Origin of the sequence: Streptomyces sp. NBC_00457 (genome assembly GCF_036014015.1) — a bacterium.
GTDB lineage: Bacteria > Actinomycetota > Actinomycetes > Streptomycetales > Streptomycetaceae > Streptomyces.
This window is the reverse complement of record NZ_CP107905.1, coordinates 4187783-4303125: the sequence shown is the minus strand read 5'-3', so window position 1 is coordinate 4303125 and position 115343 is coordinate 4187783. Positions and strand designations below refer to the sequence as shown.

At 70.1% G+C, this 115343-nt stretch carries 99 protein-coding genes and 1 pseudogene (2 of these 100 running past the window's edge); 51 read left to right on the top strand and 49 right to left on the bottom strand.

The window, feature by feature from the left end:
- The 3 genes in view from OG828_RS19345 to deoC are tightly spaced (at most 6 nt apart) and all read right to left on the bottom strand, a layout consistent with a single transcriptional unit that may run on beyond the window.
- Positions 1-91: the beginning of an aldehyde dehydrogenase family protein gene (locus OG828_RS19345; RefSeq protein WP_328501837.1), read on the bottom strand. The gene continues 809 nt to the left of window position 1, outside the view; only the first 91 of its 900 coding nucleotides appear in the window; the start codon lies at positions 89-91; the stop codon falls past the left edge of the window.
- On the bottom strand, positions 81-1514 hold the full coding sequence (locus OG828_RS19340) for an aldehyde dehydrogenase family protein (protein ID WP_328438861.1): 1434 nt from the start codon (positions 1512-1514) through the stop codon (positions 81-83). The genes OG828_RS19345 and OG828_RS19340 overlap by 11 nt, the downstream gene beginning before the upstream one ends.
- A gap of 6 nt (positions 1515-1520) precedes the next feature.
- On the bottom strand, positions 1521-2471 hold the full coding sequence (gene deoC / locus OG828_RS19335) for a deoxyribose-phosphate aldolase (protein ID WP_328371989.1): 951 nt from the start codon (positions 2469-2471) through the stop codon (positions 1521-1523).
- Between the two features lie 226 nt (positions 2472-2697).
- Here deoC and OG828_RS19330 point away from each other — a divergent pair, with 226 nt between their 5' ends.
- Positions 2698-3333, top strand: a complete 636-nt coding sequence (locus OG828_RS19330; protein WP_328358130.1) for a PH domain-containing protein — start codon at positions 2698-2700, stop codon at positions 3331-3333.
- A gap of 58 nt (positions 3334-3391) precedes the next feature.
- Here the strand turns inward: OG828_RS19330 and OG828_RS19325 are convergent, their stop codons facing one another.
- Entirely contained in the window at positions 3392-4156 is a 765-nt protein-coding gene (locus OG828_RS19325; RefSeq protein WP_328501836.1) for a calcium-binding protein, read from the bottom strand.
- A 478-nt stretch (positions 4157-4634) separates the two neighbouring features.
- Between OG828_RS19325 and OG828_RS19320 the strand changes: the two genes are divergently transcribed.
- From OG828_RS19320 to OG828_RS19275, 10 genes are all read left to right on the top strand, one after another.
- A complete protein-coding gene (locus tag OG828_RS19320; protein WP_328501835.1) occupies positions 4635-5024 on the top strand; it encodes a DUF1508 domain-containing protein in 390 nt (129 codons plus the stop codon).
- A gap of 225 nt (positions 5025-5249) precedes the next feature.
- Entirely contained in the window at positions 5250-6239 is a 990-nt protein-coding gene (pstC, locus tag OG828_RS19315) for a phosphate ABC transporter permease subunit PstC (RefSeq protein WP_328438859.1), read from the top strand.
- Positions 6240-6252: 13 nt separating this feature from the next.
- Positions 6253-7521 (top strand): phosphate ABC transporter permease PstA, encoded by a 1269-nt coding sequence (pstA, locus tag OG828_RS19310; RefSeq protein WP_328501834.1) that lies wholly within the window; start codon positions 6253-6255, stop codon positions 7519-7521.
- Positions 7518-9242 (top strand): phosphate ABC transporter substrate-binding protein PstS, encoded by a 1725-nt coding sequence (pstS, locus tag OG828_RS19305; RefSeq protein ID WP_328501833.1) that lies wholly within the window; start codon positions 7518-7520, stop codon positions 9240-9242. The genes pstA and pstS overlap by 4 nt, the downstream gene beginning before the upstream one ends.
- Positions 9239-11734, top strand: a complete 2496-nt coding sequence (locus OG828_RS19300) for a hypothetical protein (protein WP_328501832.1) — start codon at positions 9239-9241, stop codon at positions 11732-11734. The genes pstS and OG828_RS19300 overlap by 4 nt, the downstream gene beginning before the upstream one ends.
- A 169-nt stretch (positions 11735-11903) precedes the next feature.
- Positions 11904-12914, top strand: coding sequence for a substrate-binding domain-containing protein (locus OG828_RS19295; protein ID WP_328501831.1), 1011 nt, complete (start codon positions 11904-11906; stop codon positions 12912-12914).
- Positions 12915-13044: 130 nt separating this feature from the next.
- Positions 13045-14460: an Ig-like domain-containing protein gene (locus OG828_RS19290; protein ID WP_328501830.1), complete on the top strand. Its 1416-nt coding sequence runs from the start codon at positions 13045-13047 to the stop codon at positions 14458-14460.
- Between the two features lie 95 nt (positions 14461-14555).
- A complete protein-coding gene (locus OG828_RS19285; protein ID WP_328501829.1) occupies positions 14556-15497 on the top strand; it encodes a sortase in 942 nt (313 codons plus the stop codon).
- A gap of 83 nt (positions 15498-15580) precedes the next feature.
- A complete protein-coding gene (locus tag OG828_RS19280; protein ID WP_328442358.1) occupies positions 15581-16405 on the top strand; it encodes a phosphate ABC transporter ATP-binding protein in 825 nt (274 codons plus the stop codon).
- Positions 16406-16421: 16 nt separating this feature from the next.
- Positions 16422-17219 carry a hypothetical protein gene (locus tag OG828_RS19275; protein ID WP_328501828.1) on the top strand — a complete coding sequence of 266 codons (798 nt, stop codon included), beginning with the start codon at positions 16422-16424 and terminating at the stop codon, positions 17217-17219.
- A gap of 3 nt (positions 17220-17222) precedes the next feature.
- Here OG828_RS19275 and OG828_RS19270 read toward each other — a convergent pair whose 3' ends face one another.
- The 6 genes from OG828_RS19270 to OG828_RS19245 all read right to left on the bottom strand — a co-directional run bounded on the left by OG828_RS19270 (position 17223) and on the right by OG828_RS19245 (position 25931).
- Entirely contained in the window at positions 17223-19406 is a 2184-nt protein-coding gene (locus OG828_RS19270) for a bifunctional serine/threonine-protein kinase/ABC transporter substrate-binding protein (protein WP_328501827.1), read from the bottom strand.
- A gap of 18 nt (positions 19407-19424) precedes the next feature.
- Complete coding sequence (locus OG828_RS19265; RefSeq protein WP_328501826.1) at positions 19425-21581, bottom strand: bifunctional serine/threonine-protein kinase/ABC transporter substrate-binding protein; 2157 nt, start codon at positions 21579-21581, stop codon at positions 19425-19427.
- On the bottom strand, positions 21581-22381 hold the full coding sequence (locus OG828_RS19260) for a hypothetical protein (RefSeq protein ID WP_328501825.1): 801 nt from the start codon (positions 22379-22381) through the stop codon (positions 21581-21583). Before OG828_RS19260 ends, OG828_RS19265 begins: the two co-directional genes overlap by 1 nt.
- A 384-nt stretch (positions 22382-22765) precedes the next feature.
- Positions 22766-24397 (bottom strand): phospho-sugar mutase, encoded by a 1632-nt coding sequence (locus tag OG828_RS19255; RefSeq protein WP_328501824.1) that lies wholly within the window; start codon positions 24395-24397, stop codon positions 22766-22768.
- A 157-nt stretch (positions 24398-24554) separates the two neighbouring features.
- The gene (locus tag OG828_RS19250) at positions 24555-25379 is read right to left on the bottom strand and encodes a purine-nucleoside phosphorylase (RefSeq protein ID WP_210582825.1); all 825 of its coding nucleotides are present in this window, start codon (positions 25377-25379) and stop codon (positions 24555-24557) included.
- A 114-nt stretch (positions 25380-25493) separates the two neighbouring features.
- Positions 25494-25931, bottom strand: coding sequence for a gamma-glutamylcyclotransferase (locus OG828_RS19245; protein ID WP_328358085.1), 438 nt, complete (start codon positions 25929-25931; stop codon positions 25494-25496).
- Positions 25932-26028: 97 nt separating this feature from the next.
- Between OG828_RS19245 and OG828_RS19240 the strand changes: the two genes are divergently transcribed.
- Together OG828_RS19240 and OG828_RS19235 are read left to right on the top strand one after the other, a co-directional pair.
- Positions 26029-27477, top strand: a complete 1449-nt coding sequence (locus OG828_RS19240; RefSeq protein WP_328501823.1) for an NAD(P)H-quinone dehydrogenase — start codon at positions 26029-26031, stop codon at positions 27475-27477.
- 166 nt (positions 27478-27643) lie between these two features.
- Positions 27644-28609, top strand: coding sequence for a DeoR/GlpR family DNA-binding transcription regulator (locus tag OG828_RS19235; protein ID WP_328438847.1), 966 nt, complete (start codon positions 27644-27646; stop codon positions 28607-28609).
- An 87-nt stretch (positions 28610-28696) separates the two neighbouring features.
- Here the strand turns inward: OG828_RS19235 and OG828_RS19230 are convergent, their stop codons facing one another.
- Together OG828_RS19230 and OG828_RS19225 are read right to left on the bottom strand one after the other, a co-directional pair.
- Positions 28697-29263 (bottom strand): TetR/AcrR family transcriptional regulator, encoded by a 567-nt coding sequence (locus OG828_RS19230; RefSeq protein WP_443062508.1) that lies wholly within the window; start codon positions 29261-29263, stop codon positions 28697-28699.
- Positions 29264-29426: 163 nt separating this feature from the next.
- Positions 29427-31199, bottom strand: a complete 1773-nt coding sequence (locus tag OG828_RS19225; protein ID WP_328358073.1) for an acetyl/propionyl/methylcrotonyl-CoA carboxylase subunit alpha — start codon at positions 31197-31199, stop codon at positions 29427-29429.
- A 364-nt stretch (positions 31200-31563) separates the two neighbouring features.
- Between OG828_RS19225 and OG828_RS19220 the strand changes: the two genes are divergently transcribed.
- The gene (locus tag OG828_RS19220) at positions 31564-32043 is read left to right on the top strand and encodes a hypothetical protein (protein WP_328358070.1); all 480 of its coding nucleotides are present in this window, start codon (positions 31564-31566) and stop codon (positions 32041-32043) included.
- Here OG828_RS19220 and OG828_RS19215 read toward each other — a convergent pair.
- The 4 genes from OG828_RS19215 to OG828_RS19200 all read right to left on the bottom strand — a co-directional run bounded on the left by OG828_RS19215 (position 32012) and on the right by OG828_RS19200 (position 34736).
- The gene (locus OG828_RS19215; protein ID WP_328501821.1) at positions 32012-32632 is read right to left on the bottom strand and encodes a Maf family protein; all 621 of its coding nucleotides are present in this window, start codon (positions 32630-32632) and stop codon (positions 32012-32014) included. The two genes, OG828_RS19220 and OG828_RS19215, sit on opposite strands and share 32 nt — an antisense overlap.
- A gap of 31 nt (positions 32633-32663) precedes the next feature.
- On the bottom strand, positions 32664-32792 hold the full coding sequence (gene mmpB, locus OG828_RS19210; RefSeq protein ID WP_328358064.1) for a morphogenic membrane protein MmpB: 129 nt from the start codon (positions 32790-32792) through the stop codon (positions 32664-32666).
- Positions 32793-32898: 106 nt separating this feature from the next.
- On the bottom strand, positions 32899-33108 hold the full coding sequence (locus tag OG828_RS19205; RefSeq protein WP_210582818.1) for an acyl-CoA carboxylase epsilon subunit: 210 nt from the start codon (positions 33106-33108) through the stop codon (positions 32899-32901).
- Between the two features lie 8 nt (positions 33109-33116).
- Positions 33117-34736, bottom strand: a complete 1620-nt coding sequence (locus tag OG828_RS19200) for an acyl-CoA carboxylase subunit beta (RefSeq protein WP_328358059.1) — start codon at positions 34734-34736, stop codon at positions 33117-33119.
- A gap of 110 nt (positions 34737-34846) precedes the next feature.
- On the opposite strand from OG828_RS19200, the gene OG828_RS19195 reads away from it, so the two are divergent.
- Positions 34847-35716, top strand: coding sequence for a biotin--[acetyl-CoA-carboxylase] ligase (locus OG828_RS19195; protein ID WP_328501820.1), 870 nt, complete (start codon positions 34847-34849; stop codon positions 35714-35716).
- Positions 35717-36003: 287 nt separating this feature from the next.
- Positions 36004-37176: an adenylate/guanylate cyclase domain-containing protein gene (locus tag OG828_RS19190; protein WP_328358053.1), complete on the top strand. Its 1173-nt coding sequence runs from the start codon at positions 36004-36006 to the stop codon at positions 37174-37176.
- Positions 37177-37252: 76 nt separating this feature from the next.
- On the opposite strand, the gene OG828_RS19185 is transcribed toward OG828_RS19190, so the two are convergent.
- Positions 37253-37747 (bottom strand): hypothetical protein, encoded by a 495-nt coding sequence (locus OG828_RS19185; protein ID WP_328501819.1) that lies wholly within the window; start codon positions 37745-37747, stop codon positions 37253-37255.
- Positions 37748-37979: 232 nt separating this feature from the next.
- Between OG828_RS19185 and OG828_RS19180 the strand changes: the two genes are divergently transcribed.
- From OG828_RS19180 to hutH, 3 genes are all read left to right on the top strand, one after another.
- Positions 37980-38780 (top strand): enoyl-CoA hydratase/isomerase family protein, encoded by an 801-nt coding sequence (locus OG828_RS19180; RefSeq protein ID WP_328501818.1) that lies wholly within the window; start codon positions 37980-37982, stop codon positions 38778-38780.
- 799 nt (positions 38781-39579) lie between these two features.
- Positions 39580-40722, top strand: coding sequence for a GGDEF domain-containing protein (locus OG828_RS19175; RefSeq protein ID WP_328358044.1), 1143 nt, complete (start codon positions 39580-39582; stop codon positions 40720-40722).
- Between the two features lie 103 nt (positions 40723-40825).
- Complete coding sequence (hutH, locus tag OG828_RS19170) at positions 40826-42364, top strand: histidine ammonia-lyase (protein ID WP_328504893.1); 1539 nt, start codon at positions 40826-40828, stop codon at positions 42362-42364.
- Between the two features lie 45 nt (positions 42365-42409).
- Here hutH and OG828_RS19165 read toward each other — a convergent pair whose 3' ends face one another.
- Both OG828_RS19165 and OG828_RS19160 read right to left on the bottom strand, forming a co-directional pair.
- Positions 42410-43192 (bottom strand): hypothetical protein, encoded by a 783-nt coding sequence (locus OG828_RS19165; protein ID WP_328358042.1) that lies wholly within the window; start codon positions 43190-43192, stop codon positions 42410-42412.
- Between the two features lie 41 nt (positions 43193-43233).
- Complete coding sequence (locus OG828_RS19160) at positions 43234-43518, bottom strand: LPXTG cell wall anchor domain-containing protein (RefSeq protein ID WP_328442357.1); 285 nt, start codon at positions 43516-43518, stop codon at positions 43234-43236.
- A 130-nt stretch (positions 43519-43648) separates the two neighbouring features.
- Here OG828_RS19160 and OG828_RS19155 point away from each other — a divergent pair, with 130 nt between their 5' ends.
- Positions 43649-44008, top strand: a complete 360-nt coding sequence (locus OG828_RS19155; protein WP_328358039.1) for a hypothetical protein — start codon at positions 43649-43651, stop codon at positions 44006-44008.
- A gap of 218 nt (positions 44009-44226) precedes the next feature.
- Positions 44227-45489, top strand: coding sequence for a L,D-transpeptidase (locus tag OG828_RS19150; protein ID WP_328501817.1), 1263 nt, complete (start codon positions 44227-44229; stop codon positions 45487-45489).
- 89 nt (positions 45490-45578) lie between these two features.
- Here the strand turns inward: OG828_RS19150 and OG828_RS19145 are convergent, their stop codons facing one another.
- Positions 45579-48872 (bottom strand): S8 family peptidase, encoded by a 3294-nt coding sequence (locus tag OG828_RS19145; RefSeq protein ID WP_328501816.1) that lies wholly within the window; start codon positions 48870-48872, stop codon positions 45579-45581.
- Positions 48873-49117: 245 nt separating this feature from the next.
- On the opposite strand from OG828_RS19145, the gene OG828_RS19140 reads away from it, so the two are divergent.
- Positions 49118-49867, top strand: coding sequence for an SDR family NAD(P)-dependent oxidoreductase (locus OG828_RS19140; RefSeq protein ID WP_328501815.1), 750 nt, complete (start codon positions 49118-49120; stop codon positions 49865-49867).
- An 85-nt stretch (positions 49868-49952) separates the two neighbouring features.
- Here the strand turns inward: OG828_RS19140 and OG828_RS19135 are convergent, their stop codons facing one another.
- Both OG828_RS19135 and OG828_RS19130 read right to left on the bottom strand, forming a co-directional pair.
- Positions 49953-50633, bottom strand: coding sequence for an ABC transporter ATP-binding protein (locus tag OG828_RS19135; RefSeq protein ID WP_328358027.1), 681 nt, complete (start codon positions 50631-50633; stop codon positions 49953-49955).
- Positions 50634-51284: 651 nt separating this feature from the next.
- Complete coding sequence (locus OG828_RS19130; protein WP_328501814.1) at positions 51285-52721, bottom strand: ABC transporter permease; 1437 nt, start codon at positions 52719-52721, stop codon at positions 51285-51287.
- Between the two features lie 161 nt (positions 52722-52882).
- Here OG828_RS19130 and OG828_RS19125 point away from each other — a divergent pair, with 161 nt between their 5' ends.
- Positions 52883-53653: a group II truncated hemoglobin gene (locus OG828_RS19125; protein WP_328501813.1), complete on the top strand. Its 771-nt coding sequence runs from the start codon at positions 52883-52885 to the stop codon at positions 53651-53653.
- Positions 53654-53657: 4 nt separating this feature from the next.
- On the opposite strand, the gene OG828_RS19120 is transcribed toward OG828_RS19125, so the two are convergent.
- Positions 53658-54575 carry a helix-turn-helix domain-containing protein gene (locus OG828_RS19120; RefSeq protein ID WP_328438832.1) on the bottom strand — a complete coding sequence of 306 codons (918 nt, stop codon included), beginning with the start codon at positions 54573-54575 and terminating at the stop codon, positions 53658-53660.
- Between the two features lie 170 nt (positions 54576-54745).
- On the opposite strand from OG828_RS19120, the gene OG828_RS19115 reads away from it, so the two are divergent.
- Positions 54746-55789 (top strand): NAD(P)-dependent alcohol dehydrogenase, encoded by a 1044-nt coding sequence (locus OG828_RS19115; RefSeq protein WP_328501812.1) that lies wholly within the window; start codon positions 54746-54748, stop codon positions 55787-55789.
- A 100-nt stretch (positions 55790-55889) separates the two neighbouring features.
- Positions 55890-56273: a VOC family protein gene (locus OG828_RS19110; protein ID WP_328501811.1), complete on the top strand. Its 384-nt coding sequence runs from the start codon at positions 55890-55892 to the stop codon at positions 56271-56273.
- Between the two features lie 34 nt (positions 56274-56307).
- Here OG828_RS19110 and OG828_RS19105 read toward each other — a convergent pair whose 3' ends face one another.
- The 3 genes and pseudogenes from OG828_RS19105 to OG828_RS19095 all read right to left on the bottom strand — a co-directional run bounded on the left by OG828_RS19105 (position 56308) and on the right by OG828_RS19095 (position 58915).
- Entirely contained in the window at positions 56308-57222 is a 915-nt protein-coding gene (locus OG828_RS19105; protein WP_328371974.1) for a DUF5829 family protein, read from the bottom strand.
- Between the two features lie 92 nt (positions 57223-57314).
- A pseudogene (locus OG828_RS19100) lies at positions 57315-57637 on the bottom strand (DUF4291 family protein).
- Between the two features lie 87 nt (positions 57638-57724).
- On the bottom strand, positions 57725-58915 hold the full coding sequence (locus tag OG828_RS19095) for an alginate lyase family protein (protein ID WP_328438829.1): 1191 nt from the start codon (positions 58913-58915) through the stop codon (positions 57725-57727).
- A gap of 575 nt (positions 58916-59490) precedes the next feature.
- Here OG828_RS19095 and msrA point away from each other — a divergent pair.
- Entirely contained in the window at positions 59491-60003 is a 513-nt protein-coding gene (gene msrA, locus OG828_RS19090) for a peptide-methionine (S)-S-oxide reductase MsrA (RefSeq protein WP_210577032.1), read from the top strand.
- Positions 60004-60049: 46 nt separating this feature from the next.
- Here msrA and OG828_RS19085 read toward each other — a convergent pair whose 3' ends face one another.
- Positions 60050-61168, bottom strand: a complete 1119-nt coding sequence (locus OG828_RS19085) for a hypothetical protein (protein ID WP_328501810.1) — start codon at positions 61166-61168, stop codon at positions 60050-60052.
- Between the two features lie 144 nt (positions 61169-61312).
- On the opposite strand from OG828_RS19085, the gene OG828_RS19080 reads away from it, so the two are divergent.
- Entirely contained in the window at positions 61313-62470 is a 1158-nt protein-coding gene (locus OG828_RS19080) for a cystathionine gamma-synthase (RefSeq protein WP_328438828.1), read from the top strand.
- 151 nt (positions 62471-62621) lie between these two features.
- Here the strand turns inward: OG828_RS19080 and OG828_RS19075 are convergent, their stop codons facing one another.
- The 3 genes from OG828_RS19075 to OG828_RS19065 all read right to left on the bottom strand — a co-directional run bounded on the left by OG828_RS19075 (position 62622) and on the right by OG828_RS19065 (position 63992).
- Positions 62622-62870, bottom strand: coding sequence for a hypothetical protein (locus OG828_RS19075; protein ID WP_328357997.1), 249 nt, complete (start codon positions 62868-62870; stop codon positions 62622-62624).
- Positions 62867-63370: a sigma factor-like helix-turn-helix DNA-binding protein gene (locus tag OG828_RS19070; protein WP_328501809.1), complete on the bottom strand. Its 504-nt coding sequence runs from the start codon at positions 63368-63370 to the stop codon at positions 62867-62869. Before OG828_RS19070 ends, OG828_RS19075 begins: the two co-directional genes overlap by 4 nt.
- Before the next feature lie 115 nt (positions 63371-63485).
- Positions 63486-63992, bottom strand: a complete 507-nt coding sequence (locus OG828_RS19065) for a MarR family winged helix-turn-helix transcriptional regulator (protein ID WP_210577035.1) — start codon at positions 63990-63992, stop codon at positions 63486-63488.
- Between the two features lie 163 nt (positions 63993-64155).
- Between OG828_RS19065 and ilvA the strand changes: the two genes are divergently transcribed.
- The 3 genes from ilvA (at position 64156) to OG828_RS19050 (ending at position 67388) form a co-directional block, all read left to right on the top strand.
- The gene (gene ilvA, locus OG828_RS19060) at positions 64156-65385 is read left to right on the top strand and encodes a threonine ammonia-lyase (protein WP_328357991.1); all 1230 of its coding nucleotides are present in this window, start codon (positions 64156-64158) and stop codon (positions 65383-65385) included.
- Positions 65386-65535: 150 nt separating this feature from the next.
- Positions 65536-66546, top strand: coding sequence for an ATP-binding cassette domain-containing protein (locus OG828_RS19055; protein WP_328357988.1), 1011 nt, complete (start codon positions 65536-65538; stop codon positions 66544-66546).
- Positions 66543-67388, top strand: a complete 846-nt coding sequence (locus OG828_RS19050; RefSeq protein WP_328357985.1) for an ABC transporter permease — start codon at positions 66543-66545, stop codon at positions 67386-67388. The genes OG828_RS19055 and OG828_RS19050 overlap by 4 nt, the downstream gene beginning before the upstream one ends.
- A 110-nt stretch (positions 67389-67498) precedes the next feature.
- Here the strand turns inward: OG828_RS19050 and greA are convergent, their stop codons facing one another.
- The gene (gene greA, locus OG828_RS19045; RefSeq protein WP_328357982.1) at positions 67499-67999 is read right to left on the bottom strand and encodes a transcription elongation factor GreA; all 501 of its coding nucleotides are present in this window, start codon (positions 67997-67999) and stop codon (positions 67499-67501) included.
- A 168-nt stretch (positions 68000-68167) separates the two neighbouring features.
- The gene (locus tag OG828_RS19040; protein ID WP_328438824.1) at positions 68168-68566 is read right to left on the bottom strand and encodes a DUF4307 domain-containing protein; all 399 of its coding nucleotides are present in this window, start codon (positions 68564-68566) and stop codon (positions 68168-68170) included.
- Positions 68567-68708: 142 nt separating this feature from the next.
- Between OG828_RS19040 and mca the strand changes: the two genes are divergently transcribed.
- Positions 68709-69569: a mycothiol conjugate amidase Mca gene (gene mca, locus OG828_RS19035; RefSeq protein WP_328371969.1), complete on the top strand. Its 861-nt coding sequence runs from the start codon at positions 68709-68711 to the stop codon at positions 69567-69569.
- Entirely contained in the window at positions 69562-69801 is a 240-nt protein-coding gene (locus OG828_RS19030; RefSeq protein ID WP_328357976.1) for a hypothetical protein, read from the top strand. Before mca ends, OG828_RS19030 begins: the two co-directional genes overlap by 8 nt.
- Positions 69802-69815: 14 nt before the next feature.
- Here the strand turns inward: OG828_RS19030 and OG828_RS19025 are convergent, their stop codons facing one another.
- Positions 69816-73016, bottom strand: a complete 3201-nt coding sequence (locus OG828_RS19025) for a tetratricopeptide repeat protein (RefSeq protein WP_328501808.1) — start codon at positions 73014-73016, stop codon at positions 69816-69818.
- Between the two features lie 136 nt (positions 73017-73152).
- Between OG828_RS19025 and OG828_RS19020 the strand changes: the two genes are divergently transcribed.
- The 5 genes from OG828_RS19020 (at position 73153) to OG828_RS19000 (ending at position 82047) form a co-directional block, all read left to right on the top strand.
- Positions 73153-75183, top strand: a complete 2031-nt coding sequence (locus OG828_RS19020) for a thioredoxin domain-containing protein (RefSeq protein ID WP_328501807.1) — start codon at positions 73153-73155, stop codon at positions 75181-75183.
- Positions 75184-75372: 189 nt separating this feature from the next.
- Positions 75373-76635 (top strand): glycosyltransferase, encoded by a 1263-nt coding sequence (locus OG828_RS19015; protein WP_328501806.1) that lies wholly within the window; start codon positions 75373-75375, stop codon positions 76633-76635.
- Positions 76632-78278 carry an ArnT family glycosyltransferase gene (locus OG828_RS19010; RefSeq protein WP_328501805.1) on the top strand — a complete coding sequence of 549 codons (1647 nt, stop codon included), beginning with the start codon at positions 76632-76634 and terminating at the stop codon, positions 78276-78278. The genes OG828_RS19015 and OG828_RS19010 overlap by 4 nt, the downstream gene beginning before the upstream one ends.
- Positions 78275-79618, top strand: a complete 1344-nt coding sequence (locus OG828_RS19005) for a glycosyltransferase family 2 protein (RefSeq protein ID WP_328501804.1) — start codon at positions 78275-78277, stop codon at positions 79616-79618. Before OG828_RS19010 ends, OG828_RS19005 begins: the two co-directional genes overlap by 4 nt.
- A 26-nt stretch (positions 79619-79644) precedes the next feature.
- Entirely contained in the window at positions 79645-82047 is a 2403-nt protein-coding gene (locus tag OG828_RS19000) for a galactose oxidase-like domain-containing protein (protein WP_328501803.1), read from the top strand.
- 70 nt (positions 82048-82117) lie between these two features.
- On the opposite strand, the gene OG828_RS18995 is transcribed toward OG828_RS19000, so the two are convergent.
- The 3 genes from OG828_RS18995 to trhA form a co-directional block, all read right to left on the bottom strand.
- Positions 82118-82849: a Mut7-C RNAse domain-containing protein gene (locus OG828_RS18995; protein ID WP_328501802.1), complete on the bottom strand. Its 732-nt coding sequence runs from the start codon at positions 82847-82849 to the stop codon at positions 82118-82120.
- Positions 82850-82882: 33 nt separating this feature from the next.
- Entirely contained in the window at positions 82883-83512 is a 630-nt protein-coding gene (locus OG828_RS18990) for a TetR/AcrR family transcriptional regulator (protein ID WP_443062418.1), read from the bottom strand.
- A gap of 74 nt (positions 83513-83586) precedes the next feature.
- The gene (trhA, locus tag OG828_RS18985; protein ID WP_210577051.1) at positions 83587-84300 is read right to left on the bottom strand and encodes a PAQR family membrane homeostasis protein TrhA; all 714 of its coding nucleotides are present in this window, start codon (positions 84298-84300) and stop codon (positions 83587-83589) included.
- 337 nt (positions 84301-84637) lie between these two features.
- Between trhA and OG828_RS18980 the strand changes: the two genes are divergently transcribed.
- The gene (locus OG828_RS18980; protein ID WP_328438818.1) at positions 84638-86461 is read left to right on the top strand and encodes a phosphoenolpyruvate carboxykinase (GTP); all 1824 of its coding nucleotides are present in this window, start codon (positions 84638-84640) and stop codon (positions 86459-86461) included.
- Positions 86462-86525: 64 nt separating this feature from the next.
- Here OG828_RS18980 and OG828_RS18975 read toward each other — a convergent pair whose 3' ends face one another.
- The 7 genes from OG828_RS18975 to OG828_RS18945 all read right to left on the bottom strand — a co-directional run bounded on the left by OG828_RS18975 (position 86526) and on the right by OG828_RS18945 (position 93428).
- Positions 86526-87137, bottom strand: a complete 612-nt coding sequence (locus tag OG828_RS18975) for a hypothetical protein (RefSeq protein WP_328357942.1) — start codon at positions 87135-87137, stop codon at positions 86526-86528.
- Positions 87124-88683, bottom strand: a complete 1560-nt coding sequence (locus OG828_RS18970; protein WP_328501800.1) for a substrate-binding and vWA domain-containing protein — start codon at positions 88681-88683, stop codon at positions 87124-87126. The genes OG828_RS18975 and OG828_RS18970 overlap by 14 nt, the downstream gene beginning before the upstream one ends.
- Entirely contained in the window at positions 88680-89855 is a 1176-nt protein-coding gene (locus OG828_RS18965; protein ID WP_328501799.1) for a toxic anion resistance protein, read from the bottom strand. The genes OG828_RS18970 and OG828_RS18965 overlap by 4 nt, the downstream gene beginning before the upstream one ends.
- Before the next feature lie 15 nt (positions 89856-89870).
- Entirely contained in the window at positions 89871-90935 is a 1065-nt protein-coding gene (locus OG828_RS18960) for a substrate-binding domain-containing protein (RefSeq protein ID WP_328501798.1), read from the bottom strand.
- Positions 90936-91031: 96 nt separating this feature from the next.
- Positions 91032-91616: a Uma2 family endonuclease gene (locus OG828_RS18955; protein WP_328357933.1), complete on the bottom strand. Its 585-nt coding sequence runs from the start codon at positions 91614-91616 to the stop codon at positions 91032-91034.
- A gap of 78 nt (positions 91617-91694) precedes the next feature.
- Positions 91695-92114, bottom strand: coding sequence for an SCO4983 family protein (locus OG828_RS18950; protein ID WP_328357930.1), 420 nt, complete (start codon positions 92112-92114; stop codon positions 91695-91697).
- A gap of 102 nt (positions 92115-92216) precedes the next feature.
- Positions 92217-93428: a pyridoxal phosphate-dependent aminotransferase gene (locus tag OG828_RS18945; RefSeq protein ID WP_328357927.1), complete on the bottom strand. Its 1212-nt coding sequence runs from the start codon at positions 93426-93428 to the stop codon at positions 92217-92219.
- Between the two features lie 125 nt (positions 93429-93553).
- Here OG828_RS18945 and OG828_RS18940 point away from each other — a divergent pair, with 125 nt between their 5' ends.
- From OG828_RS18940 to OG828_RS18930, 3 genes are all read left to right on the top strand, one after another.
- Positions 93554-94198, top strand: a complete 645-nt coding sequence (locus tag OG828_RS18940; protein ID WP_328501797.1) for a hypothetical protein — start codon at positions 93554-93556, stop codon at positions 94196-94198.
- Between the two features lie 35 nt (positions 94199-94233).
- Positions 94234-95481 (top strand): sialidase family protein, encoded by a 1248-nt coding sequence (locus OG828_RS18935; RefSeq protein WP_328501796.1) that lies wholly within the window; start codon positions 94234-94236, stop codon positions 95479-95481.
- A gap of 231 nt (positions 95482-95712) precedes the next feature.
- Positions 95713-96639 (top strand): S1 family peptidase, encoded by a 927-nt coding sequence (locus OG828_RS18930; RefSeq protein WP_328357918.1) that lies wholly within the window; start codon positions 95713-95715, stop codon positions 96637-96639.
- Between the two features lie 15 nt (positions 96640-96654).
- Here the strand turns inward: OG828_RS18930 and OG828_RS18925 are convergent, their stop codons facing one another.
- Positions 96655-98274, bottom strand: coding sequence for an N-acyl-D-amino-acid deacylase family protein (locus OG828_RS18925; RefSeq protein WP_328501795.1), 1620 nt, complete (start codon positions 98272-98274; stop codon positions 96655-96657).
- Positions 98275-98286: 12 nt separating this feature from the next.
- Positions 98287-99552 carry an amino acid deaminase gene (locus tag OG828_RS18920; RefSeq protein ID WP_328501794.1) on the bottom strand — a complete coding sequence of 422 codons (1266 nt, stop codon included), beginning with the start codon at positions 99550-99552 and terminating at the stop codon, positions 98287-98289.
- A gap of 137 nt (positions 99553-99689) precedes the next feature.
- Here OG828_RS18920 and OG828_RS18915 point away from each other — a divergent pair, with 137 nt between their 5' ends.
- From OG828_RS18915 to OG828_RS18895, 5 genes are all read left to right on the top strand, one after another.
- Positions 99690-100931, top strand: a complete 1242-nt coding sequence (locus OG828_RS18915; protein ID WP_328501793.1) for a sugar kinase — start codon at positions 99690-99692, stop codon at positions 100929-100931.
- A complete protein-coding gene (locus OG828_RS18910; protein WP_328357906.1) occupies positions 100928-101689 on the top strand; it encodes an IclR family transcriptional regulator in 762 nt (253 codons plus the stop codon). The genes OG828_RS18915 and OG828_RS18910 overlap by 4 nt, the downstream gene beginning before the upstream one ends.
- A complete protein-coding gene (locus tag OG828_RS18905; RefSeq protein ID WP_328357903.1) occupies positions 101686-102099 on the top strand; it encodes a RidA family protein in 414 nt (137 codons plus the stop codon). The genes OG828_RS18910 and OG828_RS18905 overlap by 4 nt, the downstream gene beginning before the upstream one ends.
- Positions 102100-102246: 147 nt before the next feature.
- Positions 102247-103725: a GntP family permease gene (locus OG828_RS18900; RefSeq protein WP_328501792.1), complete on the top strand. Its 1479-nt coding sequence runs from the start codon at positions 102247-102249 to the stop codon at positions 103723-103725.
- A 65-nt stretch (positions 103726-103790) separates the two neighbouring features.
- On the top strand, positions 103791-104300 hold the full coding sequence (locus tag OG828_RS18895; RefSeq protein WP_328501791.1) for a hypothetical protein: 510 nt from the start codon (positions 103791-103793) through the stop codon (positions 104298-104300).
- A 44-nt stretch (positions 104301-104344) separates the two neighbouring features.
- On the opposite strand, the gene OG828_RS18890 is transcribed toward OG828_RS18895, so the two are convergent.
- Entirely contained in the window at positions 104345-105700 is a 1356-nt protein-coding gene (locus tag OG828_RS18890) for a M14 family metallopeptidase (RefSeq protein ID WP_328357894.1), read from the bottom strand.
- 323 nt (positions 105701-106023) lie between these two features.
- On the opposite strand from OG828_RS18890, the gene OG828_RS18885 reads away from it, so the two are divergent.
- The 5 genes from OG828_RS18885 (at position 106024) to OG828_RS18865 (ending at position 111718) form a co-directional block, all read left to right on the top strand.
- Complete coding sequence (locus OG828_RS18885; RefSeq protein ID WP_328501790.1) at positions 106024-108342, top strand: ATP-binding protein; 2319 nt, start codon at positions 106024-106026, stop codon at positions 108340-108342.
- 39 nt (positions 108343-108381) lie between these two features.
- Positions 108382-109290, top strand: coding sequence for an MEDS domain-containing protein (locus OG828_RS18880; RefSeq protein ID WP_328501789.1), 909 nt, complete (start codon positions 108382-108384; stop codon positions 109288-109290).
- Between the two features lie 76 nt (positions 109291-109366).
- Complete coding sequence (locus OG828_RS18875) at positions 109367-109852, top strand: ATP-binding protein (protein ID WP_328501788.1); 486 nt, start codon at positions 109367-109369, stop codon at positions 109850-109852.
- A gap of 93 nt (positions 109853-109945) precedes the next feature.
- Positions 109946-111256, top strand: coding sequence for an Nramp family divalent metal transporter (locus OG828_RS18870; protein ID WP_328501787.1), 1311 nt, complete (start codon positions 109946-109948; stop codon positions 111254-111256).
- A gap of 27 nt (positions 111257-111283) precedes the next feature.
- Positions 111284-111718 carry a hypothetical protein gene (locus OG828_RS18865; protein WP_328501786.1) on the top strand — a complete coding sequence of 145 codons (435 nt, stop codon included), beginning with the start codon at positions 111284-111286 and terminating at the stop codon, positions 111716-111718.
- Here the strand turns inward: OG828_RS18865 and OG828_RS18860 are convergent.
- From OG828_RS18860 to OG828_RS18850, 3 genes are all read right to left on the bottom strand, one after another.
- On the bottom strand, positions 111700-112959 hold the full coding sequence (locus OG828_RS18860; protein ID WP_328501785.1) for a hypothetical protein: 1260 nt from the start codon (positions 112957-112959) through the stop codon (positions 111700-111702). The genes OG828_RS18865 and OG828_RS18860 overlap by 19 nt on opposite strands.
- Before the next feature lie 80 nt (positions 112960-113039).
- A complete protein-coding gene (locus OG828_RS18855) occupies positions 113040-113558 on the bottom strand; it encodes a SigE family RNA polymerase sigma factor (protein WP_328501784.1) in 519 nt (172 codons plus the stop codon).
- A 129-nt stretch (positions 113559-113687) separates the two neighbouring features.
- On the bottom strand, positions 113688-115343 hold the 3' portion of the coding sequence (locus OG828_RS18850; RefSeq protein ID WP_328501783.1) for a chitinase. 30 nt of this gene lie beyond the right edge of the window; only the last 1656 of its 1686 coding nucleotides appear in the window; its start codon lies off the right edge, out of view — the gene reads right to left on this strand; the stop codon is at positions 113688-113690.

The window sequence follows — 115343 nt, the reverse complement described above, 5'->3', positions numbered from 1 at the left end:
GGCCGCTCTCGGAACGCGGGAACTTCCCGCCGACGTACAGCTTGTAGGTCTTGAAGACGCTGAGTCGCTGCTGCTCGGACTTATCGGACATCGAGGTACGCCTCCAGGCCGTGGCGGCCGCCCTCGCGGCCGAAGCCCGACTCCTTGTAGCCGCCGAAGGGCGAGGTCGGGTCGAACTTGTTGAACGTGTTGGACCAGATCACGCCCGCGCGGAGCTTGTTCGCCACCGCCAGGATCCGCGAACCCTTCTCGGTCCAGATGCCCGCCGACAGCCCGTACGGCGTGTTGTTGGCCTTGGCGACCGCCTCGTCCGGGGTGCGGAAGGAGAGGACGGACAGCACCGGGCCGAAAATCTCGTCGCGGGCGACGGTGTGGGCCTGGGTGACGTTCATGAAGAGCGTCGGGGCGAACCAGTAGCCGGAGGAGGGGAGTTCGCACGGTGCGGACCAGCGCTCGGCGCCCTCCGCCTCGCCCTGCTCGACCAGGGACGTGATGCGCGAGAGCTGTTCGGCCGAGTTGATCGCGCCGATGTCCGTGTTCTTGTCCAGCGGGTCACCGAGGCGCAGCGTCGACAGACGGCGCTTCAGGGACTCCAGCAGCTCGTCCTGGATCGACTCCTGGACCAGCAGCCTCGATCCCGCGCAGCACACCTGGCCCTGGTTGAAGAAGATCCCGTTGACGATCCCCTCCACCGCCTGGTCGATCGGGGCGTCGTCGAAGACGATGTTCGCGCCCTTGCCGCCGAGTTCGAGGGTGAGCTTCTTCTTCGAGCCGGCGACCGTGCGGGCGATCTCCTTGCCGACCGCGGTGGAGCCGGTGAAGGCCACCTTGTTCACGTCCGGGTGCGCGACCAGGGACGCGCCCGTGTCGCCGTATCCCGGAAGGATGTTGACGACGCCCTTGGGCAGACCGGCCTGGCGGCAGATGTCCGCGAAGAACAGGGCGGAGAGCGGGGTCGTCTCGGCGGGCTTCAACACCACCGTGTTGCCCGTCGCCAGCGCCGGGGCGATCTTCCACGCCAGCATCAGCAGCGGGAAGTTCCAGGGGATGACCTGGCCGGCGACGCCCAGCGGCCGGGGGGCGGCACCGAAGCCGGCGTGCTCCAGCTTGTCCGCCCAGCCCGCGTAGTAGAAGAAGTGCGCCGCTACGAGGGGAAGGTCGGCGTCCCTCGTCTCCTTGATGGGCTTGCCGTTGTCCAGCGTTTCCAGGACGGCGAGCTCGCGGGCGCGCTCCTGGATGATGCGGGCGATGCGGAAGAGGTACTTGGCGCGCTCGGAGCCGGGCAGCGCCGACCACTTCTCGAAGGCCTTGCGGGCGGCCTTCACCGCCCGGTCGACATCCTCGGCACCGGCCTGGGCGACCTCGGAGAGGACCTCTTCGGTGGACGGCGAGACGGTCTTGAAGACCTTGCCGTCGGCCGCCTCCACGAACTCGCCGTCGATGAACAGGCCGTAGGACGGGGCGATGTCGACGATCGAGCGGGACTCGGGTGCGGGTGCGTACTCAAAAGCCATGATGGATCAGTCCACCGTCACGTAGTCGGGACCGGAGTAGCGGCCGGTGGCCAGCTTCTGACGCTGCATCAGCAGATCGTTCAGGAGCGAGGACGCGCCGAAGCGGAACCAGTGGTTGTCCAGCCAGTCCTCCCCGGCGGTCTCGTTGACCAGAACGAGAAACTTGATCGCGTCCTTGGACGTACGGATGCCGCCGGCGGGCTTCACGCCCACCTGCACGCCGGTCTGGGCACGGAAGTCGCGCACCGCCTCCAGCATGAGGAGCGTGTTCGCGGGAGTGGCGTTGACGGCGACCTTGCCGGTCGAGGTCTTGATGAAGTCGGCGCCCGCCAGCATGCCGAGCCAGCTCGCGCGCCGGATGTTGTCGTACGTCGACAGCTCGCCGGTCTCGAAGATGACCTTCAGGCGGGCACTCGCCCCGCAGGCCTCCTTCACGGCGACGATCTCGTCGTACACCTTCATGTAGTTCCCCGCGAGGAAGGCCCCGCGGTCGATGACCATGTCGATCTCGTCGGCGCCCGCGGCGACGGCCTCGCGGACGTCGGCCAGCTTGACGACGATCGGCGCGCGGCCCGCCGGGAAGGCGGTGGCGACCGAGGCGACCTTGACCGTGGAACCGGCGACGGCCGCCTTCGCGGCGGGCACCATGTCGGGGTAGACGCAGACCGCGGCCGTGGCGGGGGCCGTACGGTCGGTCGGGTCGGGGCGGACCGCCTTGGCGCCGAGCGCCCGGACCTTGCCCGGGGTGTCCGCGCCTTCCAGCGTCGTCAGGTCGACCATCGAGATGGCGAGGTCGATCGCGTACGCCTTCGCGGTCGTCTTGATCGAACGGGTACCGAGTGAGGCGGCACGCGCCTCCAGGCCGACCGCGTCGACGCCGGGCAGCCCATGGAGGAACCGACGCAGCGTGCTCTCGGAGGCCGCCACGTCCGTGAGGGTATGTGCAGTGGTGGGCATGGTCACCAGACGAGCATATCTACGCGCGTAGCGGCTGTACACCCCGAGAAGCGGTTCCTTGTCAGGAACGAGCAGGGGTTCCTTGTCGGGAAGGGGAGCTGTCCCACCTAGGGGCGCGGGGAACTGCGCGACAAGCCACAACGGACCCGCACTCGCCATCAAGCAGATCCCCTACGGCGCCTGGGCGCACAAAACCCACCCACCGTGCTGAGGCAGAATCATCCGCATGACCACCCCCGACCCCGAGAACAAGGACCGCGTCTTCCGATCGAGCGGCGGCATCGCAGGCGGCGTCCTCCTGCTGGGCCTCGTCGCCTGGCTCGGCATCGACGCCCTGTTCCAGGGCAACGGCCGCACCCCCTGGCTGGCCCTCGCCGCGATGATCCTCGTCGTCCCGCTGATCGTCGCCTTCACCGTGCGCCCCGCCGTGTACGCGAACGAGGACCGCCTCCGCATCCGCAACCCCTTCCGCGTGATCGTGCTGCCGTGGGGGCAGGTCGCCTCGTTGCGCTCGGGCTACTCGAACGAGGTCGTCGACCGGTCCGGCAAGAAGTTCCAGCTCTGGGCCATTCCGGTCTCGCTGCGCGCCCGCAAGAAGGCGGCCCGGCGCGAGGCGCGCGCGATGGCGAGCGGCGAGGACACCACGCGTGGCCTCGTGCAGGGTGGTCTCCGCAATGTGCCGGACGGTCCGACCCGGGCGGCGAGCGACCAGGCCATGGACGATCTGCGCGAGCTGCAGGAGGCCCGGGGGGCGGCGAAGACCGCGCAGGGCGAGGGCGTGGTCGTGCGCTGGGCGTACGAGATCGTGGGCCCCGCGGCGGCGGGCGCGGTGCTGCTGGCGATTCTGCTGGCGGTGGGCTGACGGGCGATCGCCCGCCGGCCCACCGCACGTCGTTCTCAGGGGCCGGCTTTCTCAGGGGTCAGCGCACGTCCACGAAGTCGCCCTCGGACACCGCGGCCGCGGTCGTGTTCGTGCCGGCGTAGGACCAGCGGTAGTCACCGTCGGAGTACGCGCGGACGGTGGTGGAGAGGGTGCCGTCGGCGGCGGTCTTGACGGTCTTGACGGTGCTGTAGGTGGCGCAGCCCTTCTGGCGGAACTGCAGAGCGACCGGCCGGCCGGCCTCGGCGGCGACGTTCGTGCCGTTCGCCCAGTCGGCGTTCTGCATGCCGCCCTTGACGGTGAGGACCTTGCCCCACTTCACCGGCTCGGGGGTGGCGTCGACGGTGAGCCGGGTCTCGCGCCGCAGGGAGAAGGTGGCCGCGCTGTCCAGGAACTCGGCGTCGCCGTCGGAGGCGATCGCGAAGGCGCTCACGCTCCAGGAGCCGGCCAGCGCGTCGTCGGCCGGGGCGGTGCCGGGGGCCAGGTCGAAGGTCAGCGCGCAGGTGCTGGTCGCGGCGGTCGTCGGCCCGCAGGCCCCCGTCGAGGCCACGGTGGCGTCCTGGGCGGCGTAAGACCCGTGGTAGAGCGTGGCGTTGATCGTGTCGAAGCCGGTCGGGTCGGTCGCGGTGACCTCGACAGTGACGGTTCTCGCGCTCGTGCCGACGACAACGGGGGCACCGCTGTTGACGACGACGCTGGTGATGTCGGTGTCGCCGAACTGCTCGTCCGCCTGGGCGGCCGGAACGGCGAGTGCGGACAGGGCTATGACGCCGCACGCGGCGACGGCAGCAGAGTAAATGCGCATCCGAATTCCCCAAGTTTGAATGCCACGACCCGCCAATCCCCGTTCGGCGGGCCCGAATTGACGTGGGCAGCGTACTCATGGTGTGGAGATTTCGGAACGTTTTTGGCGGTCGGGTGAAGAGGGTTGCCGATTTTTCGGGAAAGGACGTGCGGGCCGAATATCGGGTGCGCCGATTCCATGGAAAACCGAAGGGAAAACTCAATCGGAATTTCAGCGGACCTGGCGACCACCTACGCGTACCACGGGCCCGGCGGCAGGCCGCGCGACGGCAGCCGGAGGCCTTCATTCCCCTCTCGCGCCCGCTGTGGGACCGCTGTGTGAACGAGGGGCAACTTTCGAATGAAGCATGCCGGGGGCAACTAAGGCAGGGCGAACGTTGTCACTCGGGTCTCACTACCCTGCGGGTGCCGCATGAACGGCGAACCGTCGTCGGCACATGCGGCCTTCCGGAAGACGGGATCCGCAGGGGTGGGGATGGATGGCGGCAAGACAGGGGGGCGCGGCCGTACCCGGCACGCGCTGCCAAATAGACATATCCGCAGACGGCAGTTACCTGTGGCGGCTCACCGCCACGAACGGGCGGGTGGTCGCCGTAGCGGCCCTGACGTACCGCAGCTACGCCGAGTGCAGAGCGGCGTTCGAGGAAATGTGCGCGGGCGTCGCGGGTTTACCGGGGGGCGTGCACCACACCTCCGAGGGAAACGGCTGGGTCTGGCGACTGCGTGAACCCGCCGGCGGTGCTTTGGCGGTGTCGTCGCGTTCCTATGAGCGGCACTCGACGTGCCAGGCCGCATATGAGCGGTTCCGGGCGCTTCTGGGCGATCTCGGTTCGGGGGGCGGCGTGATCGCGTGGGACGACATGAACTGAGCCGGCCGAGCCAGGGGCTCGGCGATTCACGGGAGGGGCCGGGGCTCGCCGAGAAGGCGGGCCCCGGCCCCTTGTGTGCTCCCGATCTGTGCCCCTGTGTCGCCACGTTCACGTCAATCCCGGATGTTGCCTCTCGGGGTCGCCTCGTTCACGTCCGTGTGCGCAGAAGTCCACCGGGCCTCAGGAGCGTCGGCACATGTGACGACGCGAATGCATGAGCGACCTGTGGCTCCGGCGGACGACCCTCCGAGACGCCTGCACGCCGACATGGGCGTGCCCGACCGCGTTTTCCGAGGCGTCCTGCGTGGGGGCGGCGCTCTCGTACTGGCCATCATGCTGCTCGTCGGCGGCTTTCTGACCTACCGGGCCTGGCAGGCGCTGTCCGTCGCGAAGTGGGGTTTCGTCACCACCGAGACCTGGGAGCCCGACGGGGGCGAATTCGGTATCTCGGCCGTCCTCGTCGGCACGATCCTCATCGCGCTCGTCGCCATCGTCTTCGCGGTACCGCTGGCACTGGGTACCGCGCTCTACATCTCCGAGTACGCGCCGCCGCGGATCAAGCAGACCCTCATCAGCATCGTGGATCTGATGGCCGCCGTACCGTCGGTGGTCTACGGCCTGTGGGGCCTGTTCTTCTTCCAGGGCCATGTGGTCACCCTGTCGCGCTGGATCTCCACGTACTTCGGCTGGATACCGCTCTTCAAGGTCGACGGCGCCGATCCGGGGGACCCGCTCGCCACCGCCACCGTCTACACCTCCGGCTCCTTCATCGCCGGCATGGTCGTGTCGCTGATGGTCGCGCCGATCATCTGCTCGGTGATGCGGGAGGTGTTCTCGCAGGCCCCGGTCGGCGAGCGGGAAGGGGCGTACGCGCTCGGCGCGAACCGCTGGGGCATGATCCGCAGCGTCGTCCTGCCGTTCGGCAAGGGCGGCATGATCGGCGGCACCATGCTGGGCCTGGGCCGGGCGCTCGGCGAGACCATCGCCGTGTACCTGATCATCTCGCCGGTCTTCGTGATCCAGCCGCACATCCTGCAGAACGGCACCAGCTCGGTGTCGTCGCTGATCGCCCTGCGCTACGGCGAGGCGAGCGAGATCGGCATGTCGGCGCTGATGGCCGCGGGCCTCGCGCTGTTCCTGATGACCCTCGTCGTCAACTTCGTCGCGTCGTCGATCGTCGCCCGCAGCCGTTCCGGCGCGGCGAGCGACTCCTAGGAGACCGAGCCCGATGACCGTCACCACCGCACAGAGCCCGCCCGGCGACCAGGGACCGCAGACGAGCCTCGGGAAACCGTCGGCGCCCGGCACCACCCTGCCCGCACGCCGCAAGACGCGCACCGAGTCGCGCCGCAACCTGGCCACGCTGCGCGCCACCGACGTGTACGCCATGCTCGGCGCCGGCGCCGCCGCCCTCTGCACCACCTGGCTGATGTTCGACCGGATGCTGCCCTTCAACGGCGCACTGGGCTTCGTCGTCATCGCCTACCTGCTCTTCATCGGCCTGTACGCGCTGCTGGTCTCCTTCGACGAGGACGGCCCCGCGGTGCGCGACCGTGTGGCCGCCGCCATCGTCCAGAGCCTCGGCATCGTCATGCTGGCCGTGCTGGCGTTCGTGGTCGTCTACACCCTCTGGGAGGGCCGCGACGCGCTGCCGCACCTGAACTTCTATACGGAGTCGATGGCCGACGCGGGTCCGGTCGAGCCGCTCAGCGTCGGCGGCATCCTGCACGCGATCGTCGGCACGCTGTGGCAGATCTCCATCGCCCTGCTGATCTGCATCCCGGCCGGGCTGGTGTGTGCGGTCTTCCTCAACGAAGTGCCGGGCGCCTTCAGCCGGTTCGTCCGCACCATGGTCGAGGCGATGACGGCGTTGCCGTCCATCGTCGCCGGCCTGTTCATCTACGCGACCTTCATCCTGGCGCTGGGCTTCGACCGCTCCGGCCTCGCCGCCGCGCTGGCGATCTGCGTGATGATGCTGCCGATCATCATCCGTGCGGCGGACGTGGTGATCCGGCTGGTGCCCGGAACGCTGCGGGAGGCGTCGTACGCACTCGGCACCTCGCGCTGGCGCACGGTGTGGCACGTCGTGCTGCCCACCTCCCGTTCCGGCCTCACCACGGCGATCATCCTGGGCACGGCCCGCGGTGTCGGTGAGACCTCGCCGGTGCTGCTGACCGCCGGCTACACGGCGGAGCTCAACGCCAATCCGCTCCACGACCCGATGGTGTCGCTGCCGCTGGCGGCCTTCGAACTCGTCAAGTCCCCCGAGCCCACCTACATCGCCCGCGGCTTCGGCACCGCGGCGGTGCTGCTGATGCTGGTGCTCGTCCTGTTCGTCATCGCCCGTGTCCTCGGCGGCCGTGGACCGGGCCAGCTCACCCGCCGCCAGGAACACCGTCGCGTCAAGGCGTCCCGCCGTGACGCGAAGCGCTTCGCGGCGAAAGCCCCCGCAGACCAGCCGTCAGACCGTCCCGCACCGACGAGGAGCACTTCGTGAAACCCGCACCTGTCCGTCGTTCACGCGCTACGCGCGTGCACCAGGCGCTGGCGCTGTTCGTCGCCGCGGTCTGCGCGCTGCTGGCCATCCACCCACCGAATGCCTCCGCGGCCACCTACACCAAGATCAGCGGCTCCGGCTCGACCTGGAGCGCCAACGCGATCGAGCAGTGGCGCCGCAACGTCCGCCAGCAGGGTATGACCGTGAACTACTCGGCGGTCGGCTCGTCGGTCGGCCGTCAGCAGTTCAAGAACGGCACCTCCGACTTCGGTGTGTCCGAGATCCCTTACGGACTCAACGACCTCGGCCAGTCGGACCCGCCGCCCACCCGCAAGTACGCCTACATGCCGATCGTGGCCGGCGGTACGTCGTTCATGTACAACCTGAAGATCGGCGGCAGGCAGGTCACCAACCTGCGGCTGTCCGGTGACGTCCTCACCAAGATCTTCACCGGCAAGCTCACCCAGTGGAACGCTCCGGAGATCAAGGCGGACAACCCCAAGCTGGCCCTGCCGGCCCGTCGTATCGTCCCGGTCGTCCGCTCCGACGGTTCGGGTACGACCGCGCAGTTCACCCTGTGGATGTCCAAGCAGTACGGCTCGATGTGGAACGACTACTGCCGCCGCGCGGGCAAGCAGACCCCCTGCGGCCTGACGTCGTACTTCCCGGTGATCCCCGGCTCCGGCTTCGTCGCCCAGTCCAGTTCACTCGGTGTCGCGGGCTACACGAAGCAGTCCCAGGCCGAGGGCGCCATCACCTACGTCGAGTACTCGTACGCGAGGAACGCGGGCTTCCCGGTGGCCAAGATCCTCAACAGGTCCGGCTACTACGTCGAGCCGACCGCCTCCAGCGTGGCGGTCGCCCTGACCAAGGCCCGGATCAACAACGACCCGCGCTCCGCCAACTACCTGACCCAGAACCTGGACAGCGTCTACACCTTCGGGGACCGGCGCACCTACCCGCTCTCCAGCTACAGCTACATGATCGTCCCGACCAAGGAGGAGAGCGGCTTCACCAAGGCCAAGGGGAAGACGCTCAGCGCGTTCAACAACTACTTCCTCTGCGATGGCCAGCAGCAGGCCGACCGGCTCGGCTACTCGCCGCTGCCGAAGAACCTGGTGGAAGCCGCGATGGCGCAGACGCGGAAGATCCCTGGTGCCGACACGAGCAGGATCGACATCGGCAAGTGCAACAACCCGACGTTCTCCGGCGGGCGGAACACCCTGATCGAGAGCGCGCCCTACCCGCAGGCGTGCGACAAGAAGGGCCCGGACCAGTGCGCGACGGGTACCGGCGGCAACAAGAACACGACGCCGGTCAACGGAGGCAGTTCGGGCGGGTCCGGCTCGGGCGGTTCGAGCTCGGGTGGCTCCGGCTCGACCGGCGGCTCCGGCTCGACGGGCGGATCCGGCTCCACGGGTTCGGGAGGCGCGACGGGCGGCTCCGGCGGTGATACGGCAGGCAGCACCGGCGGCGCGGGCGCGGCGACCGGCGGAACGGTCGTCGACCCCGACACCGGCGAGGTCATCAGCGGCGACCAGGGCACGGGCGACACCAACGTCGCGGCCAGCCCGGTCTCCCTGGGCGCCGACGACGCCCTCGGTCTGCGTACGGCGCTGATGGCGCTGTCGGCCGCGCTGCTGGTCGGCGTGGTCGTCGGGCCGCCTGTCGTCGGGCGTCTGATGGCCAACCGGACGCGTCGTAAGGGGGGTGTGGCATGACGCCGGTGCTGACGCGTCCCCGGCCGCGCATTCTCATTGCCGTGGGCTGTCTGCTGGCCGCGCTCGTGGTGGCGTTGTTGCCGGTGCCGCCGGGGACGACGCCGGCGGTGGCGGCGACCGGTGAGGACTCCGCGGTGACGAAGTCGGGGAAGAAGGGGAAGTACGACGACTTCTCGGATCTGAAGGTGACCGTTCACCAGACGAAGAACCTGCACTCCCAGAGCGTGCGGGTCAGCTGGAAGGGCGGGGCGCCGACGGCGCCGAGCACTGCCTTCAACGTCAACTACCTGCAGATCATGCAGTGTTGGGGAGACGATCCGTCCGGTCCTGATCGGGAGCAGTGTGTCTTCGGCGCGGGTACCGCGGCGGGGGCCGGCAACGGTCGGGTGGTGCGCTACGGGACCGGGACAACGCCAGGCAGCGAGGATGACCCCGAGGAGGACGAGAAGTACACGGGCTCGTTTCCTTTCGTCCCGTTCCGCCCGGCCAACGGTGAGCCGGCTACGAAGTCCTCCCACGACTACACCTACTTCGGTCCGCTGGACACCAACGAGCAAAAGGCTGTCCGAACCTTCGAGAACGGCACCGGTGAAACGGAATTCGAGGTGCAGGACGGGATTCAGGCGGACTACCTCGGCTGCGGAGTGAACACGGCGGCCGCCGGCAGTACCCCTGCTCCGCGCCCTTGCTGGCTGGTGGCGGTGCCGCGAGGCACGCACGACGCGAACGGCAATGAGATCACCGTCGACAAGCTCGCTTCCTCGCCGCTGTCCGCGACGAACTGGGCCCAGCGGATCGTTTTCCGTCTGGACTTCCAGCCGGTCGACGAGTTCTGTCCGGAGGGCCAGCCCGAGCGGCCCGTACCCGGCTCCGAGCTCGCGGACGATGCCGTCTCGTCGTGGGCGCCGAAGCTGTGCACGTCGACGGGGAACACCTTCACCTTCAACCGCGGGCCCGAAGAGGAGGCCAGGGGTGAGGTGCTGGGTACGACCGAGGAGGCGCCCGCCATGGGCGTCACCGTCGATCCCGTGGATCGATCGGGAGACGGGTCACGTGTCGTCCACGCGCCGGTGGCGGTGTCCGGGCTCGCGGTCGGGTTTTTTGTCGAAGGCACGGACGGCGTCATACAAGAAATGAAACTGACGCCGAGGCTCGTCGCCAAGATGCTCACCCACTCATACGTGCATGATGTCCCGTGGACGAATGTGTGCAGCCCACCCGGCTGTGACTCGCCCGAAGCAGAACACCTCAAGGGAAATCCGCTGTATTTCACCAAGGACAAAGAGTTCTTGGACCTCAATCCGCAATTCGCCAAGCTGGATGCCGCAGCCGAGCCCATGAGCCTCATGGTTCCTCAAGGGAATTCCGATACCACGCGGGTCATCTGGAACTGGCTGCAGTCGGACAAGGAGGCCAGGGATTTCCTCTCCGGGAAGCCGGATCCCCATGGGATGCGGGTCAATCCGTACTTTCAGGAGCTGAACCTGGCAGCGAACGCAGATCTGACTGACTTCCCCAAGTCGGACCCGACGGTAAAGCCTGCCATCAACGATCAGCCCATCATGGGGACGGCCACCTACACGATATTGGACCTGGACCCGTACACGATCGACCTGCACGACGGAGCCGTGAAAACCCGCAGGGGCAACAACGGTCGCACCACCGAATACGCGCAGCCGAACGATCAAGTTCCGGCCAAGGTCGTCAATCTGGTTCCTCCGCCAGGCCGTCGTGTCGCCATGGCGATCGTCGATGCCGCGTCGGCGGTACGTTACGGGTTGCCGACTGCGGCCCTGCGCAACGCGGACGGCAATTTTGTGAAGGCCTCCGTCAGCACACTCCAGGCCGGCGTCAACGCCATGCAAGCGTGGTCGGACAACTCCGCGGTGCTCAAACCCGATCCGGCACGGGCCAAGGGGCAGGCATACCCGATGACCGTGGTGACCTACGCCGCAGCCTCGGTGAACCAGGACGCGAAGGACCGCAAGGCGTACGCCGACTTCATCAGGTACGCCGCGGGACCGGGCCAGGCACAGGGCCGAGCGGCCGGCCAACTTCCCCCCGGCTACGCACCGTTGCCCGCGAAACTGCGCAAGCAGGCCCAGGCTGCCGCCGACGACCTGCAGCGCGGCGACCCCGGGAGCGATCCGTCGAGCGACGATCCGAACGCGAACGGTTCAGGGGGACTGACAGCCGGAGCCGGCACCGGAGGAGGGACCTCTTCCGGTACGGACGGCGGAGGAGCGTCCGCGGGTGGCCCGGGTGGCGGCGCCGACCCCGACTCGCCGGCGTCGGCGGCATCCTCTCCGAATGGCTCCGCGCCTCCTGGATCAGGACCGCAGCAGAATATCGCGCAAGCCAAACAAGGACTCACGCCCGGCGAAATTCTCGGCATTATCCGCTGGGTCCTTCTTGCCATCCTGTTCATCGGCGGAGCAGCAGGACTGGCAGGTCCCGTAATGCTTCGCTATGCGCAACGTCGGACTCCCTAGGAGACACCTAGGAAGCCTTCCCTTAACCTTTCCCTCGATGGGAATTTGTTGGCCGCCGTACCAAATTCTGGAAATGTATCCGGTGGTCGGCCGACGGGTCGGCAGCACGAAAATCCGGATTCAGCTTGAACGTCCAGTCTTCGAAATCCAGAAACCAAGGGGTTCAGAAGTGAACGTCAAGTCTTACGCCAAGATCGGTGCCGCTGTCGGCGCCGCGGTTCTCGGTCTCGGCATCCTGGCCGCTCCGGCCTCTGCGGACCCGTCCACGTCGACCGACTACCGCACCCTGGCCGTGGTCGGCTCGGACACCACGCAGTACGTCATGAACGGCCTCGCCAACGGCACCGCTGTCGTGGACGCCGGCGGCAACAAGATCATCGCGTCGTGGAACGCCATTGGCGGCCTCTCCGACCCGTACAACACCAAGGCCACGGGCTGCTCGTACACCCGTGCCCAGACCAACGGCTCCAGCAACGGCATCGCCCGGCTGTCCGAGGACATCGCCAACGGCGGCACCAACTGCATCGACATGGCCCGCTCCTCGCGTGGCCCGAAGGCCTCCGTGCCCGGCACCGACCTCACCTACGTACCGTTCGCCCGTGACGCCGTCACCTACGCCACGGACCTCGGTAGCACCGTGCCGACGAACCTGACCAAGGCGCAGCTGGCCAGCATCTACACGAACTGCACCTACACCAACGCCTCCGGCACCACGGTCACCGTGGCGCCGCTGCTGCCGCAGGCCGGCTCCGGCACCCGGCAGTACTGGCTGGACTCCATCGGTGTCACCACGCCGGGCGCATGCGTCAACCAGAACGCCCAGGAGCACGACGGTACGGCGATCACGGCTGCCAACCAGCTCATGCCGTACTCGGTCGCTCAGTGGATCGCCCAGGGCAAGGGCATCGCGGACGTCCCGAACCGTCGCGGTGAGTCGCGTCTGCGCAGCATCGACGGTCAGTCCCCGACCACCGGTTCGGGCACCGCGCTCGCGCTCAACCCGAGCTTCGTCTTCTCCCGTGACGTCTACAACGTCGTCCAGACGTCCCGGCTGAACGAGCCCGCGATCTCCGAGGCGCTCTCGGACATCTGCGCGGCCTCCAGCACCATCACGACCTACGGCTTCGGCACCGTCTCCAACTGCAACGCGCGCAACGTCACGGGCGGCCTGAACTCGTGATCGTCGTCTGATCCTCGCGTGCCGGCCGGGCGCCCTCTGGGTGCCCGGCCCCACGTGCTGTCCCGGCATTCATCAACCGACCGTCCCCCGGGGGGCCTTCACCATGACAGCGCTACATCCGTTCCGAAGAGTGGCCGCCATCGTCGCCGCCTGTGCCGTGCTCGCCCTGGGCGTTGTGGCCCTGGTGGCGTCCCAGTCCCAGCCGGCCCGGGCGGCGTCCATCGGGGAATTCACCATGGCGCAGAGTGGCAAGTTGAGCGATGCGGAGCCGTTCGGCGCCACTGTCTCCATACCTGCCAAGTGCCCTGACTATGACATCAAGGATGAAAACGGCAACGTCCTCGAAAGTATCCCCATCAATTACGGCCTTCAGCTCCGCGTGGCCAAGCCCGACGGCACTGTGCCGGTCGCGATCGAAGGCATCACGAACGGTTCGCCGTTCGACGCGCCGAAATCGGTGTCGTTGGCCAAGGCGGACAACGCCGATCTAGCGGTCAAGGATCTGCCGCAGATCTTCGCATCTGACGGCACGTACGAACTTCGCCTGGCGTGCTATGACGACTTTGGTGGGTTCCATCCGGATGATCCGTACTGGACTCAGAAGATCACCGTCACCGGCGACAACTGGGCGGTCGGGGAAGGGGCGAAGGCAACCAGCGTTCAGCTGACCCCCTCCAAGTCCGAACTCGAGCCGGGCGAGGAAGTAACGCTCACCGCGACGATCACGCCGACGGACGCGGCCGGCACCGTGAAGTTCATGGCGGGTGAGACAGAGCTCGGCGAAGCCGCCGTCGCCGGTGGGAAGGCCGAGTTCAAGACGAAGACGCTGTCCGAGGGCGATCACGACATCGTCGCCCGGTTCACCCCGACGGATGCCACCAAGTTCGGGCCGTCCGAATCCGAGCCCGCTCGCTTGAACGTGCGGCTTCCGCGGTACGAGATGCTCGACGAATCGGGCGAGCGGCTGGCCGACAACCCTGAGCTGCAGCGTGGCCAGAAGGTGAAGGTCATCGTGCGCGGTTGCGAGGCCGGCGCCAAGTACGCGATGGCGATGGAGCGGAACGACGCGGAGTTCCCCGACGCCACGGCCGACGGGAGCGGCGTGGTGACGTGGCAGTCGCTCACGGTCCCCGAGGACGCCGTCGAGGGTCAGACCGCCTGGGACCTCAGCCCCAACTGCACCAACGTCACCGCCGTAGCCTTCAAGGTTCCCGCCCCGTCCTCCGAGTCCCCGAGCGGCGACCCCTCGGACGATCCCTCCGACGACCCGTCGGACGACCCCTCCGGTGAGCCGAGCGACGACCCTTCGGGCGACACGTCCGGCACCACCTCGGGCACGACGTCCGGCACGACCGACGGAGGAAGCACCACCGGCGGCGACTCCACCACCGCCGGCACCTCGCCGCAGGGCGGCCTCGCCTCCACCGGTAGCCAGATCGCCCTCTTCTCCGGCATCGGCGCCATCGTCCTCACCGCGGCCGGCATCGCCTTCGTGCGCTACGGCCGCCGCAACGGGCTGCTGAACTTCGGCGACCCGAGCGCGTAACACGCGCGGCGGAGCACGGGCGGCGGGCCCCCACCCCGCCGCCCGCGCCCCCGTTCCTCCACCCCACCCTTCTCCTCTCCACAGGAGCGCACCCCGTGACCGTGCTGTCCCCGCCCCCGCCGGCCGTGGCGCCGCCGGCGCCGGCGCCTTCACCCGAGCCCGAGCCCAGCTCCGGGGCGCCGCGGGTCGAACGCGCAGGGTTCGCGTTCGCCGGGGCCGCACTGTGCGTGCTCGCCGCCCTGCTGCTCGGCTTCGCCGCCAACCTCACGATCGTGGGCCACCTCCAGCACTCCCGCGACCAGCAGACCGCGTACGACGAGTACCGCCGTCAACTCGCCCTCGGCATCGCACCGGTGGGCCAGCAGACGTACGACGGCAAGCTGCTGGATCCCGGCGCGCCCGTCGCGCTGCTGCGCATTCCGGCGCTGGGCTTGAAGGAGGTCGTGGCGGAGGGCACGACCTCCGGGGTGCTGATGTCGGGCCCCGGCCACCGCCGGGACACCCCGCTGCCGGGACAGGCCGGCACCAGCGTGATCATGGGCCGCCAGTGGGGGTACGGCAGCCCGTTCAACAGCCTGCACGAGCTGCCCGTAGGCACCGAGATCCGGGTGACGACCGGTCAGGGCACGGCCACCTACGAGGTCACGACCATCCGTCGCGAGGGCGACCCGCTGCCGCCCGTCCTGAAGGAGAACGAGGGCCGGCTCACGCTCATCACCGCCGAGGGCAGGCCGTACACCCCCGCCGGCACGATCCGCGTCGACGCGACGCTCACCAGCGACGCACAGCCCGCCCCACCCCGCCCGCTCGCCCCCGGCTGGATCGACGACTCCGAGCAGTCCCTGGGCAGTGAGGACGCCGCCTGGCTGCCGGTCTTCCTCTGGTCGCAGGGGCTGCTCCTGGCCGCCCTGCTCACCATGGCCGCGTATCGCGCGTGGGGCCGCTGGCAGACGTGGATCGTCGGCGTTCCCGTACTGGCCGCCTTCGGCCTCGCCGTTTCCAGCGCCGCCACCCGCCTGCTGCCCAACCTGCTCTGACCGACGAGGAGTTCAGCACCATGTCCGACACCACCGACACGACCAACACCCTCGTCGACGAGATCCTCGACCCGACGCGGAAGATGACGGCAGTCAGGCCGCCCAAGCTCGGCGCGGCCACCGCGGACAGCAACCCGGCCACCCTGGAGGCCGACGCCATCTCGGCCTGGTTCGGCAACCACAAGGTCCTCGAACAGGTCTCGCTGACCATGCCGGCCCGCAAGGTCACCGCGCTCATCGGCCCGTCCGGCTGCGGCAAGTCCACGTTCCTCCGCATCCTCAACCGCATGCACGAACTGGTCGGTTCCGCCTCCCTCGCCGGCCGCGTGCTCCTCGACGGCGACGACATCTACGACCGCGGCCGCCGCATCACCCACGCCCGCCGCCAGATCGGCATGGTCTTCCAGAAGCCCAACCCCTTCCCCGCGATGTCGATCTACGACAACGTCACCGCCGGCCTGAAGCTCGCCGGCATCAAGGCGGGCCGCGAGGACAAGGACTGGCTGGTCGAGGAGTGCCTCACCAAGGCGGGCCTCTGGAAGGAGGTCCGCGACCGCCTCCGCCAGCCCGGCGGCGCGCTCTCCGGCGGCCAGCAGCAACGCCTGTGCATCGCACGCTCGCTGGCGGTACGCCCGCGCGTCTTGCTGATGGACGAGCCGTGCTCGGCCCTGGACCCGACCTCCACGCGCCGCATCGAGGAGACGATCCACGAACTCTCCGGCGACGTCACCATCGTGATCGTCACCCACAACATGCAGCAGGCGGCCCGCGTCTCCCAGCAGTGCGCCTTCTTCCTCGCCGAACAGGGCACCCCTGGCGTCATCGTCGAACACGGCCCCACGGACGCGATGTTCAACAGCCCGCAGGACCAGCGCACGACGGACTACGTGAACGGCCGCTTCGGCTGAGGGAGAGGTGCTGAGCGTGACGACCACCGGACGATACGGCCGTACGGTGGCCCGTGCCACCGCCCTTGCGACCGTGGTCGCGTCCGCCGCCCTGGCGGGATGTGCCGCTCCCGGTGTCGACGACACAACGCTCGCGGGCCCGCCCGCGAGCGCCCCGGCCACCGTCCCGTCTCCCGATCAGGTGCCCACAGCGCCCACCGAGCCGACCCGCCACGGCACACCGGCCCGAACCGTCGCGCCCGAACCTGCTCCCACGGCATCCACCCCCCGTCCCACACCGTCCCCCGGCAAGCCCACGACCACCCCGAAGGCGAAGCTCCCGGACCTGTCGGCCACGGCACCCCCGTCCGCCCCCTCGCGCCCCCGCAACACGCCCGCGAAGCCCTCGCCGAAGCCGTCCGCCGTGCCGCGCGCGGAGGCGTTCGGCGGGCGCAGCGAGGACGGCTCGACCACCCTGCGGGTGGGCTCCTGGTCCACCGAGGTCGTCCGCGGCGGCCAGGACGCGGTGGACGCCTGCGACGACGCCGTGCAGTGGACCGGACCCGACCTGGGGACGGAGGACGGCCACGCGCTGCGCACCGTCGTCGTCGTCGGCCACGACTACTGCGGCTTCGCACAGTTCGCCAAGCTGCCGGTGGGCACGACGGTCACCGCCACCACCCCGCGCGGCACCTTCACGTACCGCGTCTACGCCACCTACGTGTCGCCCGGGCGCGGTACCCCCTCCCACGGCCTCTACTGGGGCGACCTGACGCTCCAGTCCTGCGTCGGCCCGAACACGGGCTTCAGCTATCTCGCGCGGGTCGGGTCATAGCCGTCACCGAACCTGGTCGTACCGTCCCAGGAACCGGAAGTCCCCGCCCCTGACCTGGTAGAGGAAGCTCGCGTTCTCCTGTTGCAGGGAGTGCGTGGGCGTCTCGCTGAAGCGGATCGGTTTGGCCACGCCGTCGTGGGCGGTGCGGAAGAGGCGTTCGGCGACCTGGCCGGGCTCGGTGTCCGCGCCGCCCCCGAGTGCGTCGAGGGTGCGGGCGATCAGGCCGACGGCGTCGTACGCCTCGGCGGCCCAGCGTCCGGGTGCCTGGCCGTAGCGTTTCCGGTAGGCGCTGGTGAACGACCTGGACGCCTTGGTGCCCACCGATTGTGGTTCGGTGTACGGGGCTTCGAACATCCAGCCCTCGGCCGCCTCACCCGCCCCCGTGAGGAAGGCCGGCCGCATGACGGGCTCGAATCCCATGCGTGGACCGGTGAATCCGGCCGCTGACAGGGCCTCGGCGCAGGCCGCGGCTCGGATCGGGGAGACCCCGGCGTAGACGAGGGCTTGTGGGTCGGTGGTCAGGGCCTCGGTGACGGCCGGGCCGAAGTCGTCCGTGCCGGCCGCCACGGGGTGGAGGGTGACCGTGCCCTCGCTGGGCGGAGACTCACCGATGTAGCGGCTGAGGTTCCAGGCCGTCTCTCCCGCGGCCCGGTCCTCGATGACGGCGGTACGACGCGCCGAGTGCGCCCGGGTCAGGTAAGCGATGACCGGCAGGCCGCGCTCGGACCCCGATGCCCTGGTCTGGCACAGGGTGCGCCGCAGGGCGACGGTCGGCAGTCCGGCCTCGTCGGCGTCGACCGACACGAGCACGAACGGCGTCGACGCGGCCCCGTAGAGCGGGCCGGCGGCGCGGGCGGCGGTGGCAGTGGTGGGGCCGATGACCGCCCGTGCGGCGGTGTCGGCGAGCAGGCTGCGGGCCGCGTCCTTCGCCCGTGCGGTCTCGCCCCGGTCGTCGTACGTCGTCAGGGCCAGGCGGAAGGAGGCGTCCGCCCGTGCGTTGTGGAGGGCGACGGCGAGGCGGGCCCCCCGCTCCTGCGCCGTGCCGGTGCTCTTCTGAGGCCCTGTCAGGTCGGCCTGGAAGCCGATCGTGTGCGTCGGCGCCTTGCGGGGCGTACCGGCCGTCGGCGTGGTGTCCCGTCGGTTCAGCAGTACGGCGGCTCCGGTGCCCGCGGCCGCGGCCGCCGCCCCGCCGATCGCGAGAACGCGGCGACGGGGCAGCCTCCGTACCGACTCCGGGGGAGAGACCGACGGAGCAGCGGGGGCAGACGGGCGCGGCGGCGGGTTGAGGGCGCGAGTAGAACGGTCGGCCACCAGCCGCAGCACCTCGGGCGGCAGCCAGTCACCGCTCGGCGTCTCGTCGGTCCGGCCGGTTGCCGCCTCAAGCGCGGCACCGAGTTCGGCTGCCGTGGGCCGGTCCCCGGGAGTCTTGGCGAGGCAGCCGGTGATCGCCGCCCGCAGCGGTCCCGGAAGGTGACGGTCGAGGCCCGTGAGGTCGGGGGGCTCGTGGACGGTGCGGTAGAGGATCGCCGCCGCCGTGCCGGTGCCGAACGGCCGACGGCCGGTGGCCGCGTAAGCCAGCATGCAGCCGAGGGAGAACACATCACTCGCCGGGCCCACCTCGCCCTCGTGGGGCCGGGCCTGTTCGGGGGAGAGATAGCCGGGGGTGCCGATGATCGCGTCGGGGGCGGTCAGGGCGGTGGTGCCGGCGCCCTGGGCGATGCCGAAGTCGATCAACCGGGGTTCGTCACGGGTGAGCAGGATGTTGCCGGGTTTGACGTCGCGGTGGACCATGCCCGCCGCGTGCACCTCGGCCAGCGCCCGCGCCAGCCGCGCGCCGAGTACGGCGACGGTGTGCGCGGGAAGCGGACCGTGTCCGTCGACCGCCTCGGTCAGCGACGGGCCGGGCACGAAGGCGGTGGCCAGCCACGGCTCGCGCGCCTCGGTGTCGGCGGCCGTCACCGGGACCACCCAGCGGGCGGTGAGTGCGGTGGCCAGCTGTACCTCGCGGCGGAAGCGCGCCCGGAAGGCGGGATCCGCGGCGTGCTCGGCGCGGATCATCTTCACGGCGACGAGTGCCCCGTCGGCGGCGCGGGCCAGATAGACCGTGCCCATGCCGCCGGCCCCGAGCCGGGCGAGCAGCCGGTGCCCGCCGAGGGACTCGGGGTCCTCGGCCCGCAGCGCCCGCATCCCCTGCTCCCGCCGCCGTCAGGACGCGGACAGCTTGCCGACGTAGGCGAACCGGCCGCCGTCGACCCGGTAGTGATGGGTCTGCTGCATGGTGAGTTCTCCGCTGTCGTCGAACGCGTACGTCGTGGTCAGGCCCTTGAAGCCGGCCGTGGTCAGGGCCTTGGTGACCTGGGCGCGGCTGGGCCGTCGGCCGCCGCCCGCGGCCAGGGCGGTGATCCGGTCGACGACCAGGCGGGCGGTGTCGTACGCCTCCGGAGCCCAGACGCCCGGCGCGCCGCCGTAGCGCTTGCGGTAGGCGGTGGCGAAGGTACGCACGGGTGTGGCATCCGGGCTGATGTACGGGGTGATGGTCTGCCAGCCGTCGGCCGCACCGCCCGCCGCGGTGACGAAGGACGCGGTGGCCGTGGGCGCGTCCAGGAACCGCGGCCCCGCGAAGCCACGCTCGGCAAGGGCGCGGGCGACCGTGGCGGCGCGCTGAGGGGTGCCGGTGCAGAAGAAGCCGTCGATGCCGTGGGCGAGCATGTCGGCGACCACCACCGACGCGTCCGGCGCGGCGGCGGGCACGACCCTGGCGTACAGGGCGACCTGGCGGGCGCGGGCCGTGTCGCGGACGATCTGCGCGGACTCCATGCCGGTGATCCGCCCCGCCCGGTCGATCAGGAGGCCCGGGCGGCGGGAACCCTGGGCGGCGAGGGTGACGACGGTGTTGTAGACGGCGAACGCGGCCATGGGCGCGGCCCGGAAGTACCCCTTCGGCTCGGCCAGCAGGGCCGACTGCGCGGCGGTGAAGGAGAGTTCGGACACGGACAGCACCGGCAGGCCGGCGGCCTCGTAGACCTCCAGGGCGGCCTGCGTCGAGGTGTAGCCGGTGGGGCCGAGGACGGCGAGCACATCGGCGTCGCCGGCCAGCTGCCGGGCCGCCCGCTGCGCCCGCGCCGGCTCACCCCGGTCGTCCACCGCCCGGAGGGCGAGGGTGAACGGCTTGTCCTTGCGGGGGTTGAACTGCTCCACGGCCAGCCGGGCGGCGCGCTCCTGTGCCCTCCCGGCCTCCTTCTGCGGTCCGCTCAGGTCCGCGTGGACGCCCAGCACCCAGCGCGGGCCGGCGGACCGTGACGCCGGGTCCTTCTCGCCGTCGCCTCCCAGCGCCGCCCACAGGGCCGCGCCGCCGCCCGCCGCGAGGAGCGCCGCGCCCCCGGCGGCCAGTGCCAGGACCCGGCGGCGCCCCGGCTCTTGGGCCCCGGTGTCCGGCCCGCCCCCGGCGGCGAGCTCGGTCGGTTCGATGCCGGGCAGGGCCAGCATCTCGGCGGACCGGTCGGTGACCATGGCGACCACCGCGTCCGGCAGCCAGTCGATGGAATCGGCGGGGGCGTCCTCCACGATCGCCGTGTCCACCTCGGCCGCCGTGGGCCGCGCGGTGGGCTCCTTGTCCAGGCACCGCTCCAGCAGCGCGCGCAGTTCCGCGTCGTCGATGCCCTCCAGTTCCGGCGCGTCATGGACGGTGCGGTACAGCAACGCGTCCGCGGTGCCGGCGCCGAACGGCGGTCGGCCGGTGGCCGCGTACACCAGCACGCAGCCGAGGGAGAACACATCGCTCGCCGGCCCGACCTCCAGGGCCCGCGCCTGCTCGGGGGAGAGGAAACCGGGCGTGCCCACCACCACGCTGTCCGAGGTCAGTTCGGTCTCCTCGGCCGCCGTGGGCCGCGCGATACCGAAGTCGATCAGCCGGGGCCCGTCGAGGGCGAGCAGGATGTTGCCGGGTTTGACGTCCCGGTGCACCAGACCGGCGTCGTGCACCGAGGCGAGGGCCCGCGCCAGGACCTTGCCCAGTATCCGCACCGCGCGCGTCGGCAGCGGCCCGCAGGCAGCGACCGCCTCGGCCAGCGAAGGACCCGGCACGAACGCCGTGGCCAGCCACGGCGCATCAGCTTCGGTGTCGTCCCCCAGCACCGGCACGACCCACGGGCTGTCCACCCGCCGGGCGGAGGCCACTTCGCGGCGGAACCGCGCCCGGAACTCCGCCTGACCGGCGTACTCCGGCTGGATCACCTTCACCGCGGCCAGGTCCCCGGCCTCGCTCCGGGCCAGGTAGACCACGCCCATACCGCCCGCGCCCAGCCGTCCCAGCAGCCGGTGGCCACCGAGGCGGGACGGATCGGAGGGAAGCAGCCGCTCCATCACGCACCCCCCTTCGGGCGCCCGATCTCCGCCTGCGCTCGCACCACCATCTTGGCCAGGGCCTCCTGGACAAGGGGCCACAGCTCGGCCGCCTCGCGTCCCCGGCCCCCGCACACGGAGGTACTGGCCATCACAGGGCCCAGCGTGGCCTGGTCCCACCGGTACGGGTACGGCCCGCCGCGGGTGTCACTCACGCACAGACCCGTCTCCCCCAACGACTCGTCGCTGTAGCTGTTGTTGCCCTCGCCCCACGCGTACGCGGTCGAGGACAGTCCCGTCAGCCGCTCGCCCGGCCGCAGGAGCTGCTCCTCGCAGTCGAGCACCTCTTCCAGCACTCCGGCCTGCTCCCAGGCCGCGTCCAGCGCCGTACGGTGCACGGTGACCGTGGCCGACAGCCGCACCGACCCCTTGCCGTCCCCGGCGGGCACTTCGAAGTACCGGGTCAGCGTGGCCAGTACGTCCGCGGGCAGTTCCCTGAGCTGCCAGGCGCAGCTGTCGCCGAGCACCGCCCAGCGGCCGGGGTCGCTCTCGTACGGCGTCGCCCGCACGACCCCCGGCCCGAACAGCTCCGGGTCGGCGATCACCTTCCCGATCAGCGCCCGCGCCTGGTCCGTGGTCCTCGGCTGCTTCGCGGGGGCCGTCACAGCGGTCGGCGAGGACGCCGACTGCGTGCCGTCGCGTGTGCTCGTGTCCGCGGACGCCTCAGCCTCCCCGCCGTTTCCGCCGTCCGTGCAGCCGGCCACCACTAACCCGCACAACACCAAGGCCCCGCAGATACGCCGGGCTCTCGCATACGCCACGATCCCGCCCCCTGTCCCGTGCTCGCCATGCCCCGCGCCTGTACCGATGCCGCTGAGACACGCGGCGGTTCCCCGGACTTCCGTTTTAACAACGCTGCCGGGGCCTGGTAACACCCTTGTCGCGTAAGCAAGTTGGCCCATACACGAGGGACCCGGCACAGAGTCCAGCTGACTCATGGGTCTGAACCCCGTACCGGGCCCTGTACGCGGTATGTCGGAGTCCCGCCTGGTGTGTTGGGGGCGGCGGGACACCTGGGGGCGGATGCCTCCAAGGGGGGTAGGAGCGCATCCATACCGCGGTTACAGCCTGCGGCGACCGCCGCCTCGGCGGGCGTCCGAGGAGCAAGCGGCAGCCCAACTCCCGGTGAACCAGGGGTGTACGGCTCAGATGCCGGCCGCCGCGGAAAGGTCCCGCTTGATGGCGTCCAGCAGCTCGGCGGCCTTCGCACGGGCCTCCGGCAGCCCGTCATGCGCGGCGACCGGCACGACGACCTCCAGGTAGCACTTCAGCTTCGGCTCCGTGCCGCTGGGGCGTACGACGACCCGGGCGCCGTCGAGCGTGTAGCGCAGGCCGTCCGTGGGCGGCAACTTGTCCGTGCCCCGCGTCAGGTCCTCGGCCTCGGTGATGGCCAGCCCCGCCAGCTCGGTCGGCGGCTGCTCGCGCAGGCGCCGCATGGCGTCCGCGATGACCGACAGGTCCTCGACGCGGACCGAGAGCTGGTCCGTGGCGTGCAGGCCGTGCTCCACGGCGAGGTCGTCGAGCAGGTCCAGGAGCGTGCGGCCCTGCTCTTTGAGCTCGGACGCCAGCTCGGTGACGAGGAGGGCCGCGGTGATGCCGTCCTTGTCGCGTACGCCGTCGGGGTCGACGCAGTAGCCGAGGGCCTCTTCATAGCCGTAGCGCAGACCGTCCACGCGGGCGATCCACTTGAAGCCGGTGAGCGTCTCCTCGTACGGCAGTCCCGCCTTCTCGGCGATCCGCCCGAGCAGGGACGACGACACGATCGACTCGGCGAACGTGCCCTGTGCGCCGCGCCGGACGAGGTGGGCGGCGAGGAGGGAGCCGACCTCGTCGCCGCGGAGCATGCGCCAGTCGGCGCCGTCCTTGACGGCGACCGCGCACCGGTCGGCGTCGGGGTCGTTGGCGATGATCAGGTCCGGCTCGGTCTCGCGGGCCTTGGCGAAGGCCAGGTCCATCGCGCCGGGCTCTTCCGGGTTGGGGAAGGCGACGGTCGGGAAGTCCGGGTCGGGCTCGGCCTGCTCGGCGACGAGCACCGGCCGGGGGAAGCCGGCGCGGGCGAACGCGGCCAGCAGGACGTCCTTGCCGACGCCGTGCATCGCCGTGTAGACGGTGCGGGCGGTGCGCGGTGACCTGGCTGTCAGGACGGCGTCCGTGCGGGCGAGATAGGCGTCGAGGACGGCGTCGTCGAGCGTCTCCCAGCCGGAGTCGGGGCGGGGGACGTCGGCGAGGGCGGCGATCGCGTCGATCTCGGCCGCGATCTCCGCGTCCGCCGGCGGGACGATCTGCGAGCCGTCGCCGAGGTACACCTTGTAGCCGTTGTCGCGGGGCGGGTTGTGGCTGGCGGTGACCTCCACACCGGCGACCGCGCCCAGGTGCTGTATGGCGTAGGCGAGGACGGGGGTGGGGAGCGGGCGGGGCAGGACGGCCGCGCGCAGGCCAGCGCCCGTCATCACGGCGGCGGTGTCGCGGGCGAAGTCGGCGGACTTGTGGCGGGCGTCGTAGCCGACGACGACCAGTCCGCCGGCCCGACCGTTCTTCTTCAGGTACGCGGCGAGACCCGCCGCCGCGCGGATCACGACCGAGCGGTTCATGCGCATCGGGCCCGCGCCCAGCTCACCGCGCAGACCGGCCGTACCGAACTGGAGGGTGCCCGCGAAACGCTCGGCGAGCTCCGCGACGTCCCCGGCCTCGATGAGCTTGGCGAGCTCGTCGCGGGTCTCCGCGTCGGGGTCCTCGGCGAGCCACGCCTGGGCCCGGGCGATGAGATCGTCGTGCACGTCGGGTACCTCTCGTTGTGTCCGTACGGTGTCGGGTGCGGGCCGGGTATTCGCCCCCGCCGCCCCTACCCGTCCCATCCTCCAGGGGCTCCGCCCCCTGGACCCCCGCTCCTCAAACGCCGGAGAGGCTGATTTCCGAAGCGGGGCGCGAAACGCCTTACAGCCGGCCCAGCACCTGTGCCAGCAGCGACCCCATCCGCGTCGCCGAGTCCCGCCCGGCCTGCAGAACCTCCTCGTGGTTCAGCGGCTCTCCCGTCATACCCGCCGCGAGGTTCGTCACCAGCGAGATGCCCAGGACCTCGGCGCCCGCCTCACGCGCCGCGATGGCCTCAAGCACGGTGGACATACCGACCAGGTCCGCCCCGATGACACGGGCCATGCGGATCTCCGCCGGGGTCTCGTAGTGCGGGCCGGGGAACTGGGCGTAGACGCCCTCTTCCAGCGTCGGGTCGATCTCCTTACACAGCGCGCGCAGCCGCGGCGAGTACAGGTCGGTGAGGTCGACGAAGTTCGCGCCGATGATCGGGGAGGCCGCGGTGAGGTTGATGTGGTCGCTGATGAGGACCGGCTGCCCGGGCCGCATGCCCTCGCGCAGACCACCGCAGCCGTTGGTGAGGACGACCGTCTTGCTGCCGGCCGCCACCGCCGTACGGACGCCGTGCGCGACGGCGGCCACGCCGCGGCCCTCGTAGAAGTGCGTACGCCCAAGGAAGACCAGCGTCCGCTTGTGTCCGATCTTGTACGAGCGGACCGTGCCGCCGTGGCCCTCCACCGCCGGCGGCGGGAAACCGGGCAGCTCGGTGACCGGGAACTCGGCGTCGGGTGCGCCGAGGGCATCCACGGCCGGTGCCCAGCCGGAGCCCATCACGAGGGCGACGTCGTGGGTCTCGGCGCCGGTGAGTTCGCGCAGGCGCGCGGCGGCGGCGTCGGCGGCGCCGTGGGGGTCGCGCTGGATGTCGTCCGGAAGAAGAGATGCGTTCACGCGCATGAGGGTAGCCGGTCCGGGCCTACGCGCGTAGATGACGGAGCTCACGAGATGGCGATCGTTGTCTTGTTGTTTCCGACGAAGCCGGCCGGTGGCTCGCTCGGAGGATCTTCAGCAGGGCCGCTTGCGCAGCTCCATCACGTAGTCGTGCGGTGCCCCCGCCGACTCGGCGGCGTCGGCGATCTCGCCCAGGTAGCGGGCCGACGGCAGGCCGCCCTCGTAGCCGTTCAGGACGTACACCCAGGCCGGCTCCTCGCCGTCCAGTGTGACCACGCGCACGCGGGCCCGGCGGTAGATGCCGAGGCCGACGCCCACCCAGCGGTCCAGGGACTCCTCGTCCATCGGCGCGATCTCGTACAGCGCCACGAAGACCTGCTCCAGCGGGTCCTCGACGATCGTCGCGAGCGCGCCCTCCCAGCCCAGCTGCTCGCCGCCGAAGGTCAGCCGCCACCCGTTCAGCCAGCCGGTGGCCCGCATCGGAGAGTGCGGTGCGCGGCGGGTCATCAACCGCGCGTCGAGATTGCCGGCGTAGGCGGCGTAGAGCGACATGGGTCGAGCGTACGGCAGCAGAATCGGCCGCCCCTCCCGTAACAGTGGTATCTCGGGCCGCCCCCCAGGGCAGGACCACCCGCAAGCGTGCGGGACAATGGAGTACGTGACTCGGATCGTGATCATCGGTGGCGGACCCGGCGGATATGAAGCGGCGCTGGTGGCCGCGCAGCTCGGCGCGGAGGTGACCGTCGTCGACTGCGACGGTCTGGGCGGCGCGTCGGTGCTCACCGACTGCGTGCCGTCGAAGACCCTGATCGCCACGGCCGAGGTGATGACCACCTTCGACTCCTCGTACGAAGAGCTGGGCATCATCGTCGCCGACGACACCCCGCACATCGACACGCCCGCCCAGGTCGTCGGTGTCGACCTCGGCAAGGTCAACCGGCGTGTCAAGCGCCTCGCACTCGCCCAGTCACACGACATCACCGCCTCCGTGACCCGGGCCGGCGCGCGCGTCCTGCGCGGGCGCGGACGGCTGGAGGGTATGCAGGCCCTCGACGGTTCCCGGAAGGTCGTCGTACGGGCCGCCGACGGGACCGAGGAGACGCTCACCGCCGACGCCGTCCTCATCGCCACCGGCGGTCACCCGCGCGAGCTGCCCGACGCCCAGCCCGACGGCGAGCGCATCCTCAACTGGACCCAGGTCTACGACCTCGACGAGCTGCCCGAGGAGCTCATCGTGGTCGGTTCCGGTGTCACCGGTGCCGAGTTCGCCGGCGCCTACCAGGCCCTCGGCTCCAAGGTCACCCTCGTCTCCTCCCGCGACCGCGTGCTGCCGGGCGAGGACCCGGACGCCGCCGTCGTCCTCGAGGACGTCTTCCGTCGCCGCGGCATGAACGTCATGGCCCGCTCCCGCGCCGCCTCCGCCAAGCGCGTCGGGGACCGGGTGGAGGTCACGCTCTCCGACGGCCGGGTGATCACCGGGTCGCACTGTCTGATGGCCGTCGGCGCCATCCCCAACAGCGCGGGCATGGGCCTGGAGGAGGCGGGCGTCAGGGTCAAGGAGTCCGGCCACATCTGGACCGACCGGGTCTCCCGTACGACCGCCCCGGGCGTGTACGCCGCCGGTGACGTGACCGGCGTCTTCGCCCTCGCCTCCGTCGCCGCCATGCAGGGCCGCATCGCCATGTACCACTTCCTCGGCGACGCGGTGGCCCCGCTGAACCTGAAGACGGTCTCGTCGAACGTCTTCACCGACCCCGAGATCGCCACCGTCGGCTACTCCCAGTCCGACGTCGACGGCGGCAAGATCGACGCCGTCTCCGTCAAACTGCCGCTGCTGCGCAACCCGCGCGCCAAGATGCAGGGCATCCGCGACGGCTTCGTGAAGCTCTTCTGCCGCCCGGGCACCGGCATCGTCGTCGGCGGTGTCGTCGTCGCGCCGCGCGCCTCGGAACTGATCCATCCCATCTCGATCGCCGTCGACAACAATCTGACGGTCGAACAGATCGCGAACGCGTTCACCGTGTACCCCTCCCTTTCGGGGTCGATCGCCGAGGTGGCCCGCCAGCTCCACACCCGCAAGACGAACGGCGACGCCTGACGGCTTGAACCGACTCCCCGCTGGTCACGGGGAGTTGTCGAGCATTCGTACGGCATAGTCGGGGGGACTAGGCCCTATACCACTTCCCGCCTTCCTGTGCGAACAACTTCTGTTATTCGGCGCAAACTGCTGAAAGCAGACGGTCGTTGGGGTTACTGTCAGTTTCGTGTTCGCTGCAGAACGTCGCCAATTGATCCTCGAAATGGTGCGAGCTAACGGGGCCGTATCGCTCCGTGAGCTCGCCCGCGTCGTCCAGACCTCCGAAGTGACCGTACGGCGGGACGTGCGCGCACTGGAGGCAGAAGGACTCCTCGACCGCCGGCATGGCGGTGCGGTATTGCCGGGCGGGTTCACGCGAGAGTCCGGCTTTCCGCAGAAATCACATCTCGCGACCGCCGAGAAGACGGCCATCGCCGATCTCGCCGCGAACCTCGTCGAAGAGGGCGAGGCCATCGTGGTCGGAGCGGGTACCACCACACAGGAGCTGGCCCGCCGGCTCGCCCGGGTCCCCGGACTCACCGTCGTCACCAACTCCCTCCTGGTGGCCCAGGCGTTGGCCCATGCCAACCGGGTGGAGGTCGTGATGACCGGTGGCACCCTGCGTGGCTCCAACTACGCGTTGGTGGGCAGCGGCGCCGAGCAGTCCTTGCAGGGGCTGCGGGTGTCGCGGGCGTTCCTCTCCGGGAGCGGGCTCACCGCGGAGCGCGGGCTCTCCACGTCCAACATGCTGTCGGCGTCCGTGGACCGGGCGCTGGTGCAGGCGGCGGCGGAGGTCGTCGTCCTCGCCGATCACACGAAGCTCGGTACGGACACGATGTTCCAGACCGTGCCGACGGATGTGATCACGCGGCTGGTGACGGACGAGCCGCCCGCGCATGACGACCGTGCGGCCACGGAGTTGCAGGCGCTGGCCGATCAGGGGGTGCAGATCGCTGTCGCGGGGGCGTCGGGAAACGCGGGGGGCGGTGAACCGGGGCCGGGGCCAGCGCCAGCGCGTCAGCAGCGTCGGGATGTGCCGCTCCCTGGGCCGCGGCGGGGTGTTCCCAACGGGGGGCAGGGGTTGCGTACGGCCACGGTGTTGGACGCGGGGGCTGAGCAGCGGGCGCGGGTTGCGGATATGCGGCGGCGTTAGGGGCGCCTGGTCGCCGTAGGGCTTGCGGTTGTTTCGCGGCTGCGGGTGCGTGGGGGTTGTTCGCGCCCGCGCGGCGGAGCCGCATATCTACACAGCCCCGCGCCCCTGGGTGGGTTTCAGTCCCCTCAGTGTCAAGTGCAGCAATCGGTCGGCCACGTTCGGGTCCGTCGGTGTCTCTTCCGCTGCCAGGGCGATCGCGTGGGTCAGTTTGAGTAGGTCGTCGATCGCTACGTCGTCGCGTACCGCGCCCGCCTCCTGGGCCCGGGTCAGCAGGGCCTGGCCTGCCTTGCGTATCGGGTCGCTGCATCGGGCCAGGGCCGAGGTGTGGTCGTGAGAGACGGACATCAAGGCCTTGGCCAGGCCTCGGTACTCGCCGGCGTGGGTGACGATCTCGCGCAGCCAGGTGACCAGAGCCGTGCACGGGTCCGGGGCGCTCAGCAACTCGCGGGAGCGGGCCAGCAGGTCGCTCACGCCGTCCTCGAAGACCGCGCTCAGCAGGGCGTGGCGGTTGGGGAAGTGGCGGTAAAGGGTGCCGATGCCGACGCCGGCGCGGCGGGCGACGTCTTCGAGGGAGGCGTCGGTGCCGTGGGCGGCGAAGGCGGAGCGGGCCTCGGTGAGCAGGCGGTCGTAGTTGCGGCGGGCGTCGGCGCGCATGGGGCGCTGCGGGGTCGTCTCCTGTGAGGTCGCGGCCGCCATGGCTTCACCTGTCCTCTCGTCCGCCCGCCCGGGTGTCTCTCCAGAATGCCATCGGGACATGAGTGCGCCCGGCGGGGCGACCGCTGTGGTCCCCGCCGGGCGCTTCAGGATGTCGTACGACTCAGTCCTTGATCTCGCAGATCGCGGCGCCCGAGGTGATGGAGGCGCCGACCTCGGCGGACAGGCCCTTGATGGTGCCGGCCTTGTGGGCGTTGAGGGGCTGTTCCATCTTCATGGCCTCCAGGACGACGACCAGATCGCCCTCCTTGACCTCCTGGCCCTCCTCGACGGCGATCTTGACGATGGTGCCCTGCATCGGGGAGGCGAGGGTGTCGCCGGAGGCCGCGGGGCCGGACTTCTTGGCCGCCCGGCGCTTGGGCTTGGCGCCCGCCGCGAGGCCGGTGCGGGCCAGCGACATGCCGAGCGAGACCGGGAGGGAGACCTCCAGGCGCTTGCCGCCGACCTCGACGACGACCGTCTCGCGGCCCGGCTCCTCGTCCGTCTCCGCGTCGGCGGGGGCGGCGAAGGGCTTGATCTCGTTGACGAACTCGGTCTCGATCCAGCGGGTGTGGACCGTGAACGGGTCCTGGCTGCCGGTGAGTTCGGGGGCGAACGCCGGGTCCTTCACCACCGCGCGGTGGAACGGGATGGCGGTCGCCATGCCCTCGACCTGGAACTCCTCCAGCGCACGGGAGGCCCGCTGGAGGGCCTGCTCGCGGGTGGCGCCGGTGACGATCAGCTTGGCGAGCAGCGAGTCCCAGGCCGGGCCGATGACCGAGCCGGACTCGACGCCCGCGTCCAGGCGGACGCCCGGACCGGCCGGCGGGTCGAACCGGGTGACCGTGCCCGGCGCCGGAAGGAAGTTACGGCCCGGGTCCTCGCCGTTGATGCGGAACTCGAGGGAATGGCCGCGCATCTGCGGGTCGTCGTAGCCGAGGGCCTCGCCGTCGGCGATGCGGAACATCTCGCGCACCAGGTCGATGCCGGTGACCTCCTCGGTGACCGGGTGCTCGACCTGGAGCCGGGTGTTGACCTCCAGGAAGGAGATCGTGCCGTCCATGCCGACGAGGAACTCCACGGTGCCCGCGCCGACGTACCCGGCCTCCTTCAGGATGGCCTTGGAGGCGCGGTACAGCTCGGCGTTCTGCGCCTCGGAGAGGAACGGCGCCGGGGCCTCCTCCACGAGCTTCTGGTGCCGGCGCTGCAGCGAGCAGTCACGGGTCGACACGACGACCACGTTGCCGTGGGTGTCGGCCAGGCACTGCGTCTCCACGTGCCGCGGCTTGTCCAGGTACCGCTCGACGAAGCACTCGCCGCGCCCGAACGCGGCGACGGCCTCACGGACCGCCGAGTCGTACAGCTCGGGCACCTCTTCGAGCGTCCGCGCGACCTTCAGACCGCGGCCGCCGCCACCGAAGGCGGCCTTGATCGCGATGGGCAGGCCGTGCTCCTGGGCGAAGGCGACGACCTCGTCGGCGCCGGAGACCGGGTCGGGCGTACCGGCGACCAGCGGCGCGCCGGCGCGCTGGGCGATGTGCCGGGCGGCGACCTTGTCGCCGAGGTCCCGGATGGCCTGCGGCGGCGGGCCGATCCAGATCAGGTCCGCGTCCAGGACCGCCTGAGCGAACTCGGCGTTCTCGGAAAGGAAGCCGTATCCGGGGTGGATCGCGTCCGCGCCGGACTCCCGGGCGGCGTTCAGGACCTTCTCGATGTCCAGGTAACTGGTCGCCGGAGTGTCACCGCCCAGGGCGAACGCCTCATCCGCGGCGCGGACATGCAGAGCGTCCCGGTCCGGGTCGGCGTATACGGCCACGCTCGCGATACCGGCATCCCGGCAGGCCCGGGCCACGCGGACAGCGATTTCGCCACGGTTGGCGATGAGCACCTTGCGCACGATTGAGGCTCCCTCCTTGAAACAAGCCGAGTTTAGGGACTGCCGACACGGCACTTCGACCCGTCCCCAATGGTGACCTTGCCCACACGGAGCGTGATTCGAGGCTCGCTCGACCTGCGAAATCCCTTGTCGCACCTAGGCACGCAGGACTCCTCCGGGAAACCCTAGCCCTCCGGTGTGGTCAAGGTCTCTGTGAGAGCGTGCTGCGCCCCACTCTGTTTCTTTGTCGAGTCCCTACGAATGGCCCAATGATTCTTTGCCCTCCGTCGAACCCTTGTCCCGGGGTTTACCCGTTAGTAGCGTTCACCGTGTATCGAACGTACTTGGGGTAACCAGGGCTCGGCTTGAGAGTGGGTGGGGACCGGTGGTGCGCAGACCGGTGGCATGGGTCGTGGCGGTCGTGCTCTTCGTGGAGGCGCTGTTCATCGCCGGGCTGAACTGGTTCCTGGGGGTGGTGGTGGACCGCCAGGACATGTCGCTGGCGGGCCTCGACCCGCACATGATGTCGGTGTCCTCGAAGGCCGGCGGCGTGGTCTTCGGCCTCTACTTCGCGTTCTGCGGCCTGGTCGCCCTGCTCGTGGCCCTGCGCGACCGCCGCCCCGCCGGCTTCGGCCGCGTCCTGCTCATCAGCGCCGCCGTGGTGCACGGCCTGCTGGGCGCCTTCGCCTGGGGCCTGGTGGGCTGGCCGGCGTTCCTGTTCATGGTCCTGGTGCTCGGCCTCATCGTGCTGCTGCTGATGACGTACGACGCGGAGGGGCGGCCCGCCGCCCAGGAGCCCGAGGACAGCAAGCCCGCGGGCGGCGGCTCCCCGGTCAGTGCTCCGCCGACGCCCACAACTCCGTGATCTGCACGCCCAGTTCGGCCAGCAGGCGGCGTACGAGGGGCAGGCTGATGCCGATCACATTGCCGTGGTCGCCGTCGATGCCGTCGATGAACGGCGCCGAGCGGCCGTCGAGCGTGAACGCCCCGGCGACGTAGAGGGGTTCGCCCGAGGCGACGTACGCGGCGATCTCCTTGTCGGTCGGCTCGCCGAAGCGGACGACGGTGGAGGCGACGCCGGAGACGTACCGGCCGGCGGCCGTGTCGTAGACGCAGTGCCCGGTCTGCAGCGTGCCCGCGCGGCCGCGCATCGACTTCCAGCGGGCGGTGGCCTCCTCCGCGTCCGCGGGCTTGCCGAGCGCCAGTCCGTCCAGCTCGAGCACCGAGTCGCAGCCGATCACCAGCGCGCCCTTGACCTCCGGTTTCGCGGCGACGACGGAGGCCTTGGCCTCGGCGAGGGCGAGGGCCAGCTCGGCGGGGGTTGGGGCGGTGACGGCGTCCTCGTCCACGCCGCTCACGATCACTTCGGGGTCCAGGCCCGCCTGCCGGAGGAGGTTCAGGCGGGCGGGGGACTGGGAGGCCAGGACGAGGTGGCGGCGGCGCTGATCGGTCATGCGATCAGGGTATCGACGGGGGTTCGCTCCGCTAGGGCAGGCCGATCACGAGCATGGCCAGGAGCATGGCCAGGGCCATGAGAAAACCGAGCCGCCGGAGCATTTGCTGCGTTTCGCGCAGTTCTTTGGGCGGCTCGTTCTCGGGGTCGGACCACAGCATGGCACTAGCGTGCGGCTGGGCGGGGGAGGGGCGCCTGAGTACGGGTACTCAAGTTGTGCCCGGGGTTTGCCGTACTGTGCGCGGTTCCCCGCGCCCCTGGCTAGCTTCAGCTGGGCCAGTATGTACGTGCCCACGTTGTCGGGCCCGGCTGCGGCAGGCGGCGAGTTGCGAGCCTTGCCGGGTCCGACCAGGAGTCTCTGTCTTTTGTCGCGCCGGGCGGCTCTGTTGTTGCTGCCGCGGCGCGGGCTCGGACTACCGCCAGGGCGGCGGCGAGTTCCTCCGGGGTGGGGTTGCCCCGTACGACCTTGATCGTCATGACGGCTCCTAGAGGGGGATGTTGCCGTGCTTCTTCGGGGGCAGGGATTCCCGCTTGGTGCGCAGCTGACGCAAGCCGCGTACGACGTGGCGGCGGGTCTCGGACGGCATGATCACGGCGTCGACGTAGCCGCGCTCGGCCGCGATGTAGGGGTTGAGGAGGGCGTCCTCGTACTCCTGGATCACGCGGGCCCGGGTCGCCTCCGCGTCTCCGGCGGCCTCCGCCTCGGCGATCGTGCGGCGGTGCAGGATGTTGACGGCGCCCTGGGCGCCCATGACGGCGATCTGGGCGGTCGGCCAGGCGAGGTTGAGGTCCGCACCCAGGTGCTTGGAGCCCATGACGTCGTAGGCGCCGCCGAAGGCCTTGCGGGTGATGACCGTGATCAGGGGGACGGTGGCCTCGGCGTAGGCGTAGATCAGCTTGGCGCCGCGGCGGATGATGCCGTCGTGCTCCTGGTCGACGCCCGGGAGGAAGCCGGGGACGTCGACGAAGGTGATGACCGGGACGTTGAAGGCGTCGCAGGTGCGGACGAAGCGGGCGGCCTTCTCGGAGGCCTTGATGTCCAGGCAACCCGCGAACTGCATCGGCTGGTTGGCGACGATGCCGACGGGGCGGCCCTCGACGCGGCCGTATCCGGTGAGGATGTTGGGGGCGTAGAGGGGCTGGGTCTCGAAGAACTCGGCGTCGTCCAGGATGTGCTCGATCACCGTGTGCATGTCGTACGGCTGGTTCGCGCTGTCGGGGACGAGCGTGTCCAGCTCGCGGTCCTCGTCGGTGAGGACGAGGTCCGCCTCCTCCGGGAAGGCCGGGGGTTCGCTGAGGTTGTTGGACGGAAGGTACGACAGCAGCTGCTTGATGTACTCGATCGCGTCCTTCTCGTCCCCGGCCATGTGGTGCGCCACGCCCGAGGTCGAGTTGTGGGTGCGGGCGCCGCCCAGCTCCTCGAAGCCGACGTCCTCGCCGGTGACCGTCTTGATGACGTCCGGGCCGGTGATGAACATGTGCGAGGTCTGGTCGACCATGATCGTGAAGTCGGTGATCGCGGGGGAGTAGACCGCGCCGCCCGCGCAGGGACCTACGACCAGGCTGATCTGCGGGATGACGCCGGAGGCGTGCGTGTTCCGGCGGAAGATCTCGCCGTACGCCCCGAGGGAGGCCACGCCCTCCTGGATGCGGGCGCCGCCGGAGTCGTTGATGCCGATGACCGGGCAGCCGGTCTTCAGCGCGAAGTCCATGACCTTGACGATCTTCTGGCCGTAGACCTCGCCGAGGGCGCCGCCGAAGACGGTGAAGTCCTGGGAGAAGACGGCGACCGGGCGGCCGTCGACGGTGCCGTATCCGGTGACGACACCGTCGCCGTACGGCCGGTTCTTGTCGAGGCCGAAGTTGGTGGAGCGGTGCCGGGCGAACTCGTCGAGTTCGACGAAGGACCCCTCGTCGAGCAGCAGCTCGATCCGCTCACGGGCCGTCAACTTGCCCTTGGCATGCTGCTTTTCGACGGCGCGTGCGGAGCCGGCGTGCGTCGCTTCCTCGATACGGCGCTGGAGATCCGCGAGCTTGCCCGCGGTGGTGTGGATGTCGATCCCTGAGGACTCTTGGATCTCGTGACGCTCTTCCGGCTCGGACATCGGGATGTGGCTCCCTGCCTGCTCAAAAGGGGGGACGGTTACTCATCCGTAGAGTAGTGGGGTGCCTACCAATCGGCAGTGCGGCGTTTACCACACCTAGGGTGGCTTGCATGACGCCGCGAGATGCAGCAGAGCCGAACGACAGCAGCAGGTGGTCCGACCTGGACCGGCCGCCCCTCAACGCCACTGCCCTGCGCAAGGGGCTCGTGCGGGAGGGCGGGCTGTGGTCGGAAGTGACCGTCGTGCCGAGCACCGGCTCCACCAACTCCGACCTGGTGGCCCTGGCGAACGCGGGCAAGGCGGCCGAGGGGGCGGTCCTCGTCGCCGAGGAGCAGACGTCCGGGCGCGGGCGCCTCGACCGGCAGTGGACCGCTCCGGCCCGCTCCGGGCTCTTCTTCTCCGTGCTGCTGACGCCCACGGAGGTGCCCGTGGCGCGGTGGGGATGGGTGCCGCTGCTCACCGGCGTCGCGGTGGCGTCCGGGCTGTCGCGGGCCGCGGGCGTCGATACGGCACTCAAGTGGCCCAATGACCTGCTGCTGACTGTCGGCGGCGAGGAACGCAAGGCCGGCGGAATCCTGGCGGAGCGGGCGGGCGGTGACGGCGTGGTGGTCGGCGTCGGCATCAACGTCACCCTGCGCGAGGACGAGCTTCCCGTGCCGGGCGCGGGGTCGCTGGCGCTGGCGGGGGCCGTGACGACAGACCGGGACCCCTTGCTGCGGGCCGTGCTGCGGTCCCTGGAGGAGTGGTACGGGCGGTGGCGCTCGGCCGGGGGCGATCCGGGCGCGAGCGGGCTGCAGGAGACGTACGCGGCGGGCTGCGCGACGCTGGGGAGGAGAGTGCGGGCCGAGCTGCCGGGCGATCGGTCGATCACCGGAGAGGCGGTGGCGATCGACGGGGACGGGCGGCTGGTGCTGGCGACGGGGGAGGGCGTGCAGGAGCCGGTGGGGGCGGGAGACATCGTTCATTTGCGAACGGCGTGAACGCTTCGGTGTGTGCGGTGCGTGTTGGTGGGTGGTGCGGGTTGGTGGGCGGTGCTTCTTGACGCCGGTCTGGGCATTTCAGCCCGTCCGGCGTTTGAGGACGAAGCCGAAGGCCGAAGCGGGGGTCTGGGGGCGGCAGCCCCCAGCGACGGCAGCACCGGCGCCGGGTGCCTTTCCAAACCGTCGGTCACCAAAGCATCCGGCGCCACGGAGTGACCTGCCGCACATCTGCCGTAAAGTTGACCGCGGTCGATACCTGACCGCGGCAGATCGGAAGGGCAGCAGGCGTGACCGTCGACGACACGGGCTCCGGCAGGGACCCGGACGGCCGGGTGGATGCTCTCTCGGCTTCGATCGAGCGGGGCGACCCCGACGACCGGGGGGACCCCGACGCCACCGACCCCGGCGAGGACCCCCTCGCCCTCCGCCTCGAACAGCTCATCCTCGGCGCGGAACGCCGTTACACCCCCTTCCAGGCGGCCCGTAGCGCGGGCGTCTCCATGGAGCTGGCCTCCCGTTTCTGGCGGGCGATGGGGTTCGCCGACATCGGCCAGGCCAGGGCGCTCACGGAGGCAGACGTACTGGCGCTGCGGCGGCTCGCCGGTCTCGTGGAGGCGGGGCTGCTGAGCGAGGCGATGGCCGTGCAGGTGGCGCGCTCCACCGGGCAGACCACCGCCCGGCTGGCCGAGTGGCAGATCGACTCCTTCCTGGAGGGCCTGACCGAGCCGCCCGAGCCCGGCATGACGCGCACCGAGGTGACGTACCCGATCATCGAGCTGCTCCTGCCGGAACTGGAGGAGTTCCTCGTCTACGTCTGGCGGCGCCAGCTCGCCGCCTCGGCCGGCCGGGTCGTCCAGGCCGCCGACGACGAGGAGATGGTCGACCGGCGCCTCGCCGTGGGCTTCGCGGACCTCGTCGGGTTCACGCGGCTGACCCGCCGTATGGAGGAGGAGGAACTCGGCGAACTGGTCGAGGCCTTCGAGACCACCGCCGCCGACCTGGTGGCCGCGCACGGGGGGCGGCTCGTCAAGACGCTCGGGGACGAGGTGCTGTACAGCGCCGACGACGCGGGTGTCGCCGCGGAGATCGCGCTGCGGCTGATCGAGACGATGGCGAACGACGAGACGATGCCGGAGCTCCGCGTGGGCATCGCGTTCGGCACGGTGACCACTCGTATGGGCGATGTCTTCGGTACGACCGTGAATCTGGCGTCCCGGCTGACGTCGATAGCTCCGCGTGATGCCGTGCTCGTCGACAGTGCCTTCGCGGAGGACCTGATCCGGACCGGGGACGCGCCCGCGTCCGAGGCGGAGGCCGCGGAGGCGGCTGCGGCTGCGGAGAAGGAGGGGGAGGAGCCGCCGACGTATCGCTTCGCGCTTCAGCCGATGTGGCAGCGGCCGGTGCGGGGGCTTGGTGTGGTGGAGCCGTGGTTGCTTACGCGGAGGGCGCCGTCGGGGTGACGGTTGTGTGTTGGGTGCGGGTTTGTTGTGGCTGGTCGCGCAGTTCCCCGCGCCCCTTCGGGGCGCTGCAGTTCCGTTAGTCGTTGGCGGAGAGTGGGTCTACGCAGAGGCCGATGACCGGGACGCAGATGCCGGGCTGACTCGGTGTGGGGGTCGGGGAATTGCTGGGCTGGGTGGGCGTCGGTTGTGGGGCGGTGCTTGTCGTCGGCGGCGGGTGGGGTGTCGGGGGGACGGTGGTGGGCGCTTCCGCCGGCGTCGGGGTTGTCCTCGTGGGCGGCGCGGAGGGTGGCTTCGCGGGGGCGCGGATCACTGAAGCCGCTGTCGGGAGCGCGGTGGGGGTGGCCGCCGTGGTTGCCGCTGTGTTCGTCTTGCGGTCGGTGCCTGGATCCGGGCGAGGCTCGGGCTCGGCTTCCGCGGTTCCGAGGTGGCTGACGTCGGGGTCGGGGGTCAGGCGTACGAGGCTCAGTACGCCGGCGGCCACGGCGAGGCCTCCGGCGGCGAGGAGCAGCTTGCGGGGGCGGGGTTTGCGGTGGCGGCCCCGCTGACGTGCTGGTGTGTTCTGGTCCGTCACCGCGATCCTCCCCGTTGCGCGTGGCGCAGCGCACGATATGCGGTGGTGTGGGCGGTCGGGTGGGAGTCGGGCGGGATGTCACTCGAAGGGGGAGTTCGGGGGCGGGCCGGGAACCGGCGTCGGACTTTTCCCGGCCTTTTTCCCGGCCTCGTCCCCGCCTTTTCCCGGCCCGGGATGGCTGCGATGATCGGGGCGCATGCTGTTGTTAACCCGCGTTAACCCGGAGGGTGTCATGAGCGAGGAACGGTTCGGGGAGTTCGTGCTGGTGCGGCGGCACGGGGAGGGGTATGTCGCCGAGCTGGCCCTCGACCGGCCCAAGGTCATGAACGCCGTGTCTACGGAGATGGCCCGCTCCATCGCGGCGGCGTGTACGGCGCTGGGGGGCGACAAGGGCGTACGGGTGGTCGTGCTGACGTCGACCCATGAGCGGGCGTTCTGCGTCGGGGCGGATCTGAAGGAGCGGAACTCCTTCACCGATGCCGAGCTGGTGCGGCAGCGGCCGGTGGCGCGGGGGGCGTACACCGGGGTGCTGGAGCTGCCGGTGCCGGTGATCGCGGCGGTGCATGGGTTTGCGCTGGGGGGTGGGTTCGAGCTGGCGCTGTCGTGTGACGTGATCGTGGCCGACCGGACGGCGGTGGTGGGGTTGCCCGAGGTGTCGGTGGGGGTGATTCCGGGGGGTGGGGGGACGCAGTTGCTGCCGCGGCGGGTGGGGGCGGCGCGGGCGGCCGAGCTGATCTTCTCCGCGCGGCGGGTCGAGGCGGTCGAGGCGCGGGAGTTGGGGCTCGTGGATCAGCTCGTGGAGGCGGGGCGGGACCGGGAGGAGGCGCTGGCATTGGCGTCCCGGATCGCGGCGAACTCCCCCGTAGGTCTCCGGGCGGCCAAGCGGGCGTTGCGGGTGGGGTTCGGACTGGACCTGCGGGCCGGCCTGGAGGTCGAGGACTCGGCGTGGCGGGCGGTGGCGTTCTCGGGGGACCGGGCGGAGGGGGTAGCGGCGTTCAACGAGAAGCGGCGCCCTGACTGGCCGGGCGAGTAATCGCCCCCGCCGCCCCTACCCGTCCCATCCTGAAGGGGCTCCGCCCCTTCGACCCCGCCAGGGGACTACGCCCCTGGACCCGTGCGGGGCTTCGCCCGTGCACCTCACCGGGGCTGCGCCCCTGGACCCGTGCGGGGCTTCGCCCGTGCACCTCACCGGGGCTGCGCCCCTGGACCCGTGCGGGGCTTCGCCCGTGCACCCCGCCGGGGCTGCGCCCCTGGACCCGTGCGGGGCTTCGTCCCTGCACCCCGCCGGGGCTGCGCCCCTGGACCCGTGCGGGGCTTCGCCCGTGCACCCCACCGGGGCTTCGCCCCCGGACCCCCGCGGGGCTTCGCCCGTGCACCTCACCGGGGCTTCGCCCCCGGACCCATGGGCCTTCGCCCGTGCACCTCACCGGGGCTTCGCCCCCGGACCCGTGAGCCTTCGCCCCTGAACCCCCCGCGGGGCTGCGCCCCCGGACCCGTGCGGGGCTTCGCCCGTGCACCCCACCGGGGCTTCGCCCCCGGACCCGTGAGCCTTCGCCCCTGAACCCCCCGCGGGGCTGCGCCCCCGGACCCCCGCGGGGCTTCGCCCCTGCACCCCACCGGGGCTGCGCCCCCGGACCCGTGCGGGCCTTCGCCCCTGCACCCCACCGGCGCTGCGCCCCCGCACCCGGGAAGGGCTGCGTCTCGGCGCCCTGGCAGGGCTGCGCCGCCGTACGCCGGCGGGCTGTGGCCGCCCCGCCCCCGCAGGGACCTCGTGCCCACCTGTTCGCCGCATCAATGTCCCGGTTCGCCCACTTCCTCCCTAGCCTGGAGTGATGGGTGAGGACATCCGGCTCGCGGCGGTCGTGGCGTTGGCGCAGGGTATGGCGGCTGCGCATGGGTCGCGGGAGGCGTGGCGGGCGGCGGCCGGTGGGGCGTGTCGGGCCCTGGGGGGGAGCTTTGCGGCGCTGTCGGTGTGGGAGCGGGATCGGGGGCGGCTGAGGGTGCTGGTGAATGTGGGGGAGCGGGCCGCGGGGGAGGTGGAGTTCCCTGAGGATGAGGCTTATCCGGTGCATCAGTTTCCCGAGATCACCGAGTTTCTGCATGAGCGGTGGGCTGGGGGTGGGGAACCCGACGCCTGGGTCGAGACCGCTGATGGGCCTACTGCAGGGCGGCCCGGTTATGTCCATCAGCGCGTTGCCGCCCTGCGCCGCCGTGGCCGCGGCTGCTGTGTCGTCGCCCCGATCGTGCTGCACGGGCGGGCCTGGGGCGAGCTGTATGTCGCCCGGGCCGTCGGGGAGCCCGTGTTCGACCGGGCCGACGCCGACTTCGCCACCGTCCTCGCCGCTGTCGTCGCCGCCGGGATCGCCCAGGCCGAGCGGCTGGAGGAGGCGAGGAGGCTGGCATACACCGACGCGCTCACCGGGCTTGCCAACCGCCGTGCCGTCGACGTGCGTCTCGAAGAAGCCGTCGAGCGGCATCGCGCTCACGGGGTCGTCGTCAGTCTGGTCGTCTGTGATCTCAATGGGCTCAAGAGGGTCAATGACACGCGCGGGCATGCCGTCGGGGACCGGCTGCTCGAGCGGTTCGGGTCGGTGTTGTCGTTGTGCGGGGCCATGCTGCCCGGCACGCTCGCCGCCCGCCTCGGCGGTGACGAGTTCTGTCTGCTCGCCGTCGGGCCGCCCGCCGACGAGGTCGTCCGGGCCGCCGACGAACTCTGCCGCCGGGCCGCCGAGTTGGAGCTGGGGGAGGGGGTCGCCTGCGGGGTCGCGTCGACGGGGGACCCGATCGGGCCCGTTCGCTCTGCCCGGCGGCTGTTCCGGCTCGCGGACGCCGCCCAGTACCGCGCCAAGGCCGTACGGGCCACCAAGCCGGTCGTCGCCGGTCGCGAAGGGCCGGACGATCCCGTCGTACGGCTCGCCGACGAACCCTCCCGCGACACCGGTGCCGAGCGGCGCCGGTTCCGGGGGCGGCGCTGACGCCCGCGTGACGGCGGGACGGTGTGACCAAATCGGTAAGGGGTGAAACCCGCACCCACTCGTGACATCTTCGAATTCACTCACTACTCTCCTGAATATGGATATGCACACTGTGGTGGTGGGGACGTCCGGGGTGACCGCGTCCGACGTTCTCGCCGTGGCGCGCGACGGCGCCCGGGTCGAGCTCTCCGCGGAGGCCGTGGCCGCCCTTGCCGCGGCTCGCGAGATCGTGGAGGCGCTGGCCGCCAAACCCGACCCCGTCTACGGCGTGAGCACCGGCTTCGGCGCCCTCGCGACCCGGCACATCAGCCAGGAGATGCGGGCCCAGCTGCAGCGCAACATCGTCCGCTCGCACGCCGCCGGGATGGGGGAGAGGGTGGAGCGGGAGGTCGTACGGGCCTTGATGTTCCTGCGACTGAAGACACTCTGCTCGGGGCACACCGGTGTCCGGCCCGAGGTCGCGCAGACCATGGCCGACCTGCTCAACGCCCACATCACCCCCGTCGTGCACGAGTACGGCTCCCTCGGCTGCTCCGGCGACCTGGCCCCGCTGTCCCACTGCGCCCTCACGCTGATGGGTGAGGGGGACGCTGAGGGCCCGGACGGGACCCTGAGGCCCGCCGCCGAGCTTCTCGCCGAGCACGGGATCCGGCCCGTCGAGCTCCGTGAGAAGGAAGGCCTCGCCCTCCTCAACGGCACCGACGGCATGCTCGGCATGCTGGTGATGGCCCTCGCCGACCTCGACACCCTCTACAAGTCCGCCGACGTCACCGCCGCCCTCAGCCTCGAAGCCCTCCTCGGGACGGACAAGGTCCTCGCGCCCGAACTGCACGCCATCCGCCCGCACCCGGGCCAGAGCGCCTCCGCCGCCAACATGCTGGCCGTGCTGAAGGGTTCGGGCCTGACCGGGCATCACCAGGACGACGCACCCCGCGTCCAGGACGCGTATTCCGTGCGGTGTGCTCCGCAGGTCGCAGGCGCCGGACGCGACACCATGACCCACGCCCGGCTGGTCGCCGAACGCGAACTCGCCTCCGCCGTCGACAATCCCGTCGTACTGCCCGACGGACGCGTCGAGTCCAACGGCAACTTCCATGGCGCGCCCGTGGGTTATGTCCTCGACTTCCTCGCCATCGCCGCCGCCGATCTCGCGTCGATCGCCGAGCGCCGTACCGACCGGCTGCTCGACAAGAACCGCAGCCACGGGCTGCCGCCGTTCCTCGCGGACGACCCGGGGGTGGACAGCGGGCTGATGATCGCTCAGTACACGCAGGCCGCGCTGGTGAGTGAGATGAAGCGGCTGGCCGTACCGGCGTCGGCCGACTCGATTCCGTCCTCCGCGATGCAGGAGGACCATGTCTCCATGGGCTGGTCGGCGGCTCGCAAGTTGCGAACGGCCGTCGACAACCTCACCCGGGTCGTCGCCATCGAGCTGTACGCCGCCACACGCGCCGTCGAGTTGCGCGAGGGGCTCACTCCGGCGCCCGCGTCGCGGGCCGTCATCGAGGCCGCACGGGCGGCGGGTGTGGCGGGTCCCGGCCCGGACCGGTTCCTGGCGCCCGACCTCGCGGCGGCGGACGCGTTCGTGCGGGACGGGCGGCTGCTGGCGGCGGTGGAGGCCGTCACCGGGCCGCTCCAGTAGGACGGGTGAGGGGGCCCTGCCGTACGACCGGCAGGGCCCCGGTGGTCACTTGAGCTTGGCCGCCTGCGCGTCGACCACGGCCGACGGGACCTCGGCCGCCTTGCCGGTGCCCAGCTGCGCGAAGTCCACCGTGTAGTACGTCGAGACGGTGCCGCCGATGCGCACCACCTGCGTGTTGAAGGTGGCCGTGCCCTCGCCGTCCATGTCGGAGACCACGGAGAACGCGACGGACTCGTCGCCACCCGTGGGGGCCTGCTGGGAAGAGACCTTGGTGATCTTCTGGGTCTCGCCCTGGGCGGTGATGGTGAACCCGCCGGAGCAGGCCGCGATGCCGTCGGAGACGGCCTTGACGGCCTTCTCGGCGCCGTCGCCCTCGTACGAGGAGAGGCCCACGAAGGTCATGTTGACCGAGAAGGCGTTCTCGATGTCGGCCTCGGTGACGTCCTCGGCGGGCTTGGAGGCGGCGTCCGACGGGTCGGCGGTGACCGTGTTGCTCACGCTCGCGTCCGTGTCGCCCGGCGCGAGACCGGCCATGGCCCAGGCGAGCGGCGCGCACGCGGCCTTGTCGGTCTTCACGACGCTCTGGGACTTCGGCAGGGTGTCGTCGCCGGAGGCGACCTTGTAGCCCTTGACCTCGCCCTCGGCGAGCAGCAGCTTCTCCAACTCGCCCGCGCTGCGCGCCTTCGCGGCCTGGGCCGGCGCGGCGGACTCGGAGCCGAGCGACTTGGAGCCGCCCGACTCCTCGGTGGAACAACCGGTGACAAGGGCGAGCGACAGCGTGCTCACGGCGACCGCGGCGGCTGTGCGCGCGCCCGATGATCTCTTCATGGGCGGACTATGCGTCCCAAGTCAAAGACACGTCAAGTGGGTCAAAAACCCAGTCGCTCACGCCGTACCGAATACACCACGAACCCGGCACCGAGGGCGAGGAAGAACGTCCCGCCGACGACGTACGGCGTCGTGTCGAAGCTTCCGGTGTCGGCGAGTTCGGTGCCGTCGGCGGAAGTCTCCGTGGTGACCCGGGCCTGCGTGGTGACCTGCGAGGTCGGGGTCGCCGAAGGCTCCGTTCTGGCCGGGCTTTCCATCGTCGCGTTGGCGGACGGGACGAACCACAGGGCACCCAGCAGGGTGCCCGCGGCGGCGGCGGTCAGCAACGGACGGCGAGCGGATGACACGGAATATCGATCCCCTTGTGGCGCTGGCGAATTGGCCGTGTGAGGCGATGTTAGTGAAGGTGGCGGGTCACGGGAAAGTCACGGGAGCTGTGGGTCGTACGCTCCGGGCATGAGCACTGCAGAGACATCACGTTTTGTCCGGCTTCGCGTGGAGCTGGTGATCGAGGTCGACGATGCCGGCGACCTCACGAAAGCGGCACTTCAGCGCATCGCGGAAGACGCTGATATGCCGCAGCAGGAACGGGTACACGCACAGAGCGCTGTGACGGAAGACACGGCGGAGGCCCTCGCGTATCTCGTGGACCCGTTCGACCTGGTCAGCGAGGTGCCGGGAATCGAGCTCCAGCAGGCCTCCTGGAGCAGTGAGCAGATCGAATACGACCCGGAGTCGCCCGAGTGGGACCTCGACGAGGATGATGGCGACGACGGTGACGGCGACGAGGAAGACGCCGAGAAGGCGGTCGGCTGACGCTGCTTGGGAAATTGATGACCCTGGGCGGCAACCACCGCCCGGGGTTTCGTCGTCTCAGGGGGCGCACTGACCGACATGAACACCACTCGCCCCGCGAACGTGGTGTGCCCCACACATCCGACGGATGTGGAACGGGAGGCACCGGTCTGAGCGTTGAAGTTTCTTACGGGATGTTTGTCAACGGGGACATTCGGGGTTTTGGGGATTCGGCGACGATGGAGAAGCGTGTGATGACGGACAGTAAGCGGCGCAGGGGCATGATGGCCGCGTCCGCACTGCTCGGTGGTGTCCTGGTGCTCTCGGCCTGTTCCGGCGGCGGCGACGACGCGTCCGGCGGGGGCAACGACACCTCGCAGGCGAAGGTCGACGAGGCGGCGGCCAAGAAGACCTCCGAGGCCCAGATCAAGATCACGCCGAAGGACGGCTCGGACAACGCCTCCATCAACAAGGGCACCGCCGTCACCGTGAGCAAGGGCACGCTCACCGAGGTGAAGATGACCACGGAGGCCGGCGCCGCCGTCGAGGGCGAGATATCCGCCGACAAGACCAGCTGGAAGCCCAGCGTCCAGCTGGAGCGGTCCACCACCTACAAGGTGACGGCGGAGGCCAAGGACTCCGAAGGCCGCGTCGCCCACGAGAACGCCTCGTTCTCCACGGTCTCCCCGGACAACAGCTTCCTCGGCTACTTCACGCCGGAGGACGGCTCCACGGTGGGTGTGGGCATGCCGGTGTCGATCAACTTCGACAAGGCGATCACCAACAAGGCGGACGTCCAGAAGGGCGTCACCGTCACCTCCAGCAGCGGCCAGGAAGTCGTCTGCCACTGGTTCAACGAGACCCGCATGGACTGCCGGCCGGACGAGTACTGGAAGGGCGGCTCCACCGTCACCCTGAAGCTCGCGCTCGACGGCGTCGAGGGCTCCGAGGGTGTCTACGGCGTCCAGCAGAAGACGGTCACCTTCAAGATCGGCCGCAACCAGGTCTCCTACGTCGACGCCAACACCAAGCAGATGAAGGTCACGCAGGACGGCAAGACGATCAAGACCATCCCGATCTCCGCCGGTTCGCCCGAGAACAAGACGTACGAGGGCCAGATGGTGATCTCCGAGAAGTTCAAGGAGACCCGGATGAACGGCGCGACGGTCGGCTTCACCGACGACGACGGCAAGGGCGAGTACGACATCAAGGACGTACCCCACGCCATGCGCCTGTCCAGCTCCGGCACCTTCATCCACGGCAACTACTGGGGCGCGGACTCGGTCTTCGGCAGCACCAACACCAGCCACGGCTGCGTCGGCCTGAACGACACCAAGGGCGCCAACGACAAGGGCACGGCGGGCTACTGGTTCTACAACAACTCGATCGTCGGTGACGTCGTGGTCGTCCAGAACACCGGCGACAAGACCATCGCCCCGGACAACGGCCTGAACGGCTGGAACATGGACTGGGCGCAGTGGAAGGCGGGTTCGGCGGTCTGACGCCGGTCCTCACCTGACGCAAAGGAAGCGGCCTGTCCGGGACTCGAGGTCCCGGACAGGCCGCTCACTTGTGCCGAGCTACTCGCGTGCTACTTGGCGTAGTACGCGTTGTAGATCGAGATCGTCGACTTGTTGTTCTTCTTGTCGGTGATCTTGGCGTGGAAGGAGATGGCCTTCCCCTTCGCCGGGTTCTTCACGGTGATCTTGCCGCCCGAGACGGTGACCTTCTTCCAGGTCTGGCCGTAGTCGTACGACACGTACACCGTCAGGGACTTGAGGTTGCTGCCCTTGGCCGCGCCCTGGACGGTGACCGGGATCTTGACCGTCTTGTCGGCCTCGACGCGGCTGTCCGGGCCCGTGGCCGCGGCGAAGCGGACCGTGGACGCCGGGAGCTTGGCGAAGTCGCCGGACGGCTTCTTGGAGCGGAAGGTCCAGCTCGCGTCGATCCGCGTGGACGCGGCCGCGACCTTGACGCTCCGCTTGACCGACGTCGTCAGCTTGTACTCGGCGTCGCCGGACGGGACCTTGAACGCCTTGTTGCCGAACAGCGGGTCGTCAATGGTGCCGACCTTGGTGCCGTTGCGGTAGAGCGAGGTGTTCACCGAGGTGAACAGCGACGAGCCCGCGTGTCCCACGCTGTCCGCGAACAGCGGCAGGTACCCGTAGATCTGGTTGCCCTCGCGGAACAGCCCGAACTGGGAGTTCAGATGCGGGCCGAAGACCGCCCGGTTGAAGGTCTTCTTGTAGGTCTTGCCACCCTCGAACTTGAGGAAGTCGCCGAGCGTGTAGGACGCCTCCAGGATCGGGTAGCCGTCCGCGTCCCTGCCGCCGTACTGCTCGACGTCGTACGTCCACTCGATCTTGTCGGACGTCGACAGGTACAGCGTCCGTGTGCCGGGCAGCTTCTGCTCGACCGCGTTGCCGAGGACGATGTCCTCGGGGAAGGCGCCGACCGTGAAGATGCCGCCGGTCTTTCCGGAGGTGGCGGCACCGATGTCGTTCTTCACCTTGGCGAGTTCGCCCGCCTTGAAGTGGCGGACCTTGTCGCCCTGGATCTTCTTGACCTTGGCGGTGGTGGCGACGTCGTACTCGGTGTCGTCGCCCTTGGTCCACTGGCCGTTCCAGGTCTGCGTGAGGCCGTTGACCTCCCCGCCGAGGGGTGCCATGCGCACATTGGCGAAGGAGTCGAGGCCGACGCCGACGCCGAGACCCGCCGCGTCGTAGAGGTAACCGATCATGCCGAAGGTCTGCTTGGCCGCGGCGTCCGGCACCGTGATGTCGGCCGCCTTGGTCTTACGGGCGTCGATCGTCACCGAGGTGTTCTTGGTGACGGTCAGCCTCGGCTGGACCAGCCAGTCGATGCCGCCCTCGAAGTTCGCGAAGTCCTCGGCGATCCAGGCGTCGAGCAGGTAAGTGCCCTTGGCCACGCGCATCGTGGTCGTGCCGGACTCGTCGGCCGGGACCGAGTAGGCGCGGTTCGCGCCCAGGCCCGAGTAGCCGAACAGCACGGTGTTGTACTCGGACGGCTGCCCGTCCTTGCCGATGTGCTTGACCTTGAGGTCGTACGACTCGACCTCGCGCTGCACCGCCGCCGCCGTACGGACGCTCTGGCCGCCGCCCGTCGCCGTCACATACGCCGAGTACGCACCGTCGACGGTGCCGCCCAGCTTGGTGTTGACGGTCATGTCGACGCTCGCCTTGCCGCCCGCCGGGACGGTCACCGTGGTGGCGCCCAGCTTGAAGAAGCCGGCCGGAGCGGCCTGCCCCTTCGGGTTGGTCGCCGTGGAGGTCAGCTTGAGCGTGACGGCCGCCGTACCGAGGTTGCGGTACGTCAGCTTCTTGGTGACCGGCGTGTCGTCGGTGTGCGGCCACTGCTGCGTACCGAAGCTCACCGACACCGGGTCGGCGATCACGGTCTGCTTGATGGCCTTGTCGACCTGGATGCGGCCCGAACCCTGCTGGAACGGCGTGTACTTGCCGCCCTTGGTGGAACCGGTCAGCGCGCCCTTGATCTCGGCGTAGTTCCAGTCCGGGTGCTGCTGCTTCAGGATCGCCGCCGCGCCCGCGACATGCGGGGTCGCCATCGACGTACCGGAGATGGTCAGGTAGCCGGCCGGGTTCTCGCCGACTTCCTGCTCGATGATGCTGCCCTTGGCCGAGGCGGCCGTGGTGTCCACGCCCGGCGCGGTGACGTCCGGCTTGATGGCACCGTCCCCGATGCGCGGGCCGGTGCTGGAGAACGGGGCGAGGACGTCCTTGTCGTCGACGGCGCCGACGGTGAGGGCGGCGTCCGCGGAGCCGGGCGAACCGACCGACTCCGGGCCGGAGTTGCCCGCGGCGATGGCGAAGAGCGTGCCCGTCTCGGCGGAGATCTTGTTGACCGCCGCCTCCAGCGGGTCGATCTCCGGGGTGTCGCCGCCGCCGAGGCTCATGTTGATGACGTCGGCGCCCTGTGCGGCCGCCCACTCCATGCCGGCGAGGATGCCGGAGTCGTCACCGAAGCCGGTGTCGTCGAGGACCTTGCCGTTGAGGATCTTGGCGCCCGGAGCGACGCCCTTGTACTTGCCGCCCGACTTGGCGCCGGTGCCCGCCGCGATGGACGCGACGTGCGTGCCGTGGCCGTAGCGGTCGTGTGCGTCGGCGGCCGTGGTGAAGTTCTTGGACTCCACGACCTGGTTCTTCAGGTCGACGTGGGTGGCGTCCACGCCGGTGTCCAGGACGGCGATCTTGACGCCCTTGCCGTCGTAGCCGGCCGCCCATGCCTTGGGGGCGCCGATCTGCGGCACGGACTTGTCGAGGCTGGCCTTGCGGACCCCGTCGAGCCAGATGTGCGCGATGCCGGAGGCCGTCTTGTCGCCGTTGGTGACGGCGTCCCACAGCTCCGGCATGTCCTTCTGCGGCGTCTGTACGGCGTCCGCGTTCAGGGAGGTCAGGGTCCTGCGGAGCGTGCCCGCGTCCCGGACGTCGGACTTGGCGGCGGTGGCGGCGCCCTTGTAGCCGACGATGACCTTCAGGCCGTTCTTCTGGGACGAACGGGTCGCAGTCTTGTTCAGCTCGGTGATGTCGAACAGCCGCTGGTCGAGCTTGCCGGCGGCGACCAGACGGGCCGCGTCGGCGGGTATGACGAGTGTGTGCCCGTCGGATTCACGGACCTGCACGGGTATGTGCTTGCGCCCCTCCGCCCGCTCCAGGCCCACCACTTGGCCCTTCGTGTCCACGGCGACCCGGTCACCCGTGATGAGGGTGATGCGGTGGGGCGCGGCGAGCTTCGCGGAGCCGGTGGCCCCCCTCTGCTCCGGTTCCGCCGACGCCGGGCTGGTCATGCCCGCGGCGAGGGCGACGGCGGCCGCTGTGGCGACAGCGGCCGCGCCTGCTCTTTTCACTTGTCTACGCAAACTTCCCCCTACCTGAGGTACCGGGCGAATTCCCTGTTCACCCGGCGGGGGGACGTCTCGTACGCATGCGCATGCTCCCCCCGGATGTCGCAGTATGCCGGGGGGTGATCAGGCCCTCAATAGAGATCTCGAGAGAGGTCTCAAGATGGATGTCGAATTCCGGCCATCTGTCCCGACGTACCCGAGGAAGACGTACCCGAGGAAAGACGTATCCGGAGAAAGGGGAGCGGGACATGCTGCTGGAGAACAAAGTGGCCGTGCTGTACGGGGCCGGGGGGCCGATCGGAGGCGCGGTGGCGCGCGCCTTCGCCCGCGAGGGCGCGCGGGTCCATCTCGCCGGCCGCACCGCGAAGAAGCTCGACGAACTGGCCGACGAGATCCGCGCGGAGAACGGTGTGGCGGAGCCGGCCGTCGTCGACGCGCTCGACGAGCGGGCGGTGGACACGTACGTCGACGGCGTCGCCGCGCGCGAGGGGCGGATCGACATCTCGTTCAACGTCATCGGCTACGGCGACGTACAGCAGCCGCTGACCGAGATCACCGTCGGCGACTTCCTCCAGCCGATCACCAACGCGATGCGCAGCCAGTTCCTCACCACCAGGGCCGCGGCACGTCATATGACCCGGCGCGGGTCGGGCGTGATCCTCGCCTTCGGCGGGGGCGGTCCGCAGACCCTGCCCGGGCTGGGCGGCTTCAAGATCGCCCTTGACGCGCTCGAAGGGCTGCGGAGGCAGTGGGCCGTCGAACTCGGTCCGCACGGCATTCGCGTCGTCACCCTCAAGACGGGCGGCGTGCCTCAGACGCTGCCGGCGGAGTTCGACGGTGCGCAGGAAATCATCGCCTCCATCGAGCGGGAGACGCTGCTCGGGCGTGCGGCGACGTTGAGCGACGTCGGGGACGTGGCGGCGTTCGTGGCGTCGGACAAGGCACGGACGCTGACGTCGACGGACGTGAACATTTCCTGCGGGGCGATGGTGGATTGAGAGCGGTGACGCCGTGAGCGGACCGCCGGGTCCCGCCCTGCGGGAATCGGCGGTCACACTCGGTCGCCCGTGCCCGGGAACAGTCCTAGACCGCGTTCTCCTTGACCGTGATGCGGCCCTTCTTGATGGTGGCCAGGCGGGGGGCCTTCTTCGCGATCGCGGAGTCGTGGGTGACCATGATGAAGGTGAGCCCGAGCTCCTTCCACATGGATTCGAGTACGTCCATGATCTCGTCGCGCATCGACTCGTCGAGGTTGCCGGTGGGTTCGTCGGCGAGCAGCACCTTCGGTTGCTTCACCAGTGCCCTTGCGATCGCCACGCGTTGCTGCTGGCCGCCGGACATCTCGCCGGGCAGATGCGTGAGGCGTTCGCCGAGGCCGACGGACTTGAGCGCGTCCGCCGCGAGGTCGCGCCGCTCGTTCGCCTTCACGCCGAGGGGGACGAGGGCGGTCTCGACGTTCTCCTGTGCGGTGAGGGTGGGGATCAGGTTGAACGCCTGGAAGACGAAGCCGATGTTCTCGCTGCGGACCTTTGTGAGGCGGGTTTCGGGGAGTTTGGCCAAGTCGGTGCCGTCGAGGACGACTTCACCTGCGGTGGGCCGGTCGAGGGCGCCGAGCATCTGGAGGAGGGTGGACTTGCCGCCGCCGGTGGGGCCCTGGATGACGAGGCGGTCGCCGTCGGGGATGGTGAGGTCTACGGCGTCGAGGGCGTCGATGGATTCCTTGCCTCGGGTGTAGCGCTTGGTGACGCTTCTGAGTTCGTACATGGGGTGGCTCCTGGGTGGGGTGGGGTTCGGGGGTGGTTCGGGTTGTGTTCGGCTGCGGGTGGGTGGGGGCTGGTCGCGCAGTTCCCCGCGCCCCTTAGGGGGTTGCAGTCCCGCCTGCTCAGCTGCGGGCTGTCCTCCCGTCAAGCTGCGGGCAGTCGTGCCGCCTGGGGCGGCGCCCACCCAGCAGGCGGCAGCACCTGCCGCCAAGCTGCGGGCAGTCGCCCCGCCCGGCTGCAGGCATACGTGCCGCTGCCGTAGCTGCGGGCAGTCGTGCCGCCTGGGGCGGCGCCCACCCGGCAGGCGGCAGCACCTGCCGCCAAGCTGCGGGCAGTCGCCCCGCCCGGCTGCAGGCATACGTGCCGCTGCCGTAGCTGCGGGCAGTCGTGCCGCCTGGGGCGGCGCCCACCCGGCAGGCGGCAGCGCCTGCCGCCATGCTGTGGGCAGTCGCCCCGCCCGGCTGCAGGCATACGTGCCGCTGCCGTAGCTGCGGGCATGCGTGCCGTCTGGGGCGGCGCCCACCCGGCAGGCGGTAGCACCTGCCGCCAAGCTGCGGGCATGCGTGCCGCCTGGGGCGGCACGGGTGGGCGCAGGCGGCGCCCCGTCAGCGCCGGGCTGCGCGACCCACCCTCGACCGGCTACTGCAGGCGTCGGCTACTCGACGCGGCGCAGTGCGTCCGCCGGGCGGAGGCGGGACGCTCGCCAGCCGCCGAACGCTCCGGCGATCAGACCGCCCGTGACAGCAAGGGCAACCGCGAGCGCGACCGTCGTGAGACTGACGGGCGCGGTCAGCGCGACGTCGAGTGTCGTGGACGATGCCTGCCGCGCCGGGCCGCCGCCTATGCCTCCACCGCCGCCACCACCACCGCCCCCGCCCAACTGCGCCTGCAACGTGGGGCTGATGGCCGTCACCACATACGCTCCCGCCAAGCCCAGCGCGATCCCCAGCGCCCCGCCCAGCAGCCCGTTGACCATCGCCTCGCCGACGACCTGCCGGGTCACCCGCCCCGACTTCCACCCCAGCGCCTTGAGCGTGCCGAACTCCCGCACGCGCCGGGACACGGCCGACGACGTGAGCAGCCCGGCGACCAGGAACGCCGCCACCAGCACCACGATCGACAGCCACTTGCCGACGCTGGCCGCGAGGTCGGACGCGGTGGACAGGGAGCCGGACACCGTGTCCGCGAGGTCCGCGGAAGTCGTCACCGTCGTACCGGAAATGTTCTTCTGGATCTCGGACTTGACGGCGTCGATCTGCTGGGAGTCGGTGGCCTGGACGTAGATCGTGGTGACCTTGCCCTTGGAGTCGCTGAGGGTCTGGGCCTGCTTCAGCGGGATGTAGAGGTTGGCCGCCGAGTCACCGCTGTCGGCCGTGGCGATGCCGATGACCTCGAACTTGGTGCCCTTGATGGTGACCGTGGAGCCGGTCTTCAGCGACTTCTCCTTGGCGTAGGCGGAGTCGGCGATGACGACCTTGGCGTTCGTTTCCGACGACGTGAACGTACGACCGCTGGTGATCTTCGAGGAGGTCAGCGGACCGAGCGCAGGCTCGGTGACGTCCGTGCCGTAGACCGAGTAGCTGTCGACGTCGAAGTCGGCGCCGCCGCCGCGGACTTCGCCGCCCGGCGGCTGGCTGCCGCCGCCACTGCCGCCGGCACCGCCGTCGCCCTGCTGGAACTGGCCGGGCGTGAAGTTGCCGTTCACCTTGAGGACCTGGAGGCTGAGGCCGCCGACCGCGTCGGAGACGCCGTCCTGGTCGCCGACCTTGGCGATGGTGGAGTCGGCCAGGGTCTCGAAGCCCTGCACGACGACGCGGTCGCTGCTCTGTTCCTCCTCGCCGTCCTGTGCGTCGAACCGGAAGCGAGGCGCCTGTTGTGCACCATCCGATGATGCCGGGGCCGCCTTGGTGACGGTCATGTCCGTGCCGAGCCCGTACAGCGACTCGAGGACCTTGTCCTGGGCCTTCCCCATGCCGGACGACACGGAGTTGACCACGATGACCAGCGCGATACCCAGCGCGAGGCCGGAGGCGACGACGAGGGCCGCCTTTCTGCGGCGGCGCAGCTCGCGCCTCAGGTAGGTGAAGAACATGTGCCGCAAGCTAGGTACGCACCGTGATGAAGGCATAAGCCCGGGATAAGAGATGCATGAGAAGGCTGTACGTGACCCAGGAACCGACTTTCGCTGAGCGCTGAGCCGACGCCCAGGCGGAGGAGCAGCGTCCGCCGTACCGCCGTGCTTGTGTGGGTTCCATGAGCGCACACAGCGTCGAATACATCCGGTACCGCATCCCCGAGCAGCAGTCGGCGGAGTTCCTCGCCGCCTACACCCGAGCCGCGGCCCAGCTGGCGGCGGCCCCGCAGTGCGTCGACTACGAACTCGCGCGCTGCGAGGAGGATTTCGAGCACTTCGTCCTGCGCATCACCTGGACCTCGACCGAGGACCATCTGGAAGGCTTCCGGAAGTCCGAGCTGTTCGCCGACTTCCTCGCCGAGATCCGCCCGTACACCGGCAGCATCGAGGAGATGCGCCACTACAAGCCGACGACGGTACGCGGCACGGGCGCGTCCGTCCCCACGCTGTACGCCTGGGCGGGCGGCACGGAGGCCTTCGCCCGGCTGACCGAGGTCTTCTACGACAAGGTCCTGGGGGACGACCTGCTCGCCCCGGTCTTCGCCGGTCTCGAGCCCGAGCACGCCGAGCACGTCGCCCTCTGGCTCGGCGAGGTCTTCGGTGGCCCGCCCGCCTACTCCGAGACCCAGGGCGGCCACGGCCACATGGTCGCCAAACACCTCGGCCGCAACATCACCGAGCCCCAGCGCCGCCGCTGGGTGAACCTCATCCAGGACGCAGCGGACGAGGCGGGCCTGCCGACGGACGCCGAGTTCCGCTCGGCGTTCCTGGCGTACGTGGAGTGGGGGACGCGGCTGGCCGTGTACTTCTCCGGCCCGGACGCCAAGCCGCCCGCCGAACAGCCGGTGCCGAGGTGGACCTGGGGAGCGGCGCCGCCGTATCAGGGGTGAGCGGTCAGTCGGTCGCGGGCCTGCCCGTACCGGCCTTCGTCGCGTCGGCTCCCCAGCTGGCCAGCAGCCGCAGCGCCTCCGCCGACGGTGAACCCGGCTCCGCGTGGTACGTGATCAGGGTCTGTTCCGTGCCGTCGATGAGGCGGAACGACTCGAAGTTCAGGGTCAGCTCGCCGACCAGGGGATGCCGCAGGCGCTTGACGCCGTAGCTCTTCTCCTTGACGTCATGGGTGGCCCACAGCCGCCGGAACTCCTCGCTCTTGACGGAGAGTTCGCCGACCAGCGCGGACAGACGCGGGTCGTCCGGGTGGCAGCCCGCGTCCATGCGCAGATAGGCGACGATGTCGAACGCCTTCTGGTCCCACTCCATGAACAGATCGCGGTACTCCGGCCGCAGGAACACCAGCCGCGCCCAGTTCCGCTCCTGCACCGGCAGCTCCGCCCAGTCGCCGAAGACCGCCGCCGCCATCCGGTTCCAGGCGAGGATGTCCGAACGCCGGCCCGTGATGTACGCGGGCACCCCGTCGATCGAGTCCAGCAGCTGCGCCAGCGCGGGCCGCACCTGCTCCGTCCGCGTGCCCTGCTTCTTCTTGTTCTGCTTGGGCTTCGCCAGGTGGGTCAGATGCGCGTGCTCGGCGTCGCTCAGCCGCAGCGCCCGCGCGATCGCGTCGAGCACCTCCGCCGACACGTTCCGCCCGTTGCCCTGCTCCAGGCGCGTGTAGTACGCCACGGACACCCCGGCCAGCTGCGCCAGCTCCTCGCGGCGCAGCCCCGGCACCCGGCGGTGCCGCCCGAAGTCCGGCAACCCGACGTCCTCCGGCTTCAGCCGGGCACGCCGGGTGCGCAGAAACTCACTGAGCTCGGCGCGCTGGTCCAGGGCCCCGCCGGCGGTCCCGTGCACGGGTTCGAGCTGTTCGTCCATGCCTCAAGTATTCACGGTCGTACGCACCGGAGCCTGACCCCAGCAGTAGTAGGACCAGTGAACGTACACAGAACGGTGGCCTGGGTGAATGTCGCCGCGTTCGGCACGCTGGACGTCGTGCCCGGTCAGAAGGCAGCCGGGCGCACGTATCCCGCTAGGAGAACCCCGGCATGACCACTGTTGCTGCATACGCCGCACCCGGCGCCAAGGCTCCGCTCGAGCGCACGACGATCGAGCGGCGCGCGGTCCGCGAATTCGATGTGCTGATCGACATCAAGTTCGCCGGAATCTGCCACTCGGACATCCACCAGGCCCGCGAGGGCTGGGGCGAGGCCATCTTCCCGATGGTGCCCGGCCACGAGATCGCCGGCATCGTCTCCGAGGTGGGCCCCGGTGTCACCAAGTACGCCGTCGGGGACCGCGTCGGCGTCGGCTGCATGGTCGACTCCTGCCGCGAGTGCGACAACTGCAAGGCCGGCCTGGAGCAGTACTGCACCGGCGGCGGCATGATCGGCACGTACAACGCCGTCGACAAGGACGGCGAGCCCACCTACGGCGGCTACTCCCAGCAGATCGTCGTGGACGAGAACTACGTGGTCCGCATCCCCGAGGGCCTGTCCCTCGACGAGGCCGCGCCCCTGCTCTGCGCCGGCATCACCACGTACTCCCCGCTCAAGCACTGGAACGCCGGCCCCGGCAAGAAGGTCGCGATCCTCGGCATGGGCGGCCTCGGCCACATGGGCGTCAAGATCGCGCACGCGCTCGGCGCCGAGGTGACGGTGCTGTCGCAGTCCCTGCGCAAGAAGGACGACGGCCTGAAGCTGGGCGCCGACCACTACTACGCCACCAGCGACCCGAAGACCTTCGAGGACCTCCAGGGCACCTTCGACCTGATCCTCTCCACGGTCTCGGCCCCGCTGAACCTGGACCAGTTCCTGTCCCTCCTCAAGACGGACGGCGCCTTCGTGAACGTCGGCGCCCCCGAGGAGCCCGTCTCCCTCAACCTGTTCTCGGTGATCGGCGGCCGCAAGACCCTCGCCGGCTCCGGCATCGGCGGCATCCAGGAGACCCAGGAGATGCTGGACTTCTGCGCCGAGCACGGCTTCGGCGCCGAGATCGAGCTGATCGACGCGGACCAGATCAACGACGCGTACGAGCGGGTGCTGGCGAGCGACGTCCGGTACCGGTTCGTGATCGACACGGCGACGATCTGACGTCCGTCCGACGTCCGTCCGACGTCCGTCCGACGCACTCAGCCGTCGGATGGACGTCGGAGTATGTTGATGGGTGAGGCTGCGTGAGGAGGCCCCCACGATGACTGTCGAGCTGAACCACACCATCGTCGCCGCACACGACAAGAAGGCCTCGGCCCGGTTCCTCGCCGACCTCCTGGGACTGGAAGTCGGCCCGCAGTACGGCCCGTTCATCCCCGTCGAGATCCCCAACGGCGTGACGCTCGACTACATGGACACATCCGGCGAGATCACACCGCAGCACTACGCGTTCCTGGTCTCCGAGGACGACTTCGACACGATCTTCGCCCGCATCCAGAACGCCGGCCTGACCCACTGGGCGGACCCGCACCACACCCGCCCCGGCGAGATCAACCACAACGACGGCGGCCGCGGCACCTACTTCGACGACCCCAACGGCCACAACCTGGAGATCATCACGCGGCCTTACGGGAGCGGGGGCTGAGGCGTACGGCGGTGCCGTGCCGGTGCCGGTGCCGCTATGCGGCGTCACCGAAGGTCCACACGGCGCGGACGCCCGGGCCGACGACGAGCGTCGACCGCCCGATCCGCTCCTCGTGCCGGTGTCCCACCGGCCGGTTGAGCGACATCTCGACCTGCCGTAGCCCCACGTGCTCGCGTGCGACGGCGTCGAACCGGATCGTGGTCCCACCGCCCTTCGCCAGAACGCCGCCGCCCGCCACCGGCCTGACCACGAACCCGCCGGCCCGCAGCAACGGCACCGTGGCGGCGAGATCGCGTGCGGTGACCGCGAGCCGGACCGAGGTCACATCACGCATCAGACGGTCGCGGTAGCCGTCGGACAGATAGCGCTCACGGCCGACGTCACCGGGGTGCCCGGCCGGCTCGGTGTTGCTGCGCGGGTCGGCGAAGTACTCCGGCAGATACTCCATCCCCCAGGCGCCGAAGGCGTCGTACTCGGTCGTCGTGAAGACGGCGTCGAACCACGGCACCGGTACGCCGTCCCCGAAGTCGCGCGTCTGCCGGAACTCGACCGGCTCGGCGACGCCCTGCTCCCGCAGCCGCTCGGTCACCGTCGCCAGATCCCCGGCCCGCTCCGTCGACACACCCATCCCGGCCGAGCCGAAGCTGCCGTCCTGACCGGGCAGATCGCCCACCCCGAACAGTTCGAGATAGGTCTCGCGCCCCATCAGATAGCGACCGGTCCAGGTCACTCCACCGGCACCGGTCGTCGTACGGACCTGAAAGTTGGCGAAGTCCCGCAGATAGGCCGAGTGCTCGATCGCATCGGCGGTCTCCCGGTCGAGCACACCGTAGGCGTGGTTGTAGAACAGCAACTGCCGCTCCGCCCCTGGCCGGTCGGCCTCGGCCTGCGCCATCCCCGTACTCCCCTGGACCGCCGCCACAAGCGCCACGGCAAGCACCATCACCATCCGCACCATCCGGCGAAGCAGCATGCGAGCGATCGTAGGCCGGAGCCCCGGCGTCCGCTGCGACGCGGACGAAATCGCCGGGGGGCGGGGCTTTAGCGCAGGTGCGCCACGAGATCGTCTCCCGCCGGATACGGCCGCTCCTCCCCGGAGTCACGTCGCTGATGGAGACCGACTCGTCCGCGTAACGGCGTACAGCCTCACCGGAGAGCCCGAGCTGCAGTGAGCGGTGCTGCAGGGGCTGCAACTGCAGATCACGCTCGGGGTCCCACTGGACGCGGGCCGGCGCACGCTTCAACTGGCATTGCCAGGTGTCGCGGTCGGTGTGCGCCTTCGTGGCCCAGCCGCAGCGGTACATCATCCACAGGAACGACGGTTTGATCCACGTCAAGCGTCTCTCGCAGACCCCTTGCGGCATTGCCCGGTACCGCCCAGCCCGCAGGGGTCGGCAGGGGATCCTGCCGAGGTACTGCCCCTGCGGGGCTGGGCGGGTCGGCGGTGGTCCTCAGCTGGGGTTGTTGGCGTGCGTGAGGGTCGTCCATGCGTTGAAGTAGTTGTCCGTGCCGGAGGGCCGGTGTTCCTCGGTGTACTTCTGGGTGTTGGACATGCTGATCCCGAGGCGGTTCTGGAGGGCGTTGAACCCGACCTCCGTCACCTGGCCGAGGCCCTTGTCGACCGAGCCGCCGCACAACCAGGAAGGTACGGCGGTGCCGTTCTCGTAGGAGGTGTGGAAGCCCAGCGCGTGGCGCAGCCGGTCCTGGATCCTCGGATAGAGGTCCTGGCCCTGGATGCGGCTGGTCTCCGCGATGTCGGCTATGGAGGCGATGCCCCAGCCGGTGTGCCCGAAGTCCCGGCAGGTCTCCTGGGAGAGGCCGTTGGTGAAGGTGCTCTGGCCCTGCCAGTACTTGATGATCTCGGCGCTGGTGTCGATGCTGCTGCCCGCCGGCGGCTTCGGCAGGGCGCCGTCACTGGTCAGGTAGATGTACGCGGGAACCCGGGCGAGGTAGGTGCTGACCGCCTTGTCGTAGCTGGTGCGGTCCTCGATGAAGACCGAGATACCGATCGCCGCCTCGGTCATGACCAGTTCCCAGTTGCCGTTCTTGGTTGCTGCGCCGTTGATCACCTCGGGCAGGTAGACGGTGCGAAGCATGGTCGCGAAGCGGCCCGCGCCCTGCCAGCCGCCGTCGTAGGTGTACTTGATGATCTCGGCAGCGCGCGGCCAGGTAGATCCGGCCCAGCCGGTCTGCAGCGGGGCGTTGCTGTTGGTGTGATCGGTGATGGTCGCGGACCAGGCGTCCATGATCTCGATCGACTTCTTGGCGTACCTGGCGTCCCTGGTGAAGTACCAGGCGAGCGCTTGGGTGTAGGCCGCGATGGCGTCCTGACGCTCGTCGGTGCAGCCGCGGTTGGGGTTGGACGACGACCCGCACTCCACGACGGCCCGCGGCTTGGCGGTACGCGACAGTGAAGCGTAGGAGCTGGCCATCATGTTGTCGTACGCGGCCTTCCATGGCTGTTGGCCGGCCTGCACCTTTGACCGGGCGTAGTCGAGTTGGGCCCGGCTCACGAGCACGCCGGGGTGAGTGAAGGTTGTCGGTGCGGCCGTTGCCCGTGGGGCCGGGCCGGTGAGCTGAAGGCTCAGCAGGCCGGCCAGTAGGGCGAGAACACTCAGCAGGGCGGTTCTGGTTCGCGTCATCCGATGACCTCTTCTGTTCACGAATGAGAACACAGTTCCGAATGAAGAACGATTGGCCTGGACCATAAGGAAGGCTCGTGTACATGTCAATAGAGAGGGGTGGCCGGTCCACGGAACCTTTGGCGTGTGGCGCGGTGCGCAGCTATGTCACGCCAGACGTCCGGCCTTCGACCGGACGGTCAGATGGATGGTCAAGGACTCGGTCTCGTCCGATCAACGCTGCTCCGCGGGTGAGTGAGCACCCTTCGGCTATGTGCCTCTTTGAGCCAACGATGCATGTCTGGCCGCTAACCTCGATCTGCTCTGAAAATCCCCGCACCGCTGGGCCTCACGTGGTGCGGGGTTCGAGGCTCACGTCGTAGCCGAGCTGAGTGAGTTGGCCGACGAGCCTGCGGGTCTGGCGGGACTTGCGGATGCGGTTGATGAAGGCGGGCCGGCTGCCGTGGGGCCGGTTCGACCGGTGCGGAATCGCTGGGGACTCTGCCGCGTTGAGGCGGGTGGGTAGGGGATGCCGGTGGTGTGCGCGCCGGGCTGCCGCCCGAGTGATTGAGCTGACCGATATGAGAGGGGTCGCAATGGCTTCGCAGACGCAGAGGGCCGTGCTGGCGGGCGGATGCTTCTGGGGGATGCAGGACCTGATCCGCCGGCTCCCGGGCGTGACGGCGACCCGGGTCGGATACACCGGGGGTGACGTGCCGAACGCGACGTACCGCAACCATGGCACGCACGCGGAGGCCATCGAGATCCTTTTCGACCCGGAGAAGACAGACTTCCGCGCGCTCCTGGAGTTCTTCTTCCAGATCCACGACCCGAGCACCAAGAACCGCCAGGGCAACGACATCGGCCTGAGCTACCGCTCGGCGATCTACTACGTGGACGACGAGCAGAAGCGGATCGCCGAGGACACGATCGCGGACGTGGACGCCTCCGGACTGTGGCCGGGCAAGGTCGTCACCGAGGTGGAGCCGGTCGGCCCCTTCTGGGAGGCCGAGCCCGAGCACCAGGACTACCTGGAGCGCTACCCCGACGGCTACACCTGCCACTTCCCGCGCCCGGGATGGCGGCTCCCCGCCCGCGCGGAGGGCTGACCGCGCGAAGCGGCCCAGAAGAGCGGCCCGGCGGCGGGCGGCGGCTTCAGTGCGGCAGCGTCGCCGGGCTGCCCCCGTTCGCCTCGTAGCCCGCGACCGCCAGTGCGCGGTACACCGCGAACTCGGCCGCCGGGTCGGGGGACAGGGTCCAGGGCAGGGCGCCGATGTGGCCGTCGACGTGTATCAGCTGGTTCATGGCCTCGGCCCAGCGCTCGGAGCGGACCAGGAAGAAGACCAGAAGGTGGCGGACGTGGGCCAGCATCGGGTCGTCGGGGCGGGCCGCGTGGACGGCGAAGAGCGCGCCGTGGACCGCCTTCGTCACGACCTCGCTCTGGTAGAAGCCGCTGACCAGGTTCACCTCGGGCAGGTGCTCGAAGACCGCGAAGAGCGGCATCGCGGCCAGCAGCGATCCCCGCGGCGCCCGGGCCGCTGCCGCCTCCGCGAAGGACGTCGCCAGCTCGCGCGAGCCGTGCCACTTCTCGCACCAGTAGTGCAGGGCGACGAGATGCGCCCCCATGTGGGCCGGCGCGCGGTCCAGGATCTTCAGCCAGAGCTGCTCGAACTCCGCCCGGGGGTAGGCCAGTCCACGGGCCACCGACAGCTCGACGATGTACGGGATCGGGTCACCCGGAGCCAGCAGCGCGGCCTCGCCGCACGCCGCCTTCGCCTCCTCCATGATGATCCGGAACTCGTCCGTGCCGGGCGCCGACGTCCGCCACGCCTGCTGAACCAGGAACTCCGCGTGCACCGCGGCGCCGCCCGCGTCCTTGGGGGCCTCGGTCCGCCACACCCGCAGCCACTGCCCGCCCGGCGTCTCGCTGACCCCGCCCGGCCGCCGGCTGAGCTCCAGCGACGCGGCGCCCGCGAAGGCCTGCACGCGCTGCCAGCGCCGCTCGCCCTCCGCCTCCGTGCCCGCGAGGAGCTGCGCCGCCGCCCGGTAGTGCTGCGTGTGCTGCACCACGTCCAGGACGTCCAGCAGGTCCTGGTCGGGGCCGGGCATGCGGATGTCCAGCTCCTCCTGCAGTACGAACCCGTAGTTCGCGGGGTCCGCGGCGTCCGGGTGGCCCGGCGCGACCAGCTCGATCCCGCCGCGCCTGCGCCGCAGGAAGGGCAGCAGCACGAAGCCGAGCAGCACGATCGCCATCAGGACCCAGATAATCTCCATGCCTCCAGCGTTCCAGACGCCGCCGACAATTGGCGAACCTGGTCCGCTGCCTGTGGAAAACCCGCTCGGCGGCCCCTCGACCCGCTGCCTGAGCCTGTCCGGTCACCCCGCACCGGCCCGCCCGGCGCATTACCCTCGGTGCCCATGAGCGACAGGCACATCAGTCAGCACTTCGAGACCCTCGCGATCCACGCGGGCAACACCGCCGATCCCCTCACCGGCGCGGTCGTCCCGCCGATCTACCAGGTCTCGACCTACAAGCAGGACGGCGTCGGCGGCCTGCGCGGCGGCTACGAGTACAGCCGCAGCGCCAACCCGACCAGGACCGCCCTGGAAGAGAACCTCGCCGCCCTGGAGGGCGGCCGCCGAGGCCTCGCGTTCGCGTCCGGACTGGCGGCCGAGGACTGCCTGCTGCGTACGCTGCTCAGCCCCGGCGATCACGTGGTCATCCCCAACGACGCGTACGGCGGCACGTTCCGTCTCTTCGCCAAGGTGGTCTCCCGGTGGGGCGTGGAGTGGTCGGTCGCCGACACCAGCGACCCGGCGGCCGTACGAGCCGCGATCACCCCGAAGACCAAGGCCGTGTGGGTGGAGACCCCCTCCAACCCGCTCCTCGGTGTCACCGACATCGCCGCCGTTGCCCAGATCGCCCATGACGCGGGCGCCCGGCTCGTCGTGGACAACACCTTCGCCACGCCCTATCTGCAGCAGCCGCTGTCGCTCGGCGCCGATGTCGTCGTGCACTCGCTGACCAAGTACATGGGCGGTCACTCGGACGTCGTCGGCGGTGCGCTGGTCGTCGGCGACACCGACCTGGGCGACGAGCTGGCGTTCCACCAGAACGCGATGGGCGCGGTCGCCGGGCCCTTCGACGCGTGGCTGGTGCTGCGCGGCGCGAAGACGCTCCCGGTGCGCATGGACCGGCACAGCGAGAACGCCACCAAGGTCGCCGAGATGCTGACCCGGCACGCGCGCGTGACGCGCGTCCTCTACCCGGGCCTGGAGGACCACCCCGGTCACGAGGTCGCCGCCAAGCAGATGCGGGCGTTCGGCGGCATGGTCTCCTTCCAGGTCGAGGGCGGCGAGGAGGCGGCCGTAGAGGTCTGCAACCGCGCCAAGGTGTTCACGCTCGGCGAGTCGCTGGGCGGCGTCGAGTCCCTGATCGAGCACCCGGGCCGGATGACGCACGCATCCGTCGCCGGCTCGGCCCTGGAGGTCCCCGCCGACCTCGTACGCCTCTCCGTGGGCATCGAGAACATCGACGACCTCCTGGAGGACCTCCAGCAAGCGCTGGCCCGGTAAGCGGGCTCGGTGCTGGTCCCGTGCGGTTCGGCAGCGCCCTGAAGGGGCGCGGGGCCGTATCAATTTGCGGCTCCGCCGCGTGGGCGCGACCAGCCGCAACGGACCCGCAGAAGACCGACCACCGATCACGGCCCCACCCGCGGAGCGCCCCTCACCAGCCCGTGAGCGGTGGAGTCGTCTCCGACGGCGGCTCCACCCACGGGCGGGCGGTCAGAGACCACACCAGGAAGGCCACCGACGCCGCGAACAGCAGCAGCCACAGCATTCGGCGGGCCGCTGTTCTGCGGCGCAGCATGCGGCTGCCGCGGCGCACCGCATCCGCATACAGGTCGGGCGGCACGGGTGGCGGGGTCTGCTCCAGGAGTTGCCGTACGAGGGCTTCACGATCGGGCCGGCTCATGACGGCGCCACCCCCGCTTCCACCATGGCCGGTGCCGGTCCCCGCGGCGGATGCAGCAGGGTCGTCGTCGCGCGGTTGCAGATCGCGCGGACCCGCTCGACGGACAGGCCGAGCAGGGCCGCCGTCTGCTCCTCGGCGACCCCCTCGTACAGCCTCAGCACCAGGATCAGCCGCTCCTGCGGCGAGAGCCGGGCCAGCGGGCTGCCGGGGTGCGGACGGGCGCGGCCGAGTCCGCCGTACTGGTGCCAGGCCGCGTGGGCGAACCGGGTCGCCAGGTACTGGCGGGTGCGGTCGTACGGGTCCTCGCCGCGCAGCCGGTCCCAGGCGGCGTAGGTGTGGGCGAGGGCCAGGGTGACCAGGCGTCGCGCGCGCGGGTTGTCGCCCGGGGGCTCCGCCGTGAGGAGCGTGGCGGCATGCAGCAGCCGCCCTGCCGCGCCCGCCACGAACGCCTCGAACTCCCGGGCCCGGCGGGCGTCCCGCGACGCCTGCCGACTGCGCACCACGCCTCCCGCCCCTGAGGAATGACGGGGTCCGGGCCGCGTACGGCGGACGAAGCCGGGTACGACGACTGGCCCCGGTCTCATATGAGGTCAGGGGTGGCCCCACGGTCAAGACTCAGGAGGCCGTCGGGGGCTCCGCGCCCGGCAGGCCCTGGGCGGCCATCCGCTCGGAGAGCGCGGTGTTGAAGCGGGTGAGGAGCGTGCAGAAGGCCTCCCGCTCCTCCGGCGCCCAGTCGGCCGTCAGCTCGGCCATCAACTGACGCCGTGACGAGCGCACTTCCTCCAGCCGCGACAGCCCGCGCGGGGAGAGCTGGAGCACCACGGCCCGCCCGTCCTCCGGATGCGACGTGCGCTTGACCAGCCCGGTGTCGACGAGCGGGGCCACCTGCCGGGTGACCGTGGACGAGTCGATCCCCATGCTCGCGGCGAGCGCCTTGACGCCCATCGGGCCTTCCTTGTCGAGGCGGTTGAGCAGCAGGTATGCGGCGCGGTCCATGGAGTTGCGCACCTGCCCGACGCCGCCGAGCCGGGTCTGTTCGGCACGGCGTGCGAACACCGCCACCTCGTGCTGCAGCGCGTCCAGGAGACCGCGGTCACCGACGGTCGTCATGTCCATCGACATTTCAGGTGTTGTGGGCATGGCCGGGGGCTCACTTCATGAAGGGGGTGCTGGATTGGGGGACAGGGTACGCGGCCGGGAGGCGGGTCGTACCGGCGCTGCGCAAACCGGTCTCGGAGGTTGGTCACAGCGGTGTCCGGCGGATGTGAACTGCGATGCTTGAGTCATGAGCTACAGCACGGCTGACTCCTTGCGGCCCGTCACCCTCGACGACGTACGCGGCGCCCAGAAGATGCTCACGGGTGTGGCGCGGGTGACCGCGATGGAGGGCAGCAGGCATCTGACCCAGCTGATCGGCGCTCCGGTGCACTTCAAGTGCGAGAACCTCCAGCGCACCGGGTCGTTCAAGCTGCGCGGCGCGTACGTCCGTATCGCCGGGCTGCTGCCGGAGGAGCGGGCCGCCGGTGTCGTCGCCGCGAGCGCGGGCAACCACGCCCAGGGGGTCGCCCTGGCGTCCGCGCTGCTCGGGGTGAGATCGACGGTGTTCATGCCGAAGGGCGCCCCGCTGCCGAAGATCAGCGCCACCCGGGAGTACGGCGCCGAGGTGCGGCTGCTCGGTCAGGTGGTCGACGAGACGCTGGCCGCCGCGCAGCGGCACGCGGCCGAGACGGGCGCGGTGTTCATCCACCCCTTCGACCACCCGGACATCATCGCGGGCCAGGGCACGGTGGGGCTGGAGATCCTGGAGCAGTGCCCCGAGGTGCGCACGATCGTCGTCGGTATCGGCGGCGGCGGGCTCGCGGCCGGTATCGCGGTCGCGGTGAAGGCGCTCCGTCCCGACGTGCGGATCGTCGGCGTGCAGGCGGCGGGCGCGGCGGCGTACCCGCCCTCGCTGGCGGCGGGGCGGCCGGTGGCGGTGGAGAACCCGGCGACGATGGCCGACGGCATCAAGGTCGGGCGGCCCGGCGACGTGCCGTTCGGGATCATCGGAAATCTGGTGGACGAAGTCCGCACGGTCACCGAGGATGAGATCGCCACCGCGCTGCTGCTGTGCCTGGAGCGGGCCAAGCTGGTCGTCGAGCCGGCCGGGGCCACCCCGGTCGCGGCGCTGCTGAGCGATCCCGGGGCCTTCGAGGGCCCGGTCGTCGCGGTGCTGTCCGGGGGGAATGTGGACCCGCTGCTGCTGCAGCGCGTGCTGCGGCACGGCATGGCGGCGCAGGGCCGCTACCTGGCCGTACGGCTGCGGTTGACGGACCGGCCGGGGGCGCTGGCAACGCTTCTGGGGGTGTTGTCAGTGGTGGACGCTAACGTCCTCGATGTGAGCCACGCACGGACCGATCCACGACTCGGGCTCACGGAGGCGGAGGTCGAACTGCATCTGGAGACGAAGGGCACGACGCACTGCGCCGAGGTCGGCCAGGCCCTGCGTGAGGCGGGCTACACGGTCATCGACTGAGGTCGGAGCGTCCGCTCACTCGTCCGAGTCGATCCTCTTGAGAGACGCGATACATCGCGTTATGGTGTGTCTCGGCTCACCCCTGTCTCCCCTAAGAACCTCCTGAACCGACGATTTCCTGACCTGTCCCCAACGACGTGGAGAACTCACATGCCAGGCGCCATCTATGCCGAAGGCCTGGTGAAGACCTTCGGTGACGTAAAGGCACTGGACGGCGTCGACCTCGATGTCCCCGAGGGCACGGTGCTGGGCCTGCTCGGGCCGAACGGCGCGGGCAAGACGACGACCGTCCGCTGTCTGACCACCCTGCTGCGCCCCGACAGCGGTTCGGCGGTCGTCGCGGGCATCGACGTGCTCAAGCACCCCGACGCCGTGCGCCGCTCGATCGGCCTGTCCGGCCAGTTCGCGGCGGTCGACGAATACCTGACCGGCCGCGAGAACCTGCAGATGGTCGGCCAGCTCTACCAGATGAAGGCCAAGGCGGCGAAGGTCCGGGCCGCCGAGCTGCTCGAGCAGTTCAACCTCGCGGACGCCGCCGACCGGACCGCGAAGACCTACTCCGGAGGCATGCGCCGCCGCCTCGACCTCGCGGCCGCCCTGGTCGTCTCGCCGCCCGTGATGTTCATGGACGAGCCGACGACCGGCCTCGACCCGCGCAACCGCCAGCAGCTGTGGGAAGTCATCAAGCAGCTCGTCTCCGGCGGTACGACGCTGCTGCTGACCACCCAGTACCTGGAGGAGGCCGACCACCTCGCGCACGAGATCGCGGTGGTCGACCACGGCCGTGTCATCGCCCGCGGCACCGCCGACCAGCTCAAGGCCCGCACCGGCGGCGAGCGCGTCGAGGTCGTGGTGCACGAGCGCGACGACATCGCGACCGCCGTCCAGGTGCTCACCGGCTTCGGCAAGGGCGAGACCACCGTCGAGGAGCACACCCGCCGGCTCACCGTGCCCGTCACCGGCGGCGCCAAGCTCCTCGCCGAGATCATCCGCGAACTGGACGTCCGAGGTGTCGAGATCGACGACATCGGCCTGCGCCGGCCCACCCTCGACGACGTGTTCCTGTCCCTCACCGGCCATGTGGCAGAGGTCAAGGACGAAGAAGACGGCACGGCGGCCACCCCCAAGGACCGCCGGCACAAGAAGGAGACAGCCAAGTGAGCGCCGTCACCGACGCCGCGCCCGTCGCGGCGCCCACCCACCCCATCGGCCAGTCCATCCGGGACTCGCTGGTCGTCGGCAAACGCAATCTGATCCGGATGTCCCGGATCCCCGAGATGGTGATCTTCGGGCTCATCCAGCCGATCATGTTCGTGGTCATGTTCAGCTATGTGTTCGGCGGCTCCATGAACATCGGCGGCACCACGGACTCCGGTGTCTACCGCGAGTTCCTGATGGCCGGCATCTTCGCCCAGACCGTCACGTTCGCCACCGCGGGCGCGGGGGCCGGCATCGCCGACGACATGCACAAGGGGCTCATCGACCGCTTCCGCTCCCTGCCCATGGCGCGCGGCGCGGTGCTGACCGGGCGGACCTTCGCCGACCTGGTGCAGACGGCGCTCACGCTGCTCGTGCTCGCGGTCGTCGCCCTGCTGGTCGGCTGGCGCACCCACACCAACATCGGCGAGGTGCTCGGCGCCTTCGGACTGCTGCTCCTGCTCGGCTACGCGTTCACCTGGATCGGCGCCCTGATCGGCCTCTCCGTGAGCACGCCCGAGGCAGCCACCTCAGGCGGACTGATCTGGCTCTTCCCGGTCACGTTCATCTCGAACGCGTTCGTGGACTCCAGCAGACTGACGCCCTGGCTGCAGCACGTGGCCGACTGGAACCCCTTCAGCGCCACGGTCCAGGCCTGCCGGGTGCTCTTCGGCAACCCCGGGGTCTCCACCTCGGACGCCTGGCCCATGCAGCACCCGGTGTGGGCGTCGCTGATCTACTCGGTCCTGATCATCGTCCTCTTCCGGACGCTGGCGGTGCGCAAGTACCGCTCGGCCACCGCCTGATGACGAGGCCCACGGCTTGAAGACGAGGCCCCCGACGCCGCAGGGCAGCCGGGGGCTCGTCGACAACGCGGTCCTGAAAAAATCCGGTCCTGAGGGGGCGATCCGGCCGGTCAGCCGCTGTACGGCTCGGCCTTCAGGATCGTCACGGAGGCCTTCTTGCCGTTCGGCAGCTCGTACTGCGCGTCCTCGCCGACCTTGTGGCCGATCACGCCGGAACCCAGCGGGGACTGCGGGGAGTACGTCTCGATGTCGGAACTGGCGTACTCGCGCGAGGCAAGCAGGAAGGTCGTCGTGTCGTCCTCGTCGCCGTCGAAGGCGATCGTGACGACCATGCCGGGCGCCACCGCACCGTCCGCCGAGGTCGGTGCCTCGCCGACCTTGGCGTTCTCCAGGAGCTGGGTCAGCTGGCGCACACGGAGCTCCTGCTTGCCCTGCTCCTCCTTGGCCGCGTGGTACCCGCCGTTCTCACGCAGGTCGCCCTCCTCGCGCGCGGCGGCGATCTTGGCGGCGATCTCCGTGCGCGCAGGACCAGACAGGTACTCCAGCTCGGCCTTCAGCTGGTTGTACGCCTCCTGGGTCAGCCAGGTGACGTTCTCGCTGGTCTGGGTCACAGGTGCTCCTCGTCGGTACTGGGAATACAAAGCATCGCCCTACCCAGAAGAATGTTCCTCCAGGGGAGGGCGAAACCACGAGCCTAACAATTCAGCGGCCCAAGGGGGAGGACATAAGCCATCAGAGTCACATCAACGCAGGTCAGCCGCTACGTATTCCGGCTGACCTCAGTCGGCGTGGCAGCCCAGCAGCTCCGCCGTGGTGCCCGGCGAGGTGGTGCGGAGCGTGACGACCTTGTCGATGCGTGTGGCGTCCCCGTCGAAGTGGAAGTCCGCCCGGCCGACCTCGGCGCCGTTCTCCGCCTGGGAGCGCACCGTGCAGTAGCCGCTGGCACCGGCGTCCTTACGGACCTCCAGATGCACCTGCACCGAGTTCTTCGACTGCTCGAACTCGATCACTTCAGCACTGATCTTGTTCTGGCCGATGTAGTAGTAGGCGAAATACCCGATCAGCGCGGTCAGCGCCACCCCGAGCACGATGGCGGCGACCCTGAGCCTGCCGTCGGCACGCTCGTCCGAGGAACGGCCGTAACGGCCCTCGGGCAGTCGCGTGCTCGCCGTACTCATGATCGTCCTCTCGCCAGGACCGGAGCGCCGGAATTTTTCGCCCCCGACGTCGGTCACTATAGAAGCCGCCGATCGCGCCCTCCCACACCGGGCCGGGCGCCGACTGACGAGGATTTGAGTCTTGACTGACCAGCTGCGACTGATGGCCGTCCACGCCCACCCCGACGACGAGTCGAGCAAGGGTGCGGCCACGATGGCGAAGTACGTGTCCGAGGGGGTGGACGTGCTGGTGGTGACCTGCACGGGCGGGGAGCGCGGCTCCATCCTCAATCCGAAGCTCCAGGGGGACAAGTACATCGAGGAGCACATCCACGAGGTACGCAAGAAGGAGATGGACGAGGCCCGCGAGATCCTCGGCGTGAAGCAGGAGTGGCTCGGCTTCGTCGACTCCGGCCTGCCCGAGGGCGACCCGCTGCCGCCCCTTCCCGAGGGCTGCTTCGCCCTGGAGGACGTCGACAAGGCGGCCGGCGAGCTGGTGAAGCAGATCCGCTCGTTCCGTCCGCAGGTCATCACCACGTACGACGAGAACGGCGGCTACCCGCACCCCGACCACATCATGACCCACAAGATCTCGATGGTGGCGTTCGAGGGCGCGGGGGACGCCGAGAAGTACCCGGAGCAGGAGTTCGGCCCGGTGTACCAGCCGCAGAAGCTCTACTACAACCAGGGCTTCAACCGCCCCCGCACCGAGGCGCTGCACCACGCCATGCTCGACCGCGGCATGGAGTCGCCCTACGGCGACTGGCTCAAGCGCTGGGACGAGTCCGGCATGGGGCAGCGCACCCTCACCACGCACGTCCCCTGCGGTGACTTCTATGAGATCCGCGACAAGGCCCTGATCGCGCACGCCACGCAGATCGACCCCGACGGCGGCTGGTTCAAGGTGCCGCTGGAGCTCCAGAGGGAGGTCTGGCCGACGGAGGAGTACGAGCTCGCGAAGTCCCTCGTCGATACCTCCCTCCCCGAGGACGACCTCTTCGCGGGCATCCGCGACAATGCCTGACATGAGCGCAAGCGCAAGCCTGGCAATGACACAGCTCGCCACCCTCGCGAAGGAGGTGGACGAGGACAAGGTGACCCCCGGCGTCCTCGGGTTCATCGTCTTCGCGGTGATGGCTCTGGCCGTGTGGGGTCTGATGAAGTCGATGAGCCGCCACATGGGCAAAATCGACTTCGAGGAGGCCGAGAAGGCGGGGACCTCCTCGGCCGACCCCAAGGCCGAGCACCAGGGCTGACGTTCCCCGCGCCTCTACCGGGGCGCGGGCACAGCCACGCCCATCACCTCCCGCGCATGCCTCCCCGGCACCATCCCCAGCCGCCAGGCCTGCCAGCCGGCCTCGAGGTTCACGCCGCGCTCCAGTAGCAGCGCATACGCCTCGACATAGTCGTCCAGCTTCTCGTCCCGGGCCGGGTGACCCGAGCGGGACAGCTGCGCCAGCTCCTCCTGAGCCACAGCCGTCCCGACTTCCACCCCGCCCGGGGCGGCGTACGGCAGCAACGTGCAGCGCAGGAAGCGGGCCCAGTCCTCGCCGCGGCGGTCGCCGTACGACGTGAACAGCCCGACCGCCTCGTCGCACAACGCCAGCGCCTGCGCCGTACGCGTGTTGCCCGCGTCCACCACCGCCAGCTCCAGACAGGTCCACGCCTCCCCGTGTGCCACCCCGATCCGCTGGAAGTCGGCGCGGGCGTCCACCAGCAGCTGACGGGCGAACCCCGAGTTCCTGAGCGAGCCCGTCTGCGCGGCCCGCTGATCCCGGGTCGTCCGCGCCGAGTGGTGCCGGGCGCAGGCGAGCCCGTAGACGTCGCGCATCCGGGAGAACATCGTCCGGGAGCGCTCCAGTTCGCGGACCGCGAGGTCCAGGTTGCCGGTCTCCTCCAGGGCCTGGCCGAGGTAGTACACCGACCAGGCCTCGCCCCGGGCGTCCTCGTTGTCCCGGTGCCGGGCCGCCGCCTGGCGCAGCCGGTCCACCGCCTGTGACGGGTCGCCGGCGACGAGACGGGCGCGGGCCAGCTGGGTCAGGGCCCAGGCCTCGCCGCGGGCGTCGCGGGTACGGCCGTAGAGATCGAGGGCCGTGGTCAGTTCCGACTCCGCGCGCGGTACGTCGCCCATGCGCAGCGCCAGCTGGCCGAGCTGGAAGTGGGCCCACGCCTCGCCGTGCACCGACTCGCCGGCCCGGTGCAGGACGAGAGACTCGTTCAGCAGCTCCAGGGCCTGGGACAGATGCGCCCGGTCCCGTTCCACCGCCGCCAGCGCGTGCATCGTCCAGGCCCGGTCCGTCGCCAGCTCGGCAGACGACTGGAGCTCCAGGGCCTCCTGGAGCTTCGCCGCGGCCTCGATCAGATTGCCCTGGTGGTGGAGCGTGATGCCGAGGGAGCACAGGGCGCGGGCCGCGCCCGCGTCGTGATGCGCCTCCATGTACAGGTCGACCACCGAGGTGAGGGTGGTGCGCGCCTTGTCCAGCTCACCCAGCTGACGGGCCGCGATACCCGTACGCCACTGCACCGAGCGGACCAGCAGACCCTGGTCGACCGCCTGCGCCAGCTCGCTGATCTCGCCCAGGCGGTAGAGGTCGCCACGCAGCAGGCAGTAGTCGCACAGCGCGCCCAGCAGATTGAGCACCGCCGCCTGGTTGACGCCCTCCGCGTGCCGCAGCGCCGCCGTGATGAAGCTCGACTCGTCGTCCAGCCAGCGCAGCGCGTCGTCGAGGGAGGTGAAACCGTGCGGGCTGAAGCGGTCCGAGCGGGTCGACATGTTGCCGTCGACCAGGCGCAGCACCGAGTCGGCGAGATCGGCGTAGTTCACGATCAACCGCTCCTGCGCCGCCGTACGCTCCGCCGGTTCCTCCTCGTCGAGGAGCCGGGCCTGGGTGAAGGCGCGGACCAGGTCGTGCAGACGGTAGCGGTTGCCGCGAACATGGTCGATGAGGCCCGCGTCGGCGAGGGTGACCAGGTGCCGGGTCGCCTCCGCCTCGTCCGTGGCCAGCAGCGCCGCTGCCGCCGCCGCGCCCAGCGAGGCCCGGCCCGCCAGCGCCAGGCGGCGCAGCAGTCGGCGTGCCATCTCGGGCTGATCGGTGTAGCGCAGCCACAGCACGCGCTCGACCGGTTCCACCGGGCCGTACGCCCCCAGGTCCGCCGCCAGCCGGCGCGGTGAGCGCGGGCCGAGCGAGGAGCCCGCGATCCGCAGCGCGAGCGGCAGCCCGCCGCACAACTCCCGCACCTGATCGGCGGATTCGGCGTCGTACGGACCCGAGGCGTCCTGCGCCGTCGCGCCCAGCAACTCCTCCGCGCCCGCCGCGTCCAGCGCCTCCACCGACAGTTGATGCACCCAGGCCGGCAGATCCGCGGGCAGGTCGAGAGCCGTGCGGGCGGTGACCAGGACCAGGCTGTCGGAGCGCTCCGGGATCAGCGTGCGGACCTGCTCGGGGTCCGAGGCGTCATCGAGTACGACGGTGACGGGCAGGCCCGTCAGATGCTGGTGGTACAGCTCGGTCAGCCGCTTGAGGTGCTGGTCGGGGGAGGAGCGCTCGCGGAACAGCAGCTGCTCGCGCGGGGCGCCGAGACGATTCAGCAGATGCAGCAGGGCGTCCCGGGTGGACAGCGGCGACTCCTCCGGGCTGTCGCCCCGCAGATCCACCACGCACGCCCCGCGGAACTGGTCCTTCAGGTCGTGCGCCGCGCGGATCGCGAGTGCGCTGCGGCCACTGCCGGGCGCCCCGTGCAGCACGACCACCGTCGGCCGGGTCTGCGTACTCGCGCGGGCCGCCTGCACCCACTGCCGGATCCGCGCCATCTCCGCCCGCCGGCCCGCGAACGGACCGTCCGGCTCCGGCAGTTGCCCGAAGGACTGCTCCAGCACACTCCGCCCACGTGCCGCCGCGCTCTTGTCCGTGCCGCGCAGCTGAGGCCCCTTCTTCTTCGGACCCGTGGACGCGGTGATCACCCGCTGCTGATCGAGCCACGGACGGATACCGCGCACCTCAAGCGCCGTCAGCCACTGCAGCCGCAGCTGCTCGGGCCCGCCCGGCTGACCGGCCTCACCCGCGCGACGATGCGCGGCAGGCAGATGCGACCCGGCGACCTTCACGACGGTCGCCGCCGCGCCGACGACCCCCACGGCCACACCGGCACCCACCGCGGTCCCCGCGTCCGTGCCGAGCGCCAGGTCGGCCACCGCGGCGGCGACCGCGGCGACCCCGGCCACCATCAGCGGCGTACCGGCACCCTCCCGCGCATACCGCTTCCCGAACCCGATCTGCCCGGCCTCTGCCTCGTCCAGCGCACGCGTATAGGCCTCGTACTCCTCCACGGCCTTCTGGGCCATGGCGTCCAGTTCCCCGCGCGCCCGCGACAACAGCACCTGACCGTCCGTACGGCCACCCGAACGCCGCACCTCTTCCTCCACGGCCCGCACCAACAGCCGCTCGGCATCCGCCCGGTGGCTGTCCCGCATGTCATGTCCCCCTCCGGCGGCAATGGTTCTTGGTCAAGTGTGCTGCGGACCGGGCTCCAAGGGGAGGGGGCCGGGGGATCAAGCTCAGGTTGTGTGCTGTCCGGCGTTCCCCGGGTACTGCGGCAGGATGGACCACATGCCGAACCGACTGGCCCAAGAGACGTCCCCCTATCTCCTCCAGCACGCCGAGAACCCCGTCGACTGGTGGCCCTGGTCGGCCGAGGCCTTCGACGAGGCCAGGGAGAGCGGCAAACCGGTCCTGTTGAGCGTCGGCTACAGCAGCTGCCACTGGTGCCATGTCATGGCGCACGAGTCCTTCGAGGACCAGGAGACCGCCGACTACCTCAACACCCACTTCGTCAACATCAAGGTCGACCGTGAGGAACGTCCCGATGTCGACGCGGTCTACATGGAGGCCGTCCAGGCGGCCACCGGTCAGGGTGGCTGGCCCATGACCGTGTTTCTCACGCCGGATGCCGAGCCGTTCTACTTCGGGACCTACTTCCCGCCGGCGCCGCGGCACGGGATGCCGTCGTTCCGGCAGGTGCTGGAGGGGGTGCACAGCGCGTGGGCGGACCGGCGGGAGGAAGTGGCCGAGGTCGCGGGGAAGATCGTGCGGGATCTCGCCGGGCGGGAGATCTCCTACGGTGGCCCCGAGGCGCCGGGTGAGGAAGAGCTCGCGCGGGCTCTCCTCGGCCTGACCCGTGAGTATGACGCCCAGCGCGGCGGGTTCGGCGGTGCGCCGAAGTTTCCGCCGTCCATGGTCATCGAGTTCCTGCTGCGGCATGCGGCGCGCACCGGTTCGGAGGGCGCGCTGCAGATGGCCGCCGACACCTGCGAGCGGATGGCGCGGGGCGGCATCTACGACCAGCTCGGCGGCGGCTTCGCCCGGTACTCCGTCGACCGGGAGTGGGTCGTGCCCCACTTTGAGAAGATGTTGTACGACAACGCCCTTTTGTGCCGCGTCTACGCCCACCTCTGGCGCGCCACCGGCTCCGCCCTCGCCCGGCGCGTCGCCCTCGAGACCGCCGACTTCATGGTGCGCGAACTGCGGACCGGCGAAGGCGGGTTCGCGTCCGCGCTCGATGCCGACAGTGACGACGGGAGCGGTAAGCATGTCGAGGGGGCCTATTACGTCTGGACGCCGGAGCAGCTGCGGGACGTTCTCGGTGACGATGCCGAACTCGCCGCCGACTACTTCGGTGTGACCGAGGAGGGCACCTTCGAGGAGGGCTCGTCCGTGCTGCAACTCCCGCAGCGCGAGGGCGTGTTCGACGCCGAGAAGGTGGAGTCGGTCAAGCGGCGGCTCCTGGACGCCCGCGCCGCCCGCCCCGCCCCCGGCCGCGACGACAAGGTGGTCGCCGCCTGGAACGGGCTCGCGATCGCCGCGCTCGCCGAGACCGGTGCCTACTTCGACCGCCCCGACCTGGTCGAGGCCGCGGTCGGGGCCGCCGATCTCCTCGTACGGCTGCATCTGGACGACCATGCGCAGATCGCCCGTACCAGCAAGGACGGGCAGGTCGGGGCGAATGCGGGGGTGCTGGAGGACTATGCGGACGTGGCCGAGGGGTTCCTCGCGCTCGCGTCCGTCACGGGGGAGGGGGTCTGGCTGGAGTTCGCCGGGTTCCTGCTCGATCATGTCCTCGCCCGGTTCGTCGACGCGGAGTCCGGCTCGCTCTATGACACCGCCTCCGACGCCGAGCAGTTGATCCGCCGCCCCCAGGATCCGACCGACAACGCCGCTCCCTCCGGCTGGACCGCTGCCGCCGGTGCCCTGCTCAGCTATGCCGCGCAGACCGGTGCCGAGCCCCATCGCACGGCCGCCGAGCGGGCGTTGGGGGTCGTCAAGGCGCTGGGGCCGAGGGTGCCGCGGTTCATCGGGTGGGGGCTCGCCGTCGCCGAGGCGCTGCTCGACGGGCCGAAGGAGGTCGCGATCGTGGGGCCGTCCCTCGACGACAAGGCGACAAAAGCCCTGCATCGTACGGCGCTTCTGGGCACCGCCCCGGGTGCGGTCGTCGCCGTGGGGACTCCGGACAGCGATGAACTTCCGCTGCTCGCCGGTCGGCCGCTCGTCCAAGATGAACCGGCGGCGTACATCTGCCGTAACTTCACGTGTGACGCCCCGACGACCGATCCGGAGCGGTTGCGCAGCGCGCTGAACGGCTGAAACGCAGCGGTGGGGCTGGATTTCGACGTGTCAAAATTGGGATGTGTCCGGCAAGTAGTGCCCCGTTAGGAAACAAACTATTTAACGGAAACGCTCCCGCGCTTCACAGTTCCCCCCTAATCTCCCCACAGTGTCGCGACGGTGATGGGTCACCGTCGTGAGGGGGTTCTGGGGATCTGGGGGGATCTGTTGCTCACGTCTGTCTTCATCGCTGCCGTTTCACTGGCCTTGTTCTGGATGGCGGCCTTCACCTTGTGGTGGCAGATGCACGCGTGGCGTACGCCCGAAGTGCTCGCTTCCACCCGTTTCAGCAGTCCGGACGGCGGCGAACACCGCTCGTTCTCGCTGCTGCTGCCGGCACGGCATGAACAGGCCGTGCTGGACCACACGATCCAGCGACTGCTGGAGTCCAGTCACACCGACTTCGAGATCATCGTCATCGTCGGGCACGACGACCCGGAGACCACCGAGGTGGCCCGGAAGGCGGAGGCGCGCGATCCGCGTGTCCGCGTGGTCGTCGACACCCATGAGAAGAAGAACAAGCCGAAGGCCATGAACACGGCGCTGCCGCACTGTCGCGGCGACGTCGTCGGGGTCTTCGACGCGGAGGACCAGGTCCATCCGGAGCTGCTCGCCCACGTCGATCACGCCTTCCGGACGACCGGGGCGGATGTCGTCCAAGGGGGCGTCCAGCTCATCAACTTCCACTCCAGCTGGTACAGCCTGCGCAACTGTCTGGAGTACTTCTTCTGGTTCCGCTCCCGGCTGCATCTGCATGCGCAGAAAGGTTTCATCCCGCTCGGCGGCAACACCGTCTTCGTACGGACGGAGGTCCTGCGGGAGGCCGACGGCTGGGATCCCGACTGCCTCGCCGAGGACTGCGACCTGGGCGTGCGGCTGTCCAGCGTCGGCAAGAAGGTCGTCGTCGCCTACGACTCCGACATGGTGACCAAGGAGGAGACGCCCGGCAGTCTCGTGTCGCTGCTGAAGCAGCGCACCCGCTGGAACCAGGGCTTCCTCCAGGTGTACCGGAAGAAGGACTGGAAGCAACTCCCGGGCTTCGGGCAGCGGTTGCTCGCCCGCTACACCCTGATGACGCCGTTCATGCAGGCCTTCACCGGCGTCATCATCCCGCTGAACGTGGCGATCGCGCTCTTCCTCGATGTGCCGGTCGCCATCGCGTTCATCACCTTCCTGCCGGCCGTGACGGCGATCGTCACCTTCGTCTTCGAGGTCGTCGGACTGCACGACTTCGGCAAGCAGTACGGGCTACGCGTCCGCTTCGTCCACTACGTGAAGCTCGTGGTGGGCGGCCCCTTCTACCAGGTCCTCCTCGCCGGGGCCGCCGTCCGCGCCGTATGGCGTGAGCAGCGCGGCCGGAACGACTGGGAGCTGACGACTCATGTCGGCGCGCATCTCACCGAAGTGATCCGAGAGGACGTTCCTGCGTGACCTCCACTCTTCCCGCGGTGACCGGCACCAAGGTCCCCGCGCAGCGGCAGCCTGCGCCTGTAGCCGGTTCGACCGGTCGAACGACGCCGCCGAAGAGGCTGCGTTCCTCCCGTCCCGACCTCATCCTGTGCGGTGTGCTCCTGGTGGCGATCCTCGTCGTCCAGGGCTGGAACATCGCCGCCTACCCGACGCTCAGCGACGACGAGGGCACCTATCTCGCCCAGGCCTGGGCGGTCCAGCAGGGCGAGGGCCTCGCCCACTACACGTACTGGTACGACCACCCGCCGCTCGGCTGGATCCAGATGGCCCTGCTCACCTGGATACCGGCCGCGCTCAGCCCCGAGTCGATGACGGTCGGCTCGATGCGCGTGATGATGCTGGTGATCAGCGGCGTCAGCGCGGTCCTCTTGTACGTGCTGGGCCGCCGTCTCTCGCTGCCGCGCTGGGCCGCCGGGCTCGGCATGGTCCTCTTCGGGCTCTCACCGCTGTCCGTCGTCCTCCAGCGGGAGATCTTCCTCGACAACCTCGCGGTGATGTGGACGCTGCTGGCGTTCTGCCTCGCCGCCTCCCCGAGCCGTCACCTCTGGCACCACTTCGGCGCGGGCATGGCCGCCGCGACGGCCGTGCTCACCAAGGAGACGATGCTCGTCATCCTGCCCGCCCTGTTCATCACCATGTGGCGGCACAGCCACCGTGACACCCGCAAGTTCGCTCTCACCGGAGCCGTGACGGCCTGCGCCCTGATCGGCTTCGCGTATCCGCTCTTCGCCCTGCTCAAGGGCGAGTTGCTGTCGGGCAGCGGCCATGTCTCTCTCTGGGACGGCATCAAGTACCAGATGACCAGGCCGGGTTCGGGCTTCATCCTGGACCGGGGCACCGGCTCGTACGGCGTCCTGCAGTCCTGGCTCTACTACGACCGTGTCCTGCCCCTCGGCGGCCTCGCGGGCGCGCTGCTCCTGCTGGCCACCTGGCGCTGGTCGGTCACCGCCCGCGCCCTCGCCGGACCGGCGCTCACCGTGGCGATCCTCGCCCTGCTCGCCCTGCGCCCCAACGGCTATCTGCCCGCGATGTACGTCATCCAGGCCCTGCCCTTCCTCGCCCTGGTCCTCGCCGGAGGCACCGCGTCCGTCGCCCACGCCGTCCTCCGCCGATGGCGCCTGCCGGATGAGAAGCGCTATCTGACCAGGGGCCGGTACTCACTCGCCGTCGTCCTGGCGCTCGCCGCCGGCGCCTATGTCGTACCGCGCTGGTACGACGGTGCCCGCACCGCCGTCACCGCCGACGCCAACGCGCCCTACCGGGCCGCCTCGAAGTGGCTCGGCAGTGAGGTGGCGGACCCCGGGGACACCCGGGTGCTCGTCGACGACGCGCTCTGGCTGGACCTGGTGCACTCCGGGTACGAGCCCGGGCTCGGCGTCATCTGGTTCTACAAGGCCGACCTCGACCCGGCGGTGACGAAGACGATGCCGCGCGGCTGGCGCGACCTCGACTACGTGGTCGCCTCGCCGACGGTACGGCGCGACGCGGTCGACCTGCCCAACGTCAAGGCGGCCATCGAGCACTCGACCCCGGTCGCCGTCTTCGGCAAGGGCGAGGACCGCATAGAGATCCGGCAGATCCAGTCCGCGGGAGGCGTCCGATGAGCCAGGAATACACCGCACCCGTGCCCGTGCCCGTGCCGGGCCTGGAGGTCACCGCGAGTGAGCCGGAGGGGCGCGTCGGTGTCGAGGGACCATGGGGGTCCCCCCGCTCGAGCGAAGCCGAGAGTGGGGGAGCGCTGAGGCCCGAAGGGTTGAGCACGGTCGGGCTCTCGACACCGACTGGAGCGCCCCGGAGGCGAACCGCGGAAATAAAGGGGGCGGTTCCGGAGCCCGGTGCCGTCACCATCGTCGTACCCACCTTCAACGAGTCGCAGAACATACGGGAGTTGCTGCACCTGATCACCGAGTCGGTGCCGTCCCGGCTGCCCTGCGAAGTCCTCTTCGTGGACGACTCCACCGACGACACCCCCGAGGTGATCAGGGAGGCGGCGCGGGACTGCCCGTTCCCGGTGGCCGTGCTGCACCGGGACGAGCCGGTCGGCGGGCTCGGGGGCGCGGTCGTCGAGGGGATGAAGGCCGCCACGTCGGACTGGATCGTCGTGATGGACGGCGACTGCCAGCATCCGCCGTCCCTGGTACCGGATCTGGTGGCCACCGGCGAACGGTCGAACGCCGGTCTCGTCGTCGCCTCCCGGTACATCAAGGGCGGCAGCAGAGCGGGACTGGCGGGCAGCTACCGCGTGGCCGTGTCGCGGGCGGCGACCTGGCTGACCAAGTCCCTCTTCCCGCGCAAGCTGCACGGCATCAGCGACCCGATGAGCGGCTTCTTCGCCATCCGCCGCAGCCACATCACCGACGGGACACTGAAGCCGCTCGGCTACAAGATCCTGCTGGAGCTGGCGGTCCGGAGCCGTCCGCGCACGGTCACCGAGGTGCCGTTCGTGTTCCAGGAGCGCTTCGCCGGGGAGTCCAAGTCCACGGCATCGGAGGGGCGGCGCTTTCTGCGGCACCTCGCCGGGCTGCGTACGGCCGGTCCGCTGGCCCGGATGGTGGTGTTCGGTCTGATCGGGCTGACGGGCTTCGTACCGAACCTGCTCGCGCTGTGGGCGCTGACCGGAGCGGGGATGCACTACCTGCCCGCGGAGATCGTCGCCAACCAGTTCGGCGTGGCCTGGAACTTCCTGCTCATCGAGAAGCTGCTGTTCCGCGACCGGCGCGGGCACCGCCACGTGGCCGACCGCACCATCCGGTTCGCGCTGCTCGCCAACGCCGACCTGGTGCTGCGCATCCCGCTGATCGCCCTGCTCGTGGGGCAGTTCGGCCTGGCCGTCCTGCCCGCCACGGCGCTGGCCCTGGTCATCACCTTCGTCCTGCGCTTCGTCGGAACCGAAGCGCTGGTCTATCTGCCTCGCAGGAGCCGCACAGCAAGGAGTACCGCATGAGATCCAGCCACACGAGATTCAGCCGCATGAGATCGCGACGGAGACCGGCCCTGTTGGCCGTCATGGGCCTCACCGCAGGCCTGCTCCTCAGCACACCCCAACCCGCCTCCGCCGCCAACCTCATCAAGAACCCCGGCTTCGAGACCGCCGGCACCGGCGACATGCCGTACTGCTGGTCGAAGTCGGGCTGGGGCGACAACGACTTCAGCTTCACCACGACGGCCGACGCCCACTCCGGCACCAAGGCCATGAAGGTCGAGCTGACCCGCCGGGTCTCCGGCGACCGCAAGGCCCTGGTCACCGAGTCGACGGCGTGCGCGCCGGTCGTGACGGTGGGCAAACAGTACGACCTGGGGCTCTGGTACAAGTCGACCACCCCGGACACGTCCCTCACCCTCTTCCGGCACGACACCACGGCGGGCTGGCAGTACTGGACCGACCTCAAGACGCTGGAGCCGGCGGGCGCCTGGACCCAGGCGTCGGTCCGCACCCCGGCGGTCCCGGCCGGCACCGACCGCATCTCCTGGGGCGTCTCGGTCTACGGCACCGGCTCGGCCACCACCGACGACTACACGATGGACCAGGTCGCCGACCCGGTCCCGGACCCGGTGTGCACGGGCACGCCCGCGGAGTGCGCCAACGGCAGGTGGGACGTGCTGCCCACGAAGAACCCGGTGCGCTCCATGCACTCCGTCGTCCTCAACAACGGCAAGGTGCTGCTGATCGCGGGCTCCGGAAACAGCGAGGAGCAGTTCAAGGCCGGGACGTTCACGAGCGCCGTCTACAACCCGGCCACCGGCACCTACAAGGTCGTCCCCACGCCGAAGGACATGTTCTGCGCCGGGCACGTCCAGCTCCAGGACGGCCGCGTGCTGGTGATGAGCGGCAACAAGGGCTATCCGACGGCGGACGGCACGATCGGCTACCAGGGCTACAAGGACTCGTACATCTTCGACCCGGTCAGCGAGACGTACAGCAAGACCAACGACATGAACGACGGCCACTGGTACCCGTCGGCGACCGCCCTCGGCAACGGTGACGTCATCTCGTTCGGCGGACTGAAGGAGGACTCGACCGGCTCGGTGACCGCCGAGCTGTGGTCGGACGCGCAGCAGAAGTGGCTGCCGACCTGGCAGGTCAACCAGACCTGGTCGTACTGGGGCCTGTACCCGTCGATGATCCTGATGCAGGACGGCCGCCTCTTCTACTCGGGCAGCCACACCTTCGGCAACAACATCCCGGGCACCGGATCGGCGATCTACGACTACGACGCCAACACGATCACGCAGACTCCGGGCCTGCAGAAGAAGGACGAGCGCGACCAGTCGGCGAGCGTGCTGCTGCCCCCGGCGCAGGACCAGAAGGTTCTCACCCTCGGCGGCGGCAACATCGACTCCAACCCGGACGCCAACCGCCTGACCGACGTCATCGACCTCAAGACCGCCAACCCGGCCTACGTGGCAGGTCCGCCGATCCCGCAGGGCACGGTAGACCTCGGCAACGGCAAGGTGGCGCAGACCGGCACCCAGGGCAAGATGTACGTCTCCGCCGTACTCCTGCCCGACGGCAAGGTGCTGGAGACCGGCGGCGCGCTGCACAACCGGGCCGACCCGGTCTTCGAGTCGTCGATCTACGACCCGGCGTCGAACACCTTCGACCCGGTGGCCGCCGACCCGCAGGCGCGCGGCTACCACTCGTCCTCGTTCCTGCTGCCCGACGGCCGCGTGATGTCGACCGGCGACAACCCGGGCAACGGCACCTGGAACCACAACGTGTCGATCTACACGCCGCCCTATCTCCTCAAGGGCGCGCGCCCGGCGATCACTTCGGTCATCGACACCGAGTGGACCTACGGCGACACCCAGCGCATCACCGTCGACCGTCCCATCGCCAAGGCCGAGCTGATCCGCCCGGCCGCGGTGACCCACTCCTCCGACCCGAACCAGCGGTTCGTGGACCTGCCGCTGGCGGTGGACGGCAACAACGTCGACCTGAACGTGACGAGCAACCCCAACATGGCCCCGCCCGGCTGGTACATGCTCTTCGCGGTCGACGCGAACGGAGTTCCGTCGGTGGCGAAGTGGGTGCACCTGCAAGGCCCTTCGGCCCTCAGCGCCACCGACGCCTCGGCCCACGTCCACTCCTTCGCCGACGACCTCCAAGGCAAGGTCACGGAGCCCGGCAAGGAGCGGACCTCGCAGAAGGTCAGCCCCACCGTCTCCGGCTGCGACCGGCACTACGGCTCGATCAACGTCTGCGTGCCGACCGCCTTCCCGGACGAGGTGAAGAAGACGACGGCGGCCCGCTGCGCCTGGCTCAAGTCGAACGACTACGGCCGCCTGAAGGTCAACGGCAAGGACGACCCGCTCAGGCTGGACCGCAACAAGGACGGAGTGGCCTGCGGCAAGAAGGATCTGACGAGGCGCTGAACGCCCCGAAGGGGCGCGGGGAACTGCGCGACCAGCCACAGACGGCCCGCAGTTCCCCACAACCCTTCGATCAACGGCGCTCCGAGCACAGCGCAAGCGCGCGCTCCACGATGGCCTCCAGCTGCTCGTGGTGCGCGCCCTTCCAATAGGCACGCCCGCACTCCTCGCACTGCGCGAAGACGTCGTACGACCGGTGCGTCCCGTGCTGCAGCTGGTCCGCGACCTCGGCCTTGGTCGCCTCCTTCAGCAGGCCGTTGCACGCGACGCACCGAGTCCAGGGCCGCAGCTCGGGGCGGAATCGGTCGAGGACGTCGGGGAGCTGTTCGTCGGGGCGGGTGCTGTAGACATAGCCGCCGGCCCACAGCTCGCGGCGCCGCAGCAGACCCCGGTCGCGGCTCAGCATGACCCGCCGCTCCCTCGCGGAGCGCGCCGCCAGCGCCCCGTCGCCGATGTCCGTCGACTCGTACGCCGTGTCCACGCCGAGCAGCCGGAGGCGGCGGGCGAGGGTGCCGAGATGGACGTCGAGGAGGAAACGCAGGGGAGCGCCGGGAACCTGCTGGGGGCGCTCGACGGGCAGGACCCGCACTGAGTCGCCGGCCTGAGGGACGTACGACACCGGCACCTCGCGGCCGTCCACGACGAGTGCGCCGACCTCGGTCAGCGGGACGCCGAGGGACTCGACGACATGGCCGAGGGTGGAGACGCCGTCGGTGGCCACCTGGGTGGCGCCGCGGCGTCGGGCCTGCGGCACGAACAGGGCCAGTCCGGGGTCGAATCCGACGTGGATCTCGGGACCGTTCACCTGGCCAGGATGACACGCGGGAGGGGAGTGGCCTCAGGCGTTTTCCGGGGGGAGGCCGTGCGCGAAGACGTCGATCGCGCGGTCGGCCAGGGCTTCGAAGTCGTCCACGAAGTCGTTCTCCGCCCAGTACAGCGAGACCTCCATCAGACCGCCGATCAGGGACATCGCGTAGACGCGCACCTCCAGATCGTCCGCGGCGCGGCCGGTGCGCTCCGCGATCACCCGGCGCAGCAGCGAGGAGGAGACGGACATGCTCTCGATCATGCGGGCGCGCACGGCCGGCACCCGGGCCACCAGACGTGACCGAAGCCGGGTCACCTCGGGTTCCTCGGTCATCCCGAGCACGATGCTCTTCTTGAACGCGTACCGCAGCGAGTCCAGCCAGGGCTCGTCCGCGGGCCGCCGCAGCAGCTCCTCCTCGATCAGCGGGTCGTACTCGTCCGTGAGGACGATGTCCTCCTTGGTCGGGAAGTAGCGGAAGACGGTCGACGGCGACACCTCGGCGCGGTCGGCGATCTGCTCGATCGTGGTGGCGTCGTACCCCTGCTCCCGGATCAGCTCGTACGTCGCCGTACGGATCGCCATCCGGGTCTTGATCTTCTTCCGCTCGCGCAGCCCCGGCCGGGGGCGGTCGTCGGAGGTGGGGGTAGGTGCGGCCGTCATGGAGGTCATTGTCGGCCATCCTCCTGGGAAACGGCCACGGGCGCGGCGGGCTCGTCCTCGAGCTCCCCGAAGGGCTATCCGTGCTGGTACGCCACCATCGAGATCCCCACGTAGTGCACGACGAACGCCGCCAGCGTGAAGGAGTGGAAGACCTCGTGGAAGCCGAACCAGCGCGGTGACGGGTTGGGGCGCTTGATGCCGTAGATCACGCCGCCCGCGCTGTAGAGAAGGCCGCCCACGATCACCAGGACCAGGACGGCGATACCGCCGGCGCGCATGAAGTCCGGGAGGAAGAAGACCGCTGCCCAGCCCATCGCGATGTAACACGGGGTGTAGAGCCAGCGCGGGGCGCCGACCCAGAACACCCGGAAGAGGATGCCCGCGACCGCGGCTCCCCAGATGCCCCACAGCAGCACCTCGCCCTTGGCTCCGGGCAGCAGGAGCATCGTCAGCGGCGTGTAGGTGCCGGCGATGATCAAAAAGATGTTGGCGTGATCCAGCCTCCGCAGGATGCCGTCCATCCGGGGGCTCCAGTCGCCCCGGTGGTACAGCGCGCTGACCCCGAACAGCAGGCAGGCCGTCAGGGCGAAGATGCCGCAGGCGATGCGGCCTCGCGGCGAGTCGGCGAGGGCGGTGAGTGCGAGACCTGCGATGAGTACGGCCGGAAACATGCCGAGATGCAGCCAGCCCCGAAGCTTGGGCTTAATGGGATGCGGCAGTGCGAGCGCGTGAGGACGGAGGCCGTCGGCCGGCGTGTCCAGCGGCGCGTCGGAGGCGGACGCAGTCATGCGGACATCGTACCTACGTAACCGTAAGTTACGTATCAGTCTGCCTGGAAGACCGGGGCAGAGTGGCCATCGTCTCACGGGAGTTGGCGCCTCCCGCGTGCATGGTCACGCAAAGAGACGGTCTGCTGAACCCAACGTGCACGCAAAGCGTCGGGTTCAAGCGTGGCGATGCTCACTCCGCTCACCTGTGATGCCCTCTGGACAGATGGGCACTCGCATCGGATGATCAAATGAGTGCGGTCGGCACCGGATGAGCGCCAGTCAAGCCGCTGGGATGCATCCGGGTCGCAGCCCCCACGGGGCCTCCAACCAAAAAATCCCTCATCTAGGAGCAATCGTGGCGCGCGACATCGCGGCTCCCCCCGTCGTTCCCACCCACCACAAAGAACTGGTCTCGTGGGTGAACGAGATCGCTGAACTGACGCAGCCGGACAGCGTGGTCTGGTGTGACGGATCCGAAGCCGAGTACGAGCGACTGTGCGAGGAGCTCGTGGCCAAGGGCACCTTCAAGAGGCTCGACCCGATCAAGCGCCCGAACTCGTACTACGCGGCCTCCGACCCGACCGATGTCGCCCGGGTCGAGGACCGCACCTTCATCTGCTCCGAGAAGGAAGAGGACGCGGGCCCGACCAACCACTGGAAGGCGCCCGCCGAGATGCGGGACATCTTCGCCGGCGAGAAGGGCCTGTTCCGCGGCTCCATGCGCGGCCGGACCATGTACGTCGTGCCCTTCTGCATGGGCCCGCTGGGCTCGCCTCTGTCCGCGATCGGCGTCGAGATCACCGATTCGGCGTACGTCGCCGTCTCCATGCGCACGATGACCCGGATGGGCCAGCCGGTCCTCGACGAGCTGGGCACCGAGGGCTTCTTCGTGAAGGCCGTCCACTCGCTGGGCGCCCCCCTGGCCGAGGGGGAGGCGGACGTGGCCTGGCCGTGCAACCAGACCAAGTACATCTCCCACTTCCCGGAGTCCCGCGAGATCTGGTCCTACGGCTCCGGCTACGGCGGCAACGCCCTGCTCGGCAAGAAGTGCTACGCCCTGCGCATCGCCTCCGTCATGGCCCGCGACGAGGGCTGGCTCGCCGAGCACATGCTGATCCTCAAGCTCACGCCACCGCAGGGTGAGTCCAAGTACGTCGCCGCGGCCTTCCCGAGCGCGTGTGGCAAGACCAACCTCGCCATGCTGGAGCCCACCACCCGCGGCTGGACCGTCGAGACCATCGGCGACGACATCGCGTGGATGCGGTTCGGCGAGGACGGCCGGCTGTACGCCATCAACCCCGAGGCCGGCTTCTTCGGCGTCGCGCCCGGCACCGGTGAGCACACCAACGCCAACGCGATGAAGACGCTGTGGGGCAACTCCGTCTTCACCAACGTCGCGCTGACGGACGACGGCGACATCTGGTGGGAGGGGATGACCGAGGAGACGCCCGCCCACCTCACGGACTGGAAGGGCCGGGACTGGACGCCGGACTCCTCGGAGCCCGCCGCTCACCCCAACGCCCGCTTCACCGTCCCCGCCTCGCAGTGCCCGATCATCGCGCCCGAGTGGGAGGACCCCAAGGGCGTGCCGATCTCCGCGATCCTCTTCGGCGGGCGGCGCGCGACGGCCGTACCGCTGGTGACGGAGTCCTTCGACTGGAACCACGGTGTCTTCCTCGGCGCGAACGTCGCCAGCGAGAAGACCGCCGCCGCCGAGGGCAAGGTCGGTGAGCTGCGGCGGGACCCCTTCGCCATGCTGCCGTTCTGCGGGTACAACATGGGCGACTACATGGGGCACTGGGTCGAGGTCGCCAAGGACAAGGACCCGGCCAAGCTGCCGAAGATCTACTACGTCAACTGGTTCCGCAAGAACGACGAGGGCAAGTTCGTCTGGCCCGGCTTCGGTGAGAACAGCCGCGTCCTGAAGTGGATCGTGGAGCGGCTGGAGGGCAAGGCGGAGGGTGTGGAGACGCCGATCGGGATCCTTCCGGCGAAGGGTGCGCTGGACACGGAGGGGCTTGAACTGGGCGAGGAGGAGCTGGACTTCCTGCTCACCGTGGACAAGGAGGTCTGGCGTGAGGAGGCGGCGCTGGTGCCCGAGCATCTGAATACGTTCGGTGAGCACACGCCGAAGGAGCTGTGGGATGAGTACCGGGCGTTGGTGGAGCGCCTGGGGTAAGGGTTCCCCTTCGCCGTTGGCGGGTGCGGGTTCGTTGTGGCTGGTCGCGCAGTTCCCCGCGCCCCTAAGGGGGTTGTTCTGAACGACCCTCCAAGTAGCGGGTGTGGGTTTCCTGTCTGCGGGCCTCCGCTTCTCGCAACGTTGCCGCCAAACCCTGGGCTTCCTTCTTCAGGAAGCCCAGTTGGCGTTCCAGGTGGAGTTCGGGGGAATCGGTGCCAGGGGACATCCGGGTCCACCAGCGGGTTCGGGCGAAGGTGTCCACGGCCTCGGGGAGGTCGCGGCGGACTATGCGGGAGAGGGCGTGGACGGCCTCCGGGTCGTGGGCGAGCAGCTCCTTGCTCCAGCCGTGGTCCAGCAGGGCGGTGAGCAGCTCGGTCAGTTCGCGGAGGCGGGCCGCGGCTGTGACCGAGAGGTCGATGTCCGTGAGGTAGCCGCGGAGCTTGTCGAAGTCCTGGCGCAGTTCGTCGAGTTGGGCCGACGGGTCCGGGAAGTCCGGCAGGGGCGGGCGCTCCGGTGGTGCGATCAGCGCGCCCGCGCCGTACAGGCCGGCGACGACCACTGGCCAGTACGGGCCCGCCACCCCCGTGAAGGTCAGCACCACGCCGACCAGTCCGCATGCGCTGCCCGCGATGTTCTTGCGGGACTCCAGGTAGCCGAGGAATCTACTGGTAGCCACGGATCTCCTCGAAGGCGCCGTCCAGTGAGCCCTGCTGGGCGTCGAAGAGGCGGCCGCCGGTCAGTTCGGCGATGTGTTCCAGTTCTGAGCGGTCGGAGTCGCCGAAGAGGATGGGGAAGACGGGGATCTCCTTGCTGTCCCCGTCGAGCCCGGCGTAGAAGGCGTCGAACTCGGAGGCCTTCGCGCCGGTCGTGTTCTCGCCGTCCGTCATCAGCACGATCGACGTGAACGTGTCGCGGTCGGTGCCGAGATGGTCGTACGCCTTCTGAAGCGATGTGAAGATCGCTGTGTCGCCCTCGGCTGTGAGTGTCGCGGTGTCCTGGCGGATCGCGTTGAGCCCGGTCTCCGGTGCGGCCGGTTCGACGACGTGGGTGCGCACGCTCTTCACGTCGGAGCCGAAGGGCATGAGGGTGACTTCTTCGCGGTCCCGGAAGTCGGCGGTGAGGGCGGTGAGGGCCCGCTTGAGGTCGGCGAGCCGGTCGCCCTCCATGGAGCCGGAGGTGTCGAGGACGTAGACGGTCCGGGACGGGCGGCGCAGGTCGTTCTCGTACGAGTCGAGGAGGCCGTCGGCGACGGACCGGCTGCCGGGGAAGGGCAGTTCGCGGCGGCGGTCGGTGTCGAGTCCGGCCGCGGGCCGCACGTCGGCGACGACGGGCCGGCGGTGGGTGCTCTCGGTGATCGCGCGCTGGGTCGCCGGCGTGCGCAGGGCCTCGGTGAGGCGGCGGACGTCGTCGCGGGTCTCGGCGTTCGTGGCGGCGAGGGAGGAGAGCGGGTAGTCGGCGGTGACGACGCCGTCGCGCGGGCGGATCACGGTCAGGCCCGGGATGCCCTTGAGGACGGACTCGTAGTTGAGGAGCGCGTCGATGTCGCCGCGCCGGTCGTAGGCCGCCGCGAGCCAGCCCGACGAACCCGACGTCAGCTTCTGCCCCTTGAAGAACTCCTTCAGCCGCGGGGTCGCCTCGGTGACATCCGCGTCCGTGAGGGCGGACTGGGCGCCGGAGAGCGCGGAGGCGACGGAGACGAGCGTCGAGAAGCCGGAGTTGGAGCGGGCCGGGTCGGTCATGCCGTACGTCAGTTTCCCGTCCCGCACGGCCTGCTCGACCTGGGACCAGGTGACGTCCTCGGGCTTCCAGCCGAGTTCCTCGGCGGTCGCCGCCTTGACGCCGATGGCGACCGGGCTGGACATGACGGGCGTCTCCGACACGACCTTCTTCGCCGCGTCGGGCCGTAGCCGCAGATAGTCGTTGGAGGACAGCCACAGCGCGTCGAACTGGCCGTCCGCCTGCCCCTTCGCCAGCAGGTCCACGGCGTCCAGGGTGCCCATGTACGTCGGCCGGACCTTGATGCCGGTGTCCTTCTCGACCTGGGCGAGGACCTCGGTCATGTCGCTCAGCTCACTGGAGGCGAGGACGCGGAGGGTGCCCGGCTCGGCGGGTCCGGGGACGCCGGGCGTCGGGAAGTCCGTCGGGTCTCCTCCCTGTGCCGTGCAGGCGGTGAGCAGAGCGGCAGCCGCGGCGAGGACACCTATGGCTGTACGACGTCTCATGTGAGCCCTCCTTCGAGCGCGCCCTGTGAGCGGCTGCGCTCCAAGTAGGCGCTGGCGTGCTGGAGTTCGGAGGTGAGGGACTCCACGGTCGACGCCATCGCCTCGGTGGCCTGCACCTTGTAGGAGTCGATGGCGTCCAGGGTGCGGTAGATCTGTTGGAACGCGGTGCGCAGCGTCTCCGCGCCGACGGCCGGGTCGGCGGCGATGCGCTGGATCTCGCCGCTCTGTGTGGCCAGCATCTCCGCGTTGCCCCGGATGAGGTCCTCGGTGGTGCCGCGCAACGCGTTGACCTGGTCGACGACCTTCTTCTGGTTGTCGAGCGCGGAGGCGAGCATCACCGAGATGCGCAGCGCCGAGACGGTGGTCGTGGCGGCCCGGTCGACGCCCTTGATCAACTCCTCGTTGTTGCGTCGTACGACGTCCATGGCGAGGTAGCCCTGCGCGCACACCGCGAGCTGGGTGAGCAGGTCCTGGTGCTTCTGCCGGACGGGGAAGAGCACATCGGCACGGAGACTGTCGGCCGCTTGCGGATCGGTGGCTTCCACCCCGCCGATGTGCTGCTCGACGGCCGAGTCCAGCGCCTCGGTGAGGACGACGTACTCCTGGAGCTTGCCCATGGTCTCCCAGAGGCGGACGCGCTCCGTCTGCAGTGCGGCGTTGTCGCGGCGCAGTTCGTCCTGGCCGCCGCGCAGCGAGCCGACGATCTTGTTGAGCGTGTTCTGCGAGGAGGCGTACTTGGCGACGTGGTCGCGCAGCTTGTTGCCGCCGGGCAGCTTGGACAGGAACTTGCGGCCCTTGCTCGCGGGCAGGTCACGCGGGTCCAGGTCCTCCACCACCCGCCGCAGCTCGACGAGCGAGCCCGCCACCTTCGACTGGGCGTCGCCGCCCTTGTCGGGGAGGCTGCGCACCGTGCGCTCCAGCATCCTGTTGGACTGGGCGGCGGCGCTGCGCATCTCGCCCGCGCCGAGGCTGGTGATCTCGCCGACCTTGCCGGCGAACTCGGGCGAACGGGCGTCGAGGGAGGCGAGTCCTTCGATGTAGGCGGAGGCCTTGTTCGCCATGTCGTCGCGGACGCTGTCGTCGACGGGCACGAGCCCGCCGGCCTTCTCCCGCGGCACGGCGGCGACGGGCTCGGGCGGAGTGAGGACGAACGTCTCGTCGTTGCTGGTCATGTACTGCTTCCCCCCTTATCCGCGCGCCCGTCGCGCCAGCTCGTGCAGCACCTTGGAGGTGGGCACGGGCGCCTGGCGGACGCCGGTCAGTTCGTGCTTGAGGTAGGTGGTGTCCGCGGCGAACTCGGTGGCCTCGCCCTGCGGGCGGAACCCGTGCCGGACCTCCAGCTTGCGCAACTTCGGGTCCGTGGAGAGGAGTTCGGCGAGGGCCTTGCCGTCGTCGGTGAGCGGTACGACGGTGTGGTCGCTGTTGACCGTGGTGTCCGGGTAGAGGACGACCAGGTCGTCGGGGGTTTGTCCCTCCGTCAGCAGGGAGGCGACCTGGGACTCGTAGACCACCACGAGCGGGTTGCCGGCGCCGCTGACGAAGTCCCGGAAGACGGCGTCACTGCTGGACTGCTGGGCGCCCTGCACGCTGACGAGCTTGTGCAGCAGCGGGGCGGTGCGGTCGATCTCGGTGCCGGAGGCGACGACCTTTCCGCCGTTCTCGACGTAGGAGGCGGCGGCGAGGTAGAGGGCGCCGGAGTTGGAGGTCTCGGGGTCGGTGCTGGACAGATACAGCGTGCCCGTCAGCTCTCCGTACTTGTCGGCGCCCTTGAGCTGCTGCCAGGTGCGGTCCGCGCGGGCGGCGTCCAGGTAGGCGCTCATCTTCAGCGTGCCCCGGTGCGACTCGTCCAGCGTGGCGAGCCCGTTCGCCTTGAGCACCTCGGCGGCGTTCTTGTGCGCCACGACGACGAGGGGGGAGTAGAAGGGGCGCGGGAGGGTTCCCGACACCTTGTACTTCTCGGCCAGTTCGACGGCCGGTGCCTGGCTCGACGGCAGCGCGAGGTCGTACTCCTCGAGGTTGAGCCCTTCCATGGCCCAGGACCCGGAGGTCTCGGGCTGCACGGTGTAGCCCTTGGCGGCAAGGGCGTCCACCACCTCGGGATCGGCGAAGAAATCTGCCTTCTCCGACCCGATCACCGCGCGCACGGTCTTCGTTGCCGTGCCCTTGTCCTCGCCTTGTCGGCCTGCCACGACGGCTGCCACCACTCCGCCGATCAGCAGCACCGCGAGGAAGATCCCTGCGATACGTCTCACGTCCGGAGCGTGCTCGCGGAATCCAACGTTCCCCGTCTGGGAGGGTGAACGGGGGGTGTCGTGCCGGTCCCGGTACGGAACGGGAGCGGCCTGCCGTCAGCCCGTGCCGTTCCCGGCCTTGCCGTAGCGGCGGAAGGCCGAAGTCTCCACGGTCCAGGGACCGAACGGCACCGAGTCTCCGTAGATGTACGGCTCCTTGCTGCCGTAGTGGTCCTTGCACGGGCCCGAATGCACCTCGATGGTGCCGGTGCGCGGGTCGACGATCATGTAGTGGGCGATGCCCATGGCGGGGTACTCGGTGAGCTTCTCGCTGTAGTCGATGCCCGGGCTGGACGGCGAGACGATCTCGATGACCGCCAGTACGTGAGCGGCGTCGACCGCGAGGCCCTCCTCGTCGAGGACGTCCTCGGGGATGACGACGGCGTCGGGACGGCGCATGCGAGCGAGGGCGGGGTGCTCGATCTCGGGGCCGTTCTCGCAGATGTACCCCGGGTGAGTGGCGGGAAGCTGCGCGTCGAGCTGGTTGCGGATACGGCGGACTGTGCCCTCGTGACGCTTCGAGGGGCACATCATCGCCAGTATCGGACCGGACGGGCCGATCTCCACGCTCCAAGCCCCTTCGAGCTGCTCGGCGTAGGCCCCGAGTTCCCCAGCGATCGCGCGCATCTTCGCGTACTCCATGGTTTCAGAGTACGGAGAATGTGGCACCCGGTCCGCGCGTCGCTGCGGGTGCACGCGGACCGGGGCCGTTCAGGGGGATCAGCCGACGCCGGTCAGTTTTTGCGGCTCGGCCAGCGCGGCGGCATGCGCGTCCATGCGCTCGGCGGCCAGGATCGCCGCCGCCGTATCGGCGCGGGCCGCGGCGACGACGAGCGCGCGTCCCGCGAGGCGGTGCGCGCGCCGGTGCAGGGACGTGGCCTGCGGTCGGCCGGCAGCAGGCAGCGCCCGCACTGTCGCCCCACCTCGCAGTCGGCTCACCTGCTCCACGAGCCGCTCCGCAGCCGTGTCCAGATCGCCGGACGGCGCTTGCGCGCGCAGTTCGTCGGTGATCGCGAGGAGCGCGGCGAGATGGCCCGCGAGCTGGATGTCCAGCTCCTCCTCACGGGACCGGTGGGGGAAGTCCGAGGACGTGCCGGCCATCGAGCTGTGGACCGACTTGGTGCGGATCGGTTCGTACATGGGGATGGCCTCCTGTGCTCTGACAGAAGTCATCCTAGCTTAGATTTCGTCTAAAGTTGAGCGCTTCACAGAACCGGATCACGTGTCCACCCTGCGTGAGCGTCAGGTCTGGCTGTAGCCGTCCAGGAAGTTCCCGATCCGCCCCACCGCGTCCCGCAGATCCCCGACCGTCGGCAGCGTCACCACCCGGAAGTGGTCCTGCTCGGGCCAGTTGAAGCCGGTGCCCTGGACGACCATGATCTTCTCGCGCCGGAGCAGGTCCAGGACCATCCGCCGGTCGTCCCTGATCTTGAAGACCTTGGGATCGAGCCGCGGGAACAGATACAGCGCCCCCTTCGGCTTCACGCACGTCACACCCGGAATCTGCGTCAGCAGCTCATACGCCACGTCCCGCTGCTCGCGCAGCCGCCCGCCCGGCAGCACCAGGTCGTTGATGGTCTGGCGTCCGCTCAGCGCGGCGACCACACCGTGCTGCCCCGGCATGTTCGCGCACAGCCGCATGTTCGCGAGGATCGTCAGACCCTCGATATAGGAGTCGGCGTGCGCGCGCGGACCCGAGATCGACATCCAGCCGACCCGGTAGCCGGCCACCCGGTACGCCTTCGACATGCCGTTGAAGGTGAGTGTCAGCAGATCCGGGGCCACGGCCGCGGTCGGCGTGTGCGTGGCGCCGTCGTAGAGGATCTTGTCGTAGATCTCGTCGGAGCAGACCAGCAGATTGTTGCGGCGGGCGATGTCGGTCAGGCCCTTGAGCACGGCCTCGTCGTAGACCGCGCCGGTCGGGTTGTTCGGGTTGATGATCACGATCGCCTTGGTGCGGTCGGTGACCTTCCGTTCGATGTCCGCGAGGTCGGGCATCCAGTCGGACTGCTCGTCGCAGCGGTAGTGCACGGCCGTACCGCCGGAGAGCGATACGGCCGCCGTCCACAGCGGGTAGTCGGGTGCCGGGACCAGCACCTCGTCCCCGTCGTCCAGCAGTCCCTGCATCGCCATCACGATCAGCTCGGAGACGCCGTTGCCGATGAAGACGTGCTCGACGTCCGTCTCGATGCCGAGGGTCTGGTTGTGCATGACGACGGCCCGGCGTGCGGCCAGCAGGCCCTTCGCGTCGCCGTAGCCATGGGCCGACGACACATTGCGGAGGATGTCCTCGAGGATCTCGGGCGGGCACTCGAAGCCGAACGCCGCCGGGTTGCCCGTGTTCAGCTTGAGGATCCGATGCCCGGCCGCCTCAAGCCGCATCGCCTCCTCGAGCACCGGGCCCCGGATCTCGTAACAGACGTTGGCGAGCTTGGTCGACTGGATCACCTGCATGTCTGGGAGCTTACGGCCCGGTAACGCGGTCGCGGCCGTGTTTTCCGCCACGTGAGACGAGCGGGTTTGGACTGTTATCGCCGGTAGCTGTCCCAGGAGTCGCCTGCGTCCCTAGAATCCCGGTCATGTCCAGGCCATCGGAACAGGGAAGCGCGCCCCCGGAGGACGGCGACCCTCACAGACCGCCGAACGTGTACCTCCCGCAGACTCCGCACTCCCCGGCCTACGACGCATACGCCGACCCGGCCGCCGCGCACGGCTGGCAGGACACCGCCTACGACGACACCGCCCAGCTCCCTCCGGTGGCGGCCGACGTCCCCGCGCAGCGGTCGGGCCACCGCGGCCGGCACCGCCCGCTCGGCCTCCGCTCGCGCCGCGTGATGGTCGCCGCGGGTGCGGTTGGTGCCGTGTCGGCGGCCGCCGTGATCGCCGCGTTCTCCTTCTCCGGGTCGCCCTCGGGCGGGGCACGGGGCGGTCCGGAGCGGACCGGCGCCACGGCCGGTGACTCCGTGTCGCCCACGGCTACGGAGTCCTCCCCGGGGACGCTCGCCGACCGGCCGGGGTCCTCCGGTGCGGCGTCCCCGCGTAAGAGCGCTTCGCCGAGCGCCACTTCGACCGCTGACGCCACCGGGAGCGCGCAGGGGCCCTCGAGCACCGCCACGAGTACGGCCCCACCGAGTTCCGCCGCCACCAACACCGCGGCTGCCGCCCCCAGTTCCTCCCGAGACCATCCGGGAAAGGGGCAGGGGAACACCAAGAAGCCGGATTGAGGGCACGGTGCATAGCCGCCATGATGAGGAGACCAATGAGCCGCCCTTTCCCGAGCCGCCGCTTATCCGTGCTCGGTGCTGTCGCGATCGTCGTCGTCGCCGCGCTGGTGGTCGTCGCCTGGCCCAGGGCGGATCAGGCCGACAGTGCGGATGGTGAGCCGGAGGGAAGGTGCGCATCCTCGGTGCCGTACACGTCGGGCATGGGCGGCTACGCCAGCTACCGCATACCCGCCGTCGTCCGGACCGAGGCCGGGACCTTGCTCGCCTTCGCCGAAGGGCGGTCAGTCGGCAAGGAGGACCACGGCGACATCGACATCGTGCTCAGGCGGTCGCGCGACGGCGGTTGTACGTGGGGGCAATTGCGGGTCGTCGCGGCGGGCGAGGGGGACACCCGGGGCAATCCGGCGCCGGTCGTGGATCCCCGGTCCGGGAACATCGTGCTCGTCACCTCGTATCACAGCGGTGACGTCACCGAAGCGCGGATTCTGCGCGGTGAGGCCACGGACGAGCAGGGCCGCCGGGTCTTCGTGCAGACGAGCACGGACGACGGTCGGTCCTTCTCCGCGCCACGGGAGATCACGTCGGCGGTGAAGCGGCCCGGCTGGCGCTGGTACGCCACGGGGCCGGGCCATGCCATCGCCCTGACGCGCGGTGACCACGCGGGGCGCCTGGTCGTGCCCGCCAACCACTCCTCCGCGCCGCCCTCGGGGTCGCCGGACACCGGCCAGGAGCCCAAGTACTACGGGGCGCACACGATCTACAGCGACGACGGAGGGCGGTCCTGGCGCCTCGGTTTCGTCGAGGACGCCTACGAGGGCGTGCACAACGCCAACGAGTCGACGGCGGCCCAACTGCCGGACGGACGGCTGTATTTCAATGCCCGGAACCAGAAGGGCACGAGCCCGGGGAACCGCCTTGACGCCTACTCCAGTGATGGGGGTGCGAGCCTCGACCGAGGTTATGCGGAGCAGAGCTCGCTGAACGACGTGCCCTTGGTGGAGGGCAGCGTGCTGCAACTGGCAGGGGAAAGAGGGAACTTGCTGTTCTCGGGGCCCTCCGTGCCGACCGACCGTGCGGCGATGGCGCTGTGGAGCAGTACGGACGGAGGACGGTCCTTCGGCAAGGTGCTGACCCTGTCCTCACGGAAGGCCGCGTACTCGGACCTCGTGCAGGCCGATGCCGAGACCGTGGGGGTCCTGTACGAAACTGGCGTCGAGACGGCGTACGAAGTGATCGAGTTCCGGCGCGTCCCGTTGCGGGAGTTGCCGACGGACGGCGGGTAGCAGCGGATGCCCCGGGTGTGCCGGATGTGGTGACCTGACCGCCCTCCCGTGAACGTCCTGCGTCCCCGGCCCGACACCCCTGCCCCGCCGTGATAGGGAAAGCCCTACGGACTGAACTCGCCAGTAGGCAAGTCCTTGTCCGCACCCCCCTCGTGAGTGAGTATGTGCATGACAACAACGTGGGTGACCGGAGATTCTTCGGTCACCTTCTCCGTATGAGGGGACCCCCACATGAGAAAACCTCTGGTCGTCGGGCTCTTCGCCCTGGCGCTTGCCGGAGTGGGCGCCAGCCCCGCCGTCGCGGTCGAACCCACCCCCACGGGCTCGGTCACGGGCGGGGAACCGGACACGCTCTCGGGCGCGGTCCACGACGTGGTCACGTCCGCCACGGCGACCGTCTCCCGGCTCACGGCGCCGAAGGCGCAGGCCGTCACGTTCGCCGGCACCGTCGCGCTGAGCAACTGCTCCGGCTCGGTCGTCCGCTTCCCGGACTCGGAGGACAACGACCCGGCGCTGGTGATGTCCAACGGCCACTGCCTGGAGTCCGGCTTTCCCGGGCCCGGCGAGGTCATCGTCGACAAGGCATCCAGCCGCACCTTCGGCCTGCTGAACTCCGCCGGTTCCCGCGTCGCGACGCTGCGGGCCAGCAAGATCGCGTACGCGACGATGACCGACACGGACGTCTCGATGTACCAGCTCACCACCACCTACGGTGCGATCAAGAGCTCGTACGGCATAGACCCGCTGACGATCAGCGAAGCGCGCCCCGCCGCCGGCACCGCCATCACCGTCGTCTCCGGCTACTGGAAGCAGACGTACGCCTGCGACATCGACGGCTTCGCCCACCGCCTCAAGGAGGGCGACTGGACCTGGAAGGACTCGGTCCGTTACACCGACTCCTGCGACACCATCGGGGGCACCTCGGGCTCGCCGGTGGTCGACAACGCGACCGGTCAGGTCGTCGCCGTCAACAACACCCTCAACGAGGACGGCGCGCGCTGCACCGTCAACAACCCCTGCGAGGTCGCCGAGAACGGCACGGTCACCGTCCACACGGGCATCGGCTACGGCCAGCAGACCTACCAGATGGCGCCCTGCTTCGGCGTCGACAACAAGCTCGACCTGAGCGCGAGCGGCTGCACCCTGCCCAAGCCGTAGAGCGAGGGACCCGACTCAAGCGAGGGCGGGCGGAGTTCCACGGACCGCCCGCCCCGCGAGTACGTCCGTCCGCCGCCCGTCCTCGATCACGAACCGCCCGTCGATCAGGACGTACGGAATGCCCGTCGGGAGGGCCCGGGGTCGCTCGAAGGTCGAACCCGCCGCCACCGTCGCCGGGTCGAACAGCACCAGGTCCGCCCGGTAGCCCTCGCGGACCAGGCCCCGGTCCGGCAGCCGCAGCCGCGCGGCCGGGCGCGAGGTGAGGTGGGCGACGCACTCCTCCAGGGACAGCACGCCCAACTCCCGTACGTACCGGCCGAGATACTGCGGGAACGTCCCGTACGCGCGCGGATGCGGCTTCGTCCCCTGGAGGATGCCGTCCGAGCCGCCCGTGTGGACGGGGTGCCGCATGATCGCGCGGACGTTCTCCTCATGGCCCACGTGCTGAAGGATCGTCGAACCGAGCCGGTCCTCCAGCAGCAGCCGCCGGGCGGTCACCCAAGGGGCCTCGCCGCGCAGGTCCGCCGACTCCTGGACCGTACGGCCGACATAGTCGTCGAGGCCGGTCCCGCTCACGCCCGAGATCTCGATCGTGTCCCACTCGATGGGCACGCCATGGCACCCGTCCGCGCCCACGACCTCCATGTGATGGCGGATCCGCTCGGCCGTCTCCTCGTCCGCGAGCCGATCGAGGATCGCCTCCGGGCCGCCCTCGCTCGCCCAGCTCGGCAGCATGGCGGCCAGGGTGGTGCAGCCGGGCGTGTAGGGGTACGTGTCGAGGCTGATGTCGGCTCCGGCGGCCAGCGCGTCGTCCAGCAGCGTCAGCAGCTCGGGCGCCCGGCCCTTGTTCACGCCGAAGTTCATGGTGGCGTGGGCGAGATGGAGCGCGCAGCCCGCCTCCCGGGTCAGGGCGACCATCTCCTCGTACGCCTGAAGGGCGCCCGCGCCGTACGAGCGGTGGTGCGGGCAGTAGTAGCCGCCGTACTCCGCCACCACCCGGCACAGCTCGGTCAGTTCGGCGTCCTTGGCGTACATGCCGGGGGTGTAGGTGAGCCCCGACGACATGCCGACCGCGCCCTGCCGCATCCCCTCCGCGACCAACTGCCGCATCCGGTCCAGCTCTTCGGGCGTCGCCTCCCGGTCCTCCCAGCCGACGGCGAGCATCCGGACCGTGCCCTGCGGGATGAGATAGGCGGCGTTCACCGCGATCCCGCGATCCAGCCGGTCCAGATACTCGCCCACCGACCGCCAGTCGAAGTCGATGTCGTCACCGTTGCCGTTCCAGCCGGTGATCGCACGGCGCACCTCCGCGAGCGTGCGGTCGTCGACCGGTGCGTACGACAGCCCGTCCTGGCCGATGACTTCGAGCGTGACCCCCTGTGCGGCCTTGGCGCTGTGGTCGGGGTCACGGAGCAGGGCGAGGTCGCTGTGGGCGTGCATGTCGATGAAGCCGGGGGAGAGGACCAGCCCCTCGGCATCCAACTCCCGCATCGCCTTGGGCCGTTGACAGCCCGCCGCCGCGGCCTCCTTGACGATCGACACGATCCTGCCGTCGTCGACCACCACATCGGCGCGGTACGCGGACGCGCCCGAGCCGTCGACCACGTCCGCGTCACGGATGACGAGATCTGCCATGACCTGGGCCTCCTAGAAGAACGTACGGATGTAGTCGACGACCGTCCCGTCCGCCTCCGCGACCGGGATCAGCTGCCACTTGTCGAAGGACGTGCACGGGTGCGACAGGCCCATGCCGAGCCAGTCGCCCACGTCGAGGTCGGCCTCCGGGGCCGTGCGGATCCAGGCGTGCTGGTCGGAGAGGCTGGTGACCTCGATGCCGGTCGCCGGGCGCTCGGTGCCGTCCCGCCGTACGACCTGGGCGAAGGGCAGATCCAGGTCGTACGCCGCGTCCCGCTTGCCCGCGTTGGCGAAGGCCTGGTCGGGCGAGGGGCGGGAGACGATCTGCGTCCACAGGCGGAACGCGGGCTCCAGCGCGCCCTCCTCGGGGACCCGGGTGAAGGGGGTCAGCTTGCGGTAGTGGCCGTCGTCGTGCGAGACGTAGGCGCCCGAGCGCAGCAACTTCCGTACGGGGCCGCCGAGTTCAGGGATCTCCGCGAAGACGTCGGCCACCGCGTCGAACCAGGCGCTGCCGCCGGCGCTGACGACGATCTCGTCCGTGTCCGTGAACCGCCCCGCCTTGTCGAAGTCGTCGGCCAGCGCGACGAGCCGCCGCAGCCACGCGCGCACCCGCTCCGGATCGGCCTGCGGGACCTCGCCCTCGTACCCCGCGACACCGACGAGACGCAGGGTCCGCGTGGCCGCCACGGCGTCCGCGACCGCCGCGCACTCCGCCTCCGTGCGCACGCCGGTACGGGCGCCCTCACCGGCGGCGAGCTCGACGACGACGTCCAGCGGACGTGACGCGCCGTGCAGCGCGGCGTCCATCTGCTCGACGCCGCGCACGGAGTCGACGTAGCAGATGAACCGGAAGTCCGGGTCCGAGTCCAACTCGGCGGCGATCCACCGCAGAGCCGCCGGATCGACCACCTCATTGGCCAGGAAGATCCGCTGAATGCCGAAGGCCCGCGCCACCCGCACCTGGTGCGGCACGGCGAGGGTGATGCCCCAGGCGCCGTGCTCGATCTGGCGGTGGAAGAGCTGCGGGGCCATGGACGTCTTGCCGTGCGGGGCGAAGGCGAGACCGTGGCGGGTCGTGTACGACTCCATGAGCGCGAGATTGTGTTCCAGCCGCTCGGCGGAGAGGGCGAGCACGGGCGTGGCGAAGCCGCCGGTGAAGAGGTTGCGGCGCTGGGCCGTCAGCTCGGCGACGGTCAGGCCGTCGGCGTCCGGCGGGAGGCCCTTGAAGCGGTGGTCGACGCGTTCCTCGGCCAGGCGGGCGAGCGCTTCAACGGCCATCGGGCCTCCCTGATCGGCGGCGTTGCATGCATTGCAACGTTCATTGCGTATATCGCTTACCGCTGTCTAACATCTCGGCCAACGCGGGGTCAACGAAGCCGCCGTCTTCCCGCATCACCCGAGGAGCTACGACCATCGTGACCGTCACCGGACCCTGCAATGCCCCCGACGTCGTGGACGTCGTCGCGCTCGGCGAGTCCATGGTCACGTTCCTGCCCACCCGCCCGGGCCGCCTCGCCGACGTCCCGTCCTTCGACCGCGGAATCGGCGGCGCGGAATCCAACGTGGCGTGCGTGCTGGCCGCCGCCGGGCATTCGGCCCGCTGGGTGAGCCGCGTCGGCACGGACGGCTTCGGCGACCATTTGACCGAGGCGATCGGGGGGTACGGCGTCGACGTGTCGGCGGTGCGGAGGGACCCGGAGCGTCCGACAGGCGTGTACTTCCGTACGGCGGGGGACCGGGCGACCGATGCGCACGAGGTGGCGTACTACCGAGCCGGGTCGGCGGCATCGGCGATGGCCGTGGAGAACGTGGACATGGAGGCGGTGCGGGCGGGGCGAGTGCTGCACTTGTCCGGGATCACGGCGGCCCTCTCCGACGAGTGCTTCGGCCTGCTCTGGCAGCTCACGGCCCCTCGCCCGGACCGACCGCTCATCTCCTTCGACGTCAACTTCCGCCCCGGCCTCTGGCACGACGCCGACGGCCCCCGCGTCCTCCTCGACCTCGCCCGCCGCGCCGACATCGTCTTCGTCGGCACGGACGAGGCGAGGGTGGCCTGGGGTATCACCGGCGGCCCGGAGAAGATCCGCGAACTGCTGCCGGAGCCGGGGGTGCTGGTGGTGAAGGAGGGGGCGCGGGGGGCGACGGCGTTCTCCCAGGCGCAGCCTGCGGGTGGTCGTGCCGCGGGGGCGGCCGAAGGCGAGCCGACGGTCAACGCGCACCCTTCCCGCCCAGCTGCGGACAGCGCGCACCCCTCCAGCCCCCCAGCTGCGGGCAGTCGTGCCGCTGGGGCGGCACGGGTGGGCGCAGGCGGCAACCCGCAAGCGCCGGGCCGCGCGACCCACCCCCGGCCCACCGCAACGCCGGTCACCTTCGTCCCCGCCCTCAATGTCACCCCCGTAGCCGCGGTCGGCGCAGGTGACGCCTTCGCCGCCGGATTCCTCTCCGGCACGCTCCGCGACCTCCCCGTCCGGGACCGCCTCCGCCACGGCCACCTCATGGCCGCCGCCACCCTCACCGCCCCCGGCGACCTGGCCGCACCCCCCGCCCGCGCCCACGCCGACCGTCTCGCCGCCCTCGACGACGAGGCGTGGGGGACACTTCGACTCGGCCCCGGCTGGACGACCCAGCAGGCCGAGGAGGAGGTACGCACCCCATGAGCCAGACCGTCGACCGCGCACTGAGCATCCTGCCGCTGCTCGCCGAGGGCCCCGCCGACCTCGGCCAGGTCGCCGACCGCCTGGGCGTCCACAAGTCCACCGCCCTGCGTCTCCTCCGCACGCTCCACGAACACGGCATGGTCTACCGCCAGTCCGACCAGCGCTACCGCCTCGGCGCCCGCCTCATCGCCCTCGCCCAGGAGGCGATGGAGAACCTCGACATCCGCGAGATCGCCCACCCCCACCTCGTACGCCTCAACGAGCAGTGCGGACACACCGTCCACCTCGCCGTGTACGAGGAGGACGAGGTCCTCTACATCGACAAGGTGGAGAGCCGCTACCCGGTGCGCATGTACTCCCGGATCGGCAAACCGGTGGCCATCACCGTCGCCGCCGTCGCCAAACTGCTGCTCGCCGACCTCCCCGAGCACGAGCGCCGCGCCCTCGCGGAGAAGCTCGACTACCCCATGTACACGGCCCGTTCGACGCCCCACCCGGATGCCTTCCTCAGGGAACTGGCCAAGGTGCGCGAACAGGGCTGGGCCACCGACCTCGGCGGCCACGAGGAGTCCATCAACTGCGTCGCCGCACCGATCCGCGGCGCCGACGGCCGGGTCGCCGCCGCGATGTCGGTGTCCGCGCCCAACGTCGTCGTCACCGCCGACGAACTCCTCACTCTGCTCCCGCTGGTCCGCCGTACCGCGGACGCGATCAGCGGCGAGTACTCCGGCAGGACCCCGACGAAGGATGTCGTATGACCGACAAGACCGCCCTCACCCCCAAGACCCACACCACGCCCCCCGCGAAGTTCTCGCACGGCGTGAAGAAGGGCAACATCCTCCAGGTCGCCGGCCAGGTCGGCTTCCTGCCCGCGGTCGAGGGACAGCCCCCGACGCCGGCCGGCCCGACCCTGCGGGAGCAGACCCTCCAGACCCTCGCCAACGTCAAGGCGATCCTGGAGGAGGGCGGAGCCTCTTGGGACGACGTGATGATGATCCGCGTCTACCTCACCGACGTCGCCCACTTCGCCGAGATGAACGAGATCTACAACGCGTACTTCGAGGAGCAGGGCCTCACCCAGCCGCCCGCCGCGCGCACGACCGTCTACGTCGGCCTGCCCGCGGGGCTCCTCATCGAGATCGACGCATTGGCCGTACTGAACGACTGACGGAACACCTGCGCCCCAACGGGGCGCAGGGAACTGCGCGATCAACCACAAACGACCCGCACCCGGCATGGCGCCTCAGCCCCGCAGACGCCAAGCCGCGATACCCCACGCCCCGACACCGCATGCATTTACGAAGAGGACCCCCGAATGTCCTATCCGCTCGCCGCCGCCGCCCCCGCCGAAACCCCACCCCACACCGGAGGCCTGCTCCTCCTCATCGACGGCACCGCCGGACTCCTCACCGTCGCCGCCCTCGGCATCGCCCTCCTCCTCTTCCTGATCATCAAGGCGAGACTCCAACCCTTCGTCGCCCTCCTCGCCGTCTCCATAGCCGTCGGCCTGCTCGCAGGACTGTCCGTCACCGAACTCTTCGGCACCGTCCAGCGAAGCGACGCCGTGTCCACCATCGAGTCCGGCATGGGCGGCATCCTCGGCCATGTCGCGATCATCATCGGCCTGGGCACCATGCTCGGCGCGATCCTCGAAGTCAGCGGCGGCGCCGAGGTGCTGGCCTCCCGGCTGCTGAACCTCTTCGGCGAGAAGCGCGCACCGCTCGCCATGGGCGTCACCGGCGTGATCTTCGGTATCCCGGTCTTCTTCGACGTGGGCATCTTCGTCCTGGCGCCGATCGTGTACGCGGCGGCGAAGCGGAGCGGCAAGTCGATCCTGCTCTACTGCCTGCCCCTGCTGGCGGGCCTGTCGATGACCCACGCGTTCCTGCCCCCGCACCCCGGCCCGGTGGCGGCAGCGGGTCTGCTCCACGTCGACCTCGGCTGGGTCATCCTCATGGGCGTCGTCTGCGGTGTTCCCGCGGTGCTGGCCGCCTGGGTGTTCTCGGACTGGATCGGCAAGCGGATCTTCGTCGCCGTACCGCAGGACATGGTCGAGGCGGCGGCCGAGGCGAAGCTGGCGGTCGTCAACGAGCAGCGCGAGGCGGGCGTCGAGCCGCCGGAGAAGCCGGTTCCGCTCGGTACGGTCCTCGCCATCATCGGTACGCCCCTGGTGCTGATCCTCGCCGCGACCTTCTCCTCCATCGCCCTGGACCCCTCCACGGCCCGCTCGGTGATCGAGTTCTTCGGCAGCCCCTTCGTCGCCCTCACCATCGCCCTGCTGCTCGCGTACTACCTGCTCGGCCTCCGGCGCGGCTGGTCCCGCAAGTCCCTGGAGCGGGTGTCCACGTCGTCCCTCAAGCCCGTCGGCAACATCCTGCTCGTCGTCGGCGCGGGCGGGATCTTCGGCGCCGTCCTCAAGGCCAGCGGCGTCGCCCAGGCCCTCTCCGACACCTTCAACGACGTCGGCCTCCCCGTGATCGTCCTCTCCTACCTGATCTCGGTCGTCCTGCGCGTCGCCCAGGGCTCGGCCACGGTGGCGATCGTCACGACGGCCGGCATCGTCGCCCCCCTCCTCTCCGAGGGCGACCACTCCCAGGCCTTCATCGCCCTCGTCATCATGGCCATCTCCGCGGGCTCCATCTTCGCCTCCCACGTCAACGACGGCGGCTTCTGGATGGTCGCCAAGTACTTCGGCATCAGCGAGCGCGACACCCTCAAGACCTGGACTGTGCTGGAGACGGTGTTGTCGGTCGGGGGCTTCGTCATGGCGGCCGTACTCAGCCTGTTCATGTAGGCGTCTCATAACGAAGTCGGGGCTGGCTGTGTACGACACAGGATCGTCGACCATACTGCTGCGCTGTGGAGCAGCGCATAGGTTCGAGCAGCCAGCCCCTGGACGGCGCCGGGGTCGACCCGGCCTTCATCCCCGGGATCACCCCACCCGTGTCCGAAGAGCCGGAGGACGTGGAGCCTCAGGACACGGAGGCGGAGGAGCCGGTCGAGGAGGAGACTCCCGCGGAGCCTGCCGCCTCCGAAGAGGAGGAGCAGGAGCCCGAAGAGGAGGCGGAGGAAGAGGCCCCCGACGGGCCCGTCTTCGAGGCCTCCGACCGCCGCGCCAAGATGGTCGCCGACCACCGCGGCGTACGACTCTCCCTGGACGACCAGGCATGCGAGTTCCGCTGGGACGAGATCGGCGCGGTCGAGACGGAGACCCCCCGCTTCGGCAAGCGTTTCACCATCACGGTGCACACTCCTGACCGCCGCTGGTACCCGATCGAGATCGAGGCGCCGGCCAGGAGCAGCTTCAAGGAGTGGGAAGAACAGCTAGACGCTGTCCTGGACTCCTACTTCGACGAGAACGCCGCGTAGGGGCGCGGGGTTGTGACATTTTGCGGCTCCGCCGCGGGGCGCACCTAACTGCAGTACTGGGCCTCTTTCCCAATAGACCTGTACATACAGTCCGCGTTCTCCAGCAACTGCAACACCGCATCCCGGTTCCGCGACGTCTCCCGCTCGATCACCTCGTCGGGCGGGTAGAACCCACCCCCGGAGCTCGACCGCGGATACATCTCGAAGGTGTACCCGAAGATCTTCTGGTTGCCCCACAGCCAGTCGTCGATCGACCCGTCGGTGATGTACAGGTCACTGGACTGCTCGGGCGTGTAGCCGTTGCTGGCGGCCATCTTGCCGCCCACCGTGGCGAAGGCGTTGCGGTCGTCCGCCGTCATGCCGGTCGTCGTGTCGGCGGAGGTGTACCCGAAGGGCCACAGCACCAGCTCGCTGTACGTGTGGAAGTCGACCCCCGCCTTGATCTGCTGCACACCGCCGACGACCCGGCTGCGCACGAAGTTGGCGACGACCTTCACCTCGGGCGCGGACTCGGCGGCGGTGCCCCGGTACGTCTCCGAGGACGTCGACCCCGACGACCCGCCACAGCAGCCCCACCGGTAGTTCCAGTTCCGGTTGAGGTCGGTGCCGACGTACGACGAACCGGAGTTGGGCTGCCGGTTCTTCCGCCAGGAGCGGTACGAGCCGCTCGCGATGTCGTACTCGCCGCCGTCGGGGTTGAGGTCGGGCACGATCCAGATCTCGCGGTTGTTCACCATGCTGGTGACACGGGAGTCGGTGCCGTAGTCGGACGTCAACTCCCGCAGCAGATACAGCGCCATCTCGACGGTGAGGTGCTCACGCGCGTGCTGGTGGTGCGTGAACAGCACCTCCGGCTCGGACTCGTCGGTGGAGACGTTGTCGCTGATCTTGATGGCGACGATGTTCCGGCCCTGGTACGACGTGCCGATGGTCCGCTGGCTCGCGATGCCCGGGTTGGCCGAGACGAGGGAGTTGATCTCGCTCGTCATCTCCGCGTAGTTGTGGTACTTGGAGTCGGCCGACGGGAAGTCGAGCAGCCGTACGTCGTCCTCGCCGGCCGAGCGGTCCGGGACCGCGCCCAACGGCGTGACCTCGTAGCCGAGTTGGCGCAGCTTCTTGATCTGGTCGGCGCGGCCCGAGACGACCACGCCGTGGTCGTCGGCGTCGTCGACGGTCACGCCGGCCTGCTGGATCGCCGTACGGTCCTTGGCCGTCGAGTGCATATGGACCTCGTACTGGCGGATGTCGTCCGCCGAGGCCGTGGGGCGGGCGCCGCCGTCCGCGGTGGCGTTCGTGGCCGTCGCGGCGAGGGGGGCCGCGAGCGCGAAGGCGGCGAGAGCGGCCAGCGCGGCGGTTCGTCTGCCGCCTCGCGCGCCTGAGCCGCGTATGCGAAGTCGCATGAAATCTCCTTGTTTCTCCAGTAGTTCCGGGGTCTCCGGAGTGGGGAGTGGAGCTGGGGGGTGTCTCTCTGCGACGTACGTGTGCGGGGTGTGGCGCTCATGGTGGAGGTATGGCATGGCCCGGTCAAGAGTTGGCCAGGAGTCAGTGGCCGGAAATCGGCCGCGCAGTGTACGCCCGCCCGTCCCGGCAGACCCGGACCCCGGCGAAGTGCACCCGACGGTGTGACCGCGGCGTGCAAATATGCAATCCGGCGGGGGAGAGTGGGGGATCTCACCCCCCGGCTTTCCTCGGACCCCCACACCCTCCCAAGGACTGGCTGATCATGGGCGGATCAGCGCCACGACGGGACCGTCACCTGCCGGCCGAGACGACCAGTTTCGTCGACCGCCGGGACGAACTGGCCGAAGGCCGCGAGCTGTTGGCCCGCGCCCGGCTGGTCACGCTCACCGGACCCGGCGGCGTCGGCAAGACCCGGCTCGCCGCGCGCCTCGCGGCCCGGGTGGCCCGCGCCTTCCCGGACGGCGTGCGCTTCGTGCACCTGGCGGGCCTGCACGACCCGGCGCTCGTCCCGCTCGCCGCCGCCGACGCGCTCGGCCTGCACGACCACTCCTCGCAGCCCCCGCTGGACGCCCTCGTGGAGCAGGTACGGGACCGGCGGCTGCTGCTCGTCCTCGACAACTGCGAGCATCTGCTGCCCGCCTGCGCCGAACTCGCCGCCGCCCTGCTGCACGGCACCACCGGCGTCCGTGTCCTCGCCACCAGCCGCCACCGCCTGGGCCTCACCGAGGAACACCTCCTGGACGTACGGCCGTTGCCGGTCCCCGACCCGGACGGTGACCTCTCCGCCGCCGACGGCTACCCCGCCCTGGCCCTCTTCGCCGACCGCGCCGCCGCCGTCGTCCCCGGCTTCCGTCTCACCGCCGCCAACCGGGCCGCCGTCGCCCGGCTGTGCCGCCGCCTCGACGGCCTCCCGCTCGCCATCGAACTCGCTGCCGTCCGGATGCGCGTCCTCGGCGTCGAGCAGCTCCTCGACCGCCTCGACGACCGCTACCGCCTGCTCAACGCCGGCAGCCCGGCCGCCCTGCCCCGGCACCAGACCCTGTGCGCCGCCATCGACTGGAGCCACGAACTGTGCACGGAGCGCGAGCAGTTGGTGTGGGCGCGCGCCTCCGTGCTGGCCGGCAGCTTCGACCTGGACACGGCGGAAGCCGTGTGCGCGGACGGCGAGAAGGTCGGCGCGCACGATGTCCTCGAAGCCGTCGCCGGACTTGTCGACAAGTCGGTGCTGTGCCGGGAGCCGGGTCCTGACGGGGTCCGCTACCGGCTCCTGTTCACCCTGCGCCACTACGGCCTGGAGCGGCTGCGCCGGCGGCCCGGCGAGGAGACCGCCGCCCGGCGCCGCCAGCGCGACTGGACGCAGGCGTGCGCCGCCGCCCATGAACGCGCCTGGTTCGGTCCGGGACAGCGCGAGACCGTCGCCCGGCTCCGCGCCGACCAGGACAACCTCCGTGCCGCCCTCGACTTCTGCCTCACCGCCCCCGGCGAACGCCTCGCCGGACTGCGGCTCGCGGGCACCCTCTGGTTCTACTGGCACGCCTGCGGCGCACCCCGCGAGGGCCGCTACTGGCTCGACCGCGCCCTCGACGCCAACCCCGAGCCGACCCCCGAACGCGCCCGCGGCCTGTGGGTCGCCGGACTCCTCGCAGCCGCCACCCAGGACCTCGCCCGGGGCCTGGACCTCGCCAAGGACGCCCGCCGCCTCGCCCGTCACCTCGGCGACCCGGCCGAGACCGCCCACGCCGAGTACGTCATCGGCGTCCTCCAGCTCTTCGGCAACGACCTCCAGATCGCCCTCGCCCACTTCGAGACCGCCGTCGCCCGCGGCCGCGCCCCCGGCCAGCACCTCAGCATGCACGGCCTCGACAAGGTCGAACTCGCCTGCGCGCTCGCCCTGCTGGGCCAGGCCGACCGTGCCGTCGCCGTCTGCGAGGCCGCGCTGCCCGAATGCGCCGAGCACGACGAGGACTGGGTGCGCTCCTACCTGCTGCGGATCCTCGCCCTCGCCCACACCGTCCGCCAGGACTGGCCACGCGCCGAACGGCACGCCCTCGACGCGCTGCGCCGCAAGCTCGACGTCAACGACGTCATCGGCATCGGTCTCACCCTCGACCTGCTCGCCGTGATCGCCGCCGAACGCGGCACCCCGGAACGCGCCGCCGTCCTCCTCGGCGCCGCTGACCGCGTCTGGGCCGACATCGACAAAGGCCGCTGGGGCTCGGACGCCCTCAACTCCGCACGAAGGCAGTGCGAGAAACGGGCGCGCGAAACGCTGGACGGGCCCGCCTTCCAGCGATCGTACGAACGCGGCAGTGCGCTCGGCTTCACAGAGGCCGCCGCCTACGCCCTCAGCGACGAACAGCCACCGGACGACACCAGCGAGCGGCCCTCCAACGGCGTCCGCCTCACCCGCCGTGAGACGGAGGTCGCCGCGCTCGTCGCCGAAGGGCTCGCCAACCAGCAGATCGCCGACCGACTGGTGATCGCCCGCCGAACCGCCGAAGGCCATGTGGAACGCATCCTCAGCAAGCTCGGCTTCAGCAACCGCAGCCAGATCGCCGCCTGGGTGGCGGCCCAGCGCTGAACCGTCAGGCACCTCCCTCCCCGACCTCGAAGGGAACCCGTGACCAACCAACCCGCCCCAGCCCACGGGGCGTTCGACCACCGTATGGCCGTCTTCGGCACGGACGACGCATTCGTCGCCGCCGCCCTCCCGTTCCTCACCGAAGGCCTCGGCGCCCCCGGCGAACCCCCGCCCGTCGCCATCGCCGCCCCCGGCAAGCTGGACCTCCTACGGGACGCCCTTGGCGCAGACGCCAAAAGCGTCGGCCTGATCCCGCAGACCGACTGGTACACCGGCAATGCCGCCAACGCCGTCGCCCAGGGCGCCGGTTACCTCGCCGCGCACGCCGGACCCGGCGGCCGTATCCACCTCCTCATGGAACCCGTCTGGGACGGCCGCGCCGGACGCTCACCCCGCGAGACCGCCGAGTGGATCCGCTACGAGGCCCTCGCCAACCTCCTCTTCGCGCCGCTCGCGACCACCGCCCTGTGCGCGTACGACACCCGCACCGCCGGCGCCGCCATCGTCGCCGCCGCCCGCCGCGCCCACCCCGGCACGGGCGCCTACGTGGACCCGGTCACGCTCGCCACCGAGCTGGACGCCGTACCGCTGCCGGAGCCTCCGGCGGACGCGCAGCACCTCCACCACCCGGACCCGGACGCCCTGTGCGCCGGCGCGGTCGCCCGTGGACTGTCCTCCCCGGACGCCGAGTTGTTCGCCGGCGCCGTCCTCGCGGCGGCGGCCTCCCTCGGGCCGGTCACCGGCGCGCTGCTGTGGGGCGCCGCCCCCGCCTGCGTCTGCGAACTGCGCACCACACGCCGCGTCGCCGACCCGCTCGCCGGGTTCATCCCGCCGCCCGACGCCGAACTCGAGCCGGACCAGGGGCTGTGGTTCGCCCGGCAGGTGTGCGCGTACGTCGATGTGCGCGACGACGCGGAGGGGGCGACCGTACGTCTCCAGTACGGGTAGGCGTACGTCGACGCAGGTACGGAAACAGGTAGTCCTCCCCGTGTGCGGTACACGCGGGGAGGACACCGTAGGAACCATGCTGCAACTCTCCGGGGGACGCCTCCCGGAACCCGGTCCCAGATACGGCGCCTATCCCCAACCGCCCTTGGGGGCAGGCCACTTGAGCGTCGAGTACGAGCCGCGTGCGACTGCCGTCGGTGAGGCGCGCAGGGAGGTCCGCCGGCAGCTGGAGATATGGGGACTGGGCGAGCGGGAGGACGTTGTCGACACTGCCGAGCTGCTCGTCAGCGAGCTCACCACCAACGCGTTGCTGCACTCCGAGAGCCGGTTCACGCTCACCATGACCGCCGCGCACGGCGTGCTGCGGTGCGAAGTCGCCGACGCGGGTGGTGGGCGGCCGCGGGTACTTGATGCGGGTACGGCTGAGAGTGGGCGCGGGATGTTCCTGGTGGATGCGCTGGCGCTTCGCTGGGGGTGCGAGCGGGATGGGGCGGGGACGACTGTGTGGTTCGAACTCGGTACGTGTGGGTGTGCGTCAGGTGGTGCTTCGGGCTGCGGGTAGTCGGTGGCTGGTCGCGCAGTTCCCCGCGCCCCTTTGGGTTGGTCGGCGCACGACCCCTTGTCTGTGCCGTTCTTTTGCGGTTTCTTGATCGGCATGGCTGAGACCACGGGTAATCAGGCGACCGGCGACGTCACGCGCACTCCCCGCAAGTCCAGTTGGAAATACATCGGGCCCGGCATCGTCGTCGCGGCGACCGGTGTCGGGGCCGGTGACCTGGTGGCGACGCTGATCGCGGGCAGCAACTTCGGGTACACGCTCCTGTGGGCGGCCGTCATCGGCTGCCTCGTCAAGATCTCGTTGGCCGAGGCGGCGGGGCGCTGGCATTTGTCGACGGGGCGGACGCTGTTCGACGGGTGGGCGAGTCTGGGGCGTTGGACGACGTGGTTCTTCGTCGTCTACGTCGTGATCTGGGGCTTCGTCTATGGCGCGGCGGCGATGTCGTCGAGTGCGCTGCCGTTGCAGGCGCTGTTCCCGGATGTGATGGACCTCAAGTGGTGGGGCATCGCGTGCGGGCTGGTCGGGCTGGTGTTCGTCTGGTTCAACAAGTACGCGGTGTTCGAGAAGGTCATGACGGTGCTGGTCGGCGTCATGTTCGTGGTGACGGTGTATCTGGCGATCCGGGTCACGCCGAACCTCGGGGACGCCTTCGCGGGGCTGTTGCCGGTGCTGCCCGACGAGAAGGACTCGATCCTCAACACGCTGGGCCTGATCGGTGGCGTCGGCGGCACCATCACGCTGGCCGCGTACGGGTACTGGGTCAACGCCAAGGGGTGGACGAACACCGGGTGGATGAAGGTGATGCGCCTGGACAACCGGGTCGCCTATGCCACGACCGGCGTCTTCGTCGTCGCCATGCTCTTCGTCGGCGCGGAGATGCTGCACTCCGCGAACATCGCCATCGCCAGCGGCGACAAGGGCCTCATCCAGCTGGGCGACATCCTGGAGGACGAGTACGGCTCGGCGACGGCGAAGTTCTTCCTGATCGGCTTCTTCGCCACCTCGTTCACCTCCCTCATCGGCGTCTGGCACGGCGTGAGCCTGATGTTCGCGGACTTCGTGGCCCGGCAGCAGAAGCGCGAGAAGGCGACGGGCGAGGAGGTGGCGTCCGGCGAGCGCGAGCGGGCCTGGCCGTTCCGCGCCTACCTGCTGTGGCTCACCTTCCCGCCCATGGTGCTGCTCTTCGAGGGCCAGCCCTTCCGACTGATCATCATCTACGGCGTCCTGGGCGCGGCCTTCCTCCCCTTCCTCGCCGGCACCCTGATCTGGCTCCTCAACAGCTCACGCACCCCGCGCGAATGGCGCAACGGCCCGGTGAGCAACGCGATGCTCGCCATCGCCGGGCTGCTGTTCCTGGTGCTGTGCGTGAAGCAGATCTGGGACCAGCCCTGGTCCGAGTTCTTCTAGGTCCTCGGGCCGCGTTACCGTGCGCTCATGCAGCAGCCCGATCCCGGCCCACCGCCGTCGACACCGCCCGGCTTCGGCCCGCCCCCGCAGCCGTACGTCCCCCCGCAGCCCTACGTCCCCGCGCCGCCGCCCGGCCCACCGTCGTACGCACCTCACCCCGCGCCGATGCCGCCCCACCCGGCTCCCGCGGGCCCGGAGTTCCTGGCCGTGGACCGGCGCAACGCCGTCGTCGTGGACGCCTCCGGGGTCGCCTTCGAGAACCACGGCATGAACCTCGACCTTACCTGGCCCGAGATCCGCGGCGTCCACTACAAGGCGAACGGCAACGTCCTCGTCGTCGGGGTCGCCCACGTCGACGGGCGGTTCTTCGAGTGCGCGGTCGACGCCAAGCGCGGCGATCGGCTGGGGGAGTGGTTCGGTCAGCTGGCGGGCGTGCTGGGGTACTACCGGCCCATGGGCTGAACCCACTTCGGGCTGAGGGCGATCTCCCGCAGCTCGGCGATGGTCAGCGCTGGGGTGTCACGGGTCGCGGCGGTGTGCTGGGCACCCGAGTTGAAGGCGCTCACCACGACGCGCCGGCCGTCGGTACGGATCGTGTCGACGGTCCACATGACGACCCCCTCGCCGCCCTTCTCGCCGGGGCCCTGCCGCACGGCGACCTTCGTGCCGTCGCCGAGGACCTCGGCGTCCGCGCCGAAGAGCTGGTCCGCGACGTCGCGCATGTCGGGCTGCACATTGATCTGGACGAGGCTCTGGCCGCTGCCGTCGTCGGCCACGACATAGCCGTACTCGCCCTCACCGCCCTGGGAGACGACCTCGGTGTCCTTGGGGAGCAGGGCCGCGAGCGTCTTCTGCACGTCGGTGCCGGTGGGCTCGGCGGGCCGGTCGGTGGATGCGTCCGAGGTGTCGGGTGACTTCTCCGCCGGGGCGTTCCTGGCGGCGGCGTCGATGGCGATCATCCAGAAGTCCTTGGTGGCGATGCTCTTCAACTGCCCCGGCGACAAGGGCGGTTGGTCGCGGGTGAGCGGAGCGTCCTTCTCGGCCTCCGCGTTCCACTCGCTCACCATGACGTGATGGCCGTGCGGCGTGACGAGCGAGGCGTACCACTGCTTCGTCTCCACGCGTCGGTCCGGGTACTCGTACCCCTGGTAGATCATGAGCGTGCCGTCGTGCACCTTGCTCGTGGTACAGGCGTCGTACGCGACGAGGGCCTTGTCCGGGCAGGTGGTCAGCTGCTCGGCCGCCTCGCCGCCCGCCTCCACCTTGGCCAGGGAGACGCTGACGAGCGCGCCGCCCTTTCCGTCGTCGTACACCAGCGAGGCGTACGGCGATCCCGTGCTGGTGCCCGCGCCCTGCTGCCGGCTGTACGTCCCCTTGGGGAGCATCTCCTCGAGCGCGCGGACGACGGTGGCGCCCGGCAACTGGCCGTCGGCGGAAGGGCTCGGTGTCGAGCTGTCGACGGCCACGGACGCCCGCCCGTCGGCGTCGTCGGCCGGCAGGAGCAGCGCGCTGCCGACGCCGACGAGCGCGATCCCGGCGACGCCGCCGACGAGGGCCGCCCGGCGGCGGTACCGCAGTCGGCGGCCGCGGGCCTCGCCGGCGACGACGAGGGCGTGACGGTCGGTCTCGAAGTGGTCGCCGGCCTCGGTCAGGGCGTTGCCGAGCCGGTGTGCGAAGAGGTCTTCCTGGGGTTCGGAGGGCATGGCAAACCACCGTTTCTGCAGAGGTGTCGGTCTGGGCTCGATGGCGAATGAGGGGTGGCGTGGGTCAGGGGCGGCGTGGATCAGGGGGCGGCGTACTCGTCCATGTCCTCGCCGAGGAATTCGCGCAGCCGGGACAGCGCGCGGGTGCACCGGGTGCGGACCGCGGCCGAACTGGTGTTCATCGCGTCGGCGGTCTCCTCGATGGAGCGGTCCTCCCAGTAGCGCAGGACGACCACCGCCCGGTCCTTGGCGGGCAGCCGGGCGAGCGCTTCCAGCAGGGTGAGCCGCAGGGAGGTGTCGCCGGCGGCGGCGTACGGCAGCTCCGGCAGGACGTCCGTGGCGCGCTCGGTGCTGCTGCGGCGGCGCTGATGGGCGAGGAAGGTGCGGGTGAGGACGGTCTGCGCGTACCCCGCCGGGTTGCCGACCCGGGAGACGCGTCCCCATCTGACGTACAGCCGCCCGAGGGTCTCCTGCACCAGGTCCTCGGCCAGATGCGTGTCCCCCGCGGTCAGCAGGCACGCGGACCGGTAGAGATGCCCCGCTCGCGCCGCCGCGAACGCCGCATACGTCTCGGCACCGCTCCCGCGGACCTGTCTCATGGACTCCCCCCTCGTCGGCCTTCACCTCATTGATGCGGTGGGCCCGGGGAAATGTTTCACAGCGACAAGACCGACGCGACGAAGGGGCACCCGGCGGATTCGCCGGGTGCCCCGTTCGATCGTCATCGCCTACGGCAGCCCGTGCACATGCGGCCCCACCGCGTTGGACCACGCGTTCCCGGCCGCCGCGTCCCAGTTGGTGGACCAGGTCATCGCGCCCCGCAGGTCGGGATAGGTCCTGGACGGCTTGAAGGAGCCGCAGTTCGTGCCCCTCGCCAGGCAGTCCAGCGCGTTGTTCACCACGGAGGGCGAGACATACCCGCTGCCGGCGCCGCGCGTCGAGGCCGGAAGACCCAGGCCCACCTGCGACGGTGCCAGACCGCCCTCCAGCTGGATGCAGGCCAGCGCCGTCAGGAAGTCCACCGAGCCCTGGCTGTAGACCTTGCCGTCGCAGCCCAGCATCGAACCGCTGTTGTAGTACTGCATGTTGACGACCGTGAGGATGTCCTTGATGTTCAGGGCCGTCTGGAAGTAGGAGTTCGACGTCGACTGCATGTCGATCGTCTGCGGCGCCATCGTGATGACCAGCGACGAGCCCGCCTTTGACGAGAGCGACCGCAGCGCCTGCGTCATGTAGGTGGCGTTGAGGCCGTTCTCCAGGTCGATGTCGACGCCGTCGAAGCCGTACGTCTGCATCAGCGAGTACACCGAGTTCGCGAAGTTGGCCGCCGATGCCGAGTCGTTCACGGCCACCGTGCCGCGCTCACCGCCGACCGAGACGATGACCTTCTTCCCGGCCGCCTGCTTCGCCTTCACGTCCGCCTTGAACTGGTCGACCGTGTAACCGCCGAGCCCCGCCGAGTCCAGGTTGAAGGTCACCGCGCCCGGCGTCGACGTCGCGTCCGCGAACGCCACCGCGATGATGTCGTACTGGGACTGGACGTCCGCGAGCTTCTGCACCGTGGCGCCGTTGTTGAAGTTCTGCCAGTAACCGGTCACCGCGTGCTCCGGCAGGGCGGGGCCCACCGGGGTCGCCGTCGTCCGCCCCGTCACCGCCGCCGACTTCACCGACTCACCGGCCGCGTTGACCGCCGTGACCTGGAAGGCGTACGAGGTGGAGGCGGTGAGTCCCGTGACGGTGGCCGACGTTCCGGTCACCGCCGTCACCTTCGTACCGTCCCGGTAGACGTGGTAGCCCGTTGCTCCCGCGACCGTGTTCCAGGCGAGGGACACGGACGAGGACGTGGTGCCCGACACCGACAGACCGGCCGGCGCACCGGGGATCGTCGGCGCCGGATCGGTCCCGCCGTCCCCGTCGGGGCCGTACACGGAGAGGTCGTCGGCGTAGTACGCGGGCTGTCCGTACCAGCCGTGCGTGTACACCGTGACGGATGTCGTCGAGGCACCCGTGGTGAACGACGTCGTCAGCGGCTTCCAGCTCGCCGAGTCCGGGGTCCAGGTCGACACGTCCGTGGTGCCGGTGCCGGTCACGCCCAGATAGGCGTACCCGCCCTGCACCCAGGCGCTCAGCGCGTACGTCGAGTTGGGCTTGACGGCGACCGTCTGGGTGCAGCGGGCGTTGTCCTGCCCGGCCGGGGTCGCCTTCAGCGCGGTCGTGCCGGTGCGCACGGGGGAGGTGACCGTCGTGCCGCTGTTCGCGGAACAGGTCCAGTTGCTGAGGCCGGCCTCGAAACCGGCGTTCTTGGCGTTGTTGACGTCGGCGGCGGACGCCTGGCCCGCACCGGTGAGGGAGAGGGCCAGGGCGGCGGTGACGGCACCCGCCCA

What these genes read in the sequence shown, in the direction of transcription:
- OG828_RS19245 (WP_328358085.1), bottom strand. Translation starts at nt 25,931, where the DNA reads ATGTCGCTCTACGCCGCCTACGCCGGCAATCTCGACGCGCGGTTGATG.
- hutH (WP_328504893.1), top strand. Translation starts at nt 40,826, where the DNA reads ATGCACACTGTGGTGGTGGGGACGTCCGGGGTGACCGCGTCCGACGTT.
- OG828_RS19165 (WP_328358042.1), bottom strand. Translation starts at nt 43,192, where the DNA reads ATGAAGAGATCATCGGGCGCGCGCACAGCCGCCGCGGTCGCCGTGAGC.
- OG828_RS19215 (WP_328501821.1), bottom strand. Translation starts at nt 32,632, where the DNA reads ATGACCGATCAGCGCCGCCGCCACCTCGTCCTGGCCTCCCAGTCCCCC.
- mmpB (WP_328358064.1), bottom strand. Translation starts at nt 32,792, where the DNA reads ATGCTGTGGTCCGACCCCGAGAACGAGCCGCCCAAAGAACTGCGCGAA.
- pstA (WP_328501834.1), top strand. Translation starts at nt 6,253, where the DNA reads ATGACCGTCACCACCGCACAGAGCCCGCCCGGCGACCAGGGACCGCAG.
- OG828_RS19000 (WP_328501803.1), top strand. Translation starts at nt 79,645, where the DNA reads ATGAGATCGCGACGGAGACCGGCCCTGTTGGCCGTCATGGGCCTCACC.
- mca (WP_328371969.1), top strand. Translation starts at nt 68,709, where the DNA reads ATGGCCGTCCACGCCCACCCCGACGACGAGTCGAGCAAGGGTGCGGCC.
- OG828_RS18990 (WP_443062418.1), bottom strand. Translation starts at nt 83,512, where the DNA reads ATGACGGCCGCACCTACCCCCACCTCCGACGACCGCCCCCGGCCGGGG.
- OG828_RS19040 (WP_328438824.1), bottom strand. Translation starts at nt 68,566, where the DNA reads ATGAGTACGGCGAGCACGCGACTGCCCGAGGGCCGTTACGGCCGTTCC.
- OG828_RS18935 (WP_328501796.1), top strand. Translation starts at nt 94,234, where the DNA reads ATGAGCCGCCCTTTCCCGAGCCGCCGCTTATCCGTGCTCGGTGCTGTC.
- OG828_RS18920 (WP_328501794.1), bottom strand. Translation starts at nt 99,552, where the DNA reads ATGGCCGTTGAAGCGCTCGCCCGCCTGGCCGAGGAACGCGTCGACCAC.
- OG828_RS19095 (WP_328438829.1), bottom strand. Translation starts at nt 58,915, where the DNA reads ATGACGCGAACCAGAACCGCCCTGCTGAGTGTTCTCGCCCTACTGGCC.
- OG828_RS18855 (WP_328501784.1), bottom strand. Translation starts at nt 113,558, where the DNA reads ATGAGACAGGTCCGCGGGAGCGGTGCCGAGACGTATGCGGCGTTCGCG.
- OG828_RS19180 (WP_328501818.1), top strand. Translation starts at nt 37,980, where the DNA reads ATGAGCGAGGAACGGTTCGGGGAGTTCGTGCTGGTGCGGCGGCACGGG.
- OG828_RS19135 (WP_328358027.1), bottom strand. Translation starts at nt 50,633, where the DNA reads ATGTACGAACTCAGAAGCGTCACCAAGCGCTACACCCGAGGCAAGGAA.
- OG828_RS18885 (WP_328501790.1), top strand. Translation starts at nt 106,024, where the DNA reads ATGGGCGGATCAGCGCCACGACGGGACCGTCACCTGCCGGCCGAGACG.
- OG828_RS19075 (WP_328357997.1), bottom strand. Translation starts at nt 62,870, where the DNA reads ATGAGCCGGCCCGATCGTGAAGCCCTCGTACGGCAACTCCTGGAGCAG.
- OG828_RS19140 (WP_328501815.1), top strand. Translation starts at nt 49,118, where the DNA reads ATGCTGCTGGAGAACAAAGTGGCCGTGCTGTACGGGGCCGGGGGGCCG.
- OG828_RS19105 (WP_328371974.1), bottom strand. Translation starts at nt 57,222, where the DNA reads ATGGTGATGGTGCTTGCCGTGGCGCTTGTGGCGGCGGTCCAGGGGAGT.
- OG828_RS19230 (WP_443062508.1), bottom strand. Translation starts at nt 29,263, where the DNA reads ATGCGCGCCGACGCCCGCCGCAACTACGACCGCCTGCTCACCGAGGCC.
- OG828_RS19155 (WP_328358039.1), top strand. Translation starts at nt 43,649, where the DNA reads ATGAGCACTGCAGAGACATCACGTTTTGTCCGGCTTCGCGTGGAGCTG.
- OG828_RS19150 (WP_328501817.1), top strand. Translation starts at nt 44,227, where the DNA reads ATGGAGAAGCGTGTGATGACGGACAGTAAGCGGCGCAGGGGCATGATG.
- OG828_RS19085 (WP_328501810.1), bottom strand. Translation starts at nt 61,168, where the DNA reads ATGGAGATTATCTGGGTCCTGATGGCGATCGTGCTGCTCGGCTTCGTG.
- OG828_RS19065 (WP_210577035.1), bottom strand. Translation starts at nt 63,992, where the DNA reads ATGTCGATGGACATGACGACCGTCGGTGACCGCGGTCTCCTGGACGCG.
- OG828_RS19200 (WP_328358059.1), bottom strand. Translation starts at nt 34,736, where the DNA reads ATGTCCGAGCCGGAAGAGCGTCACGAGATCCAAGAGTCCTCAGGGATC.
- OG828_RS19110 (WP_328501811.1), top strand. Translation starts at nt 55,890, where the DNA reads ATGACTGTCGAGCTGAACCACACCATCGTCGCCGCACACGACAAGAAG.
- OG828_RS19265 (WP_328501826.1), bottom strand. Translation starts at nt 21,581, where the DNA reads ATGGAGCGGCTGCTTCCCTCCGATCCGTCCCGCCTCGGTGGCCACCGG.
- OG828_RS18945 (WP_328357927.1), bottom strand. Translation starts at nt 93,428, where the DNA reads ATGCAGGTGATCCAGTCGACCAAGCTCGCCAACGTCTGTTACGAGATC.
- OG828_RS18970 (WP_328501800.1), bottom strand. Translation starts at nt 88,683, where the DNA reads ATGAGACGTCGTACAGCCATAGGTGTCCTCGCCGCGGCTGCCGCTCTG.
- OG828_RS19125 (WP_328501813.1), top strand. Translation starts at nt 52,883, where the DNA reads ATGAGCGCACACAGCGTCGAATACATCCGGTACCGCATCCCCGAGCAG.
- OG828_RS18950 (WP_328357930.1), bottom strand. Translation starts at nt 92,114, where the DNA reads ATGTACGAACCGATCCGCACCAAGTCGGTCCACAGCTCGATGGCCGGC.
- OG828_RS19240 (WP_328501823.1), top strand. Translation starts at nt 26,029, where the DNA reads ATGGAGTACGTGACTCGGATCGTGATCATCGGTGGCGGACCCGGCGGA.
- OG828_RS19330 (WP_328358130.1), top strand. Translation starts at nt 2,698, where the DNA reads ATGACCACCCCCGACCCCGAGAACAAGGACCGCGTCTTCCGATCGAGC.
- OG828_RS19280 (WP_328442358.1), top strand. Translation starts at nt 15,581, where the DNA reads ATGACGGCAGTCAGGCCGCCCAAGCTCGGCGCGGCCACCGCGGACAGC.
- OG828_RS19340 (WP_328438861.1), bottom strand. Translation starts at nt 1,514, where the DNA reads ATGGCTTTTGAGTACGCACCCGCACCCGAGTCCCGCTCGATCGTCGAC.
- OG828_RS18925 (WP_328501795.1), bottom strand. Translation starts at nt 98,274, where the DNA reads ATGGCAGATCTCGTCATCCGTGACGCGGACGTGGTCGACGGCTCGGGC.
- OG828_RS18910 (WP_328357906.1), top strand. Translation starts at nt 100,928, where the DNA reads ATGAGCCAGACCGTCGACCGCGCACTGAGCATCCTGCCGCTGCTCGCC.
- OG828_RS19205 (WP_210582818.1), bottom strand. Translation starts at nt 33,108, where the DNA reads ATGACGATCAAGGTCGTACGGGGCAACCCCACCCCGGAGGAACTCGCC.
- OG828_RS18955 (WP_328357933.1), bottom strand. Translation starts at nt 91,616, where the DNA reads ATGGAGTACGCGAAGATGCGCGCGATCGCTGGGGAACTCGGGGCCTAC.
- OG828_RS19055 (WP_328357988.1), top strand. Translation starts at nt 65,536, where the DNA reads ATGCCAGGCGCCATCTATGCCGAAGGCCTGGTGAAGACCTTCGGTGAC.
- OG828_RS18875 (WP_328501788.1), top strand. Translation starts at nt 109,367, where the DNA reads ATGCTGCAACTCTCCGGGGGACGCCTCCCGGAACCCGGTCCCAGATAC.
- OG828_RS18965 (WP_328501799.1), bottom strand. Translation starts at nt 89,855, where the DNA reads ATGACCAGCAACGACGAGACGTTCGTCCTCACTCCGCCCGAGCCCGTC.
- OG828_RS19025 (WP_328501808.1), bottom strand. Translation starts at nt 73,016, where the DNA reads ATGCGGGACAGCCACCGGGCGGATGCCGAGCGGCTGTTGGTGCGGGCC.
- OG828_RS19175 (WP_328358044.1), top strand. Translation starts at nt 39,580, where the DNA reads ATGGGTGAGGACATCCGGCTCGCGGCGGTCGTGGCGTTGGCGCAGGGT.
- OG828_RS18940 (WP_328501797.1), top strand. Translation starts at nt 93,554, where the DNA reads ATGTCCAGGCCATCGGAACAGGGAAGCGCGCCCCCGGAGGACGGCGAC.
- OG828_RS19030 (WP_328357976.1), top strand. Translation starts at nt 69,562, where the DNA reads ATGCCTGACATGAGCGCAAGCGCAAGCCTGGCAATGACACAGCTCGCC.
- OG828_RS19270 (WP_328501827.1), bottom strand. Translation starts at nt 19,406, where the DNA reads ATGCGGGCGCTGCGGGCCGAGGACCCCGAGTCCCTCGGCGGGCACCGG.
- OG828_RS19020 (WP_328501807.1), top strand. Translation starts at nt 73,153, where the DNA reads ATGCCGAACCGACTGGCCCAAGAGACGTCCCCCTATCTCCTCCAGCAC.
- trhA (WP_210577051.1), bottom strand. Translation starts at nt 84,300, where the DNA reads ATGACTGCGTCCGCCTCCGACGCGCCGCTGGACACGCCGGCCGACGGC.
- OG828_RS19130 (WP_328501814.1), bottom strand. Translation starts at nt 52,721, where the DNA reads ATGTTCTTCACCTACCTGAGGCGCGAGCTGCGCCGCCGCAGAAAGGCG.
- ilvA (WP_328357991.1), top strand. Translation starts at nt 64,156, where the DNA reads ATGAGCTACAGCACGGCTGACTCCTTGCGGCCCGTCACCCTCGACGAC.
- OG828_RS18930 (WP_328357918.1), top strand. Translation starts at nt 95,713, where the DNA reads ATGAGAAAACCTCTGGTCGTCGGGCTCTTCGCCCTGGCGCTTGCCGGA.
- deoC (WP_328371989.1), bottom strand. Translation starts at nt 2,471, where the DNA reads ATGCCCACCACTGCACATACCCTCACGGACGTGGCGGCCTCCGAGAGC.
- OG828_RS19115 (WP_328501812.1), top strand. Translation starts at nt 54,746, where the DNA reads ATGACCACTGTTGCTGCATACGCCGCACCCGGCGCCAAGGCTCCGCTC.
- OG828_RS18890 (WP_328357894.1), bottom strand. Translation starts at nt 105,700, where the DNA reads ATGCGACTTCGCATACGCGGCTCAGGCGCGCGAGGCGGCAGACGAACC.
- OG828_RS19325 (WP_328501836.1), bottom strand. Translation starts at nt 4,156, where the DNA reads ATGCGCATTTACTCTGCTGCCGTCGCCGCGTGCGGCGTCATAGCCCTG.
- OG828_RS19080 (WP_328438828.1), top strand. Translation starts at nt 61,313, where the DNA reads ATGAGCGACAGGCACATCAGTCAGCACTTCGAGACCCTCGCGATCCAC.
- OG828_RS19320 (WP_328501835.1), top strand. Translation starts at nt 4,635, where the DNA reads ATGGCGGCAAGACAGGGGGGCGCGGCCGTACCCGGCACGCGCTGCCAA.
- OG828_RS19195 (WP_328501820.1), top strand. Translation starts at nt 34,847, where the DNA reads ATGACGCCGCGAGATGCAGCAGAGCCGAACGACAGCAGCAGGTGGTCC.
- OG828_RS18900 (WP_328501792.1), top strand. Translation starts at nt 102,247, where the DNA reads ATGTCCTATCCGCTCGCCGCCGCCGCCCCCGCCGAAACCCCACCCCAC.
- OG828_RS18870 (WP_328501787.1), top strand. Translation starts at nt 109,946, where the DNA reads ATGGCTGAGACCACGGGTAATCAGGCGACCGGCGACGTCACGCGCACT.
- OG828_RS18865 (WP_328501786.1), top strand. Translation starts at nt 111,284, where the DNA reads ATGCAGCAGCCCGATCCCGGCCCACCGCCGTCGACACCGCCCGGCTTC.
- OG828_RS19005 (WP_328501804.1), top strand. Translation starts at nt 78,275, where the DNA reads ATGAGCCAGGAATACACCGCACCCGTGCCCGTGCCCGTGCCGGGCCTG.
- OG828_RS19300 (WP_328501832.1), top strand. Translation starts at nt 9,239, where the DNA reads ATGACGCCGGTGCTGACGCGTCCCCGGCCGCGCATTCTCATTGCCGTG.
- OG828_RS19120 (WP_328438832.1), bottom strand. Translation starts at nt 54,575, where the DNA reads ATGGACGAACAGCTCGAACCCGTGCACGGGACCGCCGGCGGGGCCCTG.
- msrA (WP_210577032.1), top strand. Translation starts at nt 59,491, where the DNA reads ATGGCTTCGCAGACGCAGAGGGCCGTGCTGGCGGGCGGATGCTTCTGG.
- OG828_RS18860 (WP_328501785.1), bottom strand. Translation starts at nt 112,959, where the DNA reads ATGCCCTCCGAACCCCAGGAAGACCTCTTCGCACACCGGCTCGGCAAC.
- OG828_RS18905 (WP_328357903.1), top strand. Translation starts at nt 101,686, where the DNA reads ATGACCGACAAGACCGCCCTCACCCCCAAGACCCACACCACGCCCCCC.